The organism is Amycolatopsis kentuckyensis (assembly GCF_041679295.1).
In the GTDB taxonomy this organism is placed as follows: Bacteria; Actinomycetota; Actinomycetes; order Mycobacteriales; family Pseudonocardiaceae; genus Amycolatopsis; species Amycolatopsis kentuckyensis_A.
In genome coordinates, this window is the sequence record NZ_JBGDMD010000008.1 from 230,403 (window position 1) to 341,697 (window position 111,295).

Sequence of the window (111,295 nt, forward strand, 5' to 3'; positions counted from 1 at the left end):
CCTGGCGGCGCACGCGCACTACTTTCTAGACAGCAGCAGCCGACTTCCGGGGAGTGCGTCCATGCGCGTCATGATGATGGTGTTCCCGACGAGGACGCACGTCTACAGCATGGCCCCGGTCGGCTGGGCGCTGGCCGCGGCCGGCCACGAGGTCCGGTTCGTCGGTCAGCGCAACCCGCGCGAGGTGGCGTCGTTCGCCGAGACCGGCCTCGACGCGATGTGGTTCGGCGACGAGCTCGACATCGCGCGCCACCGCCAGCTGCAGATGGACGGCGACAACGCCATGCAGGGCGGCTTCCGCATCTCCGAGAGCCGGCCCGAGCGCTACACCGAGGAGTACGTCCGGACCGTCTACGAGCACTGGGTCGAGGTCTTCCGCTGGACCACCCCGGACGCGCTGCTCGACGAGCTGGTGCGGTTCGCGAAGGGCTGGAAGCCGGACCTGGTCGTCTGGGACCCGATGATCTACGCGGCCCCGATCGTCGCGCACGTCCTCGGCGTCCCGCACCTGCGGATGATGTACGCGGCCGACCAGACCGCGCGGATCGCCGCGCAGTACCGCGACTTGCGCGCGAACCACCCCGAAGACACCTCGCCGGACCCGTTCGTCGAGTGGATGTCCGCCGCGGTGGGGCGCTTCGGCGCGGAGTACGACGAGGCGCTGCGCCACGGCGTCAAGACGCTCGACTGCCACCCGTCCTACCTGCGCTACGAAGGCGTCGACGTCGACTACGTGCCGGCGCGGTTCATCCCGCAGAACAAGCCGATGGCCATCCCCCGCTGGGTGCTGGAGCCGCCGGAGCGGCCGCGCGTGATGCTGACGCTGGGCATCTCGAACCGGCAGGTGCTCGGCGTCGAGGAGACGTCCGTGGCCGACCTGCTCGACGGGCTCGCCGACCTCGACGTCGAGGTGATCGCGACGCTCAACGAGTCCCAGCTCGCCTCGGTGAAGAAGATCCCGGACAACGTGCGCGCGGTGGACTTCGTGCCGATGTACGAGCTCCTCGCGAGCTGCTCGGCCATCGTGCACCAGGGCGGCGGCGCGACGATCGGCAACGCCGTCGTCAACGGCGTGCCGCAGCTGATCATCCCCGGCACCACCTGGAGTGAGCGGGTTTCCGCCGTCGCGCAGGAGAAGCGCGGCAACGGCCTGGTGCTCGACCTCGAGGACGTCACACCGCAGTCCGTCCGAAGTGGACTGGAGAGACTGCTGACGGAACCGTCGTTCCGGGCCTGCGCGCTCGAGGTCCGGGACGAGATGCTGGCCACGCCGACCCTCGACGACCTCGTGCCGGAGCTGGAACGGATCGCGCGATGCCGGTGACCGGGCGGCCGAAGGTGGTGCGCACCATCGGCTTCCTGATCGCGAGCCTGCCGCTGCGGATCTTCGCGTTCGTGCTCGTGCTCGTCACGATGGTGCTCGGCATCGCCACCACCATGCTGTGGATCGGCATCCCGATCCTGATCGCCGCCACCTCGCTCGTCCGCGGGTTCGCTGACCTGGAACGGCGCTGGGCCGGCGCCATGCTCGGCGTCGACATCCCGGCGCCCCGGCGGCGCCCGCACGGGCCCGGGCTGCTGCAGACGTGGCAAGCGCGGCTGGTCGACCCGGTCACCTGGCACGAGGTGAACTACGTGCTGCTCGCGTTCCCGCTGGGCATCGTGGAGTTCGTCGCCGGGATCGTCTCGGTCGCCGTGCCGCCGTTCGGGATCTTCGTCGCGCCGCGGATCGGGGCGATGCACACCGCTCTGACGGCTTCGATGCTGGGGCCGAACCGGACGCAGCAGCTCGAAGCCCGCACGCGGCAGCTGAGCGACTCGCGCGCCCGCGGTGTCGACGCGGTCGAGGCCGAACGCCGGCGCATCGAACGCGACCTGCACGACGGCGCGCAACAGCGGCTGGTGGCCGTCGCGATGAGCCTGGGCCGGGCGCAGCTGAAGCTCGACAACGACGACTCGTCGGCCGTGCGCGAGCTGATCGGCGCGGCGCACGCGGACGCCAAGCTCGCGGTGTCCGAGCTGCGCGACCTCGCCCGCGGGATCTACCCGCCGGTGCTGCAGGACCGCGGCCTGGACGCGGCGCTGTCGTCGCTGACCGCGCGGCTGCCGATCCCGGTCGACGTCGAGGTGACCGTCGAACCGCGTCCGCCGGCGCCGGTGGAGACCACGACGTACTTCATCGTCAGCGAGACGCTGACCAACATCACCAAGCACTCGGGCGCCGACCGCGCGACGGTGCGGGTGACCCGCGACGACGAGACCGTCGTCGTCGAGATCGTCGACAACGGCCACGGCGGCGCGTCCGTGCGGCCGGGTGGCGGCCTGGCCGGGCTCGCCGACCGGGCCGCCACCATCGACGGCGTGCTCACCGTGGTCAGCCCGGTGGGCGGGCCGACCGTGGTCCGCGCCGACCTGCCCGTCCGCTGGTGAACCCCCTGGGAGTGGGAACAATGCGTGTCGTCATCGCCGAAGACTCCGTCCTGCTGCGGGCCGGCGTGCAGAGCCTGCTCGCCGACGTCGGCATCGAGACCGCGGCCGCGGTCTCCAACGGCGACGACCTGCTGGTCGCCGTCCGCGAGCACCACCCGGACCTGGTCATCGCCGACGTCCGGATGCCCCCGACGTTCACCGACGAGGGCCTGCGCGCCGCGCTGGCGGCCCGCAAGGAAGTGCCGGGCCTGCCGGTGCTGGTGGTGTCGCAGTACGTGGAGGGCAGCTACGCGGTCGACCTGATCGCCGAGGGCACGTCCGGCGTCGGGTACCTGCTGAAGGAGCGCGTCGCCGACGTGCGCGAGTTCCTGGAGGCGGTCCGCCGCGTGGCGGGCGGCGGCTCGGCGATCGACCCGGACGTCGTCGCGCAGATGCTGTCCCGCAACCGCGACCCGCTGCACGCCCTGACGGCGCGCGAGACGGAGGTGCTGGGGTTGATGGCCCAGGGTTTGTCGAACGCGGCGATCGCGAAGCAGCTGGTGGTCACGCAGGGCGCGGTGGAGAACCACATCAGCAACATCTTCGCGAAGCTGGGCTTGGAGGCGAGCCGCGACGAGAACCGCCGCATCCGCGCGGTGCTGACCTATTTGGACAGTACGAACGTCCGCGCCTGAGCGGGCTCAGCTGCGCCAGCTCGTCGCCGGCCGGAACCGCGGCCGGCGGCGAGGACGCGCCGGCTTCGGCGGTTCCGGCGCGGCCGGCCGGGCGCCGACGGCGGCCAACACCGCCATCAGCGCCGCCAGTTCCGTCTCATCGGGCGCGCCGCGCAGGACGCGGACCACCGGGTCGCCCATCAGACCGGCGGGTTCCCGTGCTTGCGCGCCGGAATCTCGGCGTGCTTGGTGCGCAGCATCGCCAGCGACCGGATCAGCAGCGACCGCGTCTCCCCCGGCTCGATGACGTCGTCCACGAGGCCGCGCTCGGCCGCGTAGTACGGGTGCATCAGCTCCGCGCGGTATTCCTTGATCTTCAACGCCCGCACCGCTTCCGGGTCGTCGGCCGCCTTGATCTCGCGGCGGAAGATCACGTTCGCCGCGCCCTCGGCGCCCATCACCGCGATCTCGTTCGTCGGCCACGCCAGCGAGACGTCGGTGCCGATCGAACGCGAGTCCATCACGATGTACGCGCCGCCGTAGGCCTTGCGCAGGATCACCTGCACCCGCGGCACGGTGGCGTTGCAGTACGCGTAGAGCAGCTTTGCGCCGTGCCGGATGATGCCGCCGTGCTCCTGGTCGACGCCGGGCAGGAAGCCGGGGACGTCCACCAGCGTCACGAGCGGGATGTTGAACGCGTCGCACGTCTGCACGAACCGCGCGGCCTTCTCGCTCGCTTCGATGTCCAGCACCCCCGCCAAGACCGCGGGCTGGTTCGCGACGATCCCGACGACGTGCCCGTCCAGCCGCGCGAGCGCGCACACGACGTTGGTCGCCCAGCCCGCGTGCACCTGGAGGAACTCGCCGTCGTCGACGATCTCCGCGATGACGTCGCAGATGTCGTACGCGCGGGCCGGGTCGACCGGCACGACGTCGAGCAGCCGGTCGGTGCGCCGGTCGGCCGGGTCGGCGGCCGGCACGTGCGGCGGTGCCTCGTTGTTGTTGGCCGGCAGCAGGGACAGCAGGTACCGGACGTCGGCCAGGCAGGTCGCCTCGTCGTCGTAGGCGAACGCGGCGACACCCGAGGTCGCCGCGTGCACGTCGGCGCCACCGAGGCCGTTCTGCGTGATCTGCTCGCCCGTCACCGCCTGCACGACGTCGGGACCGGTGATGAACATCTGCGACGTTTCCCGGACCATGAACACGAAGTCGGTCAACGCGGGCGAGTACGCCGCGCCGCCCGCGCACGGGCCGAGCATCACCGAAATCTGCGGGATGACCCCGGAACAGCGGGTGTTGCGCCGGAAGATGCCGCCGTACCCGGCGAGCGCTGTCACGCCCTCCTGGATCCGGGCGCCGGCGCCGTCGTTGAGCGACACCAGCGGCGCGCCCGCGGCCTCGGCGAGGTCCATCACCTTGTGGATCTTTTCCGCGTGCGCCTCGCCGAGGGCGCCGCCGAAGACCCGGAAGTCGTGGGCGTAGACGAAGACCGTCCGGCCGTCGACCGTGCCCCAGCCGCAGACGACACCGTCGGAGTGCGGCCGCCGCTGCTCCAGGCCGAACCCGGTCGCCCGGTGCCGGCGCAGGGCCTCGAGCTCGGTGAACGAGCCGGGGTCGAGGAGCAGCTCGATCCGCTCGTGCGCGGTCAGCTTGCCGCGCTCGTGCTGCCGCCGCGTCGCGGCTTCGTCCGGCCCGCGGCGCGCCGCGTCCTTGGTCTCCCGCAGTTCGTCGAGCCGGTGGGCGAACGCGGCCGGTGCCTCAGACACGGACGCCGCCGAGTTCGGCGGCCAGCCGCCCGAGGATCACGTCCTGGTGGCGGGTGAGGAAGAAGTGGCCGCCGGACAGCTCCACCAGCTCGAACCCGCCGGAGGTGTGGTCCGCCCACGACTCGACCTCGTCGAGGGTGGCCATCGGGTCGTCGGAGCCGGTGAAGGCGACGATCGGGGTCGCCAGGGGCTCGCCCGGGGTGTCCCGGTACGTCTCGACGGCGCGGTAGTCGTTGCGCACCACGGGCAGGATCATCCGGACGACGTCGTCGTCGCCGAGGAGGTCCATTTCGGTGCCGCTCAGCTTGCGCAGCTCGTCGAGCACGCCCGCGTCCGTCCGCGTGTGCACGCTTTCGTCGCGCACCCGCGAAGGCGCGCGCCGCCCGGAGACGAACAGTCCGGCGACGGGCACGCCGGCCCGTTCGAGGCGGCGGGCCGTCTCGTAGGCGACCATCGCGCCCATGCTGTGCCCGAAGAGGGCGAGCGGGCGGTCGGTCTTGTCCCGCAGCAGGTCCGCGACGCGGTCGGCCATGGCACCGATGCTGGTCAGGAACGGTTCGTGGCGCCGGTCCTGCCGGCCCGGGTACTGGACGGCGAGGACCTCGACGTCCGGGGCCAGTGCCTTCGCCACGGGGAAGTAGAAGGTGGCCGAGCCGCCGGCGTGCGGCAGGCAGACCAGCCGCGCCTTCGCCTCGGGTGACGCGGCGAACCGGCGGAACCAGTTCTCCTCGCCGTTGTCGCCTGCGACCATGTCGTCCCCCGCCTTCCGGGTCGGAGTCTCCGTCCGGCCAAGCTAGCCAGCGCGATGGCGGGCCAACGACCCCTAACGGCCCCTAAGGACCCGACTCGCGAGTAAAAGCGGCCGGACCGGGTACGCATTCCGGGAAAGTGCCGCCCTCGTGGGGAAGGGCGGCGTCAGGAGGAGTCGCGCTGTGCGGGTGAGCTGGAACGGAGCCGATCAGGCGGGGTGGCACGTGCTCGACGTCGCCGGTGCCGACCGGCCCGGGCTGACGGCCGCCCGGCGGTGGGCCGAGGCCAAGCTGGGCACGCTGCCGGAAGCGGACCTGGTCGACGCGCTGATCGTCGTCGGAGAGCTGCTTGAGAACGCGTACGTCCACGGCGGTGGGCCGCGGCAGCTGCGGATCCACCACGCGCACGACCCGTGCGAGGTGACCGTGGCCGTCGCCGACGTCGGGAGCGGCGAACCGAAGATGCGCGTCCCCGACCACGGCGGCGGCCGCGGCCTGCTGCTGGTGGACCAGCTCAGCCTCGACTGGGGCGTGACCCACCACGACGACGGAAAGCTCGTCTGGGCCCGCGTTCAGTGCGAAGAGGGCTAGGCCAGTTCCCGTGCCAGTCCGAGCCAAGCAAGCGCTTCCCCGGTGCTCGCGTGCACCGGCAGCAGGTGCTCCAGCCGCAGCACGGCGATCGGCCGCAGCAGGGCCCGGGACCGGCTCGCGACCGCGAACGGCACGCCGCTCGCGGCGGCTTCACCGGTGGTGTCGAGCAGGATCGTCAAAACGCGGGCGCTGCAGAACGTCACGGCCGAAGCGTCGAAGACGACGGCCGCCGGGGCCAGGCGGAGTTCTTGGCGCAGCAGGGTTTCCAGGTGTTCGGTGACGGCGAGGTCGAGCTCGCCGGTGACGGTGACCACGCTGGCGTGCGCGGTCGTGGTGACGTCGAAGACGGCGGGCGGGAAGGTCTGAGGAGCGAGCATTCGCGGAAGGCCTCCTTGGCACAACGCCGCGAGGCCGGACACCGAGTCCGGGCACACGGGCAGCCCGGGTGGGGGCTGGCGGGGTCGAGGCACGACGGCTGCAGGCTGAACCGATGTCCTCTTCACCCTACAAGCGATGCGCAAGCGTTGCACGGTGGTGGTGGCGCGACCCACGTGAGAGCTGGGTGGTCTACCGCGGCGGAAAGCCCGGCTCTGCGGGTTCGACCTCCCCCGCCCTCCGTTCGGATTGTTCGTCGACGCCCGGGTTTGTCAAGGCGGGAAAGCGTGCCTTGACAAACCCGGTCGTCGACTGGAATGCGGCGTGGGAGGAGGGCGGGGGAGGTCTGGTGATGCTGTGCTCTCTTTGCGCTGCCGGCTTCCCGTTTACCGGTGGCGGTTGCTCCCGTTCACCGTCTTCCGCCGGAACCGGGCTGGCGTGGTGCCTAGTTCTGCGCGGAATGCCCGGGTGAATGCCGACTTCGATCGGTAGCCCACCCGGTCCGCGATCGTTGCCACCGGTGCTTCCGACGTGGTCAGCAGCTCGGCCGCCGCCATCATGCGGGCGCGGGCCAGGAACGCTCCCACCGTCATTCCCGTCTCCCGGACGAACCGTCGCAAAAAGGTCGCGCGGGACAGGTCGAGGACAGCGGCGCCGTCGCGAAGGTCGTTTACGAAAAGGACGGCGAGACGCACGAAGTCGAGGCCAGTGCGCTGCTGCCGGCCGCCGTCCGGTCACCGACGCCATTTACACGCACCCGAGTTCGACCGAGGCGTTCAACGAGGTCATCCCTGTGGGGTGAGCACACTCGCGGGCGCGTCCGGTGTGCACTCTCCCCATGGCCAGACCGGCGCCGCCGCCCTAGCGTGGGAACCCGGTGACGAGGAGGTTCCCGCGGATGCTGATCGACGACCTGGCCGCCGTGCTGCCGGCGGACCGGCTGGTCCGTGACCCGGACGTCGTGGCGGGCTTCGCCCACGACGAGGCCGAGTGGGCGCCCTGCGGCCGGCCCGCGGTGGTCGTCCGGCCGCACACCGCCGAGGAGGTCCAGGCCGTGGTCAAGGCCTGCCTGGAGCACCGGACCCCGCTCGTCACGCGCGGCGCCGGCACCGGGCTCTCCGGCGGGGCGAACGCCGTCGACGGCTGCGTCGTGCTGGTCACCGACCGGCTCACCGCGATCAAGGAGATCGACGAGCGGGAGCGGTACGCCGTCGTCGAGCCCGGCGTCGTCAACGACGACCTGCGTGCCGCGTGCGCCGAACGCGGGCTCTGGTACCCGCCCGACCCGGCCAGCTCGCCGTGGTCGACCATCGGCGGCAACGTCGCCACCAACGCCGGCGGCGTCTGCTGCGTCAAGTACGGCGTCACCCGCGACTACGTCCTGGGCCTGCGGGTCGTCACCGGCACCGGCGAGCTCGTCCGGCTCGGCCGCCGCACCGCCAAGGGCGTCGCGGGCTACGACCTGACCGGGCTCATGGTCGGGTCGGAAGGCACGCTGGGCGTGATCACCGAGGTCACCGTGCGGCTGCGGCCGGCCCGCGCGGCCGAACGGACGATCGCCGGGTACTTCGACACGACCGTCGCCGCCGGGCAGGCCGCCGCCGCGGTCGCCGCCCGGGGTGTGCTGCCCTCGGCGCTCGAGCTCGTCGACCGGCACTGCCTGGCCGCCGTCGACCAGTGGAAGAACATGGGCCTGAGCGCCGACGCGAACGTCGTGCTCCTCGCCCGCACCGACTCCCCCGGCGCGCTCGGCGAGCACGAAGCCGCGGAGATCCTCGACTGCTTCGAGCAGGCGGGCGCGACCTGGGCCGCGCAGTCGACCGACCAGGCCGAGGCCGACGCGCTGTTCTCCGCCCGCCGCCTGGCCTACCCCGCGCTCGAACGGCTCGGCCCGGTGCTCACCGAGGACGTCTGCGTCCCGACCCAGGCCGTGCCCGAGATGCTCGCCCGCATCGACGCGGCGGCTCAGCGCCACGGCGTCCTCATCGCGAACGTCGCGCACATCGGCGACGGGAACCTGCACCCGCTGCTGGTCACGCCGGCCGGCGACGACACCGCGCGGAAGAGCGCCCAAGCCGCGTTCGACGACATCATCGCCGACGCGCTCGACCTCGGCGGCACCGTCACCGGCGAGCACGGCGTCGGCCTGCTCAAGCAACCCGGCCTCGCGCGCGAACTCGGTCCCGCCGTGGTCGGACTGCACCGCGCGGTCAAGAAAGCCTTGGACCCGCAGAACATCCTCAACCCCGGCAAGGTCTTCCCCGAAGGGACACCCGCATGATCGTCCGCACCACCTCCGGCGACGTCCGCGGCAAGCCGATCGCCACCGGCGTCCGGTTCCGCGGCATCCCCTACGCCGCCGCACCCGAGGGCGAGCGGCGGTTCGCCGCGCCGGTCCCGGCCCCGGCGTGGGACGGCGTGCGCGACGCCCGCGAGGCCGGACCCACGGCACCGCAACGGCAGCGGACGATCCCCGGCCTCGACCTGTCCGCCGTGGTCGGCGGCGGCTGGCGACCCGGCGGCGAGTACCTGACGGTCGACGTCTGGACGCCGGACCCGGGCGCCTCGGCGCTCCCGGTGCTGGTGTTCGTGCACGGCGGCGCGTTCATCGGCGGCACCGGGTCGGCCCCGGCCTACGACGGCACCGCGTTCACCCGCGGCGGCGCGGTGCTGGTGACCGTGCAGTACCGGCTCGGCGTCGACGGCTTCGTCCCCTTGGCCGGCGGCGACACCAACCTCGGCCTGCGCGACCAGCTCGCCGCGCTGCACTGGGTCCAGGACAACATCGCCGCGTTCGGCGGCGACCCAGGCAACGTGACGCTCTTCGGCGAGTCGGCGGGCGCGATCAGCGTCGCGTGCCTGCTCGGTTCGCCGCTGTCGGCCGGCCTCTTCCGCCGCGCGGTCGTCCAAAGTGGACACGCGAACATGGTGCGCGGACGCGCGGAGCTCGAGCGGCTCGCCGGGGTGATCGCCGACGGGCTCGGCGTCGAACCCACCGCCGCCGCGTTCCGGAAGCTGCCGACCGAGCGGCTGCTCGACGCGCAGGACGCCGTCCTCAAGCCCGGCGGCGGCCCCGACCTGCGCGGCGAAGACGGGCTGGACCGCAGCTACGGCCTCAGCCCGTTCCTCCCGCTGGTCGGCGACGACGTCTTGCCGCGGCACCCCGGCGAGGCGATCCGCGCCGGTGCGGGCGCCGACGTCGACTTGATCGCCGGCACTTGCCGCGAGGAGATGCTGCTCTACTTCGGCCCGACTGGGCTGCTCGACGTGCTGACCGACGAGCAGGCCGTCGCGATGCTCTCGGCGTCGCACCCGGACGCGGCGAACGTCCTTCGCGGGTACGGCCTGGGCGACGGCCGGAAGGCGGGCGAGGTGTTCGTCGAGGCCATGACCGACCTCGTGTTCCGCGACGGCGTTCGCGAGCTGGTCGATGCCCACCAGGGCCGTTCGTTCCGGTACGAGTTCGAGTGGCGGGCCCCGCGGCTCGGTGCGTGCCACGGCATGGAGCTGCCGTTCGTGTTCGACTCCCTGGCCGCGTCCGCCGCCATCGTCGGCGACGACCCGCCCGCGGAGCTGGCCCGCGAGGTCAACGGCGCTTGGACGCGGTTCGCCGCCACCGGCGACCCGGGCTGGGCTCCGGCCGAGACGACGCGCCTGGGCTGATGGACGCCCACGGCCTGCGTGAGCTGTACGACCTCGTCCTGCGCCTGTCGGCGGTCCACGACCTCGACGCGCTGGTGCAGGAGGTGGTCGACCACGCGCGGCGGCTGCTCGGCGTCGACGTCGCCTACCTCGCGCTGGCCGAGCCCGACGGTGCGCTCGTCATCCGGGTCACCGACGGCTCGCTCGGCCCGCGGCTGCGCGGCGTCGTGCTGCCGCCGCACAGCGGGCTGGCCGGGCAGGTGGCCGACACGGGCGAACCGGTGCAGAGCGCCGACTACCTCGGCGACGCCGCGCTGACGCACCTCGGCGAGGTCGACCGCGTCGCCGAAGCCGAAGGCCTGCGCACGATCCTCGGCGTGCCGCTGCGGTTGCGCGGAAGGGTCGCCGGGGTCCTGATGGTGTCGCAGCGGGCGGTGCGCCGGTTCACGGCGGCGGAGTCGTCGCTGCTGACGTCGCTCGGCTCGTTCGCCGCGATCGCCATCGAGAACGCGAAGCTGGTCACCGCGCTGGCGGAGGCGAACGACCGGCTGGAGCGGGCCGTCCGGCTGCACGACCGGCTCGGCGCGGTGGCGCTGCACGGCGGCGCGGCCGAAGACGTCGTCGTGCCGCTGTCGGAACTGGTCGGCGGGCTGGTGCTGGTCGCCGACGAGCACGACGAAGTCCGCGCGGCCGCCCGCGCCGGCTCGCTCGTGGACGCGCGGCTCTCCGGGAGGCCGTCCCGGTTGTTCGCCTCGGCGAGTGCCCGGCGCACCCGGGTGGACGAGCGGGTGGTCACCGTGCCGGTGGCGTCGGCGAACGCGTATTTCGGGGCGCTGCAAGTGCTTTCCGACGCGCCGCTCGCCGAGGCGGACGTCCGGTTGCTGGAGCGTTCGGCGACGACCGTCGCGCTGGTGGCGTCGGTCGAGCGCGCCGAACGCCGGACGGTCGAGGAACTGGTGGAGCACCTGGTGACCCGCCGGGTCCGCGAGATTCCGGCGTACGCCCGGGAGCTGCGGCGCCCGCACCTGGTCGTGGTGAGCGAGGACCCGCGGCTGCGGACCCTCGCCGCACTTTCGTCCACTGTGGATGGCCGGCTGGTCGCCCTGGTCCGCGCCGACGAGGCGACGGTCCGTTCGTGGTCGCTGGGCACGACCGGCCTGGCGGGTCCGGCGACCGGGCCGGCCGCGCTGGCCGATGCGTACGACGACGCGGCCGCGTGCGTCCGTGTCCTGAACGCGTTGGGACGCAAAGGTTCGACGGCGTCGCCCGCCGACCTGGGCCCGTACCGCTATCTACTCAGCCAGGCCGGGCGCGAGGAGGCCGGCACGTTCGTCGCCCGCACGCTGGGTCCGTTGCTGGCCCACGACGAGGAGCGCGGCACGGACCTGACCCACACGGCGGAGGTGTTCCTGCGATGTGGCCGTCGCAAGACCCCGGCGGCCGAGGAGCTGACGATCCACCCGAACACGCTTTACCAGCGCTTGGACCGCATCACGGCGTTGCTGGGCGAGGACTGGCAAGAGGGCGACCGCGCCTTGGACGTCCACTTGGCACTGCGCATCCACCGCCTGGCCGCCGAACTCGCGTAAAACCCCTACCGTCAACCCCTGTACGGGCCGATTGACACAGCGAGCGCACGTCAGGGATCGTCGAGAGACGAACAACACATTTTTCCCTCCGCGTAGACGAACCCACGGAGCTGACTCATGACGAATATCAAGGTGACGCTTTCCGGCGGTCCGGCAGAACTGGTCGAACGGCACCGGGAATGGACGGTCGGCGACCTCGGCGAAGTCGCGAAGGTCGGCTTCGGCGCGGGATACGAACACTTCTCCCACGCGGGCGAGTTCACGACGACCAGCGGCGGCGACCAAGTCCCGGTGTTCGCCTGGTGCGGCCGCACGAGAGTAGCCGAATAACCCACGACCGGTCGTGAGTGAGAAACAGGGTTGGAACCCTGTTTCTCACTCACGACGTCTTTCAGCCGTCCGACTCCGCGGAGGGGAGGTACGCCCCCGGGACCTGCTCGGGCGCGAACACCTGGTTCTCACCCGGGTAAGGCACCTGCCAGCCGTGCGTCTGGTACCACGTGAAGTGGTTCATCTGCGCGGGGTTGGCGTAGTCGGCGACGGCGTTAGGGCCGGTCAGACGCTGGTGCGTCGTCCACTCCTGCCACTGCGCCGCGACCTGCTTCTTCTCGGCGGGCACCGCCGACGACGGCACCGGCGCCGCGGCCGGGTTCGCCGCGGCCGGGGTGTCCGGCCCGCACGACGGCTGGGTCGCCAGCCCGCCAGTCAGCGACGTGCGGTTCGGCAACGCGGTGAACGGCGTGAAGTCCGGCTTCCTGGTGAAGGCCGCACTCATCGGCGTCGCCGCGCTGTCCTTCTGGTTCATCGGCTTGACCCCGAGGATCTGCTCGATCGTCCGGATCATCGTGATCTGCGAATAGAAGTGGCTGTCGACGACGCCGTGCTGGGCGTACGGGCTGATGATCTGCACCGGCGCCCGGTGCCCGTCGACGTGGTCGAGACCGGCCTGCGAGTCGTCCTCGACGACGAAGATCGCCGAGTCCTTCCAGTACTGGCTGTGCGAGATCTCGTCCACGATGCGACCGACCGCGAGGTCGTTGTCGGCGACCTGGGCGGCCGCGTTCGGCGGGCCGCCGGTGTGGTCGCTGGACAGCCAGAACATGTTCAGGTTGGCCGGCCCGTTCTTCTCGAAGTCGTCCTTCCAGATCTGGTACCGGTAGACGTCCGGCACCGACGTGTCGAACTTCGGGAAGCCCGGCACCGAAACGTTGTTCAGCGACGGGATCGGCGACGACGACACCAGCGGGTAGGCCGTCGGCTCCCCGGTGGCCGCCATGTTCTTGGCGTCGCAGTACAGGTTCTGCCAGCTCGCCCCGGCGGGCTTGGTCAGGAACTGCTGGAACTCGCCGAAGTCCCGCACCGACTTCCCGGCCGCCTGCGCGCCGGTCCAGAGGAACCCGGTGCTCTGGTGGCCGAGCGCGTCGTCCTCGGTGTCGTAGCTGCGCAGGTACTCCCCCGCCGACGACTCGGTGTACTCGGGGTTGTCGGCCTGCATCAGCCAGTTGTGGCCCTCGGCGGAGTTCGTGCCGATGTCGTAGGTGTTGTCGTACAACCCGAACTGCTTCTCCAGCGCGTGCTGGTTCGGCGTCACGTTCTCGCCGAACTGCGTCACCGACGGGTCGCCGTTGCCGCGCGGGTCGTCGCCGAAGACCTGGTCGTACGTCCGGTTTTCCTTGACCAGCAGGAAGACGTGCTTGATCGTCGACGGGTCGCCCAGCCGCGCGGGCACCGGCACCGGGCTGCGGTGGCCGTTGTCCGTGGCCAGCTGGACCGAGTCGTTCGTCCAGCCGTTCTGCTTGAAGACCTGCGCGGTGTAGCCGCGGATCGCCCGGTCGTCCGGCAGCCGGAACTTCTGCACGCTCGACGTCGTGTCGTGCGTACCGTGCCCGGCCGCCGTGGTCGGGCGGAGGGCGTCGATGCCGCGGGTGTTGGAGACGACGACGTCCTTGCCGACCGTGGTGATCGCGGTCGGGAAGTAGTCCGTCGGCAGCAGGCCGACGTAGCTCACCGGCTCCTGCGCCCGCTGGTAGCGGTAGACGGCGACCGCGTTCGCGCGGCCGAGCGTCACCAGCAGGTGCCCGTCGTCGGTGAGGGTGACGCCGTCCGGCTCGTAGCCGACCGAGGCCTGCGGCCACGGCTGCGTCGCGATCGTCTGCACGACCTGGTCGCGGCCGGTGTCGATGACCGAAACCGTGTTGCTCGCGGTGTTCGTCACGAACAGCGCGCCGTTCTTGAAGTACACGGCGGTCGGGTGCAGGCCGACGTCGATGCTCTTCGGCGCGGCGGCCGCGTTCGCCAGGTCGATCACGCTGACCGTGCCGCTGGTGGTGGCGCCGGTGAACTGGCTGGCCGGCACCTGGGTGTTGTACGAGTTCAGCGTCGGCTCGCCGGGCTTCGCCGGGTGACCGCCTTCGTTGCTGACGTACAGCTTGTTGCCGACGCGCACCAGGTCACGCGGTGCGTTGCCGACGGCCCAGCTCTGCTTGATCGCGCCGGTCGCCGCGTCGAGGGCGACGACGCGGTTCTGGCCGTTGACCGCCGAGTACACAGTGGACCCGTCGGGCGTGAAGAGCGCCTGCGCCACCAGGGCGTGCTTGGCGCCGTCCGCCGGGATCTTGACCGGGACCGGGGCGGCCACGGTGCCGTCGGGGTTCACCGTGAACTTCGTGTAGCCGTCGGTCTGGGCCAGCCACAACGACTTCCCGTCCGGCGAGTACGTCGGGCCTTCCTGGCCGACGTCGTTGCCGGCGATGCGCAGGTTCGCCGTCGCGGAGTTGCCGACGAGCTGCTGCACCTTCCAGTTCTTCAGGTCGACGACGGTGAGCGCGATGCCGCCGTCGGTGGTCAGCGCGGCCAGGTGGCTGCCGTCCGGGCTGACCGCGGAGGCCATGATCTTGCCGTTGTTGACGACCAGGCGGTCGCCGATCGGCTTGATGTACTGGTCCGCGGAGACGACCTGGCCGTTTTCGGTGACCTGGCCGACGTGCTCCTCGCCGAACTGCGCCGTCGACGCGACACCGACGCCGGTGCCGGTGGCGACGAGCACGAGCGTGGCGGAACCGGCCGTCGCGTAGCGCAGCCGATGGCCGCTGCTCCGGCTCTTCCCGGCACGCCGTCTGCGGCGTGTTACCTGCATCGGGGTTATCCCTTCGTGGTGGTGAGCAGCTCGACGTTCCCGTCGAACTGCCAGAGCGGGTTGGGTTGGTCCCCTGCCGGGGTCCGCACCTGGAAGTAGCCGTTCACTTCCTTCGGTCCGTCGCCGTCGGCGACGTACCGCCCGTCCGAGGTGATGTCCAGCTGGTAGATCGCCGAGCCCGTCGCCGCGACGTCCGGCAGGTGCCAGGAGACGACGCACCGCCAGTCGTTGCCGGGGCCGTCGGCCTCGACCAGGCCGTCGCCCTTGGTGCACGCGGCCGTGGCGGCCAGCTGCTCCTCGGTGACGTCGGGCCGGTTCAACTGGCCGGCCTGCAGCCGGTAGAGGTGGGCGAAGGCGGTGGCGACCGACCGCTGGACCTTGTCCAGGTCGATCCCGGACCCGGTGGCCGGCGTGGCCACGGCGACGATCCCCGCCGTCACGGCGAGCAGCGCGACCAGCGGCAGGACACCGAGGGTGAGCGCGCGGCGGCCCCCGCCGTCGTGGGCGGGGTTGGTGAAGTCGCGGCGCACGAAGATCAGGTAGGCCAGCGCGGTCGCGACGACGGCCCACGCGAGGCTGACGCCGACCGCGATCAGCAGCGGCCCGAGCTGGGCGGGATCGGTGAACAGGCCGTTCCACGCGATGAAGGCGTAGCTGGGCAGGGCGAGCCGGACGGCGACCGGCAGCGGCAGCAGCTGGGCCAGCGCCAGCACGAGCGCGACGACGGCGGGCAGCAGCAACCCCATCGGCGACCGGCCCCAGAGGACCGAGCCGAGCAGCCCGATCGCGCCGAGGGCGAGCGTCGGGGCGAGCACGCAGACCCACGCGAGCAGGACCTGCACCGCGGCGTCGCCCGCGGCCAGCGAGTGGCCGTCGAGCCCGACCAGGGGCCGGCTTCCCGAGGCAAGAACCCCGCCCACCGCGCTGGAAACGGCCATCCCGGCTACGAGCACGAGGATGACGGTCAGGCTGGCAAGCGCTTTCGCGACGAAGATCCGACGCGGCGACCGGACCGCGACCAGCAGGTGGCGCCAGGTGCCGAGCCGGTCTTCGGACGCGAAGACGTCCCCGGCGACGACCGATATCAGCAGCGGGAGCGCGTAGGTGCCCGCGAACCCGAGCATCACCAGCGGTCCCGCCCAGCCGGTCGCGTTCATCCACCGGCCGAACAGCGTGTCGACGGGCAGCGAACTCTGCTCGCTCACCACGGCGACGAACAGCGCCGGCGCGAGCCAGCAGGCCAGGACCAGCAAGCGGATGCGCCAGGCGGCGAACAGCTTGACGAGCTCGAAGCGGTAGCCGCGGGCCACCGGGACGGGCCGGGCGGTCTCCGTGAGGGTCGCGGTCATCGGCCGGCCTCCGGCTGTTCGGTGAGGGCGAGGAAAGCGGCTTCGAGCGGCGACACGACCGGCGCGAGCTCGCGCACCGCGATGCCGTCGTTCGCCAGCCGCAGCACCAGTTCGTCGAGCGCGGAAGTCAGCGCGCGCACCACGAAGACGTCGGCGTCGGGGTCGGCGAGCCGGACCCCGGGCGCGCCGGCGACCAGGGGGCGGGCTTTGCCGGGGTCGGAGGTGCGCAGCCGGTAGTCGAGTTCGCCGCTCTCGGCGGAAAGCTTGCCGAGCGGGCCGGTGAAGACGACGCGGCCGGTGGCGAGGATGGTGACTTCCGAGCAGAGCGCTTCGAGGTCGTCCATCCGGTGGCTGGAGAGCACGACGGTGGTGCCCTCGGCGGCCAGCCGGCCGAGCACGCCGTGGACGTGCTTCTTGCCGGCCGGGTCGAGCCCGTTGGCCGGCTCGTCGAGCACGAGCAGGCGGGGTTCGGTGAGCAGGGCGGCGGCCAGGCCGAGGCGCTGGCGCATGCCGAGGGAGAAGCCGCGGACGCGGTCGTCGGCGACGTCGGTGAGCCCGACGTCGCCGAGGACGTCGTCGATCTTCGGCGTCTTCCGGTCGCGGCCGTGCAGCCCCATCAGCGCGGCGAGGTTCTGCCGGGCGGTCAGCGACGGGTAGAGCCCCGGGCCGTCGACGAACCCGGCGACGCCGCCGAGGTTCCGGCCGACCGGCGCGCCGAGGATCTCCAGGGTGCCCTCGTCGGCGACGGCCAGGCTGAGCAGCAGGCCGAGCAGCGTCGTCTTGCCGGCGCCGTTCGGGCCGACGAGGCCGTGGATGTGGCCGGGTGCCACGTCGAAGTCGATGCCGTCGAGCGCGACGACGTCACCGAAGCACTTGGTGATCCCGCGCGCTCTCACTGCCAGGGGTGCGTCCATGGGTTCCTTGCTTTCACTCTGCGGCTCGAGCAGGAAACTTAGGCACCGCAAATTACGGCGGCGGGCGAGCGGGGTGAACGCAGCCCGAACGGCAGCCGACCGGCGGCCGCCAGGGCGGTGAAATGTCCGGGTTAAGCCGGTCTCTTACGACGGGTTAACCGAGCGCTTGTCTGTCCACAGTGGATCCGCGGGGGGATCTCCACCCCGATCTCCACCCCGCGGAGGTCCTCCTCCACCCGGGTGCCGCCCTAGCGTTTCCCCCGTCGGAACACGGGAAGGAAGTCGGACATGGGTGAAGTCGTCCAGTTCATGCTGCTGCGGTTCGCGATCATCGGCGGCGGGATCCTGCTGCTGTTGATCGTGCTCGGGGTGATCGCCGTCGTGGTGAAGAAGGCCGGGCGGTGATCACCGCTTCGCGTGCAGGCCGTGCTGCTCGGCGTAGCGCAGTGCCTCGACGCGGTTGCGCACGCCGATCTTGGCGAAGGCGTTGTTGATGTGCGTCTTGACGGTGGCCTCGCCGATGAACAGCTCGGCGGCGATCTTGCCGTTGGTCAGGCCGGCGGCGATCAGGCCGAGGACTTCGGCTTCCCGCGCGGTGAGCCCGTCCGGCAGCGTTTCCTTGCGCGGTTTCGCCCCGGACAGGGCGCCGGCGACCTGGCGTGAGACATCGGCGCCGAAGGTGAGCTGCCCGGCGACGACGGCCCGCAGCGCGGCCCCGATCTCGTGCCGTCCGGCGTCCTTCGTCAGGTAGCCCTTCGCGCCCGCGGCGAGCGCGCCGGCGATGGAGTCGTCGTCCGAGTACGTCGTGAGCACGAGGACGGCGACGTCGGGGTGCTCCCGCGTGAGCCGTCCGGTCGCCTCGACCCCGCTCAGGACGGGCATGTTGAGGTCCATCAGGACGACGTCGAGGCGGTCGAGTTCGGCGGCCAGGTCGAGCGCCTGCTCGCCGTTCGCGGCCGAGCCGACGACGTCGACGTCGTCGAGCAGGCCCAGCAGCGCGACCAGGCCTTCGCGCACCACCTGCTGGTCGTCCACCACCAGCACCGCGATCGTCATGGTCGGCAGTCTGCCGCATCCGGGAGACTGGCCGGGTGATGATCCCCGAAAGTGTCCGGACCCACTGGTGGCGCGGCGCGCTCGTGGTGGCGGCGGCGGTCGTGGCCTGCTTCTCGGCGAGCCCGTTCGCCGGGCTGTTCGGCCTGGTCCCCCTTCTGGTTTGGTGCTGGCTGGCGCCGTCGCGGCGGTCCGGGCTGATCGTCGGGGCGGTGCTGCTGGCACTGCTGGCGTGGTTCGTCCTGCCGGGCGCGCTGGGCTTCGCCGGGCACTGGGTGCCGGCGCCGATCGAGGTCTACTGGCTGCACACGACCCTCGCGGCGGTGGTGTGCGCGATCGGCGCCCGGCGCGGGTTCGTCCCGCTGTTCCTGCTGGTCATCGCGGGGTTCGTCGGCACGGGCGGCGCGCTGTTCGCCGCGTACGAGTCCCCGCCCGGCGACGAAGGGGTCGCGCCCGGTCCCGCCGAGCTGCGGATCACCCGGGACTTCAACTGCGGTTCCCACAACTGCTGGGGCGTTTTGGAGGCCACCGGCGACCGCGCCCCTGACGTGCTTCGCGACTACGTCACGGCCCGGAACTTCACGCCGGCAGCGTCGATCTTCAACGCCCCGCGCTTCTGCCGGACCACCGGGCTCCTGGTGGAGCACCAGGTCTGCGTGGACATCCGGCCGCTCGGACCGGACGCGGCGCGGCTGGAGTGGCACGTGGACTGAGGGAGGTGGCGCGGCGGGCCGCCGCGCCACCGGACCCCTCAGCCCGGCGCGACGGCGCGGCCGGTCTGCGGCGAGATCATCCCCGCGCACAGGCCGCGGCTCGCCAGGTTCTGCGCGATCCTCGGGATGGCCGCCCGGGTGTTGGCGGCCCACTCGTGCATGAGGATGACCTGCCCGTTGCCGAGGCGGCCGTTGGCCGCGACGATGGCGTCGACACTGGCGCCGTTCCAGTCCTGCGAGTCGACGTCCCAGATGACCTGCCGCAGGCCGTACTTGGCTTCGACGGTCTGCAGCGTGGAGTTGGTTTCCCCGTAGGGCGGGCGGAAGAGCTTCGGCGTGCCACCACCGGCGGCCGAGATCGCCTGCTGGGTGCGGGAAACCTCGGAGTCCATTTGGGACTGGTTCAGCTGCGTCAGGTGCGGGTGGGTGTAGCTGTGGTTGCCGACCCACATGCCGGCGCTCACTTGTGCCCGCACCTGCCCCGGATAGGCGGCGGCGTACTGGCCCTCGTTGAACATGGTCGCCCGCAGGCCGTTCTGCTGCAGGGCACTCAGCAGCGCGGGGGTGTTCGAGTTCGAGGGACCGTCATCGAAGGTGAGGCCGACATAGCCGTTACAGGCGGCGGCGTGCGCGGGGGCAGTGCTCACGACGCTCGTCATCGCGAGCAGCGCGGCTCCGAGAATTGCCTTGCGCATCGCGTCAGCCCACCGAGATGTTCGAGTTGCCGCTGCTCTGGTACCCCTCGGTGGCGAGGATCATGTAGTAGTTGAAGCTGCCCATGCGCATGCCGTAGCGGCCCCAGGCGTCGAAGTGGTTCCCGGTGGTGATGGTGCCGCCGGTCTTCTTCTGCTGCCGCACGGACCAGTACTGGTTGAAGGTCTTGGTCCCTTCGACGGAAGGGGCGTTGTAGCGGGTGGTCTGGTAGATGTCGTAGGTGCCGCCGTCGCTGGTGACGGTGCCCTTGTAGGTGCCGGTGGGCCGGTAGGTGCCCCAGTTGTCGACGATGTAGTACTCGACGAGCGGGTTCGAGGTCCAGCCGTAGAGGGCGAGGTAGCCGTTGCCGGAGGGGTTGAAGCTGCCGGAGTAGTTCACGGTCCGCCGGCTGCCGTTGCTCCACCCCTTGCCACCGACGAAGTTCCCGACGTTGCTCCAGTTCATCCGGTAGTTCCCCCCGGAGCCGAGGGTCATTTGAACGGACCCGCCACCATCGGTCCAGAAGGAGTAGTAGTAGCCCCCGTTGTTCCCGGTCTGGCTGGTGGTGATGACGGTATCGGCCCGCGCAACCCCGGGCAGGAAGGTGGCGACCAGCGCAAGGGCGGCCCCACCGGCGAAAACCCTGAAGCGGTTCTTGGTGAGCATGCTTTCCTCCTCGTCGAGGCCTGGCGATGGGGAAAGCATGTGATCGACGTCTTCGGTGGGGCAATAACTTTCGGGAAGTTTCGGGAGTACGGCAGGGGTTGTCCATCAGCCGGCGCGGCGCCGCCGTGACGGGGTGAGGAGCCGGATCCAGGCCTTCCCGGTGGCGGTACCGACGGAGCGGTAGGCGTGGGCAGAGCTGCGTTCACTGTGGCGGACGACCTCGTCGAAGAAGTAGTCCGACGCGGCGACAGCCAAGACTGCGCCGGACTCCCTCAGCGTTGTCTTCAGTTCGTCGGCGTCGACCAGCTGGTGGGCGTGGAGGAGCGAGGAGCCGATGACGCCGTGGTCGTCATAGGACACTTCCCCGGCATGCAGGGCAAGCCTGAGCCGGATTTGTTCGGCCGGCCGGTGGACCTTGTTGTGAGCGGCGAGTTCGTCGGCGAGGGCGGGGACGAGCAGGTCGGCGAAGAGGGTCTTGGAGATATGAGCGGGGGCAAGGACGAGAACACCGTCCCCGAGATCGTCTTGACGGCAGGCAGCCCAGGGAATATCGGCCTCGACGAAGGCGAGCTCGAGCGAGCGGTACATTCCGCGGCGGATTCTGATCTTGTTGGGGTTGGTCCGGCTGTAGCGCCCGAAGCCCTCGACGTCGACCACGACGATCGTGCAGTGGCTGGTGTTCAGCCCGAGACTGCCGCGCCAGTCGACTTCGCCGGAGCCAACCTCCCCGAACGGCGTCACACCGACCGCCATAGGCGACCACTCAGTTCGCGGCGTGGTCAACCTCGATGTCCGAGCGCTGAGACGCGTCGTGCGCGGCCTCGTCGTCTCGGAGTCGGACATCCTGCTTCCCTTCGGCAGGCATCAGCCGATCGAGCGGGCGTCACCGAGCGTGTTACGACAAGCTGATGTCTATCCTGAGAGTAGGCAGCCGAACCTGCCACCGCGAGAGTGACCAGAGTATCGTTCGGTTACCGTAACCAGTACTGTTCCCTCGCAGCCGCAACTGCACGCGCAAAGGAGCAAGACTTGTCAGCGCCCACATCACCGGTGGTCGCCTCCTTGGAGCTGACGCTGCGACTGAAGCGGCGACGCGAACAGCTGGGCATCGAGGTCCGAACCATCACCGAAGCCCTGGGTTTCACCCGCAACTACTGGTCGGCGGTGGAGAACGAACGCAAGATCCTAACCCTGGACAGCCTCACCAGAATTCTCGACCTGTTCGAGTTCGACCTCGAGGAACGAGGCGAACTGTTGGCTCTCCGCGCCGCAGCCAAGGAGCGCGGGTGGTGGACGCGATATTCCGCATTATTCGACACCGAGATTCAACGGTTGTACGGTTTGGAGCAAGGTGCCCGACAACTCCGAGACTACGACAGTCTACTGATTCCAGGGCTCCTGCAAACGCCGGAATACATCCGGGCAATTATGACGCCGGACGTGACCATGCGCAGAGTGGAGGTCGACCAGCGCGTAGAAGCGAGGTTGCGCCGACAAGTACGACTGACCGATGTGAACAACCCTCTTTCTTTTACGGCCCTCATCAGCGAAGCCGCGCTCCGACAACAGATCGGCGGGCCACGCGTACTCCGAAATCAGCTTGCACACCTGGCCACGCTGATCGAACGACACCCCACCACTCTCGACATCAGGATAATTCCCTTCACGGCAACCGCTTGCGGACTCTTCGGAGGAGCCACCATGGTTCTGATCGACTTCGACAACCCGCAGTTGCCCACCCTGGCTTGGCAAGAAACCGTCACCACCTGGGGAATCATTGACGATTCAACCCAAGTCAGGAATCTCACCACAACGTTTCAGGACGCTTACCGGCGCGCACTGAACGCGGAGGATACCCTCCGAATGGTTCGACATCACACCAAGGAACTCGATTGACCAGAGAGATCACCTCATTCCCGTACCACGACCGCAGCGAGTGGTTCACAAGCAGCCATTCGAATGCAGGCGGTAGCTGCGTCGAAGCGCGTTTCACACCTGGGGCAACCCAAGTGCGAGACAGCAAAGACCGCCGCCAGGACTCACCGGTCGTCGAGTTCCACCTGGCAGCGTGGTCATTCTTTCTCGACGCCGTGAAACCGAAGATCTACCGATGCTAGCGAAGTAAGAAGAGGGGGCGAGGGTGGAGCCGGAAGCCCTCCCCTACTCATAGCACCGTCGTCCGAATTCACGCGCAATCACAGTAGCGCACAGAGGAACGACGACGACACCGTTGCTTATTACCGTCTCGCCCTTCGAGGCGCGGTTCGCTGCGCCTTTACTCGGGCCAATTCCAGCTGACGATGGATCGAACAGCAAGGGAGACGAACAGATGAGCCAAACCTCCAAACCAAAGGATTCCCTTCGGTTCGAGTGGAAGAAATCCAGCTTCTCGATGGCCCACGGCAGCTGCGTAGAGACACTGCTGACGCCTGTCAAGGCGCTGGTCCGAGACACCAAAGACCGACGACCCGGCCAGCCGACGCTCGAGTACTCGGCCCCCGCCTGGTCGGCGTTGATCCGCCTTGTCTCCACAGAAGACCATTAAGATTCTCACGCCAAAGTGAGGAGCCCCGAGCCCCTCACCCAAGAATTCGGCAGTCGGACTCCCCAGAAGTAACCAGCCGTATCCAAGCCTCGGCCGTGGTTTCCTTCTCCCGGATCACCACCGGATCGAAAAAATCCGGAAAGCTCAACGGACTGTGCCGGATGATCTCCTCGTGGTACCAACCCGAAGCGATCACCGCGAGGTCCCCACTCGAGCAAGCCGAACTCTCCTTCAGCACGGCCGAATTCAGCAACCGGAACGCGTGCACGATCGCCGACCCCGTTGATCCATGCGCGTCGTAAGTCACTTCTCCCGCGTGTAACACCAACCGGAGCCCGAGCTGCTCCGGTGGCCGATGGCAGCGGTTGTGCTCGGCCAATGACTTTGTGAGCGCGGCGGGGACCAGTTCGCTGAACACCGCTTTCGGATATCCCGCTGGCGCCAACACGAGTACCCCGTCACCCAGATCCGCGTGGTCGCAGTCGCTCCAGCGCACGCGGCTTTCGGTCAGGGCCAGCTGGAATGCGCGGTACAACCCCGCCCGTAGCGTCAACCGGTGCAGGTTGGTGCGGTCCGGCGCCGAAAACCCGTCGATGCCGACCGCGAGAATCGTTCGGTGCACCGGGTCCGCGACCGGTTCCAAGGGCGACGCGGCACCGCTAAGCCGCCGCCACGCTTCCGTCCACGACATGACGTGATCGTGAACCGCGCCGGTTGACACATCGGTTACCAACCGCTGGACAAATTCTTGACAGCCCCTTGACCTGCACTGAAACCCGCCCATCTCCGGGTTACCGTGCTGGACAGGAAGTCCCTGCCGACCAAACCACAAGGTGCGATGCAGTTCCGGATCCTGGGGCACGTCGAACTCCTGCTCGGCGACCGGGAGGTCGCGCTCGGGCGGGCGAAGGAACGGTCGCTCTTGGGCGTGCTCTCGCTCAACCACGGCAAAGTCGTCGCCGTCCGGACCGTCACCGAAGCCCTCTGGGACGATCCTCCCGATCACGCCCGGAAAGATCTCCACGCCTACGTCAGCCGGTTGAGGGCGTCCCTGCGCGACGCCGGCGTCTCCGCGAAGATCGTCACCCAGCGGGCCGGTTACCAATTCCTGCCCGAGGACGACGATCTCGACTACGCCCGCTTCAAAACGCTGTTCAAGAACGGTGAGCAGGCAAGGGAAGCCGGCCGCTTCGACGAGGCCGCCGCCGCGCTTCGAGAAGCCATGAACCTGTGGCGCGGGCCCGTCGTCGAAGATCTCGGGACCATCTGGATGGAGCAGAAACGGGAAGACATCGACCGCTACGAGCGCGTCGCCGGGTACCAGGCCTTGTGCGCCGTCGAGCTCGAACGGCGCGACTACCGCGGGGTGCTGCGGATCCTCGACGAGGCCATGGTCGACCACGAACTGGACACCCAGTACATCGCGCAGCGGCTCACCGCGTTGAACGGGCTCGGGCACTACGAAGTCTTCGACACCTACTGGAAGCAGGTCTACGACCGGTTCGCGCGGTCGTTCGGCACCGGCCCCGGCCAGGACCTGCAGGAACTGCACCAGCAGCTGCTGCAGTCCCGCGACTCGCCCGCGCCCGCCGATCGGCACCGGACCCAGGCCGCGCTGCGCGCCGTGCCGCCCGCGCAGCTGCCTTCGACCGTCAGCCAGTTCGTCGACCGCGCCGAAGACGTCGGCCGGCTCGACGACCTCTTCGTGCGCTCCCGAGTCGGTGGCCCGCCCGCGACCCTCATCGTCGCGATCACCGGGCCCGCCGGCGTCGGGAAGACGGAGCTGGGACTGCACTGGGCGCACGCCGTCCGCGACCGGTTCCCGCACGGCCAGCTGCACGCGGACCTCGGCGGCTACGGCGCCGGCCCGCCCCGCGACGCCGCCGACGTCCTCGCCGACTTCCTCGACGCGCTCGGTGTCGCCGCGTCGGCGATCCCCGCGAGCCCGAGCGCACGAGTCCGGATGCTGCGGACCCTGCTCGACGACCACCGCGTGCTCGTCTTCCTCGACAACGCCCGGGATTCCGCGCAGGTCGTCCCGCTGCTGCCGGGCAGCGCGCACTCCGTGGTCGTCGTGACGAGCCGGCACCGGCTCAGCGACCTCGTCACCCACCACGGCGCTTTCCGGCTGGAGGTGCGGCCCTTCACCGAGACCGAGATCGCCCGGTTGCTCGGCAACCTGCTGCGCGACACCGAGCCGCCCGATCCGGCGGCGGTGCTGGCGCTGACCGGCGGCGCCCCGCAGGCCGTCCGCACCCTCGCCGAGCTCCTGCCCGGCACCGGCGGCCTGCCTAGCCCCGCCGAACTCCTGCTGGCCGGTGAACTGGCGTCCGGCACGATCCTGACGTCAGTGCTGTGGTCGTACCACGCCCTCGACGCGCCGGCCGCGCGGCTCTTCCGCTCGCTCGCACTGCACGTCTCGCCGAGCCTCGCGCTGGACGCGATCTTCGCCCTGGACGGCGCCGACGAAGAATCGACTCGCGGCGCGCTGACCGCGATCGGCTCCCGGTACCTGATCAGCCGGGACGACGGCCGCTACCGGATGGACGCCCTGACCCGCGAGGCCGGCGAACGGCTCGCGCGCGCCCACGATCGGCCCGGCGACCGCCGGCAAGCCGAGGCACGGCTCCTCGACTGGTACATCGCGCGCGTCACCGACGCCGCCGAGGTCCTCGCGCCGGCCTTGCGGCGCACCGCGGAACTGCCGGCCGGCCGGCTGCCGGATTTCGCTGCCGCGGAGGCGTTCCTGGCCGGCGAAGAGGCGAGCCTGTGCGCCGCGATCCGCCGCGCGGCGAGGGACAACCTGGCGCGGGCGGTGACGCTGCTGCGGCTGGCGCGTCCTCACCTCGCGTTCGACGGCGCCGGATCCGACTGGCACGAAGCCGTCGAGACGGTCCTGCTCGCCGCGAGAGGCGCCGGCGACCGCGACGCCGAGGGTCAGGCGCTGGCCACCCTGGCGCGGATCCACGACGACCCGGACAAGATCGTCGAGTCCCTGGAAGTCGCGAACCAGCTCTTCCACAACACGCAGAACAGCCGGGACCGGTCCGAGGTCCTCCTCCTGCTCGCCCAGCACGCGGAAGCCGCCGGGGAACGGGACCACGCGCTGGCCTGCCTGCGGGAGGCGCTCGACATCCAGCACAGCCTCAACGAACCCGGCCAGTGCGCGGCGGCGCACGGCGATCTCGGCACGCACCTGCGCCGCCGGGGCGAGCTGGAAGAGGCGGAAATCCACCTCTCCCAGGCAAAGATGCTCTACGCCGAACTGCGCGACCACCGCCGCCAAGCCGCGATGGCACTGGAGCTCGGCCTGCTGAGCCGCCGCGCCGGCCGCACCACGGAGGCCATCCGCCGGTTCACCGAGGCCGTCGAGCTGCACGAGCGCTACCCGGCGGGTCACGAGCAGACGCTGGCCGCACTGGTCGAGCTGAGCGAAACCGCCTGCGACGCCGAAGAACACGGCGATGTGCTGCTGTTCGCGCGAAAGGCACTGGGTGTGTCTCGCGCTGATCACGTGCAGGTCGTCCGGGCACTGGTCGCGCTGGTGCGTTCGCTGGCGGCGACCGGGAGGCAGGTCGAGGCGTGGAACGAGTCCCGCCAGACGATCGCCCTCGTCGCCGACGTCGACGATCCGGTGCGCGGTCATGTGCGTGAGCAGTTCACGAAGCTGGGGCTTTGGCCGCCCGGCCCGTGAGCCGGTCGTGAGTGAGAAACAGGGTTCTAACCCTGTTTCTCACTCACGACCAGCTGCGGCAGGGGTTACTCCCGCAGCCCGATGGCGTCGATCGGCCGGGCTCGCAACGCCACGAACGTCGACAACCCCATCGACAAGAACCCCAGCGCCGCCGCTCCGCCGATGATTCCGAGGTAGACAGTCCACGACCCCGACGGCACCGGGCTCCCCCGCAGTCCCACGTTGAGCAACCCCAACGGCACCACCGCGACCAGCGTCCCCACCACCACCGCGATCCCCACCGTCACCAAGGCCTCGAGCCGCATCATGTGGGTCACCTGGCGGCGGGTCGTTCCCACCAGCCGGAGCAACGCGAACTCGCGCGACCGCTGGGCCGTCGTCAGCACCAGCGTGTTGGCCACCGAAATCGCCAGGTACCCGACGATCACGCCGGCCGCCACCAGGTTCAGGTAGAACTGCGCCTGCCCCTCGCCACCTTCCGGTGAAGGGGCCGACAAAGCCGTAGCCACCGTCAAGCCCGGGTACGGCAGCGAACGCAACGCCGCGGCCACCGCCGCGGGGTCTGCGTCCGGCGAACGGCGGACCAGCACCGAGTCGTCCAGCCGGCCGCCGTTGTGCCGGCGCGCCAACGAAACCGGCAGCACGAAGTCACCGAAAGCCTTATCGTGCGTATAAGTCGCCACCAGACGAAGCTTCGCCGGGACGCCGTCACCGAAGTAGAACGTCACCTCGTCGCCGAGCTTCTTGTCCTGCCAGTCGGCCTCCGAGCGGCTCAGCGCCACCGTGTCACCTGTCAGATCCGCGAGCCGACCGCTGTCGACGCCCAGTTCGAGCACGCCCTGGACCGACCCCAGTCCCTGGGCCGACGTCCGCTGGACCTCCGTGCTGTCGCCGACCTTCGACACCGTCAGCACCGACGTGCGCACCACCGGTGTCGCCGTGGCCACCCCCGGCACCCGAGCGGCGGCGGAGGCGACCTCGGGCGAGACTCCCGCCGGGCCGCTCAGCACGTAGTCGGCGGTAGTCGACTCCGCCGTCTCCGAAGCGGCGGCCGCGGTGGCCGACGTCGGGCCGTAGAACATCGCCAAGGCGAACGCGATCGCCAGCATCAACGGCGTCGCCGCCGCGGCCAGGCGCCGGGTGCCGGCCTGTGCGTTCGCGCCCGCCAGGTAGCCGCTGATCCGCCACAGCCGCGCCAGCAGCGGGCCCAGGAACCGCACCGCCAGCCCGGTCACCTGCGGCCCCACCACGGCCAGCCCGATGACGATCACCAGCGTCGCCATCGACGACACCGCCGTCATCACGTCGCCGCGCAGGAACAGCGGGACCAGCGCGCCCGCGAACCCGGCCAGCACCAGGCTCCAGCCGGTGATCGCCCGGGCGCGGCCGAGCTCACGGCGTTCGACCGCCGCCTCGCCGAGCGCCTCGACCGGCTTGATCGACGACGGCCGCCGCGACGCCGCCCACGCCGCCAGCCGGGCCGCGCCCAGCCCCAGCAGCACCGCGGCCAGCGACGGCAGCGGGCTGATCGCCAGCCCGAAGTCGGCCGGGATCACGCCGATCGCGGCGAACGCGTCGCGCAGCCCGGACGCCACCGCCAGGCCCAGCGCGCCGCCGAGGACGCCGGCGGCCAGTGCGACGATCGTCGTCTCGGTGCCGATGAGCTTGCGGATCTGGCGCGGGGTCGCCGCGACCGCGCGCAGCAGCGCGAACTCCCGGCGCCGCTGGTTGATCGTCAGCGCGAGCGTGCTCGCCACCACGAACACCGCCACGAGCAGGGCGAACCCGCCGAACGAGCCGGCGATGGCGAGCAGCAGCGTCCGCGTCTGGCTGACGTCGAGGAACTCGATCGTGCTGCGCTCGACGCCGGTGGTGACCTCGGCGCCCCCGGCGACCGCGCCGATCCGCTCGGCCAGCGTCTCCGGTGCCACGCCGGGTTCGGCGAGGACGCCAATGGCGTGCGCCTGGCCGGGGCGAGCGGCCAGTTCCACGGCCTGCGAAGGCGTGAAGAACAGCGCCGACTGCCGCGACAACGCGTCCACGATCCCGCTCACGCGGAACTCGGCCGGCACCGACCGGGTCATGATCCGCACCGTCCCGTCGACGCCGACACCCGCCCGCCGCGCGAGATCGGCGTCGAGCACGACCTCGTCCGGTGCCCCGGGCGCCCGGCCGGCGCTCAGCCGGAACGGCGCCAGCACGGCCGCGTCCCAGTTGTGGCCCAGCGACTGCGGGCCGCCGATGACCTCCCCGGAAGCCGTGACGACCTGGGCCGGGAAGCTCTGCTCGGCCACCGCGGAACGCACGCCGGGTACCGAAGCGATCCGCCCGGCCAGCTCCGAAGGCACCGACGGCTGCTCGCCGACCTGCTCGAACGTCAGCGCGTCGGCGCCCGCCGGGCGCACGGTCTGGGCGCCGCCGACGACGACGGCCGCGGCGGCGTAGCGCTGGGTGGGGACGCCGGCGCGCAGGCCGGACTCCATGAGGACCCCGCAGCCCGCGACCAGCGCGGTGCCGCAGAGGATGGCGACGAACGCGCCGGTGAACCCGCCGAGCCTGGTGCGGATGGTCTGCCACGCGAGGGTCAGCACGGTCACCACTCCCCGAGGTGCGTCATGCGCTCCGCCACCCGCTCGGGGGTGGGGTGCGGCAGGTGGCCGGCCAGCTTGCCGTCGGCCAGGAAGAGCACGCCGTGCGCGGCCGACGCGGCGACCGGGTCGTGGGTCACCATCAGGACGGTCTGCCCCATCCCGTCGACGACGGCGCGGAGCAGGTCGAGGACCTGCCGCGCGGTGCGGGTGTCGAGCGCGCCGGTCGGCTCGTCGGCCAGCACGACGTCGGGCCGGGCGATGAGCGCCCGCGCGATCGCGACGCGCTGCTGCTGCCCGCCCGACAGCTCCGCCGGGCGGTGCTCCAGCCGCTTGGCCATCCCGACGCCTTCGACGATCTCCCGCAGCCACTGCGGGTCGGGCTTGGCGCCGGCCAGCCGCATCGGCAGCGTGATGTTCTGCAGCACGTTCAGCGACGGCAGCAGGTTGTAGGCCTGGAAGACGAACCCGACGCGGGTGCGCCGCAGCCGCGTCAGCTCGTTCTCCTTCAGCCGCCCGATCTCGGTGCCGCCGAGCACCACCTTCCCCGACGTCGGCCGGTCCAGGCCGGCCGCGCAGTGCAGGAAGGTGCTCTTGCCCGAGCCCGACGGGCCCATCACCGCGGTGAACGTCCCCCGCGGCACGCCCGCCGTCACGCCGTCGAGCGCGGTGACGGCGCCGTCGCCGGAGCCGTACACCTTCCGCACCCCGGCCAGTTCCAGCGCGTTCCCTGTGGTCATTTTCCGATCCCCTTCGTGGTCTACCGGGAAAACTAGGCCCGCGACCAGCGGCGATCGATCCCGTGGAGAGGTGGATCGGGGGTAGCGCCAGCACCACCACGGCGGTGGGGTGGGACACTGTCGCCCGTGACGACCCGCCTGCGCGAGTGCTGGTCGGCGGCTCGTTACCTCGTCGTCGGCGCCGGCACCTCGCTGCTGTCGATCCTGGCCCTCGCCGGGCTCTTCGCCGTCCTCCTGCTGTGCCCGTTCGGCGTCGGCATCCCGTCGCTGGCCCCGGCGATCAAGCTGGCGCGGTGGCCGGTCGGGGTGGACCGGCGCCGGGCCGCGCGCCGGCTCGGCGAGGCCATCCCCGAGCCCTACCGCGACGGCTCGCCGGTGAAGGACCCCGCGACCCGCCGCGACCTCGCGTGGCTCGCGATCCACGCGGCGACCGGGCTGCTGCTGGGCAGCCTCGCGATCGGCCTGCCGCTCGGCGCGGTCCAGCAGGTCGTCACGGTCCTGATCTGGCCGGTGGTGCCCGGCGGGATCGAAGGCTCGCTCGGCATCATGGTGAACTCGTGGCCGAGCGCCGGGCTGGACTTCCTGGTCGCCGTGGGAATGGCCGCGGCGACGCTCCTGCTGCCGCGCGCCGCGCGGTGGCAGGCCCGCACCGCGCGAAAGCTGCTGCGGCCGGCCCCCGGCGTCGTGCTGGCCGACCGGGTCGCCGAACTGACCGCGACGCGGGCGGCCGCGCTGGAGGCGCACGGCGCCGAGCTGCGCCGCATCGAGCGTGACCTGCACGACGGCACCCAGGCCCGGATCGCCGCGGTCGTCCTGCAGCTCGGCATCGCCGGCCAGCTCTACGACCGCGACCCCACCACGGCACGCGACCTGCTGGTCAAGGCGCAGGACACCGCCACCGACGCGCTGGCCGAGCTGCGGACCGTCGTGCGCAGCATCTACCCGCCGCTGCTGAGCGAGCGCGGCCTCGCCGGGGCGGTGCGCGCGCTCGCCGAGCACTGCCCGGTGCCGACGGCCGTCACCGTCGAATACGAGACCGGCCGCCCGGCCGCGGTCGAAGCAGCCGCGTACTTCGTCGTCGCCGAAATGCTCGCCAACGTCACGAAGCACGCCGACGCGTCCACTGTGGACATCACGCTCGGCGGCACGGCTTCCCTGCTGACCCTGGAGATCCGCGACGACGGCCGCGGCGGTGCCGACGAGCGGCGCGGCAGCGGGCTCGCCGGGATCCGGCGCCGCGCCGAAGCCTTCGACGGAACCCTCACCCTGACCAGCCCACCCGGTGGGCCGACCGTGCTGCGAGTGGAGCTGCCATGCGGGTCGTGATCGCCGAGGACGACGCCTTGCTGCGCGAAGGTCTCGCGCTGCTGCTGAAGACGGCGGGCATCGAGGTGGCCGCCACCTTCGACAACGCCGAGGGCTTCCTCGAGTTCGTCGAAGGCGACCGGCCGGACGCCGTCGTGATGGACGTCCGGATGCCGCCGACCCACCGCGACGAGGGCCTGCGCGCGGCCGTGCGCGCCCGCGAGATCCACCCCGGGCTGCCGGTGCTCGTGCTGTCGGCGCACGTCGAGACGAGCTACGCGGTCGAGCTGCTCGCCGACGGCGTGGGCGCGGTCGGCTACCTGCTCAAGGAGCGCGTCGGCAAGGTCGAGCGGTTCCTCGACGCGCTCGAGCGGGTCGCGAAGGGCGGCACGGCGATGGACCCGGAGGTCATCGGCCAGCTGATGTCCCGCCGGCGCGCGAAGGACCCCCTCGAGGCGTTGACCGCGCGGGAGCGCGAAGTGCTGGCGCTGATGGCCGAGGGCTACAACAACGGCACGATCGCCGAGCTGCTGGTCGTCAGCGACGGCGCGGTGCTCAAGCACATCCGCAACATCTTCGCGAAGCTCGGCCTGCCGTCCGACGAAGGCGGCGGGCACCGCCGGGTGCTGGCGGTGCTCGCCTACCTCGGCCGGGACGCGGGGTAGCGCTGGCGCTACCCCGGATCCGGGTGTCGGCGGGATCGTTGCGGGACCTGCGCGTTCGTAGTGTTCCCGGCATGACGAACAACACCGTTTCCACCCGTACCGCCACCCCCGTCGTCCTCTGGGTGGTCCTCGCCATCAGCGCCGCTGTCAACGCCGGAGGTTCCGTGACCGGCCTCGACTTCACGCTCCGGATGATCGCCGGCGGAATCGCACTCGCCGCGACCGCCGGCCTGATCACCTACTACGTCCGGCGACGGCGGCAGCGGTGAACACCGCGGCGACCCAGAACGGGTTCAGCGTGCCGGCGACGATCGGGCCCACCGTCGCGCCGACGTTGAGCGCGGCGGTCGCGTAGGAGCCCGCCATGGTCGGGGCGCCGGTGGCTTCACGCAGGACCCGCGTGATCACCGTGCCGCCGACCGCGAAAGCCAGCGCGCCCTGCGGAAACGCGAGGAACACGAGCGCCGCCGGAACCAGGGCGAGCACGACCCAGCCCCCGAGCAGCAGCGCCCCGCCGAGGGCGACGACCCGGCCGGGCCACCGGTCCGCGAGCCGCCCCGCCGCGGTGATGCCGGCGAAGCACCCGGCACCGAACAGGCCGAGCACCACCGGCGCGGGCGCGGCACCTTCGCTCAGCGGCGCCAAGTAGGTGAAGACGCCGAAGGTGGCGGCGTTGACCAGCGCCGCCCGGAGCAGCACCGGGGCGAGCGGGCGGAGTTCGGCGAACTCGCTCCGCAGGTCGGCCACCCCGCCGGCGGGGGTGCCGGGAACGCGCGAAACCGCGGCGAAGGCGGGCAAGCACAACGCGGCGACAGTCCAGGAGGCGGTGGGCCAGCCGAGCAGTGCCCCGCCGGGGATGCCCGCGGCGCAGGCCAAGGTCGTCCCGCCGAGGAGGACGGCGAGCGCGCGTCCGGTCCGGTCGGGCGGCACGAGCGAGGTGGCCACGGTCAGGGCAACGGCGAGAAAGCCGGCGTTGGCGACGGCGGCGACCACGCGCGTCCCGAGCAGGACGCCGAAAGACGTCGTCAGGCCCCCGACGACGTGCGCGGCGACGAAGAGGGCGAGGAAGGTTCGCAGGGCGGTCCGACGCCGCCAGCGCCGGGCGACGGCGGCCATGAACGGCGCCCCGGCGACCATCCCGGCGGCGAAAGCGGAGGTGAGGTACCCGGCCTGCGCGACCGAGACGTCGAGCGCGGCGGCGATGCCGGGAACGAGCCCGGCGAGCATGAATTCGGACGTGCCCATGGCGAACACGCCCAGGGCGAGGAAGTAGAGCGACAAAGCGAAACTCCAGGGAGCACGAAGGCAAGGGACGCTTTCGTGGTCACCCGGGAGCCCGGGAAGTGGGGGGTTACCGGGCTGCCGGAGTGACCGGCAGCCCCGCCCTGGACGCTTCGGGGCTCGACATGGGGCCGACCTTAACGCAGCCCGGCCCGGTCGTGAGTGGCAATCAGGGTTCTAACCCTGATTGCCACTCACGACCGCGGTGGTCCGGAAGCTCGCCCGATAGGCCTGCGGACTGGTCCCCACCACCCGCTTGAACCGCTCCCGGAACGCCCCCGGCGACCCGAACCCCACCAGCCCCGCGATCCGGTCCACCGGCTCGCCCGTCGACTCCAGCAGGTGCTGCGCCCGCCGGACGCGCGCCCGCAGCAACCACTGCAACGGTGTCGTCCCCGTCTGCTCTCGGAAGCGGCGGTTCAACGTGCGCGTGCTCATCCCGACCTGGGCCGCCACCCCGGACAACGTCAGCTCCGACGCGCAGTTCTCCTCCAGCCACGCCAGCACCGGCTCCAGCTCCGAGCCACGCGGCGTCGGCGGCACGTCGTGCGCGATGAACTGGGACTGGCCGCCCTCGCGCTCCAGCGGCATCACCGACAGGCGGGCCGCGTCGGCCGCCACGGCCGATCCGTGGTCGCGGCGGATCAGGTGCAGGCACAGGTCCAGGCCCGCCGCCGCGCCCGCCGAACTCAGGAGCTGTCCGTTGTCCACGTACAGCACGTCCGGATCCACCTCCACCGCCGGGAACAAGCGCGCCAGCTCGGGCGCGGCCGCCCAGTGGGTCGTCGCGCGCAGGCCGTCCAGCAAGCCCGTCTCGGCCAGCACGAACGCTCCCGAGCAGATCGACGCGATCCGCGCTCCCCGCGCGGCCGCCGAGCGCAACGCCGAAATCACCGAAGCCGGCAGCGGCGGGTTCGCGGACCGACCCGGCACGATGATCGTGTCCGCGTCAAGAAGCCCCGTGAGGTTCCACGGCGGCCGCAGCGTGAACATGCCCGCGTCCAGCTCCGGCGCGGGACCGCAGATCCGGACCTCGTACGCGGGCCGGCCGCGCAGGAGGGTCCGCGAGAAGACCTCGATGGGCGTCGCCAGGTCGAAGGGGACGACCTGGTCGAGCGCGAGGACCGCCACGATGTGCATGTCCCCACGATAGATCGTCCACTATGGACGGAGGCTGCGCAGCATCAGGTTCGCGAAGTGCTCGCCCACCTGCTCCCCCGACAGCTCGCCGTCGGCGTGGTACCACATGCCGAGCCGGTGGATGGCGCCGAAGTGGTAGTTGATCACCAGGTCGGCGGGCACGTCGGCGCGGAACACCCCCGCCTGCTGGCCTTCGGCGACCAGGTCCCGCACGCGCTCGTGGTAGGTGCGCCGCTCGGCCCGCACCTGGACCTGCTTGGACTTCTCCAGCAGCGGGAACGACTGGAAGAACACCGTCGCCGCGTCGAGGTCGGCGATGCTCGTCACGACGACGTCGGCGACGATCGCGTGCAGCCGCTCCGGCAGCGGCAGGTCCGACTCGGCGATCGTCACCATCCGGCGCGTCTGCATCCGCAGCATCGCCGTGTAGATCTCGAAGAGCAGGTCGTCCTTGGACTCGAAGTAGTGGTACAGCCCGCCTTTGGTGACGCCGGCCTCCTCGACGATCTCGCGGACCGTCGTGGCCTCGAAGCCCTTCTCGGCGAACAGGCGCACCGCCGCCCGCACCACCTTGTCCCGCACGTTCATGTCGCCACCCTATGTGAGCGGGCGGGCCGGCCCGCGCGGCGCCGCGAGCCGGCCCGGTCCTCACTTGCCCAGCAGGTTCACCTGCTCCGGAGTGGCGCGTTCACCGGTGTACGGCGTGATCGCCCCGGTGCCCCGGTCGGTGACCGACGGTGGCTGGATCACCGTCGTCGTGGTGTCCGGGTTGATCTTGAACACGTACGCGCCGGTGTAGCCGGCGTGCGAGTCTTTCGAGAACCCGAACGGGGTGAGACCCGGGCCCTTCAGCTGCCCGGAGCTCATCGCTTCGACGATCTTCTGCCGCGTCGGGTCCGGCCCGGCGGCCTTCAGCGCCTGCGCGAACGTGTAGGCCTGCACCATCCCGTAGAACAGCGTGTTGGTGAGCGGCTCCTTCGGGATGTACTTGTCGTGGATGCCCTTGAAGTAGGCGACCCACGGGTCGGACGTCTGCGCGACGTCGGGAAGGTAGCCGGTGCCGATCAGCCCGGACAGCAGCTGCGCGCTCGACACGCTGGCGCCGCCGCGCTTGGCGAAGTCCTGCAGCAGCCCGGACAGCGTCGCCGGGTCCGCGCCGATGCTGCTGACGACGAACTGCGGCCGGTACCCGATCTTCGCCGCGGCCAGGATCGACAGCGCGGTGAACGCCGGGATGCACTCGCAGACGACGACCTCGGCGCCCGCGGCCTTCAGCGCGGACAGCTGCGGCGTGACGTCGGTGTTGGCGCTGTCGTAGCCCTGCCGGACGACGGTCTGGTCCTTGACGAACTGGTCGAGCCCGGCCTGGGTGTCGCGGCCGACGTCGTCGTTCTGCGTGAAGTACCCGATCTTCTTGCCGGCGAAGGTGTCCTTGATGTACTTGCCCTGGATCTTGCCCTCGCGGGTGTAGTCCACCTGGTAGCCGAAGGTCATCGGCGCCTTCTGCGGGTTGTCCCACGCGAGCGCGCCCGAGGAGACCAGCAGGTCCGGCACGCCTTCGGTGTTGAGGTAGTCGACGACCTTCGAGTGCGTCGGCGTCCCGAGCCCGCCGACGATCGCGAACACCTTGTCCTGCAGCACGAGCTTCTTGACGACCTCGACGGTCTTCGTCGGGTTGTAGCCGTCGTCTTCGACCTTGTAGTCGATCTTGCGGCCGTTGATCCCGCCGCCGTCGTTGATCGCCTGGTACACCGCGCGGGCGCCGACGGAGATCTTGCTGTACCCGGGCGCGGCCGGGCCGGTGAGCGGCTGGTGGCTGCCGATGGTCACGGTGTCCTTCGTGACGCCGACGGCCGAGTCGGCGGCCTGCTGCCCACCGCCGTCGCTCTCCCCCGCGCCGCCGCACGCGGTCAGCGCCAGTGCGAGGGCGACGAACCCCGCGCCGTACCTAGTGGTTCTCATGACTCTCCTTCTTTTCGGCGGGTCGACGAAGAAGTTCGCGCAGCTTCTGGAAACCACCCTGGATACCGCGGGGGAACGCGAGCACGACGACGATGAGGATCACGCCGTACACCGCCAGCGGGAGGTTGTTGGCCACGTCGGTGTTCAGGTGCAGGACGTCGGCGAGGTCCTCGGACCAGGCCTGGAAGTAGACGAGCGCGACCGCGCCCCACAGCGCGCCCCACAGGGAGCCGAGCCCGCCCAGCACGACCGCGGCCAGCAGGCTCAACGACAGCGCGGGCGTGAACGAGCCGGGCGCGGCCGTGCCGAGCAGGAACGCCTGCAGGCCGCCGGCGAGGCCGCCGCAGACCGCGCTGATGAGGAACGCGAGGATCTTCGTGCGCCCGACGGCGATCCCGCTCAGCGACGCGGCGACCTCGTCGTCGCGCACCGCGCGGAAGTCGCGCCCGAGCCGGCCGCGCACGACGTTCACCACGAGCACCAGCGCGATGAGCACGCTGAGCCAGACGATCCAGGTCTGCCAGCGCAGCTCCGGGACCGCCACGCCGGACGGTCTGCTGTGGACGGTGAAGCTCAACCCGTTGCTGCCGCCCAGGAAGTCCTGGAACCGGCGGGTCAACGCGGGGAGCCCGACGGCCAGCGCGAGCGTCGCCCCGGCGAGGTACGGGCCGCGCAACCGGGCCGCGGCGGCCCCGGCCAGCAGCCCGGCGAGCCCGCCGGCCACCGAGGCGAGCAGCAGGTCGGCCCACAGCGGGAACGACGGCACGTGCTTCACCAGCAAGGCGACCGTGTACGCGCCGATGAACATGAACGCGCCGTGGCCCAGGGAAACCTGGCCGGTGAGGCCGGTCAGCAGGGTCAGCCCGGCCACCGCGATCAGGTAGTAGCCGATGGTCGCGATCCGCAGGTTGGTGAACTCGTCGGTGACCAGGGTCAGCGCGACGACGGCGGCGAACGCGGCCAGCGCGGTGAGGGTGTGGCGCAGCAGCGGCGGCAGCGTCCGCTTCTTCGCCGCCGGCTCCACGCGGGTTTCCGGAAGACTCGTACGCACCGTCATACCCGCCTCACCTTCGCCCGGCCGAACAACCCGCTGGGACGCACGATCAGCACGACGACGAGGATCGCCAGCGCCGCGATCGTCACCATCTCCGGTCCCAGGTAACCGGACACGTAGGACAGTCCGACGCCGAGCACGAACCCGCCGGCGATGGTGCCCAAGGGGTTGTCGAGCCCGCCGAGCACGGCCGCGGTGAGGGCGTAGACGAAGACGCCGTCCAGCACGTTCGGGAAGAGGAACGGCGGGGTGGCGAGCAGCCCGGCCAGCGAGCCGACCGCCGCGGCCATGCCCCAGCCGACGGTCAGCATCAGCCCGACCCGGACGCCGAGCGTGCGGGCGACGTCCGGGGCGAACGCGGCGGCCCGCATCCGCAGGCCCAGCGGCGTGTACTTGAACACGACCAGCACGAGCGCGGCGATGGCGAGGACCACCAGCACCACGAACAGGTCGTTGGCGGAGAACCGGCCGCGGAAGTCGAAGGCGTACGGGAACGCCAGCGGCTCGTTGGACCAGATCATGCCCGCGATCGCCTGCAGCACCAGCAAAAGCCCGAGCGTCACGATGATCGAGCTCAGCTCGGAGCGGTGCCGCAGCGGCCGGATCAGCAGCCGTTCGGTGGCGACGCCCAGCAGTGTCCCGGCCACGATCGCGACGGCGAAACCGAGCCAGTAGCTGCCCGTCGCCTTCGTCACCGAGTAGGCGAGGTACGTCGAGATGAGGGCGAGGGCGGGCTGCGCGAAGTTCACCACCCGGGTGGCCCGGTAGATGATGACCAGCGCGAGCCCGAGCGCCGCGTAGACCGCGCCGGCGGAGATCCCGCCGAGGGTCAGGTCGAGGAATTCCTGCATACCGGACCGTTCTCTCCCTGGTGGTTGCTCAGAAACCGAGGTAGGCGTGGCGGAGGCCGTCGTCGGCCAGCAGCTCGGCCGCGGTGTCGACGGCGACGACCCGGCCCAGCGCCAGGACGTAGCCGCGGTCGGCGATGGACAGCGCGGAGTGCGCGTTCTGCTCGACGAGCACGACGGTGAGCCCGGTCGAGGCCCGCAGGTCGCGCAGGATCCCCATGATCCGGGCGGTGATCAGCGGCGCGAGGCCGAGCGAGGGTTCGTCGAGCAGCAGCAGGGACGGCCGGCTCATCAGCGCGCGGCCGATGGCCAGCATCTGCCGCTCGCCGCCGGACAGCGTCGACGCGGGTTTCGCCGACCGCTCTTCCAGCGGCGGGAAGAGTTCGTACACCTCGCGCTTGGCGGCCGCGCGGTCGGCGCGGTCCCGCCGCCACAGCGCGCCCAGCCGGAGGTTTTCGTCGACGGTCAGCTCGGTGATGACGCCGCCGCCCTCGGGCACGTGCGCGACCCCGCCGCGCGCGATCCGGTCGGGTGCCAGGCCGGTGAGTTCCTTGCCGTCCCAGGCGATCCGGCCGCCGCGGGCGGGCTGCAGGCCGCTGATCGTGCGCAGCAGCGTCGTCTTGCCGGCGCCGTTCGCGCCGAGCACGGCGGTGATCCCGCCCCGCTCGACCTCGATGCCGACGCCGTCGAGCGCGCGGACGGCGCCGTAGGCCACGGAAAGCTCGTCGATCTCAAGCACTCGGCGCCTCCTCGGCGGGGTCGCCGAGGTAGGCCTCGGCCACGCGGGGGTCGGCCTGGATCTCGGCCGGGGTGCCCGCCGCGATCACCTGGCCGAAGTTGAGCACCACGACCCGGTCGCACACCTGCATCACGAGGTCCATGTGGTGCTCGACGAGCACGACCGCCATGTGCCGGCGCAGCGACAGGATCAGCGTCGACAGCTCGGCGAGCTCGGCCGACGACAGCCCGCTCGCGGGTTCGTCGAGCAGCAGCAGGTCGGGCTCGGCCACCAGCGCCCGGGCGAGGGCGACGCGTTTTCGCACGCCGTAGGGCAGGACGCCGGGCAACCGGTCGGCGAGGTCGGCGATCCCGAGCTCGCCGAGCGTGGCGCGGGCCCGAGCGGCCAGGCCGGCTTCGTCGCGCGCCGAGCGGCCGGCGCCGACGAGCGCGGGGAGCACGCCGGTGCGGGCGTGGCGGCCCGCGCCGGCCATCACGTTCTCGAGCACGGTCAGCCCGGCGAACAGGCCGAGGCCCTGCAGGGTCCGGACGATCCCGAGGCCGGCGAGCTGTTCGGGGCGGTGCCGCACGAGGGGCTCGCCGCGCCACACCACGCGGCCGGCCTGTGGCCGGACGAACCCGCAGATGACGTTGAAGAGCGTGGTCTTCCCGGCGCCGTTGGGCCCGATGACGCCGACGACCGTGCCGGCGTCGACGCTCAGCCGGACATCGTGGAGCGCGGTGAGCCCGCCGAACCGGACGGTGAGGCCGTCGGCCACGAGCAGGTCCTCGCCGGGAGGGGTCATCGTCGACTCTCCTGTCTTCGTCCCACTATGTGGACTGTGCCGTACCGCGCGGTCGGTATGAAGAGGGTGGAGTGCGGCGCCGGTCGTGTCAAGGCACGAATCCACACGAAAAGGGCGGGCGCGCTCTTCAGCGCACCCGCCCTTGCCGTGTCCTGCCGGGGCTCAGCCCGTGCTGGCCTGCGGCGTGATCATCGAGGAGGCGTCGAGCTTCGTCTGGATGACGCCCAGCTGCTGCAGCAGGTCCGGCACGCGCTGGATGCGCCGGGCGTCCAAGGTGGACCCGAACGCCGGCATCACCATCAGGCTCGCGATGTCCTGGTCCACCTTGGCGTTGCGGACGACGAGCGGCTCGATCCGGCCGCGGTCGACCGCCGCGCGGGTGGCGTTGAGCATCGCGCGCTGGAACGCGAGCATCGTCTTCGGGTGGTCCTGAACCCACTTGCCGGACGCGCCGAAGCCGGTGAGCGGGAAGGCCTGCGTGCTGCCGCTCGCGGCGTCGATGACCGGGAACGCCCCGGCCGTCTTGGCGGCCTGGGTCAGGAACGGCTCCGGCTGGTAGGCGGCGTCGACGCGGCCCTGCGCCAGCGCGGCCCCCATCTCCGGCAGTGGCATCGGGACCCACTGCACCTTGTCGAACGCGACCCCGTGGTCGCGCATCACCGACCGGGTCAGCACGTCCGACGCGGCGTTCTTCGAGCTGATGGCGATCCGCTTGCCGTTCAGGTCGCCCACCGACTTCACCGGCGAGTTGGGCACGGTGACCAGCTCGTTGCTGCGCGGGCTGGCCGAAGTCGCGTCGGAGACCAGCTTGACGTCGGTGCCGTTGTTCTTCGCCAGGAAGAACAGGGTGTAGGTCGACAGCGCGAGGTCGGCCTGACCGCTCGTCATGCGGGTGAGGGACTCCTGCCCGCTGGCGACGGTGTCGGCCTGCACGTCGAGGCCCTCCGCCTTGAAGTAGCCGCCCTCCTGCGCCAGCCAGAACGCGGCGAGGTCGACGGTGGCGAAGACCGCGACCCGGATCGACGGCTTCTCGACGGCGCCGCCGCCGGAGGCGGTCCGCTGGCTGCACGCGCTCACCAGTGCGAGGACGAGCGCGAGCACGGCGAACCGGCGGGTCGAGGCGCGTTTGCGCATGACACTCCTCGGAAAAGAACCACGGGGACCACGGATTCCGGCGTGAAAGCCGTTGATCGCCGGACTGTAGATGACGATTTCCCGGACCGCAAACACGTTGCCGAGAAATACCGCGCCGATGATCACCATCGGAAACAAACCAACGAGAAGTGGCCACACAGCGTGATCGATGTCCGCCATCCGGCCCAGCCCACTGCGTCGGATGATCGTCAGCGGGGTTCCTCCCCGCCGAGCCATCCGAAAACGGATAACCGGCGGCGGCGCGAATAACGGAAATCGAATCCGTCGTAACAGAACGGTTCGCCGCGGAGACTCTGGGCGCGAAAAAGAGGGGTGGAAACGATGAACGAATCCTGGAAGTACCGGCCGCCGATGCTCTCGCCCCGGTTCGCCCACGAGGTGGCGACCGTCGGCGACGACGTCTTCGTGTTCGGCGGTACCGACGGGAACGTCGCCTACGGCTCGGTGGAGACCCGCAAGCTGACCGGCAGCGGCGAGTGGCACTACGTCAGCCCGATGCCCACGCCCCGCGGCAACCACGCGGTCGGCGTGGTCGGCGACCTGGTCTACGCCGCCGCCGGGATCACCCCGGACGAGCGCACGACCGACGTGGTGGAGGTCTACGACCCGGCGGCCGACGCCTGGCGGGCGAGCCCGCCGACGCCGGTTCCGCTCGGCGCGGCTTCGGCGGCCGGGCTGGGCGGCAAGCTCTACGTGGCGGGCGGCTTCGTCGGCGACAGCGATCCCGAGGAGCACGCCACGGACGCGGTGCTCGTCTTCGACCCGGCGACGGGGCGCTGGGCGCCGGTCGCCCCGATGCTCACGCCGCGGGCCCGGTTCCGGCTCGTCGCGACCGGCACGCACCTGTACGCGCTCGGCGGGCTGCCCAGCCGGCAGCAGAACGCGCTCGACGCCGTGGAGCGGTACCACCCGGACACCGACCGCTGGGAGGCCGTCGCCCCGATGCGCAAGCGCCGCGGCGCGCCCGGCGCGGTCCGGGTGGAGGACCGGATCATCGTGGTCGGCGGCGGTCCCGCGCCGATCGAGGACCCGACCGCGCGGGACCGCACGACCGAGGTCCTCGACGTCCGCACAGGCGAATGGGTGCTGCTGAGCACCCTCCTCCCGCACGGCCGGGCATCCGTGGTCTGCGCGGCCACCCCGGCGCACCGGGTCCTCGCGATCGGCGGCAGCGCGAACCTCTACGGCCAGCGCGTCACGGTGCCGGACGTGCTGTCGCTCAAGGTGCCCTGAGCGGTCAGCAGAACCAGCCGGCCTGGACCCAGCCGCGCTGGTTCACGTGGCCCATGGCGTAGCCCTCGGCCCAGTCGCCGCTGGGCGAGTACCGCGACAGCTCGAAGTGGTCGCCGCGGTAGAGGGTGCCGATGATGACGCCGGCGGGCTGCGTCCGGACGTAGAGGTCCTGGGCGCAGATCTCGTGCACGGTACCGGCGCTCGCGGCGGGTGCGAAGGCGATCGCCGCGGCGGCGGCGAGAGTGGTGGTCAGCAGGGCGCGTTTCATCGGTTTCCCTTTCAGTTCAGGGTGAAGCAGTCACGGAGGAGGAAGCCCCACTTGCTCGTGCCGTGCCAGAAGACGTCGGCCGAGTAGTGGTCGGCGGTGATGTACCGGACGCCGATGTAGTTGCCCTGGACGAGCGTCGCGATCGGGTCGGAGTGGCCCTGGCCGGGGGTGTAGTTGCCGAAGAGGGTGGCGGTCTGGCAGGTGATGTGCGCGGCCCGGGTCGGCACCCAGGGGTCGCCGATCGTGCCGCTTCCACTTTGGACGGTCGCGTGCGCGGGCGCGGCGGTGACGGCGGCCGCCGCGACGGCCAGCAGAGCCGCCGCACGGATGCGTTTGATCATTTCGGTCCTTTCCGGACGGACGAAAGCGTTGTCGGGAAAGGACTACCTGGTGGCGTGGCACGACGGAAGGCCACGCGATGACCGTGCGTGCACACTTCGGGTCCGGCTGTGCACCCGCTACTCCACGGCCGCCTTCGCCGGCGTCGCGAAGCGGCGCAGTCCCGGCGTTCCCGCGCCCACCAGCACCACCGCCAGCACGCACAACAGCCCGCCGCTGACCAGCGCGACCGCCCCCGACGTCGCCCCCGCCACCAGGCCGCCCCGCAGGTTGCCGAGGTCGGGGCCGGCCTGACCGACGATCTGCTCCGCCGCCGCGACCCGGCCCAGCAGCTCGTCCGGCGTGTTGAGCTGCACCAGCGCCCCGCGCGACACCACCGAAACCGTGTCCGCCGCGCCCGCCAGTATCAGGCACGCCAGCCCGACCCACGGGTCCGGCGCGAGCCCGAACACCACCAGCGCCCCGCCCCACGCGGCCGAGCCGGCGAGCATCACCAGCCCCGGCCGGGGCAGCCGGGTGAACGTCCCGGAAAACACCGACGCCGCCACCCCGCCGACCGCGATCGCCGACAGGAACAGGCCGAGCGTCCGCGGGTCGCCGGCGAAGCGTTCGGCGTTCACCAGCGGGAACAGGCTGATCGGCATCGACAGGACCGTCGCCGCGAGGTCGGTCAGCAGCGCGCCCCGGACGACCGGCGTGCGCACCAGGAACGCCAGCCCGTCCAGCACCCCGCGCAGCCCGGGCCGCGCCGGTTCGCCGCCGGGCCGCATCGGCGGGAGGCCGAAGACGCCGTAGAACGCCATGGCGAACGTCAGCGCGTCGGCGACGTAGCAGCCGCCCACCCCGAACCGGCCCAGCAGCAGCCCGCCCAGCGCCGGGCCGAGCAGCATCGCGCCCTGGAACGCGATCCGGTTTAGCGCGAGCCCGGCCGGCAGCTGCTCCGGCGTCAGGAGCCGCGGGACGAACGTGCGCGCCACCGGCCCGCCGCCCGCGACGAAGCACGACTGCACGGCCACCAGGCCCAGGACGAGCAGCACCGGCACGTCCCCGAGGATCCCCTGCACGGCGAGGAGGACCGAGCAGACCGCCTGCCCGGCGGTGGTGACCAGCGCGAGCTTCCGCCGGTCGACGCGGTCCGCGAGCGAGCCCGCGAGCAGCCCGAACACCACGACAGGCAGGGCCTGCGCGAGCCCGACGACCCCGGTCCAGACCGTGCTCCGGGTCTGCTCCCAGACCTGGAACATCACGGCGACGAGCGTCATCTGCGACCCGAAGCCCGAGAAGACGCGACCCAGCCAGAGCCGCCGGAAGGCCGGCGAGACGCGCAGCGGGGTCAGGTCGACGAAGGCGCGGGACAGCGGCACGCCCAAAATTGTAACAGCGCTTATACGATTCGGAAGTCCAAGATCGACCGGCCGCCCGCGTCCGTCACCGAGTCCAGCGCGAGCCCGTGCTCTGACGCGAGGGTCTCGAACTCCTCGACCCGGCGTTCCCGCCCGCCGAAGATGACCAGCATGGCCAGGTCCATGTCCGTCCCGGCCTGCCGGCCGCCGACCGGCTCGACGACGACGATCCGCCCGTCCGGTGCGGCCGCCTCGACGCAGCGGGCCAGGATGCGGTGGGCGTGCTCGTCGTCCCAGTCGTGCAGGATGTCGACGAGCAGGTAGGCGTCCGCCCCGGCGGGGAGCGGATCGAAGAAACTGCCGGTCACCGCCGAGGCGCGGTCCTCGAGCCCGTGCTCGGCGAAGGTCGCGGCGGCCGCGGTGACGTCGAGGTCGACCAGCCGCCCCCGCGTCGACGGGTGCGCCGCGAGGATGCCCGCGAGCGCGGTGCCGGGCCCGCCGCCGACGTCGACGATCGAGCCGAACCGGCCCCAGTCGTACCCGGCCGCGAGGTGCGGGACGCCGGCCCGCAGCCGGTGCGCCATCTGCCGGTCGAACGACTCCCGCAGCGGCGGGTGCGCGGCGAGGTCGGACCAGAAGTCCCGCCCGTACCGGCGGTCGTAGCCGGCCCGGCCGGTGGTGACGCTGTGCAGGAGCTCGGCGAACGCCAGCTCGGCGCGCCCGCCGGCGGTGTCCAGGTTCAGCAGGACCGTGGTGAGGGTGTCGCCGCATAGGTGCTCGCCGTAGGCCGTGGTGCGGTAGCCGGTGGGGGTCCGTTCGAAGAACCCGAGTGTCGTGAGGTGGGCCAGCAGGAGGTCGAGCGGGATCGGCGCGACGCCGAGGTCTTCCGCGAGCCGCTCGACGGCGGTGTCCGATTCGCGTAGCCGGTCCGGAAGGCCCAAAGTCACCGCCACCCGCAGGGCCATCGGTGTCGCGAGGCTCGCCATGCGCAGAATCGTGTTCGTGTCGTCACTCCCCATGACAACGCATGGTCGCAGCCCGGCGATTCCCTCCACAAGGGACGGCCGGTGAGCGGACGACCACTGGGAGCAAAGGGAAGCGGATTGGAAGTCCTCTCGGGCAAGATCGACCCGCATCCCGAAGCGTGAGGAGTCGAAACATGAAAGCCCGTGTTCTCCAGGCCGTCATCGGTACGGCCTTCCTGGCCGTCCTCGTCCTCGCGCCCGCCGCGCAGGCGGCCGAGACCCCGCCGCAGCCCGGCCCCTCGATCGGCGTCGGTCCCTACATCGGCGACTCGCCCAAGCCCGGGACGGCCAGCGCGGAAACCAAGTAGGCCGACCGCAGGACGGCGTCGCGCAGCAGCGCGCCGCTGTCCCGCTCGCGGGCCGGGGCGAGCACGAACCCCGCCTCCGTGTGCTCGCCCCAGCCCGCCATCGCGTGCGGCTCGCCGAAGCCGCGGATCGGGCACGGCAGCGGCGGCGCCACCGGCACGTGGGCGTCGCTGGCCAGCAGGCTGACGTCCGCGCGGGCCGCCTGCTCCGGCACCACCCGCGCGGCCCGGTCCGGCGGCGCCTGGTGCGCCACGACGAGTGCCCGCGGGACCCCCAGTCCCGCGGCCACCCGCCGCTGCGCCAGCCGGTAGGCCACCAGCGCGCCCAGCCCCGCGCCGAACAGCACGTGCGGGCGGGCGAGCACCCCCGCCAGCTCCGCCGCGAGGGACTCGACGAGCAGCCACATGTCCCGGTAGGGGTGTTCCCCGCTGCGCTCGCCGCGGCCGGGCAGCTCGACGACGTGCACGGCGATCCGCGGATCGCGCCACGCCCGGTACCGGCCGGCTGCCTCCCCCGCGTCCGGGAAGCAGACGAACAGCAGCCGCCCGGCCTCGTCGGTGTCCACCCATGGCCTCCTTTGCCCTCGCCCCGAGCTAGGGTCGATGACGGCACTTCCGTTCCGCTTCGGTCGGCCTTCTGGGGGCTACTCGTGCGCTACCGCCTGCTCGGACCGGTCACGGTCCTCGGCGACGCGGGCGCCGTGCGGCCCGGTGGCCAGAAGCAGACGTCGGTGCTGGCCGCCCTCCTGCTGAACCCGAACCGCGTGGTCAGCGAAGACCGGCTCATCGACCTGACCTGGGGCGAGAACGCGCCGCCAAGCGTCCGCGGGCGGCTGCAAGTGCACATTTCGGAGCTGCGGAAGCTCCTCGGCCGCGACGCGATCGTCCGCCGCGCGCCCGGGTACGTCCTGGAAGTCGCGCCCGGGGACCGCGACCTCGACGTGTTCGACGACGAGGTCGCCCTGGCCCGCGCGACGTCCGGGCCGGCCGCCGTCACGCACCTGCGCGCCGCACTCGCGCTGTGGGACGGCACCCCGCTCGGCGGGGTCAGCGAGGCGCTGGCCGCGCACGAAGGCCCGGCGCTGGCCGAACGCCGGCTCGTCGTGCTGGAGGAGCTCTACGAGCAGGAACTGGCGTCCGGCCGGCACGGCGAAGTCGTCGGGGAGCTGCGCCGGCTCGTCGACGAGCACCCGTTCCGCGAGCGGCTGCGGGCCGCGCTGATGCTCGCGCTGCACCGCTGCGGCCGCACGCCGGAAGCCCTCGACACCTACGCGCGGGCGCACGAGCTGCTCGTCGACGAGCTCGGCATCGAACCCGGCCAGGCCCTGCAGGACCTGCGCCTGCGGATCCTGCGCGGCGAGGGCGAGCCGGCGCCCGCCGCGGCCCCGGTCGTGCCGCGGCCCGCCGAGCTGCCGCTGGACGTCCGCGGCTTCACCGGCCGGGCGCCGGAACTGGCCGCGCTCGACGAGCCCGGGGACGTCTGGGTGATCACCGGCACCGCCGGCGTCGGCAAGACCGCGCTGGCCGTGCACTGGGCCCACACCGCGCGGGCGCGCTTCCCCGACGGCCAGCTGTACGTCAACCTGCGCGGCTTCGACGCCGACGACGAACCGCTCACCCCTGCCGCCGCGCTCGCCCAGCTGCTGCGCACCCTCGGCGTCGACCTGCGGGACGTGCCACCGGGCATCGACGACCAGAGCAAGCTCTACCGCTCGCTGCTGGCCGACCGGCAGGCGCTCGTCGTGCTGGACAACGCCCGCGACGCCGCCCAGGTGCTGCCGCTGCTGCCGTCGTCGGGCCGGGTGCTGGTGACCAGCCGCCACCGGCTCGACGAATTCGTCGCGCGCACCGGCGCCCGGGCGCTGGGCCTGGCGCAGCTGCCCGAGGACGACTCCCGCGCGCTGCTGACCGCGCTGCTCGGCGAGCGGGCCACCGCCGAGCCCGGCGCCGCGGACGAGCTGGCCCGGCTTTGCGGCCACCACCCGCTCGCGCTGCGGATCGCGGCGGCGAACACCGGGGTCGCGAGCCTCGGCGAGCTCGTCGACGAGCTGCGCGGCGACCCCCTGGCCCACCTCGGCTTCGACGGCGACGAGGAAAGCGCCGTCGCCAAGGCGTTTTCCGTTTCCTACCAGGCGTTGCCGCCCGGGCTGCGGCACGCGTTCCGGCTGCTGGCGCTGGTGCCCGGGGCCGACTTCACCGCGATCGCCGCGGCGGCCCTGCTGGACGTCCCGGCCGAGGAGGCCGCCCGGCGGCTGCGCGGGCTGACCGCGGCGAACCTCATCGAGGCGCACGCGCCCCGCCGCTACCGGTTCCACGACCTCGCCCGGCGCTACGCCGAGCGGTGCGTCGGTGCCGACGAAGACGAGATCGCGCGGGAAAAGGCGTGGGAGCGGCTGTTCACCGGCTACTGCGCGGCCGCCGACGCCGCCGTCGCGTTGCTGGGCGCGCGGATCGTCACGCTGCCCCGCGAAGACGCCCCGGCGGTGCCGAGCCCGGTCGCGTTCGCCGACGCCGCGGCCGCCGTGGCCTGGCTGGACGTCGAGGCGACGAACCTGGCGGCGGCGCTGCGGCTGGCGGCGACGCGCGGGCCGTACCCGGCGGCGTGGTACCTCGCCGACGCGCTGCGGCGCTTCTTCCACGACCACGGCCGCCGCGCGGAGTGGCTGGAGCTGGCGCCGATCGTGCTGCGCGCGGCGCGCGACCACGGCGCCCAGCCGGCCGAAGCGCTGGTGCACCTCTCCGTCGGCGGCGCGTACTTCCGCGAGGGCCAGCACGAGGCCGGCATCCGGCATTCGGAGAAGGCGGTGCTGGCGAGCCGGGCCTGCGGCTGGCGCGAGTGCGAGGCGACGGCGGTCGCGAACCTGGGCTCGATGCTGGAGTGGACGGGCCGGCTGTCGGAGGCCGTCGAACACAGCCGGCGCGCGATCCAGCTGTTCCGCGAGCTGGCGAACTCCTCGGGCGAGGCGCTCGCGCTCAACTCGCTGAGCTGCCACTACCGCCAGCTGGGCCGGCTGGAGCAGGCGGAGGACTGCCTGTGCGAGGCGGTCGCGCTGTGCCGCCGGGAGAACCTGCGGTTCTGGGAAGCCGCGAACCTCGCCGACCTCGCGTGGGTGCTGCTGGAGACGGGCCGGTTCGACGAGGCGGGCGACGCGGCCGAGCAGTCCCTGACGGCGTTCCGCGAACTGGGTTCGAGCTTCGGCGAGGCGACCGCGCTCACCGCGTTGAGCGCGTTGCAGGGCGCCCGCGGCGACCACGCGGCGGCGGCCCGGACGGCGGAGGAGGCCCTGGACCGCGTCCGCCGCGACGGCGACCGCCAGGTGGAGGCGGCGGCGCTGATCGCCCTCGGCCACGCGTCGGAAGCCGCCGGCGACCTGGCGCTGGCGGAACGCGTGCTGAGCGAAGCCCGCGAGCTGGCGGTCGAGTCGGGGTTGCGGGGGCAGCTGGCGGAAGCGTCGGCGACGCTGGCGTGGGTGCTGGCCGCGGCCGGCCGGGTTTCGGAAGCGGGCGAGCACGCGCGCACGGCGTTGGACGCGGCCCGCGCGGGCGGGTACCGGCTGCTGGAGGCCCAGGCCCTGCTCGGGCTGGCGGCGGTCGAGGGCGCGGCCGGCCGCCCGATGCTGGCCGCCGGGACGGCCCGGGAGGCCCGGGGCCTGTACCGGTCGGTCGGGCACGTCACCGGCGAAGCACTGGCCGAGCGGTTCCTGGCGGACCTCGCCCGGCGGGCGACGGGATGAGCGGGTTCCCCCGCCCGGCGGTGGCCGGGCTGCTCCGGCCGGGAACCTTTCCCGCCGCGCCACCGGATGAGCGGTGTTACCCCCCGGCCGGCGGCGCGACATACTGAACCCATGCCCCGTCCCAAACACGTCCCCGCGAGCGATCTCCGGCTCCCGGACGCGCTGCAGCCGGGGCGGCCCAAGGGCGACCAGCTGCGCGAGATCCTGGAAAGCGTCGCGACCGAGGCGGGGCCCGGTCGGCTGATGCCGTCCGAACGGTTCCTCGCCGAGCACTTCGGCGTCGCCCGCGGCACCGTGCGGCAGGAGATCAACCGCCTGGTCTCCGACGGCGTCCTCTACCGCCAGCACGGGACGGCCACCTTCACCGCCGAACGCCAGGCCGCGCACATCGACATGCTGACCTCGTTCACCGAGGACATGAAGGCGCGCGGCGTCGTCCCGAAGACGAAGGTGCTGCACGCCGAGGTCGAGTCCGCGCTCCCCCGCCTCGCCGGCCGGCTCAACGTCCCGCCGGGCGCGCGCGTGTTCCGCCTGGAGCGCCTGCGGTACGTCGACGACGAGCCGTTCGCCGTCGAGCGCACCAACCTTTCGGTCGACCGGTTCCCGGGCATCGAGCTGTTCGACTGGGAAACGCAGTCCCTGCACCGCACGATCGAGGAGCGCTGGGGCGTCCACGCGGAGTGGAACGACACGGCGATTTCGGCGGTCCTCCCGGACACCGGCGACGCGGCCCTCCTCGGCATCGAGCCGAGCCAGCCGTGCCTGATCATCGAAGGCACGCTGCACGACCAGAGCGGCGGCGTCATCGAGGCGGGCCGGTCACTGTACCGAGCGGACCGGTACACGGTTTTCACTCAGGCGCGGCGCAGCCCGGCCTGACCGGGCAACCCCCGGCGTCCCTTCCGCGTGCTACCGGCATGGCCGGCCGAACCAGGTTCTTCGCACTCGCCGCAGCTCTCCTGGGTTCGACGGCCGCGCTCGCGGCGTGGTCCGCCCGCCGGCCCCGCACGAAGCCCGAGCCCAAGCCCCGGCCGAAGCCCAAGCCGGTGCCGGAGGACGACCCTGGCTGGCGCGTGGAGAAGGCGTACCGCCGGCTGGTGTTCGCCGGCGTCCTCGCGGCTTCGGCGGTGATCTCGATCTGGGCCGCGCACCAGGAGACCCGGGGCGGGGAAGCGGCCGTCTGCATCACCGGGTTCGGCGTCCTCGGCGCGACCCTGTGGGTGACCGCCTGGTGGCGCGGCGCCTGGGTGTGGGACGAAGACCTCGGCCAGCTGATGTTCACCATGCTGGGACTGTTCGTCCTGGCACTCTCCGGTCCGGGTCTGGTCACCGACCTGGTCCTGACCCACCGCGGTGCGCCCGTTCTGATCGAAGTGGCGCCGGCGCAGAGCCGCCACTTCGTCCCGCTCGTCCTGCCGGGCGGCTCGACGCCGCTGCGCGGTGACCTGCGCAGCACGGTCGAAACCGTGGTGGGCGAACGGTTCACCGTGCTCTACGACCGCGGCGGGTTCGTCCGCTCGGAGCTGCCGGAAGAGGTGAACCCGTCGCTCGGCACGGTATTCGTGCTGGCGGGCGCCGGCATCCTGGGCGTCACCGTGCTCGGCTTCGGGTTCCCCCTCGAGTGGCCTAGGTGGGGTCCGCCCGATGAGCCCGGTCCGTGAACGCCTTCCGGCACCCCGAAGCTGTCATTGTGACTACGGCCGGCAACACCGCGTCAAGGCGGGAAAGATGCCTTGACCCGGCGCTGAAGGCCGTGTTCTGGCTTCGGATCGGGGTGCGGGGAGGCCTGGGTCCTCGTCGGTGCCAGTAGGCGAGCCGGCTCGCCTGCTTCGGCTCGCCTAGGCAGGGGCCGCCCGGTGAGCCCGCAGCAGTCTGACGCAGTGCTCCACCAGCTTGTCCCCGGCGTCGGGCTCGAACAGCGTCACGTACGACTCGTACACGCCGTTGCGGTGGCCGTCCGCGTCGGGTAGGTAGCCCAGGTAGCCGTCGGAGTAGCCGATCACCCGCGTGTGGCGGAACGGGCTGCCCCGCCGGATCCGCAGCCCCAGCGACGCGAACAGCTCGAACGGCGTGTGCAGCCAGGCGATCTCCCCCAGCGACACCACGCTGACCGGGACCTCCGCGCAGCCCGTCGGCCGGTCGGTGGCCGCCATCGCGGCGAGCATCGCGCAACCCTCGTAGCGCGTCTGCGCGATCCGGACGGCCGGGTGGTCCTCGCCGTGGTGCGCCAGCTCGCGCTGCCACTCCCGCTCGGCCGACTCTCGCAGCTCGAGGCTGTGTTCCAGCGACGGCACGTCCCGGTAGGGCAGGTGCAGCGCCGAGCGCGTCAGCCGGACCGGGCCGGTCTCGGCGCCGGGCGAGGCCTCCGCCAGCGTCCGGGCGATCGACGTCGCCAGGTGGCCGCCGAGCGTGCGGACTTCGTCGTGGTCGCGCCCGCGCCGGACGAACCGGGAGCTCGCGTCGCCCGCCGCGCCCTGCAGGAACGCCGAGACCGGCTGCCCGATCAGCGCCGCCAGCTCGCGCCGCGTCGCGCCCGGCCAGTCGGCCGACCAGGTGAGGTTGTCGGGCCCGAGCACGGTCGGGTGGCTCGCGTAGTCGAACAGCAGCGCGGCCGGCGAACCGTCGTCGCGGCGCAGCTCGAGCACGCCGAACGACGTGTCGTGCGGCCCGTCCCGCCGGTAGCGGTTGCTGCCGACGGCTTCGGTCGACCCCGCGTGCCAGCGGGCCCGGACGCGGCCGCGGCACGCGCGCAGCCGCAGCGCCGCCCCGGTGACCGTCTCCGCCATCCGCCCGACCAGCCCGGCGTCGCGCCGGCCCGGCAGCCCCGGGTGCAGCGGGCCGGTCCAGCCCTCGGGCCCGGAATGCGTGTGCGACGCGCAGAGGAGCACGCGCGCGGGGTCGATGCCGACCGCCGCGGCGACGGCGTCGGCCAGGGTGCGGGTGAGGCCGGCGTCGACCGCGAGCGCGTCGAGCGCCACCCACAGCACGCCCGGGTCGTCCTCGGTGGACAGCCAGATCAGCGACGCCTCGAGGTCGTCGTGCGTGCCGGTGGCGACGCCGTGCCGGGCCAGGTAGCCGCCGAGCGGGTGCCCGGGCCCCGGCGTGATCCGGACGTCTTGCGCGGCCAGCAGGAGCGCGGCGGTCACCAGGTCGATTCCAGGACGTCGACGACGCCGTCGCGGCCGGCGGCGCGGGCCACCCCGGCGAGCTCGGTGACGTCGTCGGTCGTGTGCAGCAGGACTTCCAGCAGCATCGGCAGGTTGAGCCCGGCGACCAGCTGGATGCGCGGGTGCACGGCGGCGAGCGCGCGGACGGCGTTGAACGGCGACCCGCCGTGCAGGTCGGCGAGCACGAGCGCCTCGCCTGCCCCACCGAGCAGCGCGAGCAGCCGGACGCCGAACTCCTCCGGGCTGTCGTGCGGGCTCAGCTCGCAGACCTTCAGCCGCGACTGCGGCCCCAGGATCATTTCGGCGGCTTCCCCCACGCCGGAGGGCAGCCGCCCGTGTCCGGCGAGGACGATCGGGACGGACATGGCGGTCTCCTAACCCTTTGCCGGGGCCGACGGCGCGAACCAGCCGAGCCACCCCAGGATGACCCCGGCGACGACGACGATGGCGATGATCCAGACGGGCCGCAGGCGGGCCTTGGCCGTGAGCAGGTACACCCCGGCGGTGACGAGGACCGGCAGCAGGAACGGGACGAGCTCGTCGAGCCGGTCCTGGATGGCGACGGCCTGCGTCACCGGCTGCCCCTGGACCGTCGTGGTCTGGCGGTAGGTCAGCGTGGTGACGACCTTGACGATCGACGGGATGAAGCCGCCGAGCACGACGAACCCGAGCACGGTCGCCCCCTGCGCCACGCGCGCGAGCGCGCCGGCGGCGAGGTGGCCGGCCAGCCGTTTCCCTTCGCGGTAGGCGAACCCGAACTGCCAGCGCCGGATCAGCGCGTAGGGCACGAGCACCATCACCGCGGCGAAGGCGGGGCCGAGCCAGTTGCCCTGCAGCGCCCAGGACGCGCCCATGGTGAAGACGATGCTGTTGTACAGCGCGAAGACGACGGTGTCGCCGATGCCCGCCATCGGGCCCATCAGCGCGACCTTGGTGCTCGCCGCCGACTTCGGCGTGCCGGCTTCTTCGAGGGCGACGCTGGAGCCGAGGATCAGCGGGCCGCCGACGAGCACGGAGGTGTTGAAGAACTGGAGGTGCCGCTGCAGCCCGGCGACGTAGTCGGCCTTCTCCGGGTAGAGCCGGCGCAGCACCGGCTCCATCGAGTACGCGAACCCGAGCGCCTGCATCCGTTCGTAGTTCCAGGAGATCTGGCTGGACCAGAAGTACCGGCGGAAGACCCGGCGCAGGTCCTGCTTGGTCAGCCGGGCGTCCACAGTGGACTCTTCGGCTTCTTCGGGGATTTCGATCGCCGGCTCGTCGCGCTTGAGCGTCACGAACAGCATCGCGACCGCGACGCCGATCAGCGCGATGCCCAGCAGCGGCACGTGGAGGTAGGCGAACGCGACGAACCCGATGAGCAGCAGGTACCAGTACCGCGAAAGCTCCATCATGCCGAGCAACAGCGCGAACCCGACGGCGGGCAGCAGCGACCCGGCGAGCGTCATGCCCTGCACGAACCCGGCGGGGATGCTCGCGGTGATGTCCTTGACGAGGCCGCCGGACGCGGCGAGCGCGGCGAGGAACGTCGGGATCGCGCGCACCGCCACCCACGGCACCAGGCTGACCCAGTGGATCACCGCCAGGCCGCGGGCGTTGCCGTCGGCGGCGTAGCCGTCGGCCCGGTGGACCAGCGCGGTGGTGATGATCTTGCCGACGGGATCGAGCGCGGAGAGCAGGATCGCGGCGGGCAGCCCGACGCCCAGCCCGATGGCGACCTGCGCGGACGTGTCGCCGGCGGCGCCCGCGGCCAGCGCGGTGCCCACGATGGCGCCGGTCTGGTAGTCCGGGATGGTCGCGCCGCCGTAGGTGTACACGCCGAGGGCGGCCAGCTCCAGCGTGGCACCGATCAGCAGGCCGAGCAGCGGGTGCCCGACGATCAGCCCGGCCACCGAGCCGGCGATCAGCGGGCGCTGGGCGTAGATGAGGAACGGGCCGAGCCCGTCGTAGGTGCAGTAGATCGCCCAGAGGGTCAGGGCCAGCGCGACGAGCATGCGGGGCTAAAGCCCTTTCCGGTCGAGCAACGGGACGAATTCGGCAGGCTTGTCCTGCGGCATCAGCTGGGTGACCAGCGGGACGCCGGACGCGGCCAGCTTGCGGTAGGCGTCGGCCTCGTCCGCGGTGACCGCGATCGAGCGCGTGACCATGGTGTAGGCGGTACCGGGCCGCGGCGCGACGTTCCCGACGTTGACGGTTTCGGGTCTCAGGCCGCCTTCGACCAGGCGAAAGGCGTCTTCGGGGTCCTTGGCGAGGATCATGACGTCCACGCCGGTACCGGTTTCGAGCGTCTGCTTGACCGTGAGGACATCGGTGGGCAGCCCGCGGGCGGCCTGCGGGAGCAGCATCCGCTGCAGGTCGTCGGCGGCGACGTCGTCGTTGCAGACGACCAGCCGGCGCACGCCGAGCCGCCGCGTCCACGCGACGGTGACCTGCCCGTGGATCAGCCGGTTGTCGATCCGGACGTGTACCCCCGCCATGCGTCTCCTCCCGGCCGGCAGCGTCCATACTGGTTCGTACCAGTAGTTGTGTCAACGCTGTCCGTGACCGGCGGTTTTCAACGACGGCTTCGCGCGACCGACGGAAGGACCCCTCAGACCTTCCGTCGGCCCGCGAGCGCGAAGCCCCCTCGGATTTACCCGGACCCTCCCATAAAGGTATATACCAGTATGGACGTACGAGATCGACTGTCAAGACCTGCGCCGATGATCGGTACGAAGATCATTTTCAATCGGTCGACCGAAATAGACGGCAGCCCGCTTCCGTGGGCGATTCACCCCAAGCTGTCCGTTCTTGTCAGTGACAGTCCACTCGCTCCCTGCCTATCATCCTCAGTGGTCTAGACCGCACTTCTCGTCCCCTGCCGTACCGGGAAAGGCGGAACTCCCCCATGACCGCGAGATCCCTGCGTCTCGCCGCGTTCAGCGGCGCCCTCCTCATCGCCACCTCGCTGCTCCCCTCGGCCGCCGCCGCGGGTGACGGCACCGAGCAGCTCCCCGACCACCTGCGGCACCAAGCCGCGGCGGTCGCGACAACGATGTCCACCGTCTGCGACGGCGACGGCACCAGCGGCAAGCGCGTCCAAGCCCTCTACGTCCGCGGCAACACCCAGGCCGACCGGTACTCCCAGTTCGCCGGCCAGTTCCAGACCTTCGCGAGCCAGATCGACGACGGCTTCGTCGAAGCCGCCTACCGGCTCGGCGGCGGCGTGCGGCACGTCCGGTACGTCACCGACGCCGGCTGCCGCGCCACCGTGAACAACGTTGTCATCGCCCAGTCCGACATGGCGACCGTCGACACGATCACCAACGCCATCAAGGCGCAGGGCTACAACCGCGCCGACCGCAAGTACATCGTCTGGTACGACAAGGACGGCTGCGGTCTCGCCTTCGGCAACGGCGGCAACGACAGCCCCGGCTCCGGCAACCCCTACAACGGCGGCCCGCACTACGCCACCGTCGGCACCGGGTGCTGGTCCTGGCAGGCGACCGGGCACGAACTGCTGCACACCCTCGGCGCCGTCCAGGGCAGCGCGCCGCACTCCAGCGCCTTCGGTCACTGCTGGGACGACGAAGACATCATGTGCTACGACGACGGCGGCCTGCCGAACCCGCCCGGCACCCTCGTGAAGGTCTGCCCCGGCGCGCCGGAGAACCAGTTCGACTGCCTCGGCGACGACTACTTCAACACCAACCCCGCGCCCGGCAGTTACCTGGCGACCCACTGGAACGTCGCGACCAGCGCGTACCTCATCGCCGGCGGCACGCCCTACCCGGCGGGCACCATCACCGGGATCGGCAGCAAGTGCGTCGACGTGTCCAACAGCGGCACCGCGAACGGCACCGCCGTGCAGCTGTGGACGTGCAACACCACGCCCGCTCAGCGCTGGACCAGGCAGAACGGCACCGTCCGCGCCCTCGGCAAGTGCCTGGACGTCTCGAACAGCGGCACCGCGGACGGCACGCTCGTCCAGCTGTGGGACTGCAATGCCACCGGCGCGCAGACCTGGCAGGCCCGGTCCGACGGGACGCTGCTGAACCCGCAGTCGGGCAAGTGCCTCGACGCGCCCGGCGGGTCCACCGGCGACGGCACCCGCCTGCAGATCTGGACCTGTTCGGCGGCGGCCAACCAGCGTTGGGTTATCTCGGGGTAAAACTCCGCAACCTGCCCGCGCCCCCGTCGTTATCCGCTTCGTCAGTCCAGGGGAGGAACCATGCCGGCCGTCACTTCGAACATCGTCCCGCTCCGGCACGCGCGCCCAGGCGTGGTCGCGTACGTGAAAAGCCCGGCCGAATGGTTCGTCTCCAACAGCGGGTGGATCCAGGGCAGCGAGGGGGTCGTGCTCGTCGACACCTGCGGCACCGAGCAGGCGACGCTGGAGCTGGTGCGCGACGTCCGCAAGTACGCGGGCGAGCAGGAACTGACCGTCGTCGTCACGCACGCGCACGGTGAGCACCACAACGGCGTCGGGGTCGCGCTGCGCGAGGGCGGGACGGCACTGGCCGCCCCCGGCAGCGTCGAGGAGGTCAAGGCCGGGCCGCAGACCTACGGCAACGTCTTCACCTACACCCAGTGGGGCGTGCTCGAACCGCCGGAGCCGGCCGCGGTCAAGCCGGTGCCGGGATGGCAGCAGCTCGACCTCGGCGACGCGGTCGCCGACGTCGTCGCGGTGCCGGGTGTCGCGCACACCGCGGGCGACCTCGTGGTGCACGAGCCGCGCTCGGGCACGCTCTTCACCGGCGACCTCGTCTCCATCGGCGACACGCCGGTGGCGGTGCACGGCTCGATCCCGGGCTGGCTCAGCGCCCTCGACTGGCTGCAGGACACGTTCCGCCCGCGGACACTCGTGCCCGGCCACGGCCCGGTGGCGACCCCGGGCCACACCGCGCTGCACGCGATGCGCGTCTACCTCGAGTGGCTGCTCGAGGTGACCGAGCGCCAGACGGACTTCACGCGGCTGGCGAACCAGGCGTCGCTGCGCTGGCCGCACTGGCGCAACCCCGAGAGGCACATCGGCAACCTGATGCGCGCGTACGCCGACCAGCACGGCCGCAAGCTCGACGTCGACCTGGCCGTCGACGCGGTCCTCGCCGCGGCCGGCGGCCGGATCGACCTGGACTGCGTGCTGGGCGGCGAACCGGTCCGCCGCATTTCCTAGAGCCGCACCACCTCCGGCGCCACCGGCGTGTTCCCGAGCAACGTGCAGGCGGGTACGCCGGTGCTCGAGGGCACCGGCACCGCCTTGCCCACCTTCACGACGGCGACCGGCCGTCCGCAGGCGGCGAGGTCCAGCACCAGCAACGGTATGACGAGCAGTACCTTCCGGATCCGCATATCAGCTCACCCCGGTTCTGTCTCCACACTCCCACCCCGGCACACGGCGCCGGCCGCGGCGCGGTTCAGTGCGAACGGGTGTATTTCCGCGCGGGTCCGCGGATCCGGGTGGTTAGCTGGGCGAGTCGATCGGAGGTGCGGTGGACACCACGACCCTGCTCGAAACGGCCGCCCGCGGCGACCAGGCGGCCTGGGACACCCTGGTGGACCGGTACGCGAGCCTCCTCTGGGCGATCGCGCGCGGCCACCGGCTTTCCGACGCCGACGCGGCCGACGTCGTCCAGACGACGTGGCTGAAGCTCGTCGAGAACCTCGGCAAGATCAAGGACCCGGACCGCCTGCCCGGCTGGCTCGCGACGACCGCGCGGCACGAGTGCCTCCGCGTGCTGCGCCGCGCCGGTCGCGAACGGCCGGCCGACGACCGGGACTGGCCGGACGAGCCCGCCGGCCACGCGGGCGTCGACGCCGCCCTGCTGCTCGACGAGCGCAACGCCACGCTCTGGCGCGCGCTGGCCACGCTCTCGGAGCAGTGCCGGCAGCTGCTGCGGGTGCTGATGGCGACCCCGCCGCTGTCGTACGCGGACGTCGCGGCCGCCCTCGACATGCCGGTCGGCAGCATCGGCCCGACGCGGCAGCGCTGCCTGGCCCGGTTGCGGGAACAGGCCGGCGCGGCCGGGCTCGGAACGGAGGACCGGACGTGACCGACGACGAGCTCATGGACGAACTGCGCGCGGCCGCCGAGCAGGCGGACCCGGTGCCGGACCTCGTGCTGCGCCAGGCCCGCGCGGCGCTCGCCACCCGCGACCTCGACGCGGAGCTGGCCGAGCTCGGCTTCGACTCCGACCTCGAGGCGGCGGGCGCGGTCCGCGGCGGCGACGTCCGCCTGCTGTCGTTCGACTCGGCCCGGGTGTCGCTGGAGCTGCAGGCCGAGTACGAGGAAGACCGCGTCACGCTGCGCGGCCTGGTGACGGGCGCGACCGGCGACGTGGTGATCGAGGCCGCGGGCGAGCGGCACGTCCGGCTGATCGCCCCGGACGGCTGGTTCACCGCGACGGGCCTCCCCCGCGGGGCGACGCGGGTGAAGGTGACGGCGGCGGACGGCACGACCGTCACCACCGGCTGGGCCAGCCTCTGACCCGCCCGGCCGGGGCATCATGGAACCGTGCGGATCACGGCTTGGTGGCGCGGCATCAGCCCGCGGCGGCGGCTGCTCATGGGCGGCGTCGGCGTGGCCGTGGTGGCCGTGCTCGTCGCGTCCGTCCTCGCCGCCACCGGGACCAGCGCCGCGCCGCAGTCCGGTGTCCCCGACCAAGGCAAGCCCGGGCCCGTGCTGCTCGTCCCCGGCTACGGCGGCGGCCAAGGCGCGCTGAACGAGCTCGCCGCCCGCATCCGGCAGACCACCGGGCGCTCGACCGAGGTCCTCACCCTGGCCGGCGACGGCACCGGTGACCTGCTCGAACAGGCCGGCGTCCTGGCCGAAGCCGTCGAGAACGCGTACGCGCGCGGAGCGCCTTCGGTGGACGTCATCGGCTACTCGGCCGGCGGGGTCGTGGCCCGGCTGTGGGTCAGCCGCGACGGCGGCGACCACCAGGCCCGCCGCGTCGTCACGCTCGGGGCGCCGATGCACGGCACGGGCCTCGCCGCGGCCGGCGGCGCGCTCGTCCCCGGCGCCTGCCCCACCGCCTGCGTCCAGCTCGCCCCGGGCAGCACCCTCCTGCAGGAGCTGGCGAAGGAACCGATCCCGGCGACGCTGCCGTGGCTTTCGGTCTGGACCGAACGCGACGAGACCGTCACGCCGCCCGACTCCGCCCGGCTCGACGGCGCCGTCAACGTCCCCATCCAGCAGGTCTGCCCCGGCAACGCGGCCGGCCACGGCGACCTCCCGACCGACCCCGCCGTCACCGAGCTGGTCCTGCAGGCCCTCGGCACCGGTCCGCTCGAAGCGCCGACGGAGTGCCTCAGCTCGTGATGTCCTTCGTCGCGAAGTTCGCCCACGCGGCCCCGAAGAACACGACGATGTAGCCGGCCTGCAGCAGCAGCCCGTGGTCGATGTTGCGCCACAGCACGGGATCCCGGAAGAAGTCGATCCAGGACAGCCAGTAGTGCGTCGGCAGGTACGGCTTCACCGACGCGGCCGCGTCCAGGGTCTCCAGCACCGAGCTGGTGATCAGCACGGCCAGCCCGCCCAGCGCGGCCCCCAGTGCCGAATCGCTGAGCGTCGAGAGGAACACCGTGATCGCGGCGAACCCCAGCATCGACGTGACGATGTAGGAAACCGCGCCCAGCAACCGCAACCCGAGCCCGGACGAGCTGAGCGACTGCCCCGACAACGACGTCACGCCGGTCGGCTGCCCGCCCGGCCCGGCGACGCCCGGCGTCCCGCCGGTGCCGAACAGGATCACCCCGAGCACCAGCGACGTCAGCACGACGATCACGATCGCCGCGGTCACGTACACGGCCAGTGCGACCATCTTCGCGCCGAGCAGCCGCGTCCGCCCGACCGGGCGCACCAGCAGGTACCGCAGCGTGCCGCTCGACGCCTCCCCCGCGATCGAGTCGCCGGCCACCACCGCGACGGCGATCGGCAGGAACAGCGGCAGGACGAGCGCGAGGGCGGCCGCCGGGAACAGCGCGCCGTCGCTGACCACCGCCGACAGGAACGCCCCGCCCTGCCCGGGTGGCGGCGCGAAGTCGGCCGTCGCCAGGAAGACGCCGACGATCGCCGGCAGCAGGCAGAGCAGCAGCACGCTGACCCACACCCGCGGCCGCAGCGCGAGCTTGCGCAGTTCGACGCCGATCACCCGGCGGCTCCGAACCGGTCCGAGCCCGGACCCGTCACGTCGAGGACGACCTCTTCGAGCGTCCGCTGCTCGGCGTGGATCGACGTCACGCGCACCCCCGCTCCGACCAGCAGCGCGTTCAGCGCGGCCGGGTCGCCGTGCCGGATGACCAGGCGGTCGCCGTCGCGGGCCTCGAGCTGGCCGTCGAGGACCGCGGCCGCCGCGGCGGCGTCCGGCGTGCCGACCAGCACCCGGCCGGTCGCCGCCCGCAGCGTCGCCAGGTCCTCTTCCAGCACGAGCCGCCCGCGGTCGACGACGCCGACGCGTGTGCAGAGCTGCTCGACCTCGGCCAGCAGGTGGCTCGACAGGAACACCGTGGTGCCCCCCGCGTTCAGCTCGACGAGCAGTTCGCGGATCTCCTTGATGCCCTGCGGGTCGAGGCCGTTGGTGGGCTCGTCGAGGACCAGCAGCCGCGGCTTGCGCAGCAGCGCGCCGGCGAGCCCGAGGCGTTGCCGCATGCCGAGCGAATACGCCTTGACCGGCCGCTGGTCGACGCCGCCGAGGCCGACCTGCTCCAGGGCTTCGTCGATGCGACGCCTTCGCGTGCGCCGGCCGCCACCGCGGCCGGCGGCGTCGAGCAGGGCGAGGTTCCGCCGGCCGGACAGGTGCGGGTACGCGGCCGGGCCCTCGACGAGCGCCCCGACCTCCGGCAGCACCTCGGCGACCCGCTTCGGGACGGGCTTCCCGAGCACCTCGATCTCTCCGCTGGTCGCGTAGACGAGCCCGAGCAGCATCCGGACGAGCGTGGTCTTGCCCGAGCCGTTCGGGCCGAGGAAGCCGTACCGGTCGCCTTCGCGGACGGCCAGGTCGACGGCGTCGACCGCGACGGTGGTCCCGTACCGCTTGGTCAGCGCGCGCGTGACGATCATCGGCCGCTCCGGCGCAGCCTGGTCAGTTCCTCCGCGACGGTCTTCAGCACGTCCGGCGTCACCGTCCCGGCCACCAGGTAGGAGCGGCGGAAGGTCGACGACCGGACGATGGCCAGCGACAACGGCGTGATCGACAGCTGCACCACCGTCCCGGCGGCCAGCTTGACCTGCACCGCGCCGGCCTTCCCGGCGGCGTCGGCGGCCGCGTTCCCGACCGCGCGCGGCACGGCGATGACCGCGAAGGCCGCGAGCCCGGTGCCGTAGAGCGCGGCGCCTTCGACCCCGCCGAAGTCCGACGACACCACCGGGCGCCCGGCGAGCGTCGCCGGCAGCGGCACCTGGCCCAGCGCGCCGAGCGCGTTCGTGACGTCCGGGGCGCTCGCCACGGTGAACCCCGAGCCGAGCACCGGCCGCGGCGCTTCGACGACCGGCGTCGTCTGCTCCAGCTGCTGGAACTCGGTGACCAGGATCGGCGCCTGCTGGCCACGGGCGGTGACTTCGACGCGCACGGCCACGCCGGTCGCCGGGTCCGCCCAGACGTCGACGCGCCCGATCGTCGTGGCCGGGTCGGCGGGCACGAGCCGCAGCCCGGACGCGGCGACGCCGGCGACGTTGCGGCCCGGCAGCGCGCTCACCGGGTCACCCTTCGCCGCCTTCAGGATCCGCCGCGCGAGCTCGGGCGGCAGCAGGTCCCCGGCCCGCGGCAGCCGGACGGCCGGTTCGCCGATCAGCTCGGTCAGCGTGTTGTCGCCGTAGTCCCACGTGTATTCGCCGTCGGGCAGGCGGTAGACGTCGTGCTCGCCGGCGGTGCCGAGGATGTCGACGCGGTAGCGGTCGGGCCCGGCGTACCAGGCGCGCATCGGCGTCCGCATGGAGAAGAGCGCGGTGACCGGGGCGAGGTTCGGCAGCTCCGGCAGGGCGAGCGAACCGGCGCTTTCGGCGTAGCCCTGGTACGGCTTGCCGGCGGAGTCCAGCACGAGGTCGCGCAGCCGGGCCGGATCGACGCTCGCGCCGGCCGGGGCGAGCGCGGCGACGACCGACGGCACGGACACGAGCACCGCGGCCACGGCGGCGACGACCGCCCACCGGCGCCGCTTCGCGTGCCGCACCACCGAGGGCGTCATCCGGCATCACCTCTTCGTCCTTTGTACGCCATGGCCGCTACTGTCGAGGCGTGACGAATCCCGTTCATGCTGCGGTCCTGAGCTAGTCCGGCTCCGGACTCCCGCACACCCGCCCGTCTCGCGGGTGCTTCACCGTGCCCGCAGCAAGAACGGAAACCCCTTCCCGTGGCTCAGCTCGTCGTGCCCGGCGAACCCCCTCGCCGGCTCTTCTCACCGCCATCCCGCCAGGCGGTCGTCGCCGACGACCGCCTCTCGGCCGACGCCGCCCTGCACTCGACGTCCGCCCTGCTCTGGCGCGGCGACTACCCCGCCGCCCGGCGGTTGCTCGACGCCGTGAACCGGCGGATCCCACCCCCACCACCGGACGACTACGCCCGCTACCGCGCGTGGCGCGCCCGGCGGGCGCAACGGCTCTCGCTCCTCTACGTGCCGTTGGATCCCGGTCACGTGCTCCCGCTGCGCCGGGCACCGGACGTCTCGGCCGCGTGCACGGCGGTCTACGGCCCGCTCGACGTCCCCGCGGCGGTGCCGCTGCGCGAGCTGCTCGGGGTCGTCGGCGCGGCGGAATGGCGGCGGCGCGGCATCGCGGTCGCGGCCCTCGGCGCGCGGATCCACCCGCACTACGGCGTCTTCGCGCCGGTCCGCCAGGAGTACGTCGACCTGGTCGCGGCGGCGCCCTTGCCCTCGCGTGCCTCGGCCTTCGACATCGGGACCGGCACCGGGGTGCTGGCCGCGGTGCTCGCCCACCGCGGCGTCGCCCGGGTGGTGGCGACGGACGCCGACCCCCGCGCCGTCGCGTGCGCGACCGAGAACCTGGCCCGGCTCGGCTTCGGCGCCCGCTCGGAAGTGGTGTGCACGGACCTGTTCCCGCCGGGCCGGGCGCCGCTGGTGGTGGCCAACCCGCCGTGGCTGCCGGGCCGCCCGCGCACGCGGCTCGACCACGCGGTGTACGACCCGGGCAGCCGGATGCTGCGCGGCTTCCTCGACCGGGCACGCCGGCACCTGACGCCGGAGGGCGAGGCGTGGCTGGTGCTGTCGGACCTCGCGGAGCACCTCGGTTTGCGCACGCGTTCCGAGCTGCTCAGCTGGATCGAAGCGGCGGGCCTGCGGGTGGTGGGACGGACGGAGGCGCCGGCCCGGCACCCGCGTGCGCTCGACCTCGCGGACCCCCTGCACCGGGCGCGGGCTTCGGAAGTCACGTCGCTCTGGCGGCTCAGTCCATAGTGGACGGCCGGTCCGGGTGACGTGAATGACTCATTCATGTCGTGTGGTGACAGGAATGAGTCATTCACTACACGGCGAGGCCCGCGACCGCCTCCACGGCTTCCCGCGTCTCCCGGACGTTGTGGGCGCGGAAGACCGCCGCCCCCGCGTGCGCCGCGATCGCCGTCGCCGCAAGCGTGCCCGCCAGGCGGTCGTGGGCCTCCACGTCGAGCGTCTCGCCGATCAGGTCCTTGTTCGACAGCGCGACGAGCACCGGCCAGCCGGTCGCCACCAGGCGGTCGAAGTGGCGCAGCAGCGCCAGGCCGTGGCGGGTGCTCTTGCCGAAGTCGAACGTCGGGTCGACGAGCACGCCGCCGCGCGGGACGCCGGCCGCGACCGTCCGCTCGGCCGCCGCGGTCAGCTCGGCGACCACGTCCGCGACGACGTCGTCGTAGCGGGGCCAGAACGGGCGGGCGGGCGTCGGCTCGGGGTACGGGTCCGTCCGCACCGGCATGCCCCCGACGTGGGAGCAGACGTAACCCGTGCCGAACTCGGCGGCCACCTCGACCAGCTTCGGGTCGGCGCCGGCCCAGGTGTCGTTGAGCAGGTCGGCGCCGGCCTCGCAGACCCGGCGGCCGACCTCGTGGCGCCAGGTGTCGACGCTGATGACCAGGTCGGGGTGGCGTTCGCGCACCTCGGCGACGAACGGCACGACCCGGGCGCTCTCCTCGTCGACGTCGACCTCGGGGCCCTCGCCCGCTTTCACCCCGCCGATGTCGACGATGTCTGCACCCGCCGCGACCGCGCGGTCGACGGCGTCGCGCGCGGCGTTCTGCGCGAACGTCGCCCCCTTGTCGTAGAAGGAGTCGGGCGTGCGGTTAACGATGGCCATGACCAGCGCGCGGTCGCCGGGCATGCGGCGGCCGCGGAAGACCATCTCCGGCCGGGGTGACGTCATGACCGCAACCCTGCCAGGTCACGGCTCGGTCCGGAACGCCGCGTCCGGGGCCGCTGTCCGGTTATCCTCGGGCGCACACCGAGCAGGGGGAACGACATGACGAGCGGCGAGGGACCGGCCCGCAGCGAAGCCGAGATGATGATCGCCGAGGCCAAGAAGGCCTTGTGGGTGATGGTCGGCCTGCTGGCCTTCCTGTGGGTGATCCAGCTGATCAACGCGCCGACCGGCTACGACCTGAGCAGCGAGTTCGGCATCGAGGCGCGGAACCCGGCGTCGCTGCCGGAAATCTTCACCGCTCCCTTCCTGCACGGCAGCTGGGGCCACATCGAGGGCAACTCGGGGCCGCTGTTCGTGTTCGGCTTCCTCGCCGCCTACCGCGGCGTGAAGAAGTGGCTCGGCGTGAGCGTGCTGATCATCGTCGCCAGCGGTCTCGGCGTCTGGTTCATCTCGCCGTCGCACTCGGTCACCGTCGGCGCCAGCGGCCTGGTGTTCGGCTACTTCGGCTACATCATCGTGCGCGGCCTGTTCGACCGGCACCCGATCGACATCGTGATCGGGCTGGTGATGGCGTTGTGCTTCGCCTACCAGTTCGCGTCCCTGCTGCCGAGCGAAGAGGGCATCAGCTGGCAGGGCCACCTGTTCGGCTTCGCCGGCGGCATCATCGGCGGCTGGCTGTTCCGCGACAAGCGCCCGAAGGCGGTCACCTCCCCCGACCCGGCGACCACCCTGCTGCCCAAGAGCTAGCCGAGGTCCGCGAGGTCCAGCACGAAGCGGTAGCGGACGTCGTTGCGGGCCAGGCGATCCAGCACCTCGTTCACCTGGGCCGACGGGACCACTTCGACGTCCGCGGTGACGGCGTGGCGAGCGCAGAAGTCGAGCAGCTCCGCGGTCGCGGGCCGCCCGCCGCTGCCCGCCGACGTCAGTTTCTTGCGGCCCACCAGCAGGTCCATCGCCTCGACCGTGAGCGTGCCGAGGTGCCCGCCCTGGCTGAGGGTGCCGTCCAGGGCGACCAGGCGCAGGTACGGGCCGAGGTCGTGGGGCACCGCGATGGTGTCGATGACGACGTCGAACCGGTCGCGGCTCGCCGCGAGCTGCCCGGGGTCGGTCGACACCAGCAGCTCACGCGCCCCGAGGCGGCTCGCGTCGGCGGCCTTCGCGGCGGAACGGCTGACGACCGTCGTCTCGGCGCCCAGGGCGACCGCCAGCTTGACGGCCAGGTGACCGAGACCGCCGAGCCCGACCACCGCGACCCGGGTGCCAGGCCCGGCGCCGAGGGCGCGCAGCGGCTCCCAGACCGTGATGCCCGCGCACAGCAGCGGCGCGGCGGACGCGGGGTCGAGGCCCGCGGGGAGCCGGTAGGCGAAGTCCTCCCGCACGACGTACTCGCGGGAGAACGCGCCCAGCGTGGGGGAGCCGTCGTGGCGGTCGGTTCCGCCGTAGGTGAGCGTCGGGAATTCGGCGCAGAAGTTCTCCTGGCCGCGGCGGCACATCGCGCACGTCCCGCAGGAGTCGACGATGTTGCCGACCGCCACCGGGTCGCCGGCCGCGAACCGCGTCACCGCGGGCCCGGTGGCGGTCACGACGCCGGTGAACTCGTGGCCCGGCACCAGCGCCGTGTCCCGGGGGCCGCGTACCGCGTGCAGGTCGGTGTGGCAGACCCCGCAGTGGTCCACCCGGATCGCGATGTCGTCGTCGCGCAGGTCGCGCCGCTCGAGGGTGACGCGCCGGAGGGCCGGTCCGGTCGTGTCGGCCAGCCAGCCGGTCGTGGTTCGCATCGCAGCTCCTGACAACAGAACAGTCGGTTTGTTTTTCGAAGCTAGCGCGCCCCGCCCCGGAAAGCAAACCGACTGTTCTGTTGTACGCTCTGCCCATGGCCGACAAGCCGCTGACCGCCCGCGGAGCCGCCACGAAGCAGCGCATCGTGGACGCCGCGACCGAGGAGTTCGCCCGGTACGGCATCGCCGGGGCCCGCGTCGAGCGCATCGTCGAAGCGGCCCGGACGAACCGGGCCCAGCTGTACGCCTACTTCGGCAGCAAGGACGGCCTGTTCGACGCGATCTTCTTCGCCTCGCTGGAGCGGATCGTGAACGTGGTGCCGATCGACGGCGCCGACCTCGCCGGCTGGGCGGTCCGCCTCTACGACGAGTACCTGCGCCGCCCGGACCTCATCCGCCTCGCCACCTGGACCCGCCTCGAGCGGCGGCCGGCCGGTCACCTGGTGGCCGACACCGACCGGCTGGACGACCCCAAGCTGCGCGCCATCGCCGACGCGCAGGCCGCCGGGCTGGTCCGGCCGGGCGACCCGTTCGACCTGATGGCGCTGGTGATCGCGATGTCGATGGCGTGGTCACCGGTCAGCAACGTCTACGCCGCCACGGACGCGGAGCCCGCCGAAGTCCACGACCGGCGCCGGCAGCTGCTGCGGGAGTGCGTGCGAAGCGCCATCGCGCCCGCTTAGGCCCCGAAGGCGAACACCGCCGCGACGAACTGGTCCGGGTCGAAGTCCATCGCCTGGTGCGCCTGGCCGTGCAGCGGCACGACGTCGGCGCCGGGGACGCGCGCGGCCACGGCGCCGGCGGCCAGCCGCAGGTACTCCGGGCTCTCGGTGCCGGCGAACAGCCGGACCGGGATCGCGATCTCGCCCAGGCTCTCGCCGAACTCCATCGCCTCGACGACGTCCAGCTCCCGCGGGATTGTGGGCGCGGCGGCGACCCGCGACCGCCAGACCGGCGTGCCCCGCATCGCTTCGACGTCGGCCTCGCCGAGCCGCAGCGCCTCCCGCAAGAAGATCCGCAGGATCTCCTCGGGGTCTTCGGCGGCTCGCATGCGGTCGCGCGCGTCCGCTCCGACGACGTGCTCGCCCGGCTTCGGCCGGGGCGGCTCGTAGGCCACGAGCCGCGTCACGGCGTCGGTCTTCCGGACGGCTTCGAGGGCGCACAAAGCGCCGTAGGAGTGCGCCAGGAGGTAGACGTCTCCCCCGGCGGCTTCGGCCACGGCGGCGATGTCTTCGCCTTCGCGGGCGATGGCGTACTCGGGTGCCTCGTCCCGGCTCAGCCCGCGGCCGCGGCGGTCGACGAGGTGGAGGCGGTAGCGCTCGGCGAGCCGTTCGCGGACCGCCGCCCAGCGGGTGTGGTCCGCGCCGGTGCCGTGCACGAGGACCATCGGCGGGCCCTCGCCCAGGGTCTCGAATCCGATGACCGTGCCGTCGGGCGACCTGACCGAACTCGACATACCTCCGAGACTAACGGCTTCGCAACCGCTGTGAAGTCGCTGTGCATCCGGTCCGTTGCGCTGCCGACCCGGCTCCGGTGTGGTGATCTGGAGTCGTGGCGATCAAGTTCCTGAGGCCCGCGCTCGTGGGCGCGGCGGTCGTGCTGGTGCTCGGCGCCGGCGTGGTCGCCGGCACGGACACGACCGCCGACGACGCCTACGCCGCGGGCACCACGCCGGCTCCCGCCACCACTTCCGCGCCGGCGAAAACCGTTTCCCCGGTCGGCGCGTTGTTCGCGAACGGGAGCCATTTCTGCACGGCGAGCGTCGTGCATTCCGGCGGCGGCGACCTGGTGCTGACGGCCGCGCACTGCGTCAAGGAAGGAATGGCGTTCGCACCGTCCTATCACGACGGTGTCGCGCCACTGGGAATGTGGACGGTCACGGGCGTCGCCGTCGCGGACGGCTGGACGTCTTCGGCCGATCCGGATCTGGATTTCGCGTTCCTGACCGTTCAGCAGCCCGGAAATCCGGCGTCGCTGGAAAGCCTCACCGGTGCGAACACCCTCGGCACCGATCGCGGATTCGACCACACGATCACCCTGACGGGGTACCCCGACACGACCGATTCCCCGGTGGTGTGCACCGGAACGACGACGCGGTTCGAGACTTATCAACTGCGCGTGGCGTGCCCCGGTTTCCCGGACGGCACCAGCGGCGGGCCGTGGGTCACCGACGGCGCGGTCATCGGGGTCATCGGCGGCTACCAGCTCGGCGGCGACACCCCGGACGTCTCCTACAGCGCCTATTTCGACGACGACATCGCGAAGCTGTACGCCTCGATGGCCGGCTGAACACGGCGGAAAACGCGAACCGGGCCCGCGTCCCTGGCGGAGGACACGAGCCCGGTTCACCTCTCGCGAACCCTCAGCAGGTCACGATGAGCCCGGTGAGCGCCGAGCACGTCTTCGACGCGCTGTCGTTGGCGCTGTTGGGATCCTGCGGCGAGGAGGCCGTGCGGACCGCCGTCGTGGTGTACGAGCCGAGTGCCAGCAGACCGCCGTTGACCGAGAACTTCGCCGTCGCCGAGGCACCCGGCGCCAGTGACGCGACGTCGCAGTTCACGTTCCGGGTGGAACCGACGCGGGCGCAGCCGGTGCCGCTCGCGTACGACAGACCCGACGCATACGTTGCCACCACGCGGATCCCCGACGCGGCCGCCGGGCCGTTGTTCGTCACGGTCACCGTGTAGTCGATGCGCGCGTTGAGGCCGCCGTGGCCGGCCGCGGCGAGCCCGACCTTGACGTCGGCCTGGGTCGCCGGGTTCGCGACCGTGATGACCGGGCCGTCGAGGATGTCGAAGCTGTAGTTGTCGCCGACGAACTGGTGCTGCAGCGTGAACTGGCCCGGCGTCGCGGCGTCCTTGACCTTCAGGGTCCACACCGTGGTCTTCGTGCCGCCGGCCTCGAGGTCGCCGAACGCTGCGCGGTAGCTGCTGCCGGCCTGGAAGCAGCCGACCGCCGTCGTGTTGGTGCAGGACACCACGTCGACGACGTCGACGATCGCGGTCGGGGTGCCGTAAATGGCGCCCTTCGCGAAAGTCACCGTGAAATCGCGGTCGTTGTGAATGGTTTGCGTGAGCGTGAAGGTCTGTCCCGGCACCACGGTGGTGGTGCTGACTTCGACGGCACTCGTGGGCGTTTCCGCCTGCGCGGCGGGCGCCATCGCGATGAACGCCGTGGCCAGTGCGGCCACCGAGGACAGGATCGTGATCCGTCGCCAGGGTCTGTGCATAGTCGTGGTCTCGCTGTTCCGTCCGGGGAATGCCGCTCTGACTGGTGCTGCGTGGTATTCGTGGACATCCGACGCTGATCAGTCGTCGCAATCCCGACATTCGTTACCGCCATCCGGACGCGCCGCGGCACGGCCGTCAGGACGGACGCCAGCGCCCGTTCATCTCACCCGGGCGCGGCGGCGGACCCGGCAGCGCGCGCTCTTTTCCCGCTTCCAGCCCCTCGACGAGCATCGCGAGGTACCGGCGGCGCAGCTGGGCGGTGCGCTCCTCGTCGTCGACGCGGATGGCCGCGCAGCACTCCAGGATCATGCCGAGGTCTTCGGTGACGGCATCTTCGCGAAGCCGCCCGGTCCCGCGCGCCCGCGCGAAGAGGGCCGCCGAGAGCTCGTTGGCGCGGCGCGCGTCGGCACCCATCTCTTCGGTCGGCGTGAACGTGCCGGCGAGGTGGACGGTCAGCGAGTGGACGTCGGCGTCCACGACCCGCTCGAGGAAGCCGGTCAGCGCGGTCCAGGCGTCCGGCTCCTCGTCGGCGGCCTCGGCCTCGGCGATGTAGGTGCGAAGGCCGTCGTGGCAGAGCCGGCTGAGCAGCTGCTCCTTGCTCGGGTAGCGGCGGTAGAGGGCACTGATGCCGACGCCGGCGCGCTCGGCGACCTGCGAGATCGGCGCCTTCGGGTCCGAGAGGAAAACGTGGCGGGCGGCGTCGAGGATGACGAGGTTGTTGCGGGCGGCCTGGCCGCGGCGGCCGGGCAGAGCTGTCTCGGGCATGCCCTGGAGATTAGCACTGGAACGGATCGTTCCGGTCTGCTACAGTTCGGAACGAAGCATTCCGTTCCAGCAGTTCGACCCGAGGAGCCAGTCATGACCGTTCGCCCGTTCCGCGCCGAGGTCCCCCAGTCCGCCCTGGACGACCTGCGGGGCCGTCTCCAGCGGGCGCTGTGGCCGGACGACCTGCCCGCCGAGTACGGCGTCACGAACGAGCGGGTCCGCGCGCTGGCCGAGCACTGGCTGGAGAAGTTCGACTGGCGGGCGTTCGAGGAGAAGCTCAACGCGTACCCGCAGTTCGTGACGGAGATCGACGGCGAGACGATCCACTTCCTGCACGTCCGGTCGTCGCGGGCGGACGCGACGCCGCTGGTGCTGACGCACGGCTGGCCGGGCTCGATCGTCGAGTACCTCGACGTGATCGGCCCGCTGACCGAGCCGGAGTCGGCCGGCGAGCCGGCGTTCCACCTGGTGATCCCGTCGCTGCCGGGCTTCGGGTTCTCGGGCCCGACGAAGGCGGCGGGCTGGGGCACGCACCGCACGGCGGCGGCGTGGGCGGAGCTGATGAGCCGCCTGGGCTACGAGTCGTACGGCGCGGCGGGCAACGACGCGGGTTCGATGATCTCGCCGGAGATCGGCCGGCTGGCGCCGGAGAAGGTCGTCGGCGTGCACGTCACGCAGCTGTTCTCGTTCCCGTCGGGCGACCCGGCGGAGATGGCGAACCTGAGCGAGGCCGACCAGGCGGCGCTGGCGCACCTGCAGTGGTTCTACGAGAACATGTTCTCCTTCAACACGTTGCACAGCCAGCAGCCGCACACGCTGGCGTTCGCGCTGGCCGACTCCCCGCTGGCGCTGCTGGCGTGGAACGCGCAGCTGTTCGGCGAGCACCTCGACGCGGACTTCGTGATCGCGAACGTGGCGCTGTACTGGCTGACGGGCACGGGCGGCTCGTCGATCCGCTTCTACTTCGAGGACGCGCACACGCCTTCGCACCCTTCGTCACCGACGACGGTCCCGACGGCCCTGGCGATGTTCGCGGGCGACTTCCAGTCGATCCGCCGGTTCGCCGAGAGAGACCACGCGAACATCGTCAGCTGGAACGCGTACGACGCACGTTCGGGAAGCGGCGGCCCCCGAGACGCGGCCGGCCACTACGCGGCACACGAGGCACCGGAGGTCCTGGTGTCGGACATCCGCGGGTTCTTCGCGGGCCTGAACCGCTGGCCACTCTTGACGGCGGCGCACAACGCCCTGCGCGCGGCGGTGGCGGGAGTAACGGACGGCGGGCTCCCGACCCCGTGCGCGGAGTGGACGGTGAACCAGGTGATCCACCACGCGGGAGGCGACCAGCAGGGCTACGCAGCCTTCATCACGGGCGAGGAAGGCCCGAACTTCAACCCGTTCGCCCCGTCAGGCGAGCTCTCGGACGTGGCGGGGTTCCTGGAGCCGACTTTGGCCGCCTCGGCGGCAGCGTTCGCCACGGTTCCCCGATCGGCAACGGAGGTCCCGACGCCCCTCCCCCAGGGAGCCCTCCCGGCACCGGTGGCAGTAGGAGCGGCGGCGTTGGACGCGGCGGTCCATGCGTGGGACATCGCGGTGGCAACGGGCCAGGAGTCCCCGCTGACGCCGTACTTGGCGGAGTCGCTGCTCCCGGTGGCGCGGGAGTTGGCGGAACCGTTGCGAGGGTTCGCGTACGCACCGGCGCTGGAGGGGTCATCCGAGGACGACGCGGCTTCGCAGCTGCTGCGCTACTTGGGCCGTGATCCTCAGTGGACGGCGTGAAAAGTTGACGGCTGGGGCCGGGGAACCGCGAAGGCGGCTCCCCGGTATGGCCATTGACCCGGCCGGTGGTTGGCTGGGTCGGGAGTCAAGCTCTCGGCCGCGGGGCCAAGGGGCTGTCCGCTTCTTCGCCGCCGCGCCCAGGGTCTACGGGGCCACCCGCTTCCGCCGCGGCGCTCCTGATCCACGGGGCATCCGCTTCTCCGCCGCCTCACCCCGAGTCCGCGGGACCACGGCTTCCCCTCCACAGCGCCCCGGGCCCACCGGGCCACCCACTTCCCCACCACCACACCCCCGAGCCCACCGGACCACCCACTTCCCCACCACCACACCCCCGAGCCCACCGGACCACCCACTTCCCCACCACCGCACCCCTTCCCGCCCCCGAAGCCGGGGTTCTCCAGCGGCAATCCCCACTTGGGCCTGTATCGAAGTGGGTCATAGCCACTCGTTGATCGCAGCGACGTGGACGGTGGCTTCGTAGCGGACAGCGAGCTTGTCGTGGCGGGTGGCCACCCCACGGTGGCGTTTGAGCCGGTTGATCCCGCACTCCACCGCATGACGCTGCTGGTAGATCTCGGGGTCGAAGGCCGGTGGCCGACCGCCCTTCGACCCCTTGGCCTTGCGATGCGCATCCTGATCAGCCTTGCTCGGAATCGTCGCCTTGATCCCGCGACCGCGCAGGTGCGCCCGGTTGGCCTTCGAGGTGTAAGCCTTGTCCGCCAGCACCCGATCAGGACGCGTCCGCGGCCGCCCACGGCCCGGTCGAGGCACCCGGATCCCGGCCAGGACCGGAACGAACTGCGGGCTGTCGCCACGCTGTCCCGCGGTCAGCACGATCGACAACGGCTTCTGCCCCTGCTCACACCCCAGATGCACTTTTGTGGTCAACCCGCCTCGCGACCGGCCCAACGCATGATCCTCCGGCTCGACGGTGACCCCGCCCGGCGGCTCGGCCTGCAGATCCCCCTTTTCCGCGCCCCCGTCGCATGCTGATGCGCCCGCGCGATCGTGGAATCCACGCTGGCATCCCACGTGATCCGCCCCGCCGCCTCGGCCAGAGCCTGCAACGCAGTCAGAAGCTGCTGCCAGATACCAGCCCGTTGCCAGCGCCGAAACAGGCCATAAACCGCTGCCCGGGACCCATATCCCTCGGGCATGTCCCGCCACGGAGCGCCGGTGCGCACCCGCCACCGGATCCCGTCGATCAGCTGCCGTCTGCTCCACAACGGCGGTCGACCCGGCCGCGACGGCGCGGGCAACAACAGCTCCAGCGCCGCCCACTGCTCGTCGGTCAGGTCGAACCGCCTCGTCACCGCTAGGGTGTCCACGAGGTCTCCGGTGTTCAGGTTCTTCTTGGTCGACGAACCACCTACCGGAGACCTCACCTATTTCAACCATCGACACGCCCAGCGCCAGCTCAACTTGCTGGAGACAACTTCGATACAGGCCCTAGCCGGCGCCCCTCCGAGCATCCGCAATCCCACCGCGCGCGTGTTGAGCTCTGCTGCAGCGTCCGTCCTCGACCGGCCGGCCAAGGATTTCCCGATGGCAGCCTTCCCTGCCCGCGAGCCAAGCCATCCTCCGGGCGCGACCTTCTGCCGCCACCAAGCGCGCCAAGCCGTTGCCCAGCAACAGCCTTCCTCCGCGCCCCTCGAACCGGCCATCGCCGCGGTTCAAAAAGCCCGCCCGCCCCACCATCGCCCACCCGCCACAAACACCACCTCTCCGCAACCGAATACCCACCCCAAAACCCTTTGCCCCCAACCAAACCCCCTCCCTACCCTGAACCCCATGACGAACCGACCGTTTCGCTGGGACCTGGTACGTCCCGACCAGGTCGGGACGCTCCTCAACCAAACCGAAAAACCCCACCTCTGGTTCCTCGAAGACCTCACCGAAGCCACCGCGAAAGTCCTGTCCCGCTGCGGCGACGGCGAACTCCACTTCGTCGGCCGCTCGCTCGACAGCATGCACGATCTCCTCGGCGGGGCCCTCGAACGCACCTCCTGGCACGATCGCGTCCACCAGCTGCCGATCTCGCTCAAGCCGCGGCGGCACTACAGCCGGCGAGACGTCGAGACCCTCAGGGAAAACCTCGCCGAAAACGGCATCACCCCCTACGCACTCGCGCGCGGGACCCGGCCCACCGTCTTCGTCGATCTCGTCTTCGAAGGCGATACCTTCACCGAGCTCTACCTCCGGCTGCGGGACTGGATCGACGACGAACGCGAGGCCTGGCACGTCATCCGGCGCAAGCTGCGGTTCCTCGGCGTCACCCTGCGGCAGCCCGTGCGGCCCGATGCCTGGCGCTGGCAGGAAGACGCCGGCTGGACGCGGGAACTGCCCGCCGCCGCCGTGCGGAACGTCTCTCTCGCGCGGGACGTCTGGTTCTACTTCGGGGACGATCAACCGAAGCTGACGCCCTCCTTCCCGCGGCAGCGGTGGACCGATGAGACCGTCCGGACGCCCGATCACGGCAAGGCGACCCGGCGCGCGCTCGCCGAGGCCTTCGCTCTCGTCGATGCCGGGCGGTCCGCCGGAACGCGGGATCGGCTCGTGCGGACGATGTCCGCCGAACCCGCGATCGCCGGGCCGTGGCTGCGGGCGCTCGTCACCGAACTGCGGCTCTGACCCACCCGGGTACCGTTGCCCCATGAAGCGCAAGGAGGTCGCCGTCCGGCGGGAGGAGATCCTGCTCGCCGCTCTCGACCAAGTGCGGCTGCGGGGCATCGCCGGGGTGCGGGCCGCCGACGTCGCCCAGGCCCTCGGTGTCAGCACCGCGCTCGTCTTCTACCACTTCGGCACCCTCGAAGCCCTCATCATCGAGGCCTTCCGGCACGCGGCCGAACGCAACCTCGCCGTCCTGCGCGACGAACTCGAGCAAGACGGCCCGGCCGGGGAACGGCTGCGTGCCGTCCTCCTCCTCTACGGACCCACCACGCCGACCGCCGGGTGGCACCTGTGGATCGAGGCCGGCGCCGCCGCGATGCGGGACGCCGAACTGCGGGACGTCGTCCAGCGGCTCGACCTGCGGTGGCGCGACGCCGTCGTCTCGCTCATCACCGAGGGCGTCGCCGCCGGCGAGTTCCGCTGCCCCGATCCGCACGGGGCCGCGTGGCGGCTGACCGCCCTGCTCGACGGGCTCGCCGTGCAGTTCGTCGCCCGCGAAGGCACCGTCACCGCCGGCGACTGCGCCCAGTGGGTCGAGCAGGCGCTGGCCCACGAACTCGCCCTGACCGCGGAGGTCCGATGACCGCGCCGGCCCTGCTCGAAGTCGCGTGGACCGATCCCGTCACCGGGTGCCGCGGCTACCTGGTGATCGACCGGCTGGTCCGCGGCGTCGCCAGCGGCGGGCTGCGGATGCGCCGCGGCTGCACGCTCTTCGAAGTGCGCGGCCTGGCCCGGGGCATGACGCTCAAGGAAGGCCTCAACTACGACCCGGACGGCCGCTACGTCCCGCTCGGCGGCGCCAAGGGCGGCATCGACTTCGACCCGTACGACGAGCGCGCCCGCGACGTCGTCGCCCGCTACCTGCACGCCATGCGGCCGCTCATCGAGCGCTACTGGACCATGGGCGAGGACCTCGGCCTGCGCCAGGACGTCATCGACGGCGTCATCGCCGAAATCGGGCTGCTCAGCTCGGTCCAGGCGGTCTACCCGCTGCTCGAAGACCGCGACGCCGCGACCGAACGGCTGGCCGACGCCTTCCGCATCGAGGTCGGCGGCCTGGGGCTCGACGAGCTGGTCGGTGGTCTCGGCGTCGCCCAGGCCACGCTCACCGGGCTGGAGATGCTCGGGCTCGGCGGGCCGAACCGCGCGGTGGTCCAGGGGTTCGGCTCGATGGGCGGGGCGACCGCGCGGTTCCTCGCCGAGGCCGGGCTGCGGGTCGTCGGCGTCTCGGACGTGCGCGGCGTGGTGGTGAACCCGGACGGTCTCGACGTCGAGAACCTCCTGCGGCACCGCGACCGGTTCGGCGGCATCGACCGCGACCACCTCCGGCCGGGCGACGAGCTCCGGCCGCCGGAGGCGTGGCTCGACGTGCCGGCCGAGGTGCTCGTCCCGGCGGCGATCTCGTACTGCGTCGACAGCGACAACCAGGCCAAGATCGGCGCGAAGCTCATCGTCGAGGCGGCGAACATGCCCGTGACGGCCGACGCCGAGGAGCTGCTCGGCGCCCGCGGGATCCGGGTGCTGCCGGACTTCGTGGCCAATTCGGCGACCAACTCCTGGTGGTGGTGGACGCTGTTCGGCGACGTCGGGGCGGACGCCGACGAGGCCTTCGGCAAGGTCCGCACCCGGATGCGCGACCTCGTGACGGCGATGTTCGAGCGCGCCACCCTCGACGGGCTCAGCCTCCGCGCCGCCGCGCTGCAGCTGTCGGAGAAGAACCTCGAAGCCATCCAGGCCCGCTTCGGGAACGAATCGACCCCCTAGATAGTTGAACGCTCTATGAAACTCGGCATCTACAGCTTCGGCGACCGCGCGCCGGACCCCCGCACCGGCGAGCAGCTGTCCGTCGCGCAGACGCTGACCAACACCCTCGAGCGGATCAAGCTCGCCGACGAGCTGGGCTTGGGCTTCTACGGCCTCGGCGAGCACCACCTCGACCAGTACGCGATCTCCAACCCGGGAACCGTCCTGGCCGCCGCGGCGAGCGTCACCACGCAGATCACCCTCAGCTCCGCCGTCACCGTGCTGAGCACCGAGGACCCCGTCCGCGTCTACCAGCAGTTCACCACCCTCGACCAGCTCAGCCACGGCCGCGCCGAGCTGCTCGCCGGCCGCGGGTCGTTCACCGAGTCCTTCCCGCTCTTCGGCAACGACCTCGGCGACTACGACGAGCTGTTCGAGGAAAAGCTCGCGCTGCTTCTCCACATCGACCGCGAGGACCCGCTCACCTGGTCCGGCAAGTTCCGCCCGCCCCTCGACAACGCGCGGATCCTGCCCCGCCCGTACGGCGACCACTTGCGCATCTCGATCGGCACCGGCGGCAACCCCGAGTCGTCGATCCGCGCCGGCCTGCTGGGCCTGCCCGTCGTCTACGCCGTGATCGGCGGCCGGCCGGAGCGCTTCGCCCCGCTCGTCGACCTCTACCGCCAAGCCGGTGAAGCGGGCGAGCAGCAGGACCTGCACGTCACCATGAGCGCCATCGGCTTCATCGCCGAAAAGTCCCAGGACGCCAAGGAAACCTTCTACCCGTACTGGCTCGAGACGATGAAGTACGGCGCGAAGGCCCGCGGCTGGGCGGTCCCGACGCGGGCCGAGTACGACTCCTACACCCACGACGCCCAGGCGCTGTTCGTCGGCAGCCCGCGGGAGATCTCCGACCGGCTGATCACCGTCGGGAAGCTCACCCGCGCCGACCGCTACGCCCTGCAGATGGACTGGTCGGGCGTGCCGCACAAGGACGTCATGCGCGCCATCGAACTGCTCGGCACCGAAGTGCTTCCCTTGGTGGAAAAGGAGTTCTAGACGTCGTTCCCGGCGACGAACCCGAACGTCATCGCCGGGCCGATGGTCGACCCCGCGCCCGCGTAGCTGTGGCCCATCACCGCCGCGCTCGCGTTGCCCGCCGCGTACAGGCCCGGGATCACCGAGCCGTCGGGGCGGAGCACGCGGGCGCGGGCGTCCGTGCGCATGCCGCCCTTCGTGCCGAGGTCGCCGGGCACGATCTTGAACGCGTAGAACGGCGGGGCCCACAGCGGCGCCAGGCACGAGTTGGGCAGCACCAGCGGGTCGGTGTAGTAGTGGTCGTACGCACTCACGCCGCGCCGGAAGTCACCGTCCACACCGGACCACGCGAAGCCGTTGAACCGATCCACTGTGGACTTCAACGCGGCCGGCGGCACGCCGATCGCCGAGCCCAGCGCCTGGATGCTCGACGCCTTGTAGACCGCACCCGCCGAGTACCACGCGTCCGGCAGCGGCAGCAGCGGCAGGGTGTCGCGGAACAGGTACTTGTTCCGGTAGTTCTGGTCGACGACGAGCCACGCGGGGATGTCCGGCTCGGTGGGGTTCTTGTCGTACATGACGTGCACGACGTCGCTGTAGGGCGCGGCCTCGTTGACGAACCGCTTGCCCGCCTGGTTGACGATCAGGCCGCCGGGCAACGTCCGCTCCGCCAGGCAGAAGTACGGGTCGCCCGGGATCGGGATGGCCGGGCCCCACCACGCGTCGTCCATCAGGTCCAGCGCCGCGCCCGCCCGCTGCCCCGCGCGGTGGCCGTCGCCGGTGTTCTCCTTCGCGCCGACCGTCCACGCCGTGCCGATCGGCTGCCGCTGGTACTGCGCGCGCATCGCGGCGTTGTGCTCGAACCCACCGGACCCGACGATCACGCCCCGCCGCGCCCGCACCAGGCCGTTCGGCGTGAGAACTCCGGTCACCGCACCGTTTTCGACGTTCAGGTCGAGCAACGGCGTGTTCAGCAGCACCGGGACGTCGGCCCGCTGCAGGCCGACGCGCAGGCCCGCGGCGAGCGACTGCCCCATGGTGAGCGGCTTCTGGCCGGCCAGCGCGGCGGCCGTTCCGCGCGCGAGGCACGCGGCCGCGACCGCCGCACCCTTCGCGTTGACCGCGGCCAGGTTCAGCCACTTGTAGTCGGCGCTGAACACCACCATGCCGGCCGGCGTGGCGAGGTACGGCGGGTTCAGGTTCGCGAGCTCGGCGCCGAGGAGGTTGCCGTCGAACTGGTCCGGCTCGATCGAGCGGCCGTTCGGCAGCCCGCCCGGCAGCTCGGGGTAGTAGTCGCTGTAGCCCTCCATCCACCGGAACCGCAGCGGGCTGTTGGCCATGACGAACGAAATCATCGCGGGACCGTTGCGCAGAAACGCATCCTGGCGAGCGGCCGGGACGTCCGGCCCGACGACGGCGGCGAGGTACTGCGCGGCCTTGGCCGGCGTGTCCGGCACGCCGGCGGCGAGCAGCACCGGGTTGTTCGGGATCCAGATCCCGGCGCCGGAGCGCGCCGCGGACCCGCCGAACGTCGGCGCCTTCTCCAGCACGACGACGCTGAGCCCGCGCTTGGCCGCCGTCAGCGCCGCGGTCATCCCGGCGGCGCCCGCGCCGACCACGACGACGTCGTACTCGGCGGTGGTCGCGGCGGTCGCGAGCCCGGGCGCCATCGCGAGGCCCACACCCAAAGCGGTGCCGCGCAGGATCTGGCGGCGGGTCAGCTCGGCATCCATGGCGCACATCGTGTCGGTCCACTCCGGAAACTGGAACAGGTTCTACCCGCTTGGAGCAGCGCGGTAGGCCACTGGTCCGAACCCATGACGACATTCGCCGCACAAGTTGACGACACCCTCAAGTTGTGGCTAAGTTGAGGTCAGTCTCAAGTTAATCCGAGGAGGACCTTTGTCCAAAGTGATCGCCGTCCTGGGGGTCGGCCCGGGGCTCGGCCTGTCCATCGCCCGCCGGTTCAGCCGAGAAGGCTTCACGACGGCGCTGGTGTCGCGCACCGAAACCCGGCACGCGAGCTACCGCGAGTCCGTGGGCGGCACCACGCACACCTACACCGCGGACGTGACCGACCCGGCCGAACTGGAAGCCGTTCTAGCGCGCATCGAAGCCGACGCCGGAGAAATCGACACGGTGTACTTCGGCCCCGCGGACCTTTCCGGTCCCCGCCCCGTCCCGCTGACCGAAGCAAGCGCCGACGTCGTGCGCGCGCCCTTCGAGTCGATCGTGGTCCCGGCGGCGCGGCTCGTCGAAGCGGTCCTGCCCGGCATGCTTGAACGCGGCTCGGGCGCGCTGCTCTTCGCCGGCGGCCTGAGCGGCAAGTACCCGATGCCGATGCTCGGCAGCTTCGCGCCGGCGTCGGCGGCTTTGCGCATGTACGTCCTGACGCTCCACGAGGCCCTGCGCGATACCGGCGTCTACGCGGGCGCGTTGACGATCGGCGGCCTCATCGAGCGCGGCGACATCCACCGGGAGTTCACGTCCCAGGACCACGGGTTCACCCCCGGGACGCTGAACCCGGACGACATCGCGGACACGGCGTGGACGCTCTACACCGAACGGAAAGAAGCCGAAGCGGAGTTCGTCGGCGGCTAACCTGGGGATCATGTTCACCACTGGGGATCGGACCCGGCTCCGCGACGCCCTGGTCGACGCGGCCCGGTCGGACGGGCGCGTCACCGGCGCCGCGCTCACCGGCTCGGCCGCGCTCGGCGCCGAAGACTCGTGGTCGGACATCGACCTCGCCTTCGCCGTCGACGGCGACCCCGAGCCGGTGCTCGCGGACTTCACCACGCTGATGTACCGCGAGCACGCCGCGGTGCACCACCTGGACGTCGTCTTCGAGCGGACCGTGTTCCGGGTCTTCCTGCTGGCGAACACCCTGCAGGTCGACCTGGCGTTCTGGCCGGCGGCGGACTTCGGCGCGACCACGCCGAAGTTCCGCCTGCTGTTCGGCACGGCGCAGGACCGCCCCGCGACCCCGCCGCCGGACGCGCGCCGGCTGGTCGACCTGGCCTGGCTGCACGCCCTGCACGCGCGGTCGAGCATCGAACGCGGCCGCGGCTGGCAGGCGGAGTACATGATCGGCCGGGTCCGGGAGTACGCGCTGACCCTCGCCTGCCTGCGCCACGGCGTGCCCGCGGTCGAGGGCCGCGGCCTGGACCAGCTGCCCGCCGAGGTCACGAAACCCTTCGAGGCGACGCTCGTCCGCGGCCTCGAAGACGCGGCGAGGGCGTTCCACGCGGTCGTCGAGCTGCTCATCGGCGAGATCGGCCACGTCGACACCGACTTGGCTCAGCGGCTGGCGCCACTCCTGCGCGAGATTTCCTAAGCGAGGTAAGCGAGTTCCGGGTGCGCGGCGACGTAGGCGTCGAGCAGCCGCCGTGCCACGGAGACCGAGTCGACCAGCGGGTGCAGCGCGAACGCCCGCAGCGCCGCCGCGCGCGAACCGGTCGTCGCCGCTTCGATCGTCGCCCGCTCGACGGCCTTGACGGCCGTCACCAGGCCCAGCGCGTGGCCGGGCAGCGGCTCGGTGGCGAGCGGCCGCGCGCCGTTCGCGTCGACCTCGCACGGCACCTCGACGACCGCGTCGGCCGGCACGCCCGGGAGCGCGGATCCGTTGCGCGTGTTGAGGATCAGCGTCGTCCGTTCGCCGTGCGCGATGGCCCGCATCAGCGCCAGCGCGACGTGCTCGTAGCCGCCACCCTCGAGATCGTCACGCTCTCCTTCGCGCGTCTCGGCCATGTACGTCGCTTCACGCTCCAGCCGCGTGCGTTCCCACGACTCCAGCGAAGGTTCGGCGTAGAAACCGCGTTGTTGCTCCAGCAACTGGGCGCCGCGTGACGCCGAACCGCCGGCTTCGCGGGCGAAGTAGTAATAGTGCAGGTATTCGTTGGGCACCGCACCGAGCGCATGCAGCCACTCCGCGCCGAAGAGCTTGCCCTCCTCGAAGGATTCGAGGACCCCGCGGTCGGCGAGCAGGTCCGGCAGCACGTCCTGACCGCCGACCCGGACCGCGCGCAGCCAGCCCAGGTGGTTCAGACCGGCGTAGTCGAACCACGCCGTCGCCGGGTCGATCCCCAGCGCCCGCGCGACGCGGCGGCACAGCCCCACCGGCGAGTCGCAGATGCCGAGCACGCGGCCGCCGAGGTGCGCGGCCATCGCTTCGGTGACCATCCCGGCGGGGTTGGTGAAGTTGATGACCCACGCGCGCGGCGCCAGCTCGGCGATCGTCCGCGCGAGGGAGACGGCGACCGGGACCGTCCGCAGCCCGTACGCGATCCCGCCCGCGCCCACGGTTTCCTGCCCCAGCACGCCTTCCGCGTGGGCGATCCGTTCGTCGAGCCGGCGTCCGCGCAGCCCGCCGACACGGATGGCGGAGAAGATGAAGTCCACATCGGACAGTGCGGCGGTCAGGTCGGTGGTGGTGCGCACCCGGGGCGCGTTCGCCACCCCGTGCGCCTGCTCGGCCAGGACCCGCTCGATCGCCGCCAGCCGCCCGGCGTCGACGTCGTGCAGGACCAGCTCGGTGACGCCGCCGTCCGCCAGCAGCGCGCCGTGCACCAGCGGCACGCGGAAGCCGCCGCCGCCGAGGATCGCGAGCCTCACCGCAGCACCTCGACGCCGGCCTCGCACAGGGTCGCGCAGGTGGGCTCGTCGGCCCCGGGCGTCGTGACGACGATGTCGAGCGCGTCCGGCCCGCACACCCTCGCCAGCCCGGTGCCGGGGAACTTGCCGGCGTCGGCGAGCAGCACCACGCGATCGGCGGCGGCGACCATCGCACGCTTGACCGGGACCTCGACGACCGTCGAGTCCATCACGTGCCCGTCGGCGCGGACGCCGCTGGTGCCGAGGAAGACGGTGCCGGCGCGCACCTGGCGCAGCGCGTCCTCAGTCAGGAATCCCACCATCGAGTGATAACTGCGCCGGACCACGCCGCCGAGGAGGACGAGCTGGACGTCGTCGGCGTCCTTCAGCTCTTCGTAGACGGCGAGGCTGCTGGTGATCACCGTCAGCGCGCGGTCCCGCAGGTGGCGCGCCAGCCGGTGCGCGGTGGTGCCGATGTCGAGCAGCACGGTGTCGCCGTCGGCGACCAGGCCCGCCGCGCGCCGGGCGACGGCGTCCTTCTCGTCGGCACGCTCGGCGGCCACGTGCGCGAACGGCTCGTCACCGGCCGCCATCGCTCCGCCGTAGACGCGGGTCAGCCGGCCTTCGCGCCCGAGGAGCACCAGGTCGCGGCGCACGGTGGCCTGGCTGACGCCGAGCCGCTCGGCCAGCACGCCGACCGGCGCCGGGCCCTCCGCGCGGAGGGCCCGCAGGATCAGCTCGTGACGACGCTGGGGCAGCATGCGGGGACGATAGCAGTCAAACCCGCTCACCAGCCGATCGAGTTTGCGCAGCTCTTGCGCATTCCGCGCATCTGAAGCACGCTCGTGCGCATCCTCGATCCCCGGAGGCGCCCGTGCCGGAAGAGTCCGTACCCGACATCGATGTCTTCCTGTCCGGCCTGCTGTTCTTCGACCTGGTCTTCACCGGGCTCGAGCACCCGCCGGCGCCGGGCACGGAGGTGTGGACGGGCGGCATGGGTTCCGGGCCGGGCGGCATCGCGAACTTCGCGGTCGCGCTGAGCCGCCTCGGCCTCCGGACGTCGCTGGCGGCCGCGTTCGGCACCGACGTCTACGGGCGCTACTGCTGGGACGTCCTGGGCCGCCAGGAGCACATCGACCTCTCGCGGTCGCGGCGGTTCCCGGAGTGGCACTCTCCCGTCACCGTCTCGCTGGCCTACGCCGGCGACCGCGCGATGATCACCCACGGCCACCCGCCGCCCGTCCCGGTCGCCGAGCTGGCCGGGTCGCCGCCGCCGAGCCGCGCGACCGTCGCGCACATCGGCCTCGACACCGCCGAGTGGGTCCACACCGCGCACCAAGCCGGCAGCCTCGTCTTCGCCGACGTCGGCTGGGACCCGTCGGAGACGTGGTCGGCGACGCTGCTCGACCAGCTGGCCTGCTGCCACGCGTTCCTCCCCAACGACGTCGAAGCGATGCACTACACCCGCACGGACAGCCCGGAAGCGGCGCTGGCGAAGCTCGCCGACCTCGTCCCCGTCGCGGTGATCACCCGCGGCGCGGCGGGCGTCCTCGCGGTCGACGGCACCACGGGCGAGACGGCGGACATCCCGGCGCTGCCGGTGAACGTTCTCGACGCGACCGGGGCGGGCGACGTCTTCGGCGCGGGGTTCGTCGCGGCGACCCTGACCGGCTGGCCCCTGGCGGACCGGCTCCGCTTCGCGGGCCTCACGGCGAGCCTGTCGGTCCAGCACTTCGGCGGCGCGCTGGCCGCCCCGGGCTGGCACGAGATCGCCGAGTGGCACGCGCGCACCCGCCTGCCGGACTACGCGTTCCTCGACGACGTCCTGCCGGCCGAGACGATCGCCGAGACGTCCCGCCGCGGCCCGGTGACGCTCGGCTTCGGCGACGACAGCTGGCGCTAGTGCACCCCCGCGCCGGCCGCTACACGACGTCGGGGCTGCGGACGTCGCTGCTGTCGGTGCCGGGCGCGGTGGGCGCCGAAGCGGTCGGGCTGCGGCCGGTCGGCGAGGTGATGGGCTGCGTGGTCTCGCAGTCGGAAGACCTGGTGCCGGGCCTGCGCCACGGCTACGCGACGGCGCTGGACCGGCTGCGCGCGGAGGCGACGGCGCTGGGCGCGGACGGCGTGCTGGCGATCGGCTGCACGGTGACCCGCGTGAGCGCAACGGTCCGCGAGTTCGTGGTGCTAGGAACGGCGGTCCGAGCCGTCCGCGGCAAGCGCCCGGCCGGGCCGTTCACGACGGGTTTGCCCGGCCCGGACGTGGCGAAGCTCCTGCTGGCGGGCTGGGTCCCGGTAACGCTGGCGATCGGCATCGACGGCGACCGGGCGTACGACCTCGCGATGACGGACCGCCCGGGCGCGGAGGCACCGATGCCGACGGACCTGGTGACCCGCGTCCGCGCGGCGGCCCGCGCGGAGTTCCGGGCAGCGGTGCGCGAATCGGGCGCGGACGGCGGGTTGGTGACGTCGACGACGTTGCGGGCATGGGCACTGGGCAACACGGGAGCGGCGGCGGTGGCAAGCGTGTTCGGCACGGCGATCGCCCGGTTCGCCGACGGGCCCGCTCCGACGGCCGCGCGCGGTGTCCTCCCGCTCGGCTGATCGCGACCTTCCGGACATACCCCGTCCTCGCCTCGACCGGACGCGAATCCGTGCCACGATGGGAAGAGCGGTGACGGAAGGAGGCCCCTGTGCCCAAGCGGGACGTTCGCGACCTGCCGCCGGCCGCGCAGGCGCGTGTCGAGCGCTTCGAGGCCTCCGGGCTCAAGACGTCGCTGCTGAGCGTGCCCGGTGCGGTCGGGGCCGAGGTCGCCGGCTTCACCCCCGTCGGGGACGTCATGGGCTGCGTGGTGCAGCAGGCCGGGTGGACCGGGCCGAACTGGTGGGCCCTCGACGGCGTGCGGCTGCAGGCCGACGCCCTGCGCCAGGGATACGCGACCGCGCTCGAACGGCTCACCCAGGAAGCGAAGGCGCTCGGCGCCGACGGTGTTCTGGGCATCGGCTTCACGATCACCACGCTCGACGAGGTGATGCAGGAGTTCGTCGCCCTCGGGACCGCCGTGCGCGCCGAGACCGAGCAGCGGCCGCGGCGCCTCTTCACCACCGATCTGCCGGGCCAGGACGTCGGCAAGCTCATGCAAGCGGGCTGGGTCCCGGCGCGCGTCGCGATCGGTGTGTCCGGCCAGGCGGTGATGTCCCGCTACATGAGCTACCAGACCAGTTCGTGGGCGGTGAACGTCGAAGTCGACGCGCCCACGAAAGCCGTCACCGACGCCCGGGCGGCGGCCCGCGCCGAGTTCGGGCAGGCGATCCGCGACTGCGGTGCCGACGGCGGCATCGTGTCGGACCTGCGCGTCGACGCCTGGCCGGTGCAGGACTTCGCGGTGGTCGCCCTCGCCACCGTCACCGGCACCGCGATCGCCCGCTTCCACGAAGGCCCCACCGCGCCCACCCGCGCGCTCAAGATCCTGCCCTTGAACCGTTCCTGAGGAGGCTTCGTGACCACCGCGGACCCCGCCGCGCAGCACATCCCCGAGGATGCGATGCGCCGGCTCGCCGAGATGCGACCGGGCCAGAAGACCAGCCTGTTCACCTCGGACCTGAGCGTCAACGAGTTCCTCCTCGTGCGCGAAGCCGGCTTCCGGCCGCTCGGGCTGGTGCTCGGCTCGAGCATCTACCACGTCGGGTTCCAGATGGGACGGTGGAGCAAGAACCAGGAGCTGGACCGGCTTTCCCAGGCGATGTACCACGCCCGCGAGCTCGCGATGTCCCGGATGGAGGCCGAGGCGGACGTCCTGGGCGCCGACGGCATCGTCGCGGTCCGGCTGGAGATCGAGTTCAAGGAGTTCGGCAGCGACCTCGCCGAGTTCATCGCCGTCGGCACCGCGGTGAAGGCCGACGAACCCGGCGAATGGCGCAACAACACCGGAAAGCCGTTCACCAGCGACCTTTCCGGGCAGGACTTCTGGACGCTGGTGCAGGCCGGCTACGCGCCGCTGGGCATGGTGATGGGCACGTGCGTCTACCACATCGCGCACCAGCGGTTCCGGCAGATGATGGGCAACATCGGCCAGAACGTCGAGATCCCGCAGTACACCGAGGCGTTGTACGACGCGCGCGAGCTCGCGATGTCGCGGATGCAGGCCGAGGCGGAGCAGCTGGAGGCGGAGGGCATCGTCGGCGTGCAGCTGCTGTCGCTGCCGCACCGCTGGGGCGGGCACACGACGGAGTTCTTCGCCATCGGCACCGCGGTGAAGCCGTTGCGCGCCGACCACCACATCGCCAAGCCGCAGCTCGTGCTGCCCCTCACCGACTGATGGGCGGCGAGCTGGACTTCCACCTGGTGGCGGCGGCCCTGCGCACGGACCGCGCGGACGTCGAGTCCTACCACCGGGTCCTGTCCGAGACGCTGGGCAGCGCGCTGCCGCCGGGCATGGTCGAGGTCGACCGGCGCCGCACGTTCGCCGACCGCGTGGCGGGCCGCGACGGCCAGGCGACGGCGGTGCGCGTCCGGACGCCGGACCGGGTGCTGGTGCTGAGCGCCGGCAAGCACGGCGGGGTCGCGGCGGAGATCCACCAGGTGGTGCGGGGCGTGGTGATCAGCCGCAAGGAAGCCGCGATCGACGATTGGCTGGCAGCGCTCGCGCAGGAGTTGACGGCGTTGGCGGCGAAGGACGCGAGGGCGCGGGATGCGCTCTCGCGTCTCCTCGGCGGCTGAGTCCCGGATGTAGTGAATGACTCATTCCTGTCGCCTGGTGACAGGATGAGTCATTCACTGCACGAGGCTACGCGACCGTCACCCGCAGGATCTTGTTGTGGCTGTTGTGCGGTGTGCTGTCCTTGTCACCGTCCACACTGGTCGCCAGCCACATCTGGCCGCCCGGGGCCGGCTCCACCGTGCGGAGCCTGCCGTACGTTCCGCTGAAGAACGTCTGGAAGTTCGTCAGCGAGCTACCGCTGATCACCGCCCGGTACAGCCGCGCGCCGCGCTGGCACGCCACGTACAGCGCGTCGTGGATGATCGTGATCCCGCTGCACGATCCCTGCGCCACCGGGTACGTCTTCTTCGGCGCGATGAAGCCCGCCGTGCCGCACGAACCCGACGTCCCTTCGCACGACGGCCAGCCGTAGTTGCCGCCCTTCACGATCAGGTTCGTCTCGTCCATGATGCTGTTGCCGAACTCCTGCTCCCACAGCCGGCCCTGCGAGTCGAACGCCAGGCCCTGGACGTTCCGGTGTCCGTAGCTCCACACCGCGTTGTGGAACGGGTTGTCCGCCGGGATCGAGCCGTCCGGGTTGATCCGCAGCACCTTTCCGTTGGGGCTGCTGGTGTTCGACGCGTTGGCGCCGTTCTGCGCGTCGCCCGTGCCGGCGAACAGGTACTTGCCGTCCGGGCTGAAGCGCAGCCGGCCGCCGTTGTGGAACTTGTTGCGCGCGATGCCGGTCAGCAGGACCTGCTCGGTGCTCGTGGTGAGCGAGTCGGCGGCCGGGTCGTACTTGATCCGCACGATCCGGTTGTCGTTCGGCGAAGTGTGCATGATGTACAGCCAGTGGTCGGCCGCGAACGACGCCGGGTTGATCTCCAGCCCGGTCAACCCGCCTTCGCCGTCGGTGCTCTGGACGTTCGGGACCGTCCCGATCGTCTTCTTCGCCCCGGTCTTCGGGTTCAGGTGGACGATGGCGTGCGCGTCGCGCTGGTTGTAGAGGATCGTGCCGTCGGGCAGGGTCACCAGGCCCCACACGACGTCGTCGTCGGTGCCGACCTGCGTCGCGCCGCAGACACCCTGCGACGGCGTGCAGCCCGACCCGCCGGTGGTCGTGACGTCCAGGACCGGCGTGCTCGGGTCGCTCAGGTTGCCGTTCGCGTCGATCGCCCGCACCTGCAGGTGGTAGGCCGTGTCCGGGGTCAGGCCGCCGAGCGTGGTGCTCGCGGTGTCGGACGTGCCGATCTGGTTGCCGGAGTCGAAGATCCGGTAGCCGGTGACGCCGACGTCGTCGGTCGACGCGGTCCACGCGAGACCGATCGACGTGCTGGTGACCGCGGTCGTGTGCACGTTCCCCGGCACCGACGGCGGAGTGTGGTCGTCCGACGGCGGCGTCTTCACCGACAGGGTGCCGCTGGCCTGCGAGACGTTCCCCGCGGCGTCACGCGCGTTGACGTAGAAGCCGTACGTGCTCTTCGGGCTGAGGTTGCCGCAAGTGGCCGTGAGGGCGCCGGTCGTGCTGGCGCAGAGCTGACCGTCGCGGTAGACGTCGTAGCCCGCGACGCCGGCGTCGTCGCTCGCCGCGGTCCACGAGATGGTCGCGCTGGTCGCGGTGACGGCGTCGAGTGTCGGCGTGCCGGGCGGCGTCGGCGGCGTGACGTCCCCGATCGACCCGTAGACGCCGAACTCCTGCAGCGAATAGCCCTTCGACGCGTCCGTGCGGCAGCGTTTCGTCCCGTACACCCGGACGTACCGGCCGGTGCCGTCGAGGGAGGTCAGGTCTTCGACGCCGCCCTTGCCCGTGGTGGTCGCGTAGATCTTCGTCCACGTGACGTGGTCGGCTGAGGTGTCGATCTCGTACGCCGTCGCGCAAGAAGCGTCCCACTGCAGCCGGACCCGGCTGACGTGCGCCGCCGCGCCGAGGTCGACGTAGATCCACTGTGGATCGACGCCGGCCGCGCTGGCCCAGCGGGTCGCGGAGTCGCCGTCGACCGCGTTCGCCGCCGGGCAGCACCCGCCCGACGACGACGCCGTCACCGGTTTTCCTTGCGACAACAGGGAATCCGCGGCTCCCGCCGGGGTGACCGTCGCGGCGACCAGCGCGAGCGCGATCGCCCCCACCCGAATCCGTCTGCCCATTACCGTCCTCCAGGAGTGCTGACGACGGCGGAGGTCGGAAAAAACCTTACGAGCGCGCCGACCGGGCGGTCAACCGGCATCCCGCTCAACGGGCAGCACCCGGCCGAGGAAACCGCGGATGTACCCGGCGATCGTGTCCAGGTGCGTTTCCAGCGCGAAGTGGCCCGAATCGAGCAGGTGGATCTCGGCGTCGGGCAGGTCGCGGGCGTAGGCGCGGGCGCCGTCGGCGACGAAGATCTCGTCGTTGCCGCCCCAGACGGCCAGCAGCGGCACCCCGCTGGTCCGGAAGTACTCGTGGAACTTCGGATACAGGCCGATGTTGTGGTGGTAGTCGGCGAGCAGCGCCATCTGGATCTCGGCGCCGCCCGGCCGGTCGAGCAGGGCTTGGTCGTGGATCCAGACGTCCGGGCTGACCAGCGCCGGGTCGGGGACGCCGTCGAGGTACTGCGCCTTGGTGGCTTCCAGGCTGACCATGCCGCGCAGGTCGGCTTCGGTCAGCGTGCCGGCGGCCAGCCTCTGCGGCAGCCCGGCGCCGAGGCCGTCGACGTAGGCGTTGCCGTTCTGCGTGACGATCGCCGTGACCCGGTCCGGGTTCCCGGCCGCGATGCGCAGCCCGACGGGGGCACCGAAGTCCTGGATGTACAGCGCGAAGCGGTCCAGGCCGATCTCGTCGAGCAGGCCGAGCGTGAGTTCGGCGAGGGTGTCGAAGGTGTAGGTGAACTCGGCCACCGGCGGCGCGTCCGACGCGCCCGCGCCGAGGTAGTCCGGCGCGACGACGTGGTAGCGGTCGGCCAGCGCCGGGATGAGGTGCCGGTACATGTGCGAGCTCGTCGGGAAGCCGTGGAGCAGCACGATCGTGGGGGCGTCGGCGGGCCCGGCCTCCCGGTAGAAGAGCCGGTGCCCGGCGACGGTGGCGTAGCGGTGGTGCACGGCGACCATGGGTCACTCCTCACGTCTCATGTTTATTGACTCATTTATCCATGAGACGTCGTACACTGTCAACATGAGGGCCGGACTGAAGGAGGCGAACGTGGTCACTGCGGCACCCGGCGAGGAGCGCTCGCCCGCGCTGGCGCTGGTCAACACGCGCCGGCTGAGCGCGGGCGGCGAGGTCGACGACCTGGCCGGACCCGCCGAGGCCGCCGGGTGGCTGGGCTTGGCCGCCGCTCTCGGCGCGGACGACCTCAGCCGTGTCACGGACCTGCGCGCGGCGGTCCGCGAGCTGCTGGCGGCGCTGACGGAGGACCGCGCGCCCGCCGCCGACGCCGTCGAGACGGTGAACGCGGCCGCCCGCGCCGACGCCGCCGCCCCGCAGCTCACCTGGCCCCACCGCGAGTGGCGCAGCACCCGGCCGGGCAGCCTGGAGGAGGCCCTGGCGACGCTGGCCCGCGACGCGATCGACGTCGTCACCGGCGACCTCGCCCCGCTGGTGCGCCCGTGCGAGGCCCACGGGTGCGTGCGGTACTTCTTCCGCGAGCACGCCCGCCGCCGCTGGTGCTCGACGACGTGCGGCGACCGCGTCCGCGCCGCCCGCCACCAGCGGCTGGTGGTCGAGCGGCGCGGGTAACGTGGCTCACATGGAATGGACGCTCGAGGTGGTCGTGGTGCCGGTGTCCGATCTGGACCGCGCGAAGGCCTTCTACGCGGACCAGGTCGGTTTCACCGTCGACCACGACATGACGGTCGGCGAGGGCGCCCGGTTCGTCCAGCTGACCCCGCCGGGCTCGGGCTGCTCGGTGGTCATCGGCAAGGGCGCGGTGCCGGAGATGACCCCCGGGTCGCTGAAGGGACTGCAGCTCGTGGTCAACGACCTCCCGAAAGCCCACGCGATGCTGCGCGAGCGCGGCGTCGAGGTGAGCGACATCGAGGTCTACGGCACGGGCGCGTGGGACGGCCAGGCCAACCTCGACAACGTGGGCTTCGTCCACTTCGCCGACCCGGACGGCAACGCCTGGATGGTGCAGCAGATCTCGTCGCGCAAGTAGCTAGTCCACCAGGGCCCCGCAGCTGACGTTGACCGTCGAGGCCGTCATCGTGCGGGCCCGGTCCGAGGCCACGAACGCCGCCACCGCGCCGACGTCCGCCAAAGTCGCCGTGCGGCCCAGCATCGTCTTGCCCGCGACGCTCGCCTCGATCGCCTCGCGGCCCGCGAACTCCGCCGGCAGGGTCTCCGGGATGCCGCCCGTCCGGAGCGTCACCGCGCGCACGCCGTGCGGGCCCAGCTCCGCGGCCAGCTGGCGGCGCATCGCCTCCAGCGCGTGGAACGCCACCTGCAGCCCGCCCACCGAGAACTCACGCACCGGCTCGCCCGCGCCGCCGAAGAACAGGAGCACGCCCGACCGCTGCTTGACCATGTGCCGGGCCGCCGCGCGGGCCGTCAGGAACTGGGTGCGGACCGCCGTCACGACCGGACGCTCGTAGTCCGCCGGCGTCATGTCGATCAGCGGGGTGCCCTGGACGTCGCCGTGGGTGATCAGGTTGAACGAGATGTCCAGGCCGCCCTCGGCGGCCACCGCGTCGGCGTGCTCGTCGACCGCCCGCTCGTCGAGGGCGTCCACCTCCGCGACCTCGGCCGCGCCACCCGCGGCGCGGATCCGCTCGGCGACCTCGTCGAGCCGCGCGTGCGTGCGGCCCGCGAGGAACACCCGCGCGCCTTCCTCCGCGAAGGCCGCGGCCACCGCCGAGCCGATCCGGCCGCCTCCGCCGTAGACGATCGCGTTCTTGCCGTTGAGCAGTGTCATGAGTCCCTCCGAGGTCCGGGTTCACCGGTGCGTCGAACGGGACCCGCCGGAATCGACACGTCAGGGACGCGGGACGCCCATCGGGTTCGGCACCGGGACGACGCCCGCGTCGATGACGGCGCGGCTGAGCGGGACCGCCAGGTCGAGGAGCCGGTCCAAGCCGTCGCCCAGCGCGTCCACCGGAGCCGACGCGAGGCGGTCCGTGTCGTCTTCGAGGCGGGTACGCACCGCCGTCCCTTTCGCGGTCAGCCGGCCTCGCGAATCCAGCAGGCCGCGGGTCCGCAGGCGCTCGGCGGCCGCCGTCCAGTCGTCCTCGGTCCAGCCCCGGTGCGGCTGGACGTCGCCGCGGCCGAGCACGCCGTCGCCGATGTGGGTCAGCGTGGTCTCCAGGCCGGTCAGCCCGGCGTGGACCGCGGCCAGGACGTGGCCGTCACCGCGGTGCTCGCGCAACACCGTCGCCGCCAGCCAGAGCCGGCCCAGCGTCCCGGCCGGCCGGGGCACCGCGGCCCACGCCGCCGCGAGGGGCCGGCCGTCGAACCGGCACGCGGCGGCGGCCCGCTCCAGCAGCTCCGCCAGTTCGCCGTGCCCGGACCCCACGACCCGGTCCAGCGCGGCTTCGACGGCGGCCAGCCGCGAGCCGAGCACGTCGTCCGGCGAGGCGAACGACCACGCGTCCGGCAACGCCCGCGTCACCATCGCCGGGGCGAAGCCGAACAGCACGGACGTCGCCGGCCCCGGGCCGATCGGCCCCAGCGGCGCGAGGCGGCCCGCGAAGTACCCCATCCAGTACCCCCGCAGGCCTGCCTCCTTCGCCGCGGCCGCCGTCTCGGGCGCGAAGTACACGACGGCGTGCAGGGGTTCGACGGCCGCCCAGAGCCGCCGCGCCGGTGAAGGTGTCATGCCGTCATTCTCAGCCCCAGGCGACCGGCAGCTCCCGCACCCCGTACACCAGCGTGTTGTGCTTGAACGCGAGGGATTCCCGCGGCACCGCGAGCCGCAGGCCGGGCACGCGGCGGAACAACCGCGTCAGCGCTTCCTGCAGCTCGACGCGCGCGAGCTGCTGGCCGATGCACTGGTGGGCCCCGAAGCCGAACGCGACGTGCGTACGCGGCGACTCGCGGTGGAAGTCGAGCTTGTCCGCGCCGGAGAACAGCTCTTCGTCGCGGTTCGCCGAGTTCAGCGCGGCCACCAGCCACTCCCCCGCCTTGACCGCGCGGTCTCCGACCTGGACGTCCGCGGTCGCGTAGCGCAGGACGCCGAACTGCACGACCGACAGGTACCGCAGCAGCTCCTCGACGGCGCGCTCCGGCGCCGACAGCACGACGTCGCGCTGGGCCGGGTGTTCCAGCAGCACGAGCGTGCTGAGCGCGATCATGTTGGCCGTCGTCTCGTGGCCGGCGACCAGGAGGCTGAGGCCCAGCACCACGAGTTCTTCCATGGTGAGCGGGTCACCCGAGGTTTCGCCGCGGGAAATCAGCCTGCTGAACAGATCGTCCTGCGGATTCCGCTGTTTGTCGGTGAACAGTTCCGCGAGAAAGCCGGAAAGCTCGTCGTAGGCCTGCTGTCCTTCTTCGCGCGTGGCGTCGGTGCTGACGAGCAGCCCGCTCTGCCGCTGGAACCGCTCGCGGTCCGCGTACGGGACGCCGAGCAGCTCGCAGATCACCAGCGACGGGATGGGCAACGCGAAGTCCCGCACCAGATCGGCTTCCCCGGGCCGGGCGAGCATCGCGTCGAGGTGGCTCTCGACGAGTTCCTGGACGTAACCACGCATCGCCTCCACGCGTCGCACGGTGAACTCCGCGATCACCATCTTCCGGATGCGGGAGTGTTCGGCGCCGTCCAGCTGGATGATCGAGCCGGGGCTGACTTCCTCGTCGAGGTCGGCGTTCGGGTTGACGTGCACCGACGAGGCACCGCGCGAGCTCAGGGTCCGGTCGGCGAGCACCGCGCGGACGTCCTGGTACCGCGTGACGAGCCAGGCATCCATGCCGGCCGGGCACCGCACCTGCGACGTCGGCGCGGTTTCCCGCAGGGTGGCGTAGGTTTCGGGTGGGTCGAACGGGCATCCGGCCGGTCGTGCCGTCGGGAGGGCCGGGGTTTCGGACGCTGCCGTCACGGCGGATCACACCTCTCGTGCGGTGGTCTGGACACTTCCACCATGGAGAGAACCGGCGCGGTCGTGGGACGTTCGACCCACTTCCGACCCGGATGGCCTAGCGAGCCCCGTAAGCCCCGCCGTTGACGTGCACCACCTGCCCGGTGATGTGCCCCGCCTCCGCCGACGCCAAGAACCCCACGGCAGCCGCGACTTCCTGCGGCGTCCCCGCGCGCTTGTCGAACGCCACCGACACCCGCGCCGCGACCCATTCCTCGGAAACCGTCCCGTGGAAGAACTCCGTGTCGAGCGTGACGCCCGGCGCCACCACGTTCGCCGACCCCGCCGCGCCCAGCTGCCGCGCCAAGTCGGTGTTCCACGCCTCGATCGCCGCCTTCGCCGCGCCGTACGAGCCCGAACCCTGTTTCGCCGCGACAGACCCGAGCGTCACGACCCGCACGTTGTCCCCGAAGCGCGGCTTCAACGCCGTAGTGACCAGCACCGCCGAAACGACGTTGGCCTCGAAGTTCGCCCGCCAAGCGTCCGCCAGCCCCGCCAGCCCGACCGGCGCCTCCCGGACGCGGTCGGTGTTGCCCCCCGCGTTGTTGACCAGGACGTCCACCCGCGCAGGCAACTCCGCCAGCGCCGCCTGCACCGCCTCCGGGTCGCTCGCGTCGAACGCCACCGCCCGCGCGCCCAGCTTCTCCGCCGCCGCTTCGAGCACGTCCTTGCGCCGGCCCGTGATCGTGACCCGCTCGCCCGCCGCCGCGAAACGTGCGGCGATCGCCAGCCCGATGCCCGTGCCGCCGCCGGTGACCACGACTTCCCGTTGTTCGCTCATGGCGCCATCTTCGCCGAGCGGACCACCGGCGCGGGCGGATTTCCCGGCGACCGGGACACGAAACCGGATTCGTTAGGAAACTTTACGAATAGCTCTTGACGCCGCGCCGCCGCCCGGCGAACCTGGACGCACGCCGCAGTCATCGTCCGCCCCACCCCTTCCGGAGGCAGCATGACCCGGCGCGCGCTCGTGCTCGTCGTGACCCTGTTCCTCGCGTTGGCCACCGCCGGCGCCCCCGCGGCGAACGCGGCCACCACACAGCCCACCTTCCTCACCTTCTACGGCTGGTGGGACAACACCCCACCCGGCGGCGACATCTCCTATCCGCAGATCCACGACACCGCGGGCGGCAAGGGCACCTACGCCGACCCGATCACCTTCGCCACCAGCAGCGACGAGCTCAAGCCCGGCACCAAGGTCTGGGTGCCGCGGGTGAAGAAGTACTTCATCATGGAGGACGGCTGCGACGAGTGTTCCGACGACTGGAACAGCCAGGGCCCGAACGGCGGACCCGGCCTGCGCCACATCGACCTCTGGCTCGGCGGCAAGGGCGGCAGCGCCTTCGACGCGATCGACTGCGAAGACGCGCTCACGCACTACAACCCCGACAACACGCCGGTCATGGAGCCGGTCGTCGTCGACCCGCCGTCCAACGAGCCGTACGACTCGACGCCGATCTTCGACACCAGCACCGGTGAGTGCTGGGGCGGCGCCCAGCCGAACACGACGGTCGGCCAGTACCAGAACAACTCCACCGGCACGTGCCTCGAAGCCCCGAGCAGCGGCACCACGCTGAAAGTGGCCGCCTGCACCGGAAGCGACGCGCAGCGGTTCACGTTCCACGGCGCTTTCCTGGTCATCAACGACAAGTGCGCGGGCATCTCCGGCAGTTCGATCGTGCTGCAGACCTGCACGGGCGGCCCGGCCCAGCAGTGGTCGATCAACCCCGACGGCACCATCTCCGACATCCAGACGAGCAAGAAGTGCTTCCGCGCCTCGGGTTCGACGCTCACCGCGGGCAGCTGCTCCGGCACCCAGGCCCGCTGGACGTTCACCGCGGCCGGCGCGCCGAGCGGCCTCAGCGTGACGCCGTCGTCGGTGTCGGTCGCGCCCGGTGCTTCGGCGACGGCCACCGTCACCGCCACGGACGCCGTCACGCTGTCCGCGAGCGGCGCGCCAGCTGGGGTGACGGTGTCCTTCGCGCCGGCTTCGGTACCGGCCGGCGGCACCTCGACCGTCACCGTCGCCGCCACGACCGCGAGCCCGGGATCGGCGACGGTCACCATCACCGGCGGCACGAAAACCGCTTCCCTGGGCATCACGGTCACCGGAGGCACCGAAACCCTGCTCTCCCAAGGCAAAACCGCGACAGCGTCGTCGACCGAGTCGTCTTCCTACCCGGCGAGCGCGGCCTTCGACGGCAACCTGACGAGCACGCGCTGGGCTTCCAAGGAGGGCAGCAATGCCGAGTGGCTGCGCGTCGACCTCGGCGCCACCAAGCAGGTCTCGCACGTCAAGCTGACCTGGGAAGCCGCCTACGGGAAGGCCTACACCATCCAGACGTCGGCCGACGGCACGAACTGGACGACGATCTACAGCACCACGACCGGCAACGGCGCCACGGACGACCTCACCGGCCTGGCCGGCAGCGGCCGCTACGTGCGGATGAACGGCGTCACGCGCGGCACGTCGTACGGCTACTCGCTGTACGAGCTGCAGGTGTACGGCACGGCCTGAGTTGCCATTCCGGCAACGCGATTTGCCTCCTCGGTGACGTCCTCCGCATGCTGGGGACGTCACCGAGGAGGAACCATGCCGCACGAGGGCCCCATGATCGTCGAAGAGATGCTCAAGCAGGAGTTCTGGGAAGCGATGTACCAGCGCGACGAGCACCGGATCTGGAGCGGGAACGTCAACGCGAACCTCAGCTCCGAGGTCGAGGGGCTGACGCCCGGCCGCGCCCTCGACCTCGGCTGCGGCGAAGGCGGCGACGCGATCTGGCTCGCGAAGCAGGGCTGGACGGTCGACGGCGCCGACATCTCGACCGTCGCGCTCGCCCGCGCGGAAGAAGCGGGCAAGGAGGCCGGCGTCGACGTCCGCTGGCTGCACCGCGACATCCTGAAGTGGCAGCCGGAGGAGCAGTACGACCTGATCTCCGCGCAGTACATGCACTTGCCGCCGGCCCTGCGCCGCGACGTCTTCACGGCGGCGGCCGCGGCCGTGAAGCCGGGCGGGTCACTGCTGGTCGTCGGGCATTCGCCGAAGGCCATGCGGGAGTTCGACGGCCAGAAGCCACCGGAGGAGCTGTACTTCGAGCCGGAGGAGATCACGAGCTACCTGGGCGACGCCTGGGAGTGGCTCGTCGAGACGTGCGAGACGCGCGGCGAGGGCCACCACACGGACGCCGTCTACCGGGCGAAGCGGCTCTGAAAACGGAAGCGGGGGTCCCGTCACGCGCCCTCGACGCGTGTGACGGGACCCCCGCGGGTCTCTCGGTCAGGCGAGCTCGAGGCCGTAAGCCTGCAGCTCCAGGGTGAGCGGGTAGAAGTAGCTGGTCACGGTGTCGCCGCCGGACAGCGTGCCGAGGCCCTTCTCGCCGTCGTAGGCCGGGCCGCCCGAGTCACCGTGGTCGGTGTGCGCGGTGGTGCCGAACTCGTGGTTGAGCACGCCGACGTCGAAGTTGACCGACTCGTCGACCGAGGTGACCTCGCCGCTGCCGCCACCGGTGGTCGAGCCCTGCTTCTGGATCTGCTCGCCGACGGTCGGCTCGGCCGCGGAGGTGATCTTCTGGCCGGTGTTGATCTCGCCGGGGCCGGTGCCGTTCGGGCGGGTCAGCAGGCCGGAGTCGGCGCCGGGGCAGTCGCTCTCGACGACCTCGGCCCCGGAGACGTCGCCGCCGGACCAGGTGCCGCCGAGGTTGGTGCAGTGGCCCGCGGTGAGCAGGAACGGCTCGCCGCCGCGCGTCACGTTGAAGCCGAGCGAGCAGCGGCCCTGGCTGTTCTGGATGGCGTCGCCGTCCTGGATGTGCAGCTCGAGCTTGCCGGTGCGGTGCTCGACGCGGACGCTGTCGCCGTACTTCGCGGCGGCCGCGGCGACCTTGCCGGCGGTCTCCTTGCTGGCGGCGTCGTAGACCTTGACGACGACCTGGTTGGTCTTGGTGTCGATGCCCCACGCGGTCTGCGGGACGTTCTTCACCGCGTCGAGCTGGTTCTTGACGCCGGTGAGCGCGGCGAAGGTGTGCTTGACCTTCTTAGCGGTGAGGCCGGCGGCCTGCACCTGCTGCACGGCGGCGTCGTCGACGACGTTGACGACGGCTTTGCCGTTCTCGAGGTAGACACCGCCGGAAGCGGCGCCGAGCGCGTTCGCCACCTGGGTGGCACTGGTGATGGCCTGGGCCTGCATCGCGGCGAAGGCCAGCGGGGACGCGGTGGCCGCCGACGAGCACACGCCCGCCGTCAGCGCGGCGGCCGACAAGACGGCGAAGGTCTTGAGGGCGGTCTTCCGGGGAGTCATCAACTTCCTCCAGGTTGCCGGTTCGAAGCCTGCGCCGGTCACTTTCGTTGCCAGGCAACCAACGCAACACCGACGAAGGTTGGTTAATAACCAGCAGATCCGGACATACCTCGCGTTAAGGACCCATTTGCCCCAGTGAGGTTCCGACGTTCGGCCCACGCCACCGACATGAATGAGTCATTCATGTCGTCCGGCGACATGAATGACTCATTCATGTCATCCGCCAACCGCCACCTCAACGACTGACTACCAACCGCCTCGCCACGCCACAAAGGCCGCCGCCAAAGGCGAGAGGCCCCCGAGAACAGACACCGACGAGAACCCAGACTCCCCCGCACCCCGATCCGAAGCCACAACACGGCCGGCAACGCCGGGTCAAGGCATCTTTCCCGCCTTGACGCGGTGTTGCCGGCCGTAGTCACCATGACAGCTTCGGGGTGCCGGAAGAGCTTTGACAGAACAGCTGCCCCCACCCCACCCCGGAACGCCGGGCCGAAGAGGCGCCTCGACGGACCGCCGAGTTCCGGTAGTCATCAACGACTCGTTCATCGCATCCGGCGAGATGAACGACCCGTTCATGACGTCACCGGCCGCCGGAGCGGCCGCACCGATCCGACTCTGCCGAGCCCCTGTCACCCGACGAAATGAATGACTCATTCAGCCCTTCGGCCACCGAACGTGGTCCTCGTACCCCGGGTTCTTGCGCAGGAATCCGGCGATGAACGGGCAGACCGGCACGATCGTCCGGCCCTTCGCGACGACGTCGTCGAGCGCGCCGGCCGCCAGCACCTTCCCCAAGCCCTGCCCCGAGAACGCGTCGTCGATCTCGGTGTGGGTGAAGACCGTCAGCTCACCGCGCTCGTCGTAGTAGGCCGAGCCGGCCAGCTTCTCGTCGACCCACAGGTCGTAGCGGCCCTCGTCCGGGTTGTCGGCCACTCGGGTCTCGGTCATCGGCACTCCTGTCGTCGCTGGGCCGGCCGGGGGAAGTGCCCGACCCGTTCGTGTGCAACCCCGGCTGCTCCTCTTGGCGGGCACCCGCGTCTTTGGTTGCCTCACGGGGTGCCCGAGCAGCCGTTCGCCCTCCCCGAGTTCTACATGCCCTACCCCGCGCGGCTGAACCCGCACCTCGAGCGGGCCCGCGCGCACAGCAAGGCGTGGGCGCGCGGGATGGACATGATCGACGTCCCGCAGCACGGCACGGTCGTCTGGACCGAGCACGACCTCGACTCCCATGACTACGCCCTGCTCTGCGCCTACACCCACCCGGACGCCGGCGCGGAAGAGCTCGACGTCATCACCGACTGGTACGTCTGGGTCTTCTACTTCGACGACCACTTCCTCGAGCTCTACAAGCGCACCGGCGACATCGACAGCGCACGCGCCTACCTCGACCGGATCGACCTCTTCATGCCCGCCGAAGGCGAGATCACCGCGACCCCGGAGAATCCGGTCGAGCGCGGCCTCGCCGACCTCTGGGACCGGACGGTCCCGCACCGCTCGGCCGCGTGGCGGCGCCGGTTCGTCGACAGCACGAAGGCGCTGCTCGAAGAGTCGCTGTGGGAACTGGCGAACATCAACGAAGGCCGGCTCGCCAACCCCATCGAGTACGTCGAGATACGGCGGAAGGTCGGCGGCGCGCCGTGGTCGGCGAACCTCGTCGAGCACTCGGTGCACGCCGAAGTCCCCGACGCGATCGCCGCGACGAGACCCCTGGAAGTCCTGCGCGACTGCTTCGCCGACAGCGTCCACCTGCGCAACGACCTCTTCTCCTACCAGCGCGAAGTGCAGGACGAGGGCGAGCTGTCCAACGGCGTGCTCGTGTTCGAGAAGTTCCTGGACCTGCCCACGCAGGACGCGGCCGAGGCCGTCAACGACCTGATCACCTCGCGGCTGCACCAGTTCGAGCACACGGCGCTGACCGAGGTGCCCGCGCTCTTCGACGAGCATGGCGTCGACCCGGCGGCGCGCGCGGCGACGTTCGCCTACGTCAAGGGCCTGCAGGACTGGCAGTCCGGCGGGCACGAGTGGCACCTGCGGTCCAGCCGGTACATGAACGAAGGCGCCCTCGACGACCGGCCGCCGGCCGCGCGGATCCTGTCGTCACTGCTCGCCACCGCGCCGCAGCGGCTGCGGGCGTACAGCCACCCGCCGTTCAGCGAGGTGCGGGTGGCGCGGCCGAGCGTCGAACCACCGTTCCCGGTGCGCCTGAACCGGCACCTGGACGCGTGCCGCCGCCGCAACGTCGACTGGGCGCGCGCCACGGGGCTCCTCGACGGCGTGGTGTGGGACGCGCGGAAGCTGCGCGCCGCCGACCTGCCGCTGTGCGCGGCGGGCATCCACCCGGACGCGACGGCCGAGCGGCTCGACGTCACCAGCGACTGGCTGACCTGGAGCACCTACGCCGACGACTGGTTCCAGGAGGCCTTCGGCGCGACGCGCGACCTCGCCGCGGCGAAGGCGTGGCGAGAACGCCTGAAGCTCTTCATGGGAGACGGGCCGGCGCCGCTGAACCCCGTCGAAACCGCGCTCGCCGACCTCTGGCCGCGCACGGACGACCGCGACGCGGTGCGGCGGGCCGTCGAGTCGATGACCGGCAGCTGGCTGTGGCGGCTGGCGAACCTGGCGCAGAACCGGATCCCGGACCCCATCGACCACGTCGAGATGCGGCGCCGGACGTTCGGCGCGGAGCTGTCGATGGCGCTGACGGCCCCGCACGCGCGGCCGGCGCTCAAGAACCTCGCGGCCGACTACGGCGGCCTGCTCAACGACTTGTATTCCTACCGCAAGGAGATCCGCCACGAGGGCGAGCTGAACAACGGCGTCCTGGTCGTGCGGAACTTTCTGGGCTGCTCGGAGGAGCGCGCCTTCGAGGTGGTCGCCGACCTGGCCGAGGCGCGGCTCGCGGAGTTCCGCCACGCGGCGGACCCGTCGCTGCGGGACTGGCTGGCGGGCGTGGCGCACTGGCACGAGCACGCCGGCCGCTACACCGGCACCGAGCTGGGTCACCACCCGCGGTTCGGCGGGCCGACCGGGATCGGGACGTCCTCGCTGCGGATCTCGTCCCTGCTGCCGGCCGGTCGCTGAGGGATCTGCGGCTGGTCATCGCGGGCCGGCGGCGGTACCGGAGCTAGCGCGTCACCGGGCAGCGTTGTCCGCGCCACTCCGCCGGGCATTCGCCGGGGCCGGGGGCGATACTCGACAGCGTGAGCGGCTTCAACCTGCGTTTCCTCGGCCATTCGACCGTCCGGCTCGAACTCGCCGGCCGGGTCGTGCTGACCGATCCCGTGCTCACCGCGCGCGTCGGGGGGCTCGTCCGGGTCGTGCCGCCGCCTCCGCCGGACGCCTACGCCGACGTCGACCTCGTCCTGCTCTCCCACCTGCACGGCGACCACCTGCACCTGCCGTCGCTGAAGCTGCTCGGCGCGGGTACCCGGATCGTCGTCCCGCGCGGGGCCGGGGCCTGGCTCGCCAGGAAGGGCTTCCGGAACGTCGAGGAGATCGCGCCCGGCGAGACCCTCACCGAAGGCGCGCTGACCGTCACCGCCACCGAAGCCGTCCACTCCGGACACCGGTGGGGCCCCCGGCTGACCCACGGCCCGCAGAGTCCCGCGATCGGGCACCTGGTCGAAGGCGGCGGTGCGAAGGTCTACAACGCCGGCGACACCGACCTCTTCGCCGGGATGGCGGACTACGGCCCGGTCGACGTCGCCCTGCTGCCCGTCTGGGGCTGGGGGCCGAACCTCGGGCCGGGTCACCTGAACCCGGCCCGAGCCGCGAAAGCCGCCGAACTCACGCGGGCCCGTGCCGCCGTGCCCGTGCACTGGGGCACCCTCGCCGTCCCCGGCCTGAAGCGGACCGCCCGGATGCGCCGGCTGCTCGCCGATCCGCCACGCGTGTTCGCCGCCGAAGTGAAAGCCGCCGGCGGCACCACCGAGGTCCTGTTCACCGAGCCCGGCGCCGACGTCGTGCTCCCCGCGCCGACGGACCGCGCGTGAACTGGACCGACCCGGCCGCCATCGGGTACCCGGCCGTGTTCGGCGGCGTGCTGCTCGGCTCGATCATCCCGATCGTGCCCACCGGCGCCGTCGTCGGCGCCGCGGCCGCCGTCGCCACCACCACCGACCACCTGTCGCTGCCGCTGGTCATCGCGCTCGCCGTGCTCGGCGCGTACGTCGGCGACGTCGTGACGTTCGGGATCCCGCGCCTGGGCAGCGAAGCCGCGTTCCGCTGGATCAGCCGCCGCCAGCCCGCCGAACGGCTCGAGAAGGCCCGCGACCAGTTCACCCGCCGCGGCTGGCAGCTCGTCGTGATCGGCAGGCTCGTCCCGGCCGGCCGGATCCCGGTGCTGCTCGCGGCGGCCGCGTTGAGCTACCCGTGGCGGCGGCTGCTGCCCGCCGCGCTCGTCGCGTGCGTGCTCTGGGCGACCGCGTACAGCTTGCTCGGCATCCTCAGCGGCGGCATCTTCGACTCACCGCTCATCGCGACGCTGCTGGCGACGGTGCTGGTCCTGCTGGTCACCGTGCTGCTGAACCTGATCTCCCGATGGCGCCGCAAAACCAAGGAGAAGGTGTGACGACGACCGCGCCGAAGGGCCGGCTGCTGCGGGGCGGCCGGGCCGTCGCCCGCATCCTCCTGGTGTGGGCCGCGGTCACCGGGGCGCTGCGCCTGCTCGACGTCCTGCTGCCCGGTTTCCGGATGACGCACTGGTGGCAGCCCACGGTGTGCGCGCTGGTGCTGGGCGTGCTGGTCGCCTTCGGCTGGCCGCTGGCCATGCGGATCGCCTACCCGCTGGCGTTCTTCACGTTCGGGCTCTTCGGGTTCCTGCTGCTCGGCGCGGGCACCCTGGCGGTGTTCCGGACGATCCCCGGCGTCGAGCTGGTCGGCTTCCGGACCGCGGTGATCGTCACCGTCGCCATGGCCGGCGTCGGCGCGCTCATCTCGACGGCGCTGGCCGTCGACGAGGACGAGATCTTCTTCCGCCGCGCCGCCCGCCGCCGCCGTCGCCACACGCCCGCGCCCGGCGCCGCCGACCAGCCGCCCGGCGTGGTGTTCCTGCAGATCGACGGGCTCGGGTACGACACCGTCCGCCGCGCGGTCCGCGACGGTGACATGCCGACGTTCGCCGCCTGGCTCGCCGAGGGCAGCCACACGCTCACGCCGTGGCACACCGACTGGAGCTCCCAGACCGGGGCGAGCGTGTGCGGCATCCTGCACGGCTCCAACCACGACATCCTCGGTTTCCGCTGGTACGAAAAGGATCGCGACCACGTGATGGCGTGCGCGCACCCGGCCGACGCGGCCGAGATCGAACGGCGGCACTCCGACGGGCGCGGCCTGCTGTCGGGCGACGGCGCCAGCCGCGGCAACCTGTTCTCCGGCGACGCCGAGCACGTCAGCCTCACCATGAGCTCGATCCCGGTGCTGGTGCCGAAGAAGCTGCGGCACCGCCGCCGCGATCGCCTCGGCGCGGGCTACTACGCCTACTTCGCGAACCCGGTCAACGCGTTGCGCACGTTCGTCGTTGCGCTCGTCGACGTCTTCCGCGAGATCAACGCGTCGGTGCGCCAGCGCCGCGCCGGCGTGGTGCCGCGGATCCCGCGCGGCGGCTGGTACCCGCTGGCCCGGCCGGGCACGACGGTGATCGCGCGCGACGTCGTCGTCTCGGCCATCCTCGGCGACATGCTGGCCGGGCGGCCGGTGGTGTACGCGGACTTCCTCGGCTACGACGAGGTCGCGCACCACTCCGGCATCGAGCGGTTCGACACGCTGTCGGTGCTGCGCTCGATCGACCAGCAGATCGCGCGGCTGCACCGGGCTTCGCGGCTCGCCCCGCGCCGCTACCACGTCGTCGCGCTGTCGGACCACGGCCAGACGCAGGGCCAGGCGTTTTCGGAGCGGTTCGGCGAGACGATCGAGGCGTACGTCGGCCGGCTGTGCGGCGGTTCGCCGTCGGCGTCGGCCGGCAAGCGGCGCCAGGCCGAGAGCTGGCAGATCAACGCGGCGCTGGCGGAGGCGACGAAGAGCGGCGGCCTGATCGCGCGCCGGCTGCGCGCCCGGGTGGAGGACGCGGAGTGCGCCGACGACCGGCCACGCACGACGTCCGGCTCCCCCGGTGCGGTGACCCGCGTGGCGCCGGGCGTGGTGGCGGTGGTGTCCGGGCACGTCGCGATGGTGTCGTTCACCGAGCACGAGGGCCGCGTCGAACTGGAGACGATCGAGCGCGAGTTCCCGGACCTGCTGCCGTCGCTGGTGGACCACCCGGGGGTCGGGTTCCTGCTGGTCCGCAGCCGCGAGTTCGGCCCGGTGGTGCTGGGCCGCGACGGCCTCCACCGGCTCGCTTCCGGTGTCGTCATCGGTGAGGACCCACTGCTGCCGTACGGCCCGCACGCGGCGGACCTGATCCGGCGGGTGGACACGTTCCCGCACTGCGCGGACGTGATGATCAACAGCCGCTACGACCCGGACTCGGACCAGGCGTCGCCGTTCGAGACGCACGTGGGGTCGCACGGCGGGCTCGGCGGCCCGCAGCAGCGGGGGTTCGTGGTGCACCCGCGTTCGCTGGCGCCGCTGGGTGAGGTCGTCGGCGCCGAGGCGTTGCACCAGGTGTTCCGCGGGTGGCTGACCGAGCTGGGTCACCCGTCGCCCGTTCCCGACGCTGTTTCGGAGGTCGTTTCGTGAGTTTGACGGTGTACGGCGCATCCTGGTGCCCGGACGTGAAGCGCAGCCGCGCGCTGCTCGACCGCGAGGGCGTCGCGTATTCCTATGTGGACGTCGAGGCCGACGCGGAGGCGGAAGCCCGGGTCCGCGAGCTCCAGGACGGCGCCCGCCGGATCCCGACGATCGTGTGGGACGACGGCAGCTTCCTGGTCGAGCCGTCCGACGACGAGCTGAGCGCGCGGCTGTGAAGCTGTTGCGGGACTTGCCGTTGGGCACGCGGGTGGTCGTCCGCTACCGGATCGAGGGCGGGTTGACCGACGCGCTCGGCAACCTGGTGGCGCGCGACGCGACGACGTGCACGGTCGAGACCCGGCGCGGCCCGGTGGTGGTGGCGTTCGACGCCGTCACCCTGGCCAAGCCGGTGCCCCCACCGCCGGTCCGGCAGTCGAAGTTCGACGCGCTGGTCGCCGAAGCCGACGCGGTATCGGTGGACGGCTGGGACTTCTCGTGGCTGGACGGCCGAGCCACCGAGGCGCGACCTTCATGGGGTTACCAGCGGCTGCTGGGCGCACGGCTCGCCCAGGTCGAGGCCGCACTGGACCTGGAAACCGGCGGCGGCGAAGTCCTCGACGGCTGCCCCTCCCTGCCGCCGCTGATGGCCGCAACGGAGTCGTGGCCGCCCAATGTCGCCAAGGCAAGCGCCCGGCTCCGGCCGCGCGGGGTCGTCGTCGTGGCCACCGAAGGCATCCCCTTCGGCGACAACGTGTTCGACCTCGTCTCCAGCCGGCACCCGGTGACGACGAACTGGCCCGGGATCGCCCGCGTCCTGCGCCCCGGCGGCAGCTACTTCTCCCAGCAGGTCGGCCCGGCGAGCGTGTTCGAGCTGGTCGAGTTCTTCCTCGGCCCGCAGCCGGAGGAGGGCCGCAACAGCCGCCACCCGGACCGAGCCGTGGCGGCCGCCACCGCCGCCGGGTTGGAAGTCACGGACCTGCGCTCGGAGTCGCTGCGCACGGAGTTCTTCGACATCGGCGCGGTGGTCTACTTCCTGCGCAAGGTGATCTGGATGGTCTCGGGGTTCACGGTGGAGCAGTACCGGCCGAAACTGCGGGAACTGCACGAGCTGATCGAGCGGGACGGCCCGTTCGTCGCCCACACGACCAGGTTCCTCATCGAGGCCCGGAAGCCTTGACGATCGCCGCTTCGACGCCGTCCAGCAACAGCTCCGCCCCCGCCTCGAACGACAGCCTGGCCTCGCGCTCCAGGTACGGCTCGTCGGACGGCTCGTAAGCGCCCTCTTCGCCCAGCTCCGCCACCGTCGGGAATCGCGCGGCCAGATCCGGCACCAGCTCCCCCAGCAGCACCGACCGCGCCCCCCACCAGTCCTCTTCGGACAGTCCCGTCTCCCGCGTCGCCTGGCGGGACTCCGCCGCCGCCTGGACCGATCCCCGGACCACGTTGAACAGCGCCGACACCACCCACCGGACCCGCGCCAGCGGCAACCCCGTGGCCGCCAGCACCGACAACAACGTCTCCTGGACGTGGAACTCCCCCGGCCCGAGCACCGGCCGCGCCGGGGAGACCTGCAGCAGCCAGGGGTGGCGCAGGTGCAAGTCCCACAGCGCGTCGGCCAAAGCCAGCGCCGCCGCACGCCACCCGTCGGACGACGGAAACGATGACGGCAGTTCCCCCAAGGTCCGGTCGTACATCAAGTCGACCAGCTCGGTCTTGCCCGGCACGTACGTGTACAACGCCATCGCCGTCCGGCCGAGGCGCTCGCCCACCGAACGCATCGACAGCGCCGCCATGCCGTCGGCGTCCGCGATGTCGATCGCCGCCGCGACGATCGCCTCCACCGACAGTCCCGGCTTCGGCCCCGGCCCGGTGCGCGGTGCCACCACGCGCGGCCCCCACAGCAGCTCCATGGACCGGCGGGCGTCGCCCTGACCCGCGAAGACGACCACCTTGCCGACTCCTTACACCCTAAAGTAATGTACGCTGGACAATCACCTTACAGCCTAAAGTATCGAGAAGGACGGTATGACCTCACCCAGGCGGGCCGCCGACACCCACGACGTGATCGAGGTCCGGGGGGCCCGGGAGAACAACCTGACCGGCGTCGACCTGGACATCCCGAAGCGCCGGCTCACGGTGTTCACGGGCGTGTCCGGCTCCGGCAAGTCGTCCCTGGTCTTCGGCACCATCGCGGCCGAGTCGCAGCGGCTGATCAACGAGACCTACAGCGCCTTCCTCCAGTCGTTCATGCCGAGCCTCTCGCGCCCGGACGTCGACCTGCTGGAGAACCTCAGCGCGGCCATCGTCGTCGACCAGGAGCGGATGGGGGCCAACTCGCGCTCCACGGTCGGCACCGCGACCGACGCCTACGCCATGCTGCGGATCGCCTTCTCGCGGCTCGGCGAACCGCACGTCGGCACGTCCGGCGCGTTCAGCTTCAACCTGCCCGAGGGCATGTGCCCGGCCTGCGAGGGCCTCGGCCGCGTCTCCGACCTCGACGTGGCCGCCCTGCTCGACTTCGACCTCTCCCTCAACGAAGGCGCGATCCAGGTGCCGGGCTTCACGCCGGACACCTGGTACGTGCAGACCTACCTCTCCTCCGGCTTCTACGACCCGGACGCGAAGATCCGCGACTTCACGCCGGAGCAGCTCCACGACCTGCTGCACAAGGACTCCTGCAAGGTGAAGGTCGGCAAGACCAACGTCACCTACGAAGGCCTGGCGGTGAAGGTCCGGCGGCTCTACCTGCACAAGGACGTCGAGTCGCTGCAACCGAAGCTGCGCGCGTTCATCGAGCGGGCCGCCACCTTCAAGACCTGCGGCGACTGCGGTGGCGCCCGGCTGAACCAGGCCGCGCTGTCGGCCAAGATCGACGGCAGGAACATCGCCGACTGCGCCGCGATGCAGATCAGCGACCTCGCCGACTTCGTCCGGAGCCTCGACGCGCCGTCGATCCGGCCGCTGCTGGGCAACCTGCGCGACACGCTCGACTCGCTCGTCGAGATCGGCCTCGGCTACCTCTCCCTCGACCGCGAATCCGCGACGCTCTCGGGCGGCGAGGCGCAGCGCGTGAAGATGGTGCGCCACCTCGGATCCAGCCTCACCGACGTCACCTACGTCTTCGACGAGCCGACCGTCGGGCTGCACCCGCACGACATCGAGCGGATGAACAACCTCCTGTTGTGCCTGCGGGACAAAGGGAACACGATCCTCGTCGTCGAGCACAAGCCGGAGACGATCCGGATCGCCGACCACGTCGTCGACCTCGGCCCCGGCGCGGGCACCGACGGCGGCCGGCTCTGCTACACGGGCAGCGTCGACGGCCTGCGCGCGTCCGGCACGCTCACCGGCCGCCACCTCGACCACCGCGTCACCTTGCGCGCGCAGCCCCGCAAGCCCACCGGGCACGTCTCGATCACCGGCGCTCGCCTCCACAACCTGAAGGACGTCAGCGTCGACGTCCCGCTCGGCGTCCTGACCGTCGTCACCGGCGTGGCGGGCTCCGGGAAGTCGTCGCTGATCCACGGCTCCCTGTCCCACCGCGACGACGTCGTCGTGGTCGACCAGTCGGCGATCCGCGGCTCCCGGCGGTCCAACCCGGCGACCTACACCGGCCTGCTCGACCCGATCCGCACCGCGTTCGCCAAGGCCAACGGCGTCAAGGCGAGCCTGTTCAGCGCCAACTCCGAAGGTGCCTGCCCGCACTGCAAGGGGCTCGGCGTCATCTACACGGACCTGGCGATGATGGCCGGCGTCGCGTCGGTCTGCGAAGAGTGCGAGGGCAAGCGGTTCACGCCCAAGGTGCTCACGTTCGAACTGCGGGGCAAGAACATCAGCGAGGTCCTCGCGATGTCCGTCGCCGAGGCGCGGGAGTTCTTCACCACGGGCAACGCGCGGACCGTCCTCGACCGCCTCGCCGACGTCGGCCTCGGCTACCTGACGCTCGGGCAGCCGCTCACCACGCTCTCCGGCGGCGAGCGGCAACGGCTCAAGCTGGCCATCCGGATGGCCGAGAGGGGGTCGACGTACATCCTCGACGAGCCGACGACCGGGCTGCACCTCGCCGACGTCGACCAGCTGCTCGCGCTGCTCGACCGGATCGTCGACGCGGGCAACACGGTGATCGTCATCGAGCACCACCAGGCCGTGATGGCCCACGCCGACTGGCTGATCGACCTCGGCCCCGGCGCCGGCCACGACGGTGGCCGGGTCGTCTTCGAAGGGACCCCGGCGTCGCTCGTCGAGACCGCCTCGACGCTGACCGCCCGCCACCTGCGCGAATACCTGGGGAAGCCGTGAACCCGACCGGCCTGCTCGAGGTGACGGCGGTGCGGCGCCCGACGCCGCGCACCGTGCGCGTCACGTTCACCGGCGACGGGTTGCGCGAGCTGGAAGCGTGGCCCGACCAGCAGCTCAAGCTCCTGTTCCCGCCGCCGGGCCGGGCGGTCCGGCTGCCGCCGGACGACGGCGACGTCATGCGCTGGTACCAGGCGTTCCTCGCGATCCCCGAGGACGAGCGGCCGGTGCTGCGCAGCTACACCGTCCGCTCGCGGGACGGCGACACGATCGACGTCGAGTTCGTGCTGCACTCCGGTCACACCGACGGCCCGGCGACGGCGTGGGCCCGGACGGCGGCTCCCGGCGACGTCCTCGGCCGGTACGGCCCGGACGCCGCGTACCGCCGTCCACTGTCCACAGCGGACACCCTGCTGCTGGCCGGAGACGAGACCGCGGTGCCCGCCATCGCCACCATACTGTCCGAAGTGGACAACGCAGTGGCGTTCGTCGAAGTGGCGGACGCGGCGGAGGAGCAGCCGCTGCCGGTCTGCTGGCTGCACCGGGACGGCGCACCGCACGGGGCCAAGCTGCTCGACGCCGTCCGCGGCGCCGCTCTCGGCCCGGGGTCGGCGGCTTGGCTCGCGGGCGAGGCCGGGATGGTGCGGGCGCTGCGCCGTCACCTCGTGAACGAGCGGGGGTTCGCCAAGAGCGTCATCGAGTTCACCGGCTACTGGCGGCGCCGGTTGACGCAGGACGACGCGCCGACCGCCGAGGACCTCGCCGACGCGCGCGAAAAACTGGGCGGCTAGTGGCAGACTCGGCCGGGTGCGCGCGGAACTGACGGCATCGGGCATCGACCCGGCTTCGGTGGTGACGGCCGAGAACATCGGCGGCGGAACGTACAACACGGCGATCCGCCTGGAGCTCGCGGACGGACGGCGGCTGGTGCTGAAGATCGCGCCGGCCGGCCCCGGGCTCACCCACGAACACGACCTCCTGGCCACGGAGGCGGAGTACTACCGGCTCGCGTCGGGGCCGCTGCCGTCCGTGGTCGGGGCGGGGCCCGGGTTCCTGCTGATGACGGAGCTGCCGGGCGTCCCGTGGTCCCAGCTCCCCGCCGGGCCGCGGCCGCACCGGGAGCTCGGCGAGGTGGTGGCCGGGCTGCACACGGTCACCGGCGACGGCTTCGGCTACCCGCAGGACCCCCTGCACCCGACGTGGCCGAAGGCGTTCACGGCGATGGCGGACGCGGTCCTGGCCGACGCCGTCCGCTACGGCGTCCACCTCCCGCGCCCGGCGGCGGAGATCGCGCACCTGGTCCGCCGGCACGAGCCGCTGCTGGAGCTGGTCGAAACCCCGGTGCTGGTCCACTTCGACCTGTGGGACGGCAACATCCTCCTCGACGACGGCCGCGTGTCGGGCATCGTCGACGCCGAGCGCGCGTTCTGGGGCGACCCGGTGGCGGAGTTCGTCTCCTTGGGGTTGTTCCGCGACCTCGACCCGGGGTTGCTCGAGGGCTACCGAGCGGCGGGCGGCCCGGTGCGGTTCGGCATGCCGGTGTGGGCGCGGCTCGGGCTGTATCGGGTGTACCTCGACCTGATCATGCTGGTGGAGATGGTGCCCCGCAAGGTCGACGACGCCGACCGGGCGAGGTTCCTCTCGGCCCGCCTCGGCCGGCACGTCGACGCCCTGCAGCGCGCGGTGTGAGACGCGCTCAGAAAACCTGCCCGTCCACGAAGGACCGGCCTTCGGACAGGACCTTCAGCAGGCCACGGGTCTGGTCCCACTCGGGGCCGGGGCCGATCCGACCGGCGAGCGCGCCGTTCGCCGCCGCGAGCAGCCGTTCGAAAGCCCGGGCCGGGTCCGGCTCGTGGCCGGCCCAGCCGAGCAGGGTTTCCCATTCGCGCGGCTCACTGCTGCGCAGCACCCGCTCGACGGCTTCGTCCCGGTACAGCAAGCCGCGCTGCCGGAGCTTCGACAAGAGCTTCCACCGGTCCGGCCGGGCCGGGTTGGTGTCCCAGGCGACCGCGAAGACCTCGGCGATCCGGTCCGCGGACTGCCGGCTGTTCACCGCCGCGACGACGAAGAACGCGTTCCAGGCGTCCTCCGCGCGCAGCGTGCGCAGGCTGCCGTAGATCGAGGCGAGCTCCGGTTCCGACGGGCTGTTC

The 111,295-nt window shown here is 71.8% G+C and carries 111 protein-coding genes and 1 pseudogene (1 of these 112 running past the window's edge); 56 read left to right on the top strand and 56 right to left on the bottom strand.

The features are described 5' to 3' along the window. Positions 1–61 precede the first annotated feature (61 nt). From ACERZO_RS33015 to ACERZO_RS33025, 3 genes are read left to right on the top strand one after another with little or no spacing between them, the layout of a single operon-like run. Positions 62–1,324 carry a nucleotide disphospho-sugar-binding domain-containing protein gene (locus ACERZO_RS33015; RefSeq protein ID WP_372669317.1) on the top strand — a complete coding sequence of 421 codons (1,263 nt, stop codon included), beginning with the start codon at positions 62–64 and terminating at the stop codon, positions 1,322–1,324. After that, complete coding sequence (locus ACERZO_RS33020; RefSeq protein WP_372669319.1) at positions 1,315–2,430, top strand: sensor histidine kinase; 1,116 nt, start codon at positions 1,315–1,317, stop codon at positions 2,428–2,430. Before ACERZO_RS33015 ends, ACERZO_RS33020 begins: the two co-directional genes overlap by 10 nt. A gap of 20 nt (positions 2,431–2,450) precedes the next feature. Then, entirely contained in the window at positions 2,451–3,104 is a 654-nt protein-coding gene (locus tag ACERZO_RS33025; protein ID WP_372669321.1) for a response regulator transcription factor, read from the top strand. Between the two features lie 6 nt (positions 3,105–3,110). On the opposite strand, the gene ACERZO_RS33030 is transcribed toward ACERZO_RS33025, so the two are convergent. From ACERZO_RS33030 to ACERZO_RS33040, 3 genes are read right to left on the bottom strand one after another with little or no spacing between them, the layout of a single operon-like run. Then, positions 3,111–3,284, bottom strand: a complete 174-nt coding sequence (locus ACERZO_RS33030) for an acyl-CoA carboxylase epsilon subunit (RefSeq protein ID WP_372669323.1) — start codon at positions 3,282–3,284, stop codon at positions 3,111–3,113. Beyond that, complete coding sequence (locus tag ACERZO_RS33035) at positions 3,284–4,849, bottom strand: acyl-CoA carboxylase subunit beta (RefSeq protein ID WP_372669325.1); 1,566 nt, start codon at positions 4,847–4,849, stop codon at positions 3,284–3,286. Before ACERZO_RS33035 ends, ACERZO_RS33030 begins: the two co-directional genes overlap by 1 nt. Then, positions 4,842–5,600: a thioesterase II family protein gene (locus tag ACERZO_RS33040; protein WP_372669327.1), complete on the bottom strand. Its 759-nt coding sequence runs from the start codon at positions 5,598–5,600 to the stop codon at positions 4,842–4,844. Before ACERZO_RS33040 ends, ACERZO_RS33035 begins: the two co-directional genes overlap by 8 nt. A gap of 187 nt (positions 5,601–5,787) precedes the next feature. Between ACERZO_RS33040 and ACERZO_RS33045 the strand changes: the two genes are divergently transcribed. Further along, on the top strand, positions 5,788–6,189 hold the full coding sequence (locus ACERZO_RS33045; RefSeq protein WP_372669329.1) for an ATP-binding protein: 402 nt from the start codon (positions 5,788–5,790) through the stop codon (positions 6,187–6,189). Here ACERZO_RS33045 and ACERZO_RS33050 read toward each other — a convergent pair. Together ACERZO_RS33050 and ACERZO_RS33055 are read right to left on the bottom strand one after the other, a co-directional pair. Continuing rightward, a complete protein-coding gene (locus tag ACERZO_RS33050) occupies positions 6,186–6,566 on the bottom strand; it encodes an STAS domain-containing protein (protein ID WP_372669331.1) in 381 nt (126 codons plus the stop codon). The genes ACERZO_RS33045 and ACERZO_RS33050 overlap by 4 nt on opposite strands. A gap of 384 nt (positions 6,567–6,950) precedes the next feature. Continuing rightward, positions 6,951–7,259, bottom strand: coding sequence for a helix-turn-helix domain-containing protein (locus ACERZO_RS33055; RefSeq protein ID WP_372669333.1), 309 nt, complete (start codon positions 7,257–7,259; stop codon positions 6,951–6,953). 203 nt (positions 7,260–7,462) lie between these two features. Here ACERZO_RS33055 and ACERZO_RS33060 point away from each other — a divergent pair, with 203 nt between their 5' ends. The 4 genes from ACERZO_RS33060 to ACERZO_RS33075 all read left to right on the top strand — a co-directional run bounded on the left by ACERZO_RS33060 (position 7,463) and on the right by ACERZO_RS33075 (position 12,125). Then, complete coding sequence (locus ACERZO_RS33060; protein WP_372669335.1) at positions 7,463–8,845, top strand: FAD-binding oxidoreductase; 1,383 nt, start codon at positions 7,463–7,465, stop codon at positions 8,843–8,845. After that, positions 8,842–10,227: a carboxylesterase/lipase family protein gene (locus tag ACERZO_RS33065; RefSeq protein WP_372669337.1), complete on the top strand. Its 1,386-nt coding sequence runs from the start codon at positions 8,842–8,844 to the stop codon at positions 10,225–10,227. The genes ACERZO_RS33060 and ACERZO_RS33065 overlap by 4 nt, the downstream gene beginning before the upstream one ends. Beyond that, positions 10,227–11,795, top strand: a complete 1,569-nt coding sequence (locus tag ACERZO_RS33070; protein WP_372669338.1) for a helix-turn-helix domain-containing protein — start codon at positions 10,227–10,229, stop codon at positions 11,793–11,795. The genes ACERZO_RS33065 and ACERZO_RS33070 overlap by 1 nt, the downstream gene beginning before the upstream one ends. Before the next feature lie 117 nt (positions 11,796–11,912). After that, complete coding sequence (locus ACERZO_RS33075) at positions 11,913–12,125, top strand: DUF5988 family protein (RefSeq protein ID WP_372669340.1); 213 nt, start codon at positions 11,913–11,915, stop codon at positions 12,123–12,125. Positions 12,126–12,186: 61 nt separating this feature from the next. Here the strand turns inward: ACERZO_RS33075 and ACERZO_RS33080 are convergent, their stop codons facing one another. The 4 genes from ACERZO_RS33080 to ACERZO_RS33095 form a co-directional block, all read right to left on the bottom strand. Beyond that, entirely contained in the window at positions 12,187–14,931 is a 2,745-nt protein-coding gene (locus ACERZO_RS33080; protein WP_372669342.1) for an alkaline phosphatase family protein, read from the bottom strand. 5 nt (positions 14,932–14,936) lie between these two features. Further along, positions 14,937–16,280, bottom strand: coding sequence for an ABC transporter permease (locus ACERZO_RS33085; RefSeq protein WP_372669344.1), 1,344 nt, complete (start codon positions 16,278–16,280; stop codon positions 14,937–14,939). After that, positions 16,277–17,194, bottom strand: coding sequence for an ABC transporter ATP-binding protein (locus ACERZO_RS33090; RefSeq protein WP_372669346.1), 918 nt, complete (start codon positions 17,192–17,194; stop codon positions 16,277–16,279). Before ACERZO_RS33090 ends, ACERZO_RS33085 begins: the two co-directional genes overlap by 4 nt. A 405-nt stretch (positions 17,195–17,599) precedes the next feature. After that, positions 17,600–18,250, bottom strand: coding sequence for a response regulator (locus ACERZO_RS33095; RefSeq protein ID WP_372669349.1), 651 nt, complete (start codon positions 18,248–18,250; stop codon positions 17,600–17,602). 38 nt (positions 18,251–18,288) lie between these two features. Here ACERZO_RS33095 and ACERZO_RS33100 point away from each other — a divergent pair, with 38 nt between their 5' ends. Then, entirely contained in the window at positions 18,289–18,960 is a 672-nt protein-coding gene (locus ACERZO_RS33100) for a hypothetical protein (RefSeq protein ID WP_372669757.1), read from the top strand. 38 nt (positions 18,961–18,998) lie between these two features. Here ACERZO_RS33100 and ACERZO_RS33105 read toward each other — a convergent pair whose 3' ends face one another. The 3 genes from ACERZO_RS33105 to ACERZO_RS33115 form a co-directional block, all read right to left on the bottom strand. Then, a complete protein-coding gene (locus ACERZO_RS33105; protein WP_372669351.1) occupies positions 18,999–19,655 on the bottom strand; it encodes a polysaccharide deacetylase family protein in 657 nt (218 codons plus the stop codon). 4 nt (positions 19,656–19,659) lie between these two features. After that, positions 19,660–20,319, bottom strand: coding sequence for a glycoside hydrolase family 11 protein (locus tag ACERZO_RS33110; RefSeq protein ID WP_372669353.1), 660 nt, complete (start codon positions 20,317–20,319; stop codon positions 19,660–19,662). A gap of 105 nt (positions 20,320–20,424) precedes the next feature. Then, on the bottom strand, positions 20,425–21,162 hold the full coding sequence (locus ACERZO_RS33115) for a hypothetical protein (RefSeq protein WP_372669355.1): 738 nt from the start codon (positions 21,160–21,162) through the stop codon (positions 20,425–20,427). Between the two features lie 219 nt (positions 21,163–21,381). Between ACERZO_RS33115 and ACERZO_RS33120 the strand changes: the two genes are divergently transcribed. From ACERZO_RS33120 to ACERZO_RS33130, 3 genes are all read left to right on the top strand, one after another. Beyond that, complete coding sequence (locus ACERZO_RS33120; RefSeq protein ID WP_372669357.1) at positions 21,382–22,215, top strand: Scr1 family TA system antitoxin-like transcriptional regulator; 834 nt, start codon at positions 21,382–21,384, stop codon at positions 22,213–22,215. Then, on the top strand, positions 22,212–22,436 hold the full coding sequence (locus tag ACERZO_RS33125) for a DUF397 domain-containing protein (protein WP_372669359.1): 225 nt from the start codon (positions 22,212–22,214) through the stop codon (positions 22,434–22,436). The genes ACERZO_RS33120 and ACERZO_RS33125 overlap by 4 nt, the downstream gene beginning before the upstream one ends. Before the next feature lie 212 nt (positions 22,437–22,648). Further along, positions 22,649–22,864, top strand: coding sequence for a DUF397 domain-containing protein (locus tag ACERZO_RS33130; protein ID WP_372669360.1), 216 nt, complete (start codon positions 22,649–22,651; stop codon positions 22,862–22,864). A 34-nt stretch (positions 22,865–22,898) separates the two neighbouring features. On the opposite strand, the gene ACERZO_RS33135 is transcribed toward ACERZO_RS33130, so the two are convergent. Next, a complete protein-coding gene (locus ACERZO_RS33135; RefSeq protein WP_372669362.1) occupies positions 22,899–23,555 on the bottom strand; it encodes a hypothetical protein in 657 nt (218 codons plus the stop codon). A gap of 147 nt (positions 23,556–23,702) precedes the next feature. Here ACERZO_RS33135 and ACERZO_RS33140 point away from each other — a divergent pair, with 147 nt between their 5' ends. After that, positions 23,703–26,558, top strand: a complete 2,856-nt coding sequence (locus ACERZO_RS33140) for an AfsR/SARP family transcriptional regulator (protein WP_372669365.1) — start codon at positions 23,703–23,705, stop codon at positions 26,556–26,558. A gap of 65 nt (positions 26,559–26,623) precedes the next feature. On the opposite strand, the gene ACERZO_RS33145 is transcribed toward ACERZO_RS33140, so the two are convergent. After that, positions 26,624–29,149 (bottom strand): ABC transporter permease, encoded by a 2,526-nt coding sequence (locus ACERZO_RS33145; RefSeq protein WP_372669759.1) that lies wholly within the window; start codon positions 29,147–29,149, stop codon positions 26,624–26,626. 2 nt (positions 29,150–29,151) lie between these two features. Continuing rightward, complete coding sequence (locus tag ACERZO_RS33150) at positions 29,152–29,886, bottom strand: ABC transporter ATP-binding protein (RefSeq protein ID WP_364459346.1); 735 nt, start codon at positions 29,884–29,886, stop codon at positions 29,152–29,154. A gap of 126 nt (positions 29,887–30,012) precedes the next feature. Here ACERZO_RS33150 and ACERZO_RS33155 point away from each other — a divergent pair, with 126 nt between their 5' ends. From ACERZO_RS33155 to ACERZO_RS33165, 3 genes are all read left to right on the top strand, one after another. Then, positions 30,013–31,212: a sensor histidine kinase gene (locus ACERZO_RS33155; protein WP_372669367.1), complete on the top strand. Its 1,200-nt coding sequence runs from the start codon at positions 30,013–30,015 to the stop codon at positions 31,210–31,212. Beyond that, on the top strand, positions 31,200–31,856 hold the full coding sequence (locus ACERZO_RS33160) for a response regulator (protein ID WP_372669369.1): 657 nt from the start codon (positions 31,200–31,202) through the stop codon (positions 31,854–31,856). Before ACERZO_RS33155 ends, ACERZO_RS33160 begins: the two co-directional genes overlap by 13 nt. 71 nt (positions 31,857–31,927) lie before the next feature. Then, a complete protein-coding gene (locus tag ACERZO_RS33165) occupies positions 31,928–32,125 on the top strand; it encodes a hypothetical protein (protein ID WP_372669370.1) in 198 nt (65 codons plus the stop codon). Here the strand turns inward: ACERZO_RS33165 and ACERZO_RS33170 are convergent. From ACERZO_RS33170 to ACERZO_RS33210, 9 genes are all read right to left on the bottom strand, one after another. Further along, positions 32,091–33,137, bottom strand: a complete 1,047-nt coding sequence (locus ACERZO_RS33170) for an MFS transporter (RefSeq protein ID WP_372669372.1) — start codon at positions 33,135–33,137, stop codon at positions 32,091–32,093. The two genes, ACERZO_RS33165 and ACERZO_RS33170, sit on opposite strands and share 35 nt — an antisense overlap. A gap of 177 nt (positions 33,138–33,314) precedes the next feature. Then, positions 33,315–34,277, bottom strand: a complete 963-nt coding sequence (locus ACERZO_RS33175; protein ID WP_372669374.1) for a GlxA family transcriptional regulator — start codon at positions 34,275–34,277, stop codon at positions 33,315–33,317. Between the two features lie 21 nt (positions 34,278–34,298). Continuing rightward, positions 34,299–34,865: a TetR/AcrR family transcriptional regulator gene (locus ACERZO_RS33180; protein ID WP_372669376.1), complete on the bottom strand. Its 567-nt coding sequence runs from the start codon at positions 34,863–34,865 to the stop codon at positions 34,299–34,301. 60 nt (positions 34,866–34,925) lie between these two features. Beyond that, on the bottom strand, positions 34,926–36,239 hold the full coding sequence (locus ACERZO_RS33185; protein ID WP_372669379.1) for an ABC transporter substrate-binding protein: 1,314 nt from the start codon (positions 36,237–36,239) through the stop codon (positions 34,926–34,928). Then, on the bottom strand, positions 36,226–37,296 hold the full coding sequence (locus tag ACERZO_RS33190; protein WP_372669381.1) for a branched-chain amino acid ABC transporter permease: 1,071 nt from the start codon (positions 37,294–37,296) through the stop codon (positions 36,226–36,228). The genes ACERZO_RS33185 and ACERZO_RS33190 overlap by 14 nt, the downstream gene beginning before the upstream one ends. Beyond that, positions 37,293–38,144 (bottom strand): branched-chain amino acid ABC transporter permease, encoded by an 852-nt coding sequence (locus tag ACERZO_RS33195; protein ID WP_372669383.1) that lies wholly within the window; start codon positions 38,142–38,144, stop codon positions 37,293–37,295. The genes ACERZO_RS33190 and ACERZO_RS33195 overlap by 4 nt, the downstream gene beginning before the upstream one ends. A 28-nt stretch (positions 38,145–38,172) precedes the next feature. Then, positions 38,173–38,880: an ABC transporter ATP-binding protein gene (locus ACERZO_RS33200; RefSeq protein ID WP_372669385.1), complete on the bottom strand. Its 708-nt coding sequence runs from the start codon at positions 38,878–38,880 to the stop codon at positions 38,173–38,175. Continuing rightward, on the bottom strand, positions 38,873–39,664 hold the full coding sequence (locus ACERZO_RS33205) for an ABC transporter ATP-binding protein (RefSeq protein WP_372669387.1): 792 nt from the start codon (positions 39,662–39,664) through the stop codon (positions 38,873–38,875). The genes ACERZO_RS33200 and ACERZO_RS33205 overlap by 8 nt, the downstream gene beginning before the upstream one ends. Positions 39,665–39,826: 162 nt before the next feature. Further along, a complete protein-coding gene (locus ACERZO_RS33210; protein ID WP_372669389.1) occupies positions 39,827–40,798 on the bottom strand; it encodes an ABC transporter substrate-binding protein in 972 nt (323 codons plus the stop codon). A gap of 342 nt (positions 40,799–41,140) precedes the next feature. Here ACERZO_RS33210 and ACERZO_RS33215 point away from each other — a divergent pair, with 342 nt between their 5' ends. Beyond that, a complete protein-coding gene (locus tag ACERZO_RS33215) occupies positions 41,141–42,052 on the top strand; it encodes a Kelch repeat-containing protein (RefSeq protein ID WP_372669391.1) in 912 nt (303 codons plus the stop codon). A gap of 4 nt (positions 42,053–42,056) precedes the next feature. Here ACERZO_RS33215 and ACERZO_RS33220 read toward each other — a convergent pair whose 3' ends face one another. From ACERZO_RS33220 to ACERZO_RS33235, 4 genes are all read right to left on the bottom strand, one after another. Further along, positions 42,057–42,320: a hypothetical protein gene (locus tag ACERZO_RS33220; RefSeq protein WP_372669394.1), complete on the bottom strand. Its 264-nt coding sequence runs from the start codon at positions 42,318–42,320 to the stop codon at positions 42,057–42,059. An 11-nt stretch (positions 42,321–42,331) separates the two neighbouring features. Further along, positions 42,332–42,661 carry a hypothetical protein gene (locus ACERZO_RS33225; RefSeq protein ID WP_372669396.1) on the bottom strand — a complete coding sequence of 110 codons (330 nt, stop codon included), beginning with the start codon at positions 42,659–42,661 and terminating at the stop codon, positions 42,332–42,334. A 117-nt stretch (positions 42,662–42,778) separates the two neighbouring features. Then, the gene (locus tag ACERZO_RS33230) at positions 42,779–44,023 is read right to left on the bottom strand and encodes an MFS transporter (protein ID WP_372669398.1); all 1,245 of its coding nucleotides are present in this window, start codon (positions 44,021–44,023) and stop codon (positions 42,779–42,781) included. A 20-nt stretch (positions 44,024–44,043) separates the two neighbouring features. Then, positions 44,044–45,021 (bottom strand): methyltransferase, encoded by a 978-nt coding sequence (locus ACERZO_RS33235; protein ID WP_372669399.1) that lies wholly within the window; start codon positions 45,019–45,021, stop codon positions 44,044–44,046. A gap of 140 nt (positions 45,022–45,161) precedes the next feature. Here ACERZO_RS33235 and ACERZO_RS33240 point away from each other — a divergent pair, with 140 nt between their 5' ends. After that, entirely contained in the window at positions 45,162–45,335 is a 174-nt protein-coding gene (locus ACERZO_RS33240; protein WP_372669401.1) for a hypothetical protein, read from the top strand. On the opposite strand, the gene ACERZO_RS33245 is transcribed toward ACERZO_RS33240, so the two are convergent. Further along, complete coding sequence (locus ACERZO_RS33245) at positions 45,284–45,898, bottom strand: thioesterase II family protein (RefSeq protein WP_372669403.1); 615 nt, start codon at positions 45,896–45,898, stop codon at positions 45,284–45,286. The genes ACERZO_RS33240 and ACERZO_RS33245 overlap by 52 nt on opposite strands. A gap of 84 nt (positions 45,899–45,982) precedes the next feature. Here ACERZO_RS33245 and ACERZO_RS33250 point away from each other — a divergent pair, with 84 nt between their 5' ends. The 3 genes from ACERZO_RS33250 to ACERZO_RS33260 all read left to right on the top strand — a co-directional run bounded on the left by ACERZO_RS33250 (position 45,983) and on the right by ACERZO_RS33260 (position 50,727). After that, positions 45,983–49,066, top strand: a complete 3,084-nt coding sequence (locus ACERZO_RS33250) for an AfsR/SARP family transcriptional regulator (RefSeq protein WP_372669405.1) — start codon at positions 45,983–45,985, stop codon at positions 49,064–49,066. Positions 49,067–49,177: 111 nt separating this feature from the next. Beyond that, positions 49,178–49,945, top strand: a complete 768-nt coding sequence (locus ACERZO_RS33255; protein WP_372669407.1) for a GntR family transcriptional regulator — start codon at positions 49,178–49,180, stop codon at positions 49,943–49,945. 38 nt (positions 49,946–49,983) lie between these two features. Next, positions 49,984–50,727 carry a hypothetical protein gene (locus ACERZO_RS33260; RefSeq protein ID WP_372669409.1) on the top strand — a complete coding sequence of 248 codons (744 nt, stop codon included), beginning with the start codon at positions 49,984–49,986 and terminating at the stop codon, positions 50,725–50,727. Positions 50,728–50,904: 177 nt separating this feature from the next. On the opposite strand, the gene ACERZO_RS33265 is transcribed toward ACERZO_RS33260, so the two are convergent. The 4 genes from ACERZO_RS33265 to ACERZO_RS33280 are packed head-to-tail and all read right to left on the bottom strand — an operon-like array spanning position 50,905 to position 54,707. Beyond that, on the bottom strand, positions 50,905–52,212 hold the full coding sequence (locus ACERZO_RS33265; RefSeq protein ID WP_372669411.1) for a hypothetical protein: 1,308 nt from the start codon (positions 52,210–52,212) through the stop codon (positions 50,905–50,907). Continuing rightward, positions 52,209–52,598, bottom strand: coding sequence for a PTS sugar transporter subunit IIA (locus ACERZO_RS33270; RefSeq protein WP_372669413.1), 390 nt, complete (start codon positions 52,596–52,598; stop codon positions 52,209–52,211). The genes ACERZO_RS33265 and ACERZO_RS33270 overlap by 4 nt, the downstream gene beginning before the upstream one ends. Positions 52,599–52,607: 9 nt before the next feature. Beyond that, positions 52,608–54,224 carry a PTS system mannose/fructose/sorbose family transporter subunit IID gene (locus ACERZO_RS33275; protein WP_372669415.1) on the bottom strand — a complete coding sequence of 539 codons (1,617 nt, stop codon included), beginning with the start codon at positions 54,222–54,224 and terminating at the stop codon, positions 52,608–52,610. A 6-nt stretch (positions 54,225–54,230) separates the two neighbouring features. Further along, positions 54,231–54,707 (bottom strand): PTS system mannose/fructose/N-acetylgalactosamine-transporter subunit IIB, encoded by a 477-nt coding sequence (locus tag ACERZO_RS33280; RefSeq protein WP_372669417.1) that lies wholly within the window; start codon positions 54,705–54,707, stop codon positions 54,231–54,233. Between the two features lie 410 nt (positions 54,708–55,117). Here ACERZO_RS33280 and ACERZO_RS33285 point away from each other — a divergent pair, with 410 nt between their 5' ends. Continuing rightward, positions 55,118–56,380, top strand: coding sequence for a ricin-type beta-trefoil lectin domain protein (locus ACERZO_RS33285; RefSeq protein WP_372669419.1), 1,263 nt, complete (start codon positions 55,118–55,120; stop codon positions 56,378–56,380). A 60-nt stretch (positions 56,381–56,440) separates the two neighbouring features. Then, positions 56,441–57,385, top strand: coding sequence for an MBL fold metallo-hydrolase (locus ACERZO_RS33290; RefSeq protein ID WP_372669421.1), 945 nt, complete (start codon positions 56,441–56,443; stop codon positions 57,383–57,385). Here ACERZO_RS33290 and ACERZO_RS33295 read toward each other — a convergent pair. Next, a complete protein-coding gene (locus ACERZO_RS33295; protein WP_372669423.1) occupies positions 57,382–57,561 on the bottom strand; it encodes a hypothetical protein in 180 nt (59 codons plus the stop codon). The genes ACERZO_RS33290 and ACERZO_RS33295 overlap by 4 nt on opposite strands. 140 nt (positions 57,562–57,701) lie before the next feature. On the opposite strand from ACERZO_RS33295, the gene ACERZO_RS33300 reads away from it, so the two are divergent. The 3 genes from ACERZO_RS33300 to ACERZO_RS33310 are packed head-to-tail and all read left to right on the top strand — an operon-like array spanning position 57,702 to position 59,530. Further along, positions 57,702–58,262 carry an RNA polymerase sigma factor gene (locus tag ACERZO_RS33300; protein WP_372669425.1) on the top strand — a complete coding sequence of 187 codons (561 nt, stop codon included), beginning with the start codon at positions 57,702–57,704 and terminating at the stop codon, positions 58,260–58,262. Then, the gene (locus tag ACERZO_RS33305; protein WP_372669427.1) at positions 58,259–58,696 is read left to right on the top strand and encodes a hypothetical protein; all 438 of its coding nucleotides are present in this window, start codon (positions 58,259–58,261) and stop codon (positions 58,694–58,696) included. Before ACERZO_RS33300 ends, ACERZO_RS33305 begins: the two co-directional genes overlap by 4 nt. Before the next feature lie 27 nt (positions 58,697–58,723). Then, positions 58,724–59,530, top strand: coding sequence for an esterase/lipase family protein (locus ACERZO_RS33310; RefSeq protein WP_372669429.1), 807 nt, complete (start codon positions 58,724–58,726; stop codon positions 59,528–59,530). Here ACERZO_RS33310 and ACERZO_RS33315 read toward each other — a convergent pair. From ACERZO_RS33315 to ACERZO_RS33325, 3 genes are read right to left on the bottom strand one after another with little or no spacing between them, the layout of a single operon-like run. Next, positions 59,520–60,362, bottom strand: a complete 843-nt coding sequence (locus ACERZO_RS33315; RefSeq protein ID WP_372669431.1) for an ABC transporter permease — start codon at positions 60,360–60,362, stop codon at positions 59,520–59,522. The two genes, ACERZO_RS33310 and ACERZO_RS33315, sit on opposite strands and share 11 nt — an antisense overlap. Then, positions 60,359–61,270 carry an ABC transporter ATP-binding protein gene (locus ACERZO_RS33320; RefSeq protein WP_372669433.1) on the bottom strand — a complete coding sequence of 304 codons (912 nt, stop codon included), beginning with the start codon at positions 61,268–61,270 and terminating at the stop codon, positions 60,359–60,361. Before ACERZO_RS33320 ends, ACERZO_RS33315 begins: the two co-directional genes overlap by 4 nt. Next, positions 61,267–62,394 carry a hypothetical protein gene (locus tag ACERZO_RS33325; protein WP_372669435.1) on the bottom strand — a complete coding sequence of 376 codons (1,128 nt, stop codon included), beginning with the start codon at positions 62,392–62,394 and terminating at the stop codon, positions 61,267–61,269. Before ACERZO_RS33325 ends, ACERZO_RS33320 begins: the two co-directional genes overlap by 4 nt. Before the next feature lie 165 nt (positions 62,395–62,559). Here ACERZO_RS33325 and ACERZO_RS33330 point away from each other — a divergent pair, with 165 nt between their 5' ends. Further along, a complete protein-coding gene (locus ACERZO_RS33330) occupies positions 62,560–63,618 on the top strand; it encodes a methyltransferase (protein ID WP_372669437.1) in 1,059 nt (352 codons plus the stop codon). A 67-nt stretch (positions 63,619–63,685) separates the two neighbouring features. Here ACERZO_RS33330 and folP read toward each other — a convergent pair whose 3' ends face one another. Then, positions 63,686–64,555: a dihydropteroate synthase gene (gene folP / locus ACERZO_RS33335; protein WP_372669439.1), complete on the bottom strand. Its 870-nt coding sequence runs from the start codon at positions 64,553–64,555 to the stop codon at positions 63,686–63,688. Between the two features lie 96 nt (positions 64,556–64,651). Between folP and ACERZO_RS33340 the strand changes: the two genes are divergently transcribed. Then, positions 64,652–65,299: a rhomboid family intramembrane serine protease gene (locus ACERZO_RS33340; protein WP_372669441.1), complete on the top strand. Its 648-nt coding sequence runs from the start codon at positions 64,652–64,654 to the stop codon at positions 65,297–65,299. Here the strand turns inward: ACERZO_RS33340 and ACERZO_RS33345 are convergent. Further along, complete coding sequence (locus ACERZO_RS33345) at positions 65,296–66,330, bottom strand: NAD(P)-dependent alcohol dehydrogenase (protein ID WP_372669443.1); 1,035 nt, start codon at positions 66,328–66,330, stop codon at positions 65,296–65,298. The genes ACERZO_RS33340 and ACERZO_RS33345 overlap by 4 nt on opposite strands. Positions 66,331–66,425: 95 nt before the next feature. Between ACERZO_RS33345 and ACERZO_RS33350 the strand changes: the two genes are divergently transcribed. Beyond that, positions 66,426–67,013 (top strand): TetR family transcriptional regulator, encoded by a 588-nt coding sequence (locus ACERZO_RS33350; protein ID WP_372669445.1) that lies wholly within the window; start codon positions 66,426–66,428, stop codon positions 67,011–67,013. On the opposite strand, the gene ACERZO_RS33355 is transcribed toward ACERZO_RS33350, so the two are convergent. After that, positions 67,010–67,786, bottom strand: coding sequence for an alpha/beta fold hydrolase (locus tag ACERZO_RS33355; protein ID WP_372669447.1), 777 nt, complete (start codon positions 67,784–67,786; stop codon positions 67,010–67,012). The two genes, ACERZO_RS33350 and ACERZO_RS33355, sit on opposite strands and share 4 nt — an antisense overlap. Before the next feature lie 95 nt (positions 67,787–67,881). Between ACERZO_RS33355 and ACERZO_RS33360 the strand changes: the two genes are divergently transcribed. After that, positions 67,882–68,619, top strand: a complete 738-nt coding sequence (locus ACERZO_RS33360; protein WP_372669449.1) for a trypsin-like serine peptidase — start codon at positions 67,882–67,884, stop codon at positions 68,617–68,619. Positions 68,620–68,692: 73 nt separating this feature from the next. Here the strand turns inward: ACERZO_RS33360 and ACERZO_RS33365 are convergent, their stop codons facing one another. After that, positions 68,693–69,520, bottom strand: coding sequence for a DUF11 domain-containing protein (locus tag ACERZO_RS33365; RefSeq protein WP_372669451.1), 828 nt, complete (start codon positions 69,518–69,520; stop codon positions 68,693–68,695). A 175-nt stretch (positions 69,521–69,695) separates the two neighbouring features. Beyond that, positions 69,696–70,325, bottom strand: a complete 630-nt coding sequence (locus ACERZO_RS33370; protein ID WP_372669453.1) for a TetR/AcrR family transcriptional regulator — start codon at positions 70,323–70,325, stop codon at positions 69,696–69,698. 93 nt (positions 70,326–70,418) lie between these two features. Between ACERZO_RS33370 and ACERZO_RS33375 the strand changes: the two genes are divergently transcribed. Beyond that, the gene (locus ACERZO_RS33375; RefSeq protein WP_372669455.1) at positions 70,419–72,104 is read left to right on the top strand and encodes a TIGR03086 family metal-binding protein; all 1,686 of its coding nucleotides are present in this window, start codon (positions 70,419–70,421) and stop codon (positions 72,102–72,104) included. 435 nt (positions 72,105–72,539) lie between these two features. Here ACERZO_RS33375 and ACERZO_RS33380 read toward each other — a convergent pair. After that, a protein-coding gene (locus ACERZO_RS33380; protein WP_372669761.1) for an IS5 family transposase occupies positions 72,540–73,417 on the bottom strand; the annotation gives its coding sequence in 2 pieces (ribosomal slippage) (positions 72,540–73,024 and positions 73,024–73,417; 879 coding nt in all). 478 nt (positions 73,418–73,895) lie between these two features. On the opposite strand from ACERZO_RS33380, the gene ACERZO_RS33385 reads away from it, so the two are divergent. Genes ACERZO_RS33385 through ACERZO_RS33400 form a run of 4 tightly spaced genes read left to right on the top strand, consistent with a single transcriptional unit; the run spans position 73,896 to position 77,576 of the window. Then, positions 73,896–74,735, top strand: a complete 840-nt coding sequence (locus tag ACERZO_RS33385; RefSeq protein WP_372669457.1) for a hypothetical protein — start codon at positions 73,896–73,898, stop codon at positions 74,733–74,735. Between the two features lie 22 nt (positions 74,736–74,757). Then, positions 74,758–75,357, top strand: a complete 600-nt coding sequence (locus tag ACERZO_RS33390) for a TetR/AcrR family transcriptional regulator (protein ID WP_372669459.1) — start codon at positions 74,758–74,760, stop codon at positions 75,355–75,357. After that, on the top strand, positions 75,354–76,538 hold the full coding sequence (locus tag ACERZO_RS33395; RefSeq protein ID WP_372669461.1) for a Glu/Leu/Phe/Val dehydrogenase dimerization domain-containing protein: 1,185 nt from the start codon (positions 75,354–75,356) through the stop codon (positions 76,536–76,538). Before ACERZO_RS33390 ends, ACERZO_RS33395 begins: the two co-directional genes overlap by 4 nt. A 15-nt stretch (positions 76,539–76,553) precedes the next feature. Then, positions 76,554–77,576: an LLM class flavin-dependent oxidoreductase gene (locus tag ACERZO_RS33400; protein ID WP_372669463.1), complete on the top strand. Its 1,023-nt coding sequence runs from the start codon at positions 76,554–76,556 to the stop codon at positions 77,574–77,576. Here ACERZO_RS33400 and kstD read toward each other — a convergent pair. Beyond that, a complete protein-coding gene (gene kstD, locus ACERZO_RS33405) occupies positions 77,573–79,288 on the bottom strand; it encodes a 3-oxosteroid 1-dehydrogenase (protein ID WP_372669465.1) in 1,716 nt (571 codons plus the stop codon). The genes ACERZO_RS33400 and kstD overlap by 4 nt on opposite strands. A gap of 178 nt (positions 79,289–79,466) precedes the next feature. Here kstD and ACERZO_RS33410 point away from each other — a divergent pair, with 178 nt between their 5' ends. Both ACERZO_RS33410 and ACERZO_RS33415 read left to right on the top strand, forming a co-directional pair. After that, positions 79,467–80,156 (top strand): SDR family NAD(P)-dependent oxidoreductase, encoded by a 690-nt coding sequence (locus ACERZO_RS33410; protein ID WP_444843240.1) that lies wholly within the window; start codon positions 79,467–79,469, stop codon positions 80,154–80,156. Positions 80,157–80,166: 10 nt separating this feature from the next. Further along, positions 80,167–80,892 (top strand): nucleotidyltransferase domain-containing protein, encoded by a 726-nt coding sequence (locus ACERZO_RS33415; RefSeq protein ID WP_372669469.1) that lies wholly within the window; start codon positions 80,167–80,169, stop codon positions 80,890–80,892. Here the strand turns inward: ACERZO_RS33415 and ACERZO_RS33420 are convergent. Next, positions 80,889–82,169 (bottom strand): 6-phospho-beta-glucosidase, encoded by a 1,281-nt coding sequence (locus ACERZO_RS33420; protein WP_372669471.1) that lies wholly within the window; start codon positions 82,167–82,169, stop codon positions 80,889–80,891. The genes ACERZO_RS33415 and ACERZO_RS33420 overlap by 4 nt on opposite strands. Further along, positions 82,166–82,909, bottom strand: coding sequence for a DeoR/GlpR family DNA-binding transcription regulator (locus ACERZO_RS33425; protein WP_372669473.1), 744 nt, complete (start codon positions 82,907–82,909; stop codon positions 82,166–82,168). The genes ACERZO_RS33420 and ACERZO_RS33425 overlap by 4 nt, the downstream gene beginning before the upstream one ends. A gap of 113 nt (positions 82,910–83,022) precedes the next feature. On the opposite strand from ACERZO_RS33425, the gene ACERZO_RS33430 reads away from it, so the two are divergent. The 5 genes from ACERZO_RS33430 (at position 83,023) to ACERZO_RS33450 (ending at position 86,865) form a co-directional block, all read left to right on the top strand. Continuing rightward, positions 83,023–84,051, top strand: coding sequence for a carbohydrate kinase family protein (locus tag ACERZO_RS33430; protein WP_372669475.1), 1,029 nt, complete (start codon positions 83,023–83,025; stop codon positions 84,049–84,051). Further along, a complete protein-coding gene (locus ACERZO_RS33435; RefSeq protein WP_372669477.1) occupies positions 84,051–84,749 on the top strand; it encodes a heavy metal-binding domain-containing protein in 699 nt (232 codons plus the stop codon). Before ACERZO_RS33430 ends, ACERZO_RS33435 begins: the two co-directional genes overlap by 1 nt. Before the next feature lie 89 nt (positions 84,750–84,838). Beyond that, complete coding sequence (locus ACERZO_RS33440) at positions 84,839–85,636, top strand: heavy metal-binding domain-containing protein (RefSeq protein WP_372669479.1); 798 nt, start codon at positions 84,839–84,841, stop codon at positions 85,634–85,636. A gap of 9 nt (positions 85,637–85,645) precedes the next feature. After that, positions 85,646–86,464 (top strand): heavy metal-binding domain-containing protein, encoded by an 819-nt coding sequence (locus ACERZO_RS33445; protein WP_372669481.1) that lies wholly within the window; start codon positions 85,646–85,648, stop codon positions 86,462–86,464. After that, positions 86,464–86,865, top strand: coding sequence for a hypothetical protein (locus ACERZO_RS33450; RefSeq protein WP_372669483.1), 402 nt, complete (start codon positions 86,464–86,466; stop codon positions 86,863–86,865). Before ACERZO_RS33445 ends, ACERZO_RS33450 begins: the two co-directional genes overlap by 1 nt. Before the next feature lie 67 nt (positions 86,866–86,932). Here the strand turns inward: ACERZO_RS33450 and ACERZO_RS33455 are convergent, their stop codons facing one another. Further along, entirely contained in the window at positions 86,933–88,990 is a 2,058-nt protein-coding gene (locus tag ACERZO_RS33455; protein ID WP_372669485.1) for a PQQ-dependent sugar dehydrogenase, read from the bottom strand. Between the two features lie 69 nt (positions 88,991–89,059). Next, positions 89,060–89,929: an alpha/beta fold hydrolase gene (locus ACERZO_RS33460; RefSeq protein WP_372669487.1), complete on the bottom strand. Its 870-nt coding sequence runs from the start codon at positions 89,927–89,929 to the stop codon at positions 89,060–89,062. Between the two features lie 64 nt (positions 89,930–89,993). Between ACERZO_RS33460 and ACERZO_RS33465 the strand changes: the two genes are divergently transcribed. Both ACERZO_RS33465 and ACERZO_RS33470 read left to right on the top strand, forming a co-directional pair. Further along, positions 89,994–90,557 (top strand): CGNR zinc finger domain-containing protein, encoded by a 564-nt coding sequence (locus tag ACERZO_RS33465; protein WP_372669489.1) that lies wholly within the window; start codon positions 89,994–89,996, stop codon positions 90,555–90,557. A 10-nt stretch (positions 90,558–90,567) separates the two neighbouring features. Continuing rightward, complete coding sequence (locus ACERZO_RS33470; RefSeq protein WP_372669490.1) at positions 90,568–90,975, top strand: VOC family protein; 408 nt, start codon at positions 90,568–90,570, stop codon at positions 90,973–90,975. On the opposite strand, the gene ACERZO_RS33475 is transcribed toward ACERZO_RS33470, so the two are convergent. The 4 genes from ACERZO_RS33475 to ACERZO_RS33490 all read right to left on the bottom strand — a co-directional run bounded on the left by ACERZO_RS33475 (position 90,976) and on the right by ACERZO_RS33490 (position 94,667). Then, entirely contained in the window at positions 90,976–91,731 is a 756-nt protein-coding gene (locus ACERZO_RS33475) for an SDR family NAD(P)-dependent oxidoreductase (RefSeq protein WP_372669492.1), read from the bottom strand. A 60-nt stretch (positions 91,732–91,791) separates the two neighbouring features. Beyond that, a complete protein-coding gene (locus ACERZO_RS33480) occupies positions 91,792–92,631 on the bottom strand; it encodes an SCO6745 family protein (protein ID WP_372669494.1) in 840 nt (279 codons plus the stop codon). A 10-nt stretch (positions 92,632–92,641) separates the two neighbouring features. Next, entirely contained in the window at positions 92,642–93,847 is a 1,206-nt protein-coding gene (locus tag ACERZO_RS33485; protein ID WP_372669495.1) for a cytochrome P450, read from the bottom strand. Positions 93,848–93,944: 97 nt separating this feature from the next. Further along, positions 93,945–94,667, bottom strand: a complete 723-nt coding sequence (locus ACERZO_RS33490) for an SDR family oxidoreductase (protein WP_372669497.1) — start codon at positions 94,665–94,667, stop codon at positions 93,945–93,947. Between the two features lie 171 nt (positions 94,668–94,838). Between ACERZO_RS33490 and ACERZO_RS33495 the strand changes: the two genes are divergently transcribed. Together ACERZO_RS33495 and ACERZO_RS33500 are read left to right on the top strand one after the other, a co-directional pair. Further along, positions 94,839–96,404, top strand: coding sequence for a discoidin domain-containing protein (locus ACERZO_RS33495; RefSeq protein WP_372669499.1), 1,566 nt, complete (start codon positions 94,839–94,841; stop codon positions 96,402–96,404). A 75-nt stretch (positions 96,405–96,479) separates the two neighbouring features. Beyond that, positions 96,480–97,097, top strand: coding sequence for an SAM-dependent methyltransferase (locus ACERZO_RS33500; RefSeq protein ID WP_372669501.1), 618 nt, complete (start codon positions 96,480–96,482; stop codon positions 97,095–97,097). Positions 97,098–97,163: 66 nt separating this feature from the next. Here ACERZO_RS33500 and ACERZO_RS33505 read toward each other — a convergent pair whose 3' ends face one another. Next, entirely contained in the window at positions 97,164–98,180 is a 1,017-nt protein-coding gene (locus ACERZO_RS33505) for a S1 family peptidase (RefSeq protein ID WP_372669502.1), read from the bottom strand. 657 nt (positions 98,181–98,837) lie between these two features. Continuing rightward, the gene (locus tag ACERZO_RS33510; protein ID WP_372669504.1) at positions 98,838–99,131 is read right to left on the bottom strand and encodes a GNAT family N-acetyltransferase; all 294 of its coding nucleotides are present in this window, start codon (positions 99,129–99,131) and stop codon (positions 98,838–98,840) included. A 144-nt stretch (positions 99,132–99,275) separates the two neighbouring features. Here ACERZO_RS33510 and ACERZO_RS33515 point away from each other — a divergent pair, with 144 nt between their 5' ends. The 7 genes and pseudogenes from ACERZO_RS33515 (at position 99,276) to ACERZO_RS33545 (ending at position 106,026) form a co-directional block, all read left to right on the top strand. Beyond that, complete coding sequence (locus ACERZO_RS33515; protein ID WP_372669763.1) at positions 99,276–101,264, top strand: terpene synthase family protein; 1,989 nt, start codon at positions 99,276–99,278, stop codon at positions 101,262–101,264. 119 nt (positions 101,265–101,383) lie between these two features. Beyond that, on the top strand, positions 101,384–102,175 hold the full coding sequence (locus ACERZO_RS33520) for an MBL fold metallo-hydrolase (RefSeq protein ID WP_372669506.1): 792 nt from the start codon (positions 101,384–101,386) through the stop codon (positions 102,173–102,175). Then, positions 102,172–102,753 (top strand): DedA family protein, encoded by a 582-nt coding sequence (locus tag ACERZO_RS33525; RefSeq protein WP_372669508.1) that lies wholly within the window; start codon positions 102,172–102,174, stop codon positions 102,751–102,753. The genes ACERZO_RS33520 and ACERZO_RS33525 overlap by 4 nt, the downstream gene beginning before the upstream one ends. Continuing rightward, entirely contained in the window at positions 102,750–104,858 is a 2,109-nt protein-coding gene (locus ACERZO_RS33530) for a phage holin family protein (protein ID WP_372669510.1), read from the top strand. Before ACERZO_RS33525 ends, ACERZO_RS33530 begins: the two co-directional genes overlap by 4 nt. Next, positions 104,855–105,085 (top strand): glutaredoxin domain-containing protein, encoded by a 231-nt coding sequence (locus ACERZO_RS33535; RefSeq protein ID WP_372669512.1) that lies wholly within the window; start codon positions 104,855–104,857, stop codon positions 105,083–105,085. Before ACERZO_RS33530 ends, ACERZO_RS33535 begins: the two co-directional genes overlap by 4 nt. After that, positions 105,082–105,231: pseudogene (locus tag ACERZO_RS33540) on the top strand (putative acetyltransferase); the annotation flags it as partial. The gene ACERZO_RS33535 and the pseudogene ACERZO_RS33540, both read left to right, overlap by 4 nt. Positions 105,232–105,258: 27 nt before the next feature. Continuing rightward, complete coding sequence (locus ACERZO_RS33545) at positions 105,259–106,026, top strand: methyltransferase domain-containing protein (protein WP_372669765.1); 768 nt, start codon at positions 105,259–105,261, stop codon at positions 106,024–106,026. Here the strand turns inward: ACERZO_RS33545 and ACERZO_RS33550 are convergent. Then, positions 106,004–106,798: a TetR/AcrR family transcriptional regulator C-terminal domain-containing protein gene (locus tag ACERZO_RS33550; protein ID WP_372669514.1), complete on the bottom strand. Its 795-nt coding sequence runs from the start codon at positions 106,796–106,798 to the stop codon at positions 106,004–106,006. The genes ACERZO_RS33545 and ACERZO_RS33550 overlap by 23 nt on opposite strands. Positions 106,799–106,874: 76 nt before the next feature. Here ACERZO_RS33550 and ACERZO_RS33555 point away from each other — a divergent pair, with 76 nt between their 5' ends. Genes ACERZO_RS33555 through ACERZO_RS33565 form a run of 3 tightly spaced genes read left to right on the top strand, consistent with a single transcriptional unit; the run spans position 106,875 to position 110,834 of the window. Continuing rightward, positions 106,875–109,148 carry an ATP-binding cassette domain-containing protein gene (locus ACERZO_RS33555; protein WP_372669516.1) on the top strand — a complete coding sequence of 758 codons (2,274 nt, stop codon included), beginning with the start codon at positions 106,875–106,877 and terminating at the stop codon, positions 109,146–109,148. Next, positions 109,145–109,936 (top strand): siderophore-interacting protein, encoded by a 792-nt coding sequence (locus ACERZO_RS33560; protein WP_372669518.1) that lies wholly within the window; start codon positions 109,145–109,147, stop codon positions 109,934–109,936. The genes ACERZO_RS33555 and ACERZO_RS33560 overlap by 4 nt, the downstream gene beginning before the upstream one ends. Before the next feature lie 16 nt (positions 109,937–109,952). Continuing rightward, entirely contained in the window at positions 109,953–110,834 is an 882-nt protein-coding gene (locus tag ACERZO_RS33565; RefSeq protein WP_372669519.1) for a phosphotransferase family protein, read from the top strand. 7 nt (positions 110,835–110,841) lie between these two features. Here ACERZO_RS33565 and ACERZO_RS33570 read toward each other — a convergent pair whose 3' ends face one another. Continuing rightward, a protein-coding gene (locus ACERZO_RS33570; RefSeq protein ID WP_372669521.1) for a caspase family protein crosses the window boundary here: on the bottom strand, positions 110,842–111,295 show its final stretch. Its footprint extends 2,150 nt past the window's final position; only the last 454 of its 2,604 coding nucleotides appear in the window; its start codon lies off the right edge, out of view; its stop codon occupies positions 110,842–110,844.

Bases quoted from the DNA above. Each gene is read 5' to 3' on its own strand.
- ACERZO_RS33220 (WP_372669394.1), bottom strand. From the start codon at position 42,320: ATGAAACGCGCCCTGCTGACCACCACTCTCGCCGCCGCCGCGGCGATC.
- ACERZO_RS33115 (WP_372669355.1), bottom strand. From the start codon at position 21,162: ATGTCCGACTCCGAGACGACGAGGCCGCGCACGACGCGTCTCAGCGCT.
- ACERZO_RS33490 (WP_372669497.1), bottom strand. From the start codon at position 94,667: ATGAGCGAACAACGGGAAGTCGTGGTCACCGGCGGCGGCACGGGCATC.
- ACERZO_RS33235 (WP_372669399.1), bottom strand. From the start codon at position 45,021: ATGGGGAGTGACGACACGAACACGATTCTGCGCATGGCGAGCCTCGCG.
- ACERZO_RS33040 (WP_372669327.1), bottom strand. From the start codon at position 5,600: ATGGTCGCAGGCGACAACGGCGAGGAGAACTGGTTCCGCCGGTTCGCC.
- ACERZO_RS33130 (WP_372669360.1), top strand. From the start codon at position 22,649: ATGAGCCAAACCTCCAAACCAAAGGATTCCCTTCGGTTCGAGTGGAAG.
- ACERZO_RS33375 (WP_372669455.1), top strand. From the start codon at position 70,419: ATGACCGTTCGCCCGTTCCGCGCCGAGGTCCCCCAGTCCGCCCTGGAC.
- ACERZO_RS33095 (WP_372669349.1), bottom strand. From the start codon at position 18,250: ATGACGATCGCGGTGCTGGTGGTGGACGACCAGCAGGTGGTGCGCGAA.
- ACERZO_RS33425 (WP_372669473.1), bottom strand. From the start codon at position 82,909: ATGCTGCCCCAGCGTCGTCACGAGCTGATCCTGCGGGCCCTCCGCGCG.
- ACERZO_RS33390 (WP_372669459.1), top strand. From the start codon at position 74,758: ATGAAGCGCAAGGAGGTCGCCGTCCGGCGGGAGGAGATCCTGCTCGCC.
- ACERZO_RS33225 (WP_372669396.1), bottom strand. From the start codon at position 42,661: ATGATCAAACGCATCCGTGCGGCGGCTCTGCTGGCCGTCGCGGCGGCC.
- ACERZO_RS33020 (WP_372669319.1), top strand. From the start codon at position 1,315: ATGCCGGTGACCGGGCGGCCGAAGGTGGTGCGCACCATCGGCTTCCTG.
- ACERZO_RS33355 (WP_372669447.1), bottom strand. From the start codon at position 67,786: ATGTCGAGTTCGGTCAGGTCGCCCGACGGCACGGTCATCGGATTCGAG.
- ACERZO_RS33395 (WP_372669461.1), top strand. From the start codon at position 75,354: ATGACCGCGCCGGCCCTGCTCGAAGTCGCGTGGACCGATCCCGTCACC.
- ACERZO_RS33370 (WP_372669453.1), bottom strand. From the start codon at position 70,325: ATGCCCGAGACAGCTCTGCCCGGCCGCCGCGGCCAGGCCGCCCGCAAC.
- ACERZO_RS33260 (WP_372669409.1), top strand. From the start codon at position 49,984: ATGGCCGGCCGAACCAGGTTCTTCGCACTCGCCGCAGCTCTCCTGGGT.
- ACERZO_RS33295 (WP_372669423.1), bottom strand. From the start codon at position 57,561: ATGCGGATCCGGAAGGTACTGCTCGTCATACCGTTGCTGGTGCTGGAC.
- ACERZO_RS33105 (WP_372669351.1), bottom strand. From the start codon at position 19,655: ATGCGCAAGGCAATTCTCGGAGCCGCGCTGCTCGCGATGACGAGCGTC.
- ACERZO_RS33065 (WP_372669337.1), top strand. From the start codon at position 8,842: ATGATCGTCCGCACCACCTCCGGCGACGTCCGCGGCAAGCCGATCGCC.
- ACERZO_RS33240 (WP_372669401.1), top strand. From the start codon at position 45,162: ATGAAAGCCCGTGTTCTCCAGGCCGTCATCGGTACGGCCTTCCTGGCC.
- ACERZO_RS33460 (WP_372669487.1), bottom strand. From the start codon at position 89,929: ATGGTCGCCGTGCACCACCGCTACGCCACCGTCGCCGGGCACCGGCTC.
- ACERZO_RS33495 (WP_372669499.1), top strand. From the start codon at position 94,839: ATGACCCGGCGCGCGCTCGTGCTCGTCGTGACCCTGTTCCTCGCGTTG.
- ACERZO_RS33275 (WP_372669415.1), bottom strand. From the start codon at position 54,224: ATGCTCGTCGCGCTGGCCCTGACCCTCTGGGCGATCTACTGCACCTAC.
- ACERZO_RS33500 (WP_372669501.1), top strand. From the start codon at position 96,480: ATGCCGCACGAGGGCCCCATGATCGTCGAAGAGATGCTCAAGCAGGAG.
- ACERZO_RS33465 (WP_372669489.1), top strand. From the start codon at position 89,994: ATGAGGGCCGGACTGAAGGAGGCGAACGTGGTCACTGCGGCACCCGGC.
- ACERZO_RS33555 (WP_372669516.1), top strand. From the start codon at position 106,875: ATGACCTCACCCAGGCGGGCCGCCGACACCCACGACGTGATCGAGGTC.
- ACERZO_RS33080 (WP_372669342.1), bottom strand. From the start codon at position 14,931: ATGCAGGTAACACGCCGCAGACGGCGTGCCGGGAAGAGCCGGAGCAGC.
- ACERZO_RS33195 (WP_372669383.1), bottom strand. From the start codon at position 38,144: ATGCAGGAATTCCTCGACCTGACCCTCGGCGGGATCTCCGCCGGCGCG.
- ACERZO_RS33505 (WP_372669502.1), bottom strand. From the start codon at position 98,180: ATGACTCCCCGGAAGACCGCCCTCAAGACCTTCGCCGTCTTGTCGGCC.
- ACERZO_RS33110 (WP_372669353.1), bottom strand. From the start codon at position 20,319: ATGCTCACCAAGAACCGCTTCAGGGTTTTCGCCGGTGGGGCCGCCCTT.
- ACERZO_RS33320 (WP_372669433.1), bottom strand. From the start codon at position 61,270: ATGATCGTCACGCGCGCGCTGACCAAGCGGTACGGGACCACCGTCGCG.
- ACERZO_RS33280 (WP_372669417.1), bottom strand. From the start codon at position 54,707: ATGGCGGGGGTACACGTCCGGATCGACAACCGGCTGATCCACGGGCAG.
- ACERZO_RS33210 (WP_372669389.1), bottom strand. From the start codon at position 40,798: ATGCGCAAACGCGCCTCGACCCGCCGGTTCGCCGTGCTCGCGCTCGTC.
- ACERZO_RS33205 (WP_372669387.1), bottom strand. From the start codon at position 39,664: ATGACCCCTCCCGGCGAGGACCTGCTCGTGGCCGACGGCCTCACCGTC.
- ACERZO_RS33140 (WP_372669365.1), top strand. From the start codon at position 23,703: ATGCAGTTCCGGATCCTGGGGCACGTCGAACTCCTGCTCGGCGACCGG.
- ACERZO_RS33470 (WP_372669490.1), top strand. From the start codon at position 90,568: ATGGAATGGACGCTCGAGGTGGTCGTGGTGCCGGTGTCCGATCTGGAC.
- ACERZO_RS33385 (WP_372669457.1), top strand. From the start codon at position 73,896: ATGACGAACCGACCGTTTCGCTGGGACCTGGTACGTCCCGACCAGGTC.
- ACERZO_RS33160 (WP_372669369.1), top strand. From the start codon at position 31,200: ATGCGGGTCGTGATCGCCGAGGACGACGCCTTGCTGCGCGAAGGTCTC.
- ACERZO_RS33025 (WP_372669321.1), top strand. From the start codon at position 2,451: ATGCGTGTCGTCATCGCCGAAGACTCCGTCCTGCTGCGGGCCGGCGTG.
- ACERZO_RS33450 (WP_372669483.1), top strand. From the start codon at position 86,464: ATGGGCGGCGAGCTGGACTTCCACCTGGTGGCGGCGGCCCTGCGCACG.
- ACERZO_RS33015 (WP_372669317.1), top strand. From the start codon at position 62: ATGCGCGTCATGATGATGGTGTTCCCGACGAGGACGCACGTCTACAGC.
- ACERZO_RS33085 (WP_372669344.1), bottom strand. From the start codon at position 16,280: ATGACCGCGACCCTCACGGAGACCGCCCGGCCCGTCCCGGTGGCCCGC.
- ACERZO_RS33030 (WP_372669323.1), bottom strand. From the start codon at position 3,284: ATGGGCGACCCGGTGGTCCGCGTCCTGCGCGGCGCGCCCGATGAGACG.
- ACERZO_RS33135 (WP_372669362.1), bottom strand. From the start codon at position 23,555: ATGTCGTGGACGGAAGCGTGGCGGCGGCTTAGCGGTGCCGCGTCGCCC.
- ACERZO_RS33090 (WP_372669346.1), bottom strand. From the start codon at position 17,194: ATGGACGCACCCCTGGCAGTGAGAGCGCGCGGGATCACCAAGTGCTTC.
- ACERZO_RS33400 (WP_372669463.1), top strand. From the start codon at position 76,554: ATGAAACTCGGCATCTACAGCTTCGGCGACCGCGCGCCGGACCCCCGC.
- ACERZO_RS33215 (WP_372669391.1), top strand. From the start codon at position 41,141: ATGAACGAATCCTGGAAGTACCGGCCGCCGATGCTCTCGCCCCGGTTC.
- ACERZO_RS33345 (WP_372669443.1), bottom strand. From the start codon at position 66,330: ATGCGAACCACGACCGGCTGGCTGGCCGACACGACCGGACCGGCCCTC.
- folP (WP_372669439.1), bottom strand. From the start codon at position 64,555: ATGACGTCACCCCGGCCGGAGATGGTCTTCCGCGGCCGCCGCATGCCC.
- ACERZO_RS33475 (WP_372669492.1), bottom strand. From the start codon at position 91,731: ATGACACTGCTCAACGGCAAGAACGCGATCGTCTACGGCGGAGGCGGC.
- ACERZO_RS33165 (WP_372669370.1), top strand. From the start codon at position 31,928: ATGACGAACAACACCGTTTCCACCCGTACCGCCACCCCCGTCGTCCTC.
- ACERZO_RS33415 (WP_372669469.1), top strand. From the start codon at position 80,167: ATGTTCACCACTGGGGATCGGACCCGGCTCCGCGACGCCCTGGTCGAC.
- ACERZO_RS33350 (WP_372669445.1), top strand. From the start codon at position 66,426: ATGGCCGACAAGCCGCTGACCGCCCGCGGAGCCGCCACGAAGCAGCGC.
- kstD (WP_372669465.1), bottom strand. From the start codon at position 79,288: ATGGATGCCGAGCTGACCCGCCGCCAGATCCTGCGCGGCACCGCTTTG.
- ACERZO_RS33325 (WP_372669435.1), bottom strand. From the start codon at position 62,394: ATGACGCCCTCGGTGGTGCGGCACGCGAAGCGGCGCCGGTGGGCGGTC.
- ACERZO_RS33480 (WP_372669494.1), bottom strand. From the start codon at position 92,631: ATGACACCTTCACCGGCGCGGCGGCTCTGGGCGGCCGTCGAACCCCTG.
- ACERZO_RS33190 (WP_372669381.1), bottom strand. From the start codon at position 37,296: ATGACGGTGCGTACGAGTCTTCCGGAAACCCGCGTGGAGCCGGCGGCG.
- ACERZO_RS33285 (WP_372669419.1), top strand. From the start codon at position 55,118: ATGACCGCGAGATCCCTGCGTCTCGCCGCGTTCAGCGGCGCCCTCCTC.
- ACERZO_RS33060 (WP_372669335.1), top strand. From the start codon at position 7,463: ATGCTGATCGACGACCTGGCCGCCGTGCTGCCGGCGGACCGGCTGGTC.
- ACERZO_RS33270 (WP_372669413.1), bottom strand. From the start codon at position 52,598: ATGTCCGTCCCGATCGTCCTCGCCGGACACGGGCGGCTGCCCTCCGGC.
- ACERZO_RS33515 (WP_372669763.1), top strand. From the start codon at position 99,276: ATGCCCTACCCCGCGCGGCTGAACCCGCACCTCGAGCGGGCCCGCGCG.
- ACERZO_RS33180 (WP_372669376.1), bottom strand. From the start codon at position 34,865: ATGAACGTGCGGGACAAGGTGGTGCGGGCGGCGGTGCGCCTGTTCGCC.
- ACERZO_RS33150 (WP_364459346.1), bottom strand. From the start codon at position 29,886: ATGACCACAGGGAACGCGCTGGAACTGGCCGGGGTGCGGAAGGTGTAC.
- ACERZO_RS33185 (WP_372669379.1), bottom strand. From the start codon at position 36,239: ATGAGAACCACTAGGTACGGCGCGGGGTTCGTCGCCCTCGCACTGGCG.
- ACERZO_RS33175 (WP_372669374.1), bottom strand. From the start codon at position 34,277: ATGCACATCGTGGCGGTCCTCGCGCTCGACCAGGTCGTCCCCTTCGAC.
- ACERZO_RS33290 (WP_372669421.1), top strand. From the start codon at position 56,441: ATGCCGGCCGTCACTTCGAACATCGTCCCGCTCCGGCACGCGCGCCCA.
- ACERZO_RS33340 (WP_372669441.1), top strand. From the start codon at position 64,652: ATGACGAGCGGCGAGGGACCGGCCCGCAGCGAAGCCGAGATGATGATC.
- ACERZO_RS33075 (WP_372669340.1), top strand. From the start codon at position 11,913: ATGACGAATATCAAGGTGACGCTTTCCGGCGGTCCGGCAGAACTGGTC.
- ACERZO_RS33255 (WP_372669407.1), top strand. From the start codon at position 49,178: ATGCCCCGTCCCAAACACGTCCCCGCGAGCGATCTCCGGCTCCCGGAC.
- ACERZO_RS33455 (WP_372669485.1), bottom strand. From the start codon at position 88,990: ATGGGCAGACGGATTCGGGTGGGGGCGATCGCGCTCGCGCTGGTCGCC.
- ACERZO_RS33070 (WP_372669338.1), top strand. From the start codon at position 10,227: ATGGACGCCCACGGCCTGCGTGAGCTGTACGACCTCGTCCTGCGCCTG.
- ACERZO_RS33100 (WP_372669757.1), top strand. From the start codon at position 18,289: ATGATCCCCGAAAGTGTCCGGACCCACTGGTGGCGCGGCGCGCTCGTG.
- ACERZO_RS33050 (WP_372669331.1), bottom strand. From the start codon at position 6,566: ATGCTCGCTCCTCAGACCTTCCCGCCCGCCGTCTTCGACGTCACCACG.
- ACERZO_RS33510 (WP_372669504.1), bottom strand. From the start codon at position 99,131: ATGACCGAGACCCGAGTGGCCGACAACCCGGACGAGGGCCGCTACGAC.